This is a genomic window from Halorussus halobius, assembly GCF_004765805.1.
GTDB classification, from domain to species: domain Archaea; phylum Halobacteriota; class Halobacteria; order Halobacteriales; family Haladaptataceae; genus Halorussus; species Halorussus halobius.
The window spans coordinates 1,100,825-1,213,574 of sequence record NZ_ML219773.1; the positions used below are offsets into that span (position 1 = coordinate 1,100,825).

Genomic DNA, 112,750 nt, shown 5'->3' on the forward strand with positions numbered 1-112,750 from the left:
ATAGTATGAACTCTCAAGATATCTCGGAAGACGATTTACTCTATGCTGCTTATCAAGTAAAAGAAGCATCAGACCGTCTCAAAAGAGCAAAAGATCGGGTCTTTTTAGCGGATGCGGATGTTGATCCAGAGAATATTTCTATTGAAGATTTGAATAAATTTGCAATGTAATCCGATGCAACAAATCTAATACTTGACTTGCAATTATGCATCGAACTTTCTGTAAAGTCGATGTTTCTAGCACTTGGCATCAAACATCCAGAGCGACATCATATTACTTTTGAGGATAAAACAACAAAGGGACTCTTGGAAAACGTACCGGATGGCTTCGAAAAAGGAGATGACTTCCCGAGAGCAATTTTCTTAACTCAATTTTGGCATCGATTTTATGAACTCACAAAATATGGAGTCCCAAAGCTAGGTATCAAGCCTATAGATATAATCGACAGATCTGACGCGGAGAAAGCAATTAATGACGCGGAATATTGTGTAAATCTGGCAAACGAACTAGTACAGCATCAAACCGAGGAACATGACGTTGAAATTCCCGCATTTCGGTTAGGATATTAAATTCGAAAGCTGGGATTCGGATCTTTCTTACTAGCCGACTCGTCATCACGGAGTGCCACAACAACCACTACTCTCCAACCCCAGCGTTTCAACGAGAATCGAATGACTCCACAATCGCTCGCTGCGTGGCTCGCCAAACACAGCAACGCGCCGAAGACAGCCCTCAAACCCATCGCCAGCAGACTCGGCGTCCCGACGAACTACCTCGGCGCGGCGCTGTTCGCGGGCCAACTCGCCTACGAGAATCAGGACGCCATCGTCGAGTACGCCAGCAAGGGCGGCATCACGGTGGGCGAGTTCCTCCACGCACAGGCCCGCGAGCGCTACGGCGCGAACCACCCGCTCACCCAGCATCTCGGCGAGAACGTCGACGCTGTCTCGGAGGCGTTCGAGGGCACCGAGGCGGAAGCGCGCACCTTCGCCGAGTTCTACCGCCGGTACAGCACTGTCGAGCGCGAGCATCGTCTGCGCGACGAATTCGACCGGGACGTTCTCGATTCCAGCGTCGGAACTGTCGCGGACCGACTGCCGGGCCGGGATTCGCTCCCCGGACGCGACTCGGTTCCGGACCTCCCTGATATCCTCGGGTCCGACGCCGACGCGGACGAGGCCGTCGACATTCCGGTCGTCGACTCGTCGTAACCGTTTGGAGACGGTTCTCGGGGGTTTTCGGGACACGCTTCGGTGACGCTGTCGAAACAACGTCCTCGAAAGCCCTCGGCGCGCTCGCCCGTTCAGCCCGCCAGGACGGTGATTGATTCACCGAGCGAAACCAGCGGTTGGTCGTGCTTGTCTCGATACGACGGCTATTCCAGTCGCTCGGACGCCAGCGCCGCACCTTCCGAGAGCGCTTCCAGCTTCTTCCACGCGATGGCCGGGTGGACGAAGTCCGCGCCCAGTACCGTCTCGAACCCGCAGTCCGCGCCCGCGACGACGCTCGAGGGGTCGCCAACGACGTCCGCGAACCGCTCTATCTGGTTCGCTATCACGTCGGGGTTCTCGACGATGTTGGTCTTGACGTCCACGACGCCCGGCACGAGCGACCAGCCGTCGGGCAGCGGGTGCTCCTCGAAGGTTTCGTACTCGTGGCGGTGCCGGGGGTTGGCGGCCTCGACGATGAGCCCGCTCACGTCGGCCTCGTAGAACAGGTCGATTACCTCGTCCAGCGCCACGTCGTGGTGGTGCGGACCCGGATAGTTGCCCCAGCAGGCGTGCATTCGGACCTGCTCGCTCGGCACGCCGTCGAGCGCGCGATTGATGGCCTCGACGTAGGTCCGGACGTGGTCGCGGAACTCGTCTACGTCGGCGTCCGCGAACGTGATGGTGAACGCCGCGAGCAGTTCGGGCGCGTCGATCTGGAGCCGGAACCCGTTGTCGGCGATGATGCGGTACTCGGTGTTGAGCGCCTCGGCGAGGTCGAACAGGTACTCCTCGGTCGAGTCGTGGTACGCCGATTCGGTGAACCGGAGGACCGCGCCGGGCGACGGCGCGGTGTGGAACCGGTCGGCGAACGAGACGCCCTCGGCCTCGATGGCGTCGTCGAGGCGGTCCAGTTCGGCCCGAAGCTGGTCCTCGCCGACGTACTCGATGGGGTCGGTCAGAATCGGCCCGCCGATGTTGTCCTTGTCGCCGAACAGCTCCTCGGCGAACTCGGGGAAGTCCGCGAGGTCGGCCGGGAGGTCGCGCTCGGCGAACTCGTCGCTGTAGCCCGAGAGGCGATTCGTCACGCCCACGGAGTAGGCGAGTCGCGCCTGTTCGCCGTTGTTCGCAACGTCGATGCCCGCCTCGGACTGCTTGCGCACGACTTCGCGTACGGCATCGGTGACCGCGTCGTCGAACGTCTCGTCGTCGACCGACTCGGCGTCGGCCAGCAGTTCCTGAAGCGACGCCGGTCGCGGCAGGCTCCCGACGTGCGTGGTCTGGATGTCGGTCATGTGCGGTCACGTTCGCACGACGACTGGGTAATACGTAGCGTAGTGGCAAAACTAACTCGTATCGGCGCGGAATCGCCGGCCCGAAACGACAGCGGTGCGGACGCTCCACGCCGACACCGTAACGTTCTCACGCCGGCGACCTGATACGTCGTGCATGAAGTCGCCCGAACACGCCGTCCTCGGGGCGCTCGCGTCGGGGCTGCTGGTGGTCGCGCTCCCCGCCTCGGTCCCGCTGGAGGCCGCCCTGCTGTTCGGGTACGGCCTCGCGCTCTCGGTGTTCGTCGACCTCGACCACTTCCTCGTCGCGCGCTACCACGCGGGCGACTGGACGCACCTCCGGCGGTGTCTCGCCGACCCGGTGTTCGCGTTCACCGACCAGGAACAGGTGTTCGAGGGCGTCGACACCCGGACGCTCGAAGTCCAGCGATTGCTGAGTCACCTGCTCGTGGGCGGTGGGCTGGTCTGTGGGCTGGCGCTGGTTCGGCCGGTGTACGCGGCGTTCACCGCGGGAGTGCTGTACGTTCACGTCGTCGCGGACGTGCTTCGGGACGGGGAGATCGTCTGAGGGTACAGTGCAGCAGTCGGGCCCGATGGAGTGTTCTCGCAGCGAAATATATTCACCAGTAGATAGTAGCACGGATGCATTATCTGACTGGAGGTATGAAATCCCCGATAAGTACAGAGAGTGTACCTCTCATATCACTCTGGAGTCACGGTTGCGTAAACCGAGATACAGGAGGAAGAACAGATACCCAACGATGTACACAGAGGAAGCGAGCGCCCAAACGAGGGCGTGTTTTGTTTCCCAATTCCGCCGTTTCGCATCCCGATATACGTAGATAGCGAGAAGCAGGGGAAAGAATGCAAACACGAAGTGTGCTAACTCGACTTCCCAACTGAGCATCAGGTGGCCGTACTGTTCGATTCCTAACCATATAAATATGCACTCCGTACGTACCGAACCCGCATTCTCGATTTCGGAGTTCCGGCTGATACAGAAACCATGCTATCGACTACTGTTACAACGAAGTAGAACGGTCGAGCGAAGCTAGCTTCTGCCGGGGCCGATGAGTAACCGCACAGCACCGCGACGGCGGACCTCACGCCGCCCAAGCCTCGGCGAGCGCCTGAACGCCGTCGGACAACCCGCGTCCGACGAGCAGTCGGTCGCTTCGCTCCCGACGACGCGCTCGCCTCCCTCGCGCGTTCTGACGCGGCCACTTGCGGGCCGCGTCAGCGCGCGCCGAGAGCAAGGTCGGGTCAGTCTGCGCAGGACGAAACATCGCCGGGCCGGCACGGTTCCGTCGGGGGGCCAGTACGCGCCACGAAGCGCGACCTCGAACGCGAATCGCGCCGTCGCGCGGTCCGGACGATTTATCCGGGCTCGGGCCACAGTCGGGCGTATGTCCGGTGGAGCCACGCTCCCGGGGACGCCCGACGACGAGGGCGAGGACCCCGTCGTGCTCCACGTCGACATGGACTGCTTCTACGCCGCGTGCGAGCGCAAGCGCGAGCCCGAGTTGCGGGGCGAGCCGGTCGTGGTCGGGATGGGCTACGAGGACGGCGAGAACCACGGCGCGGTCGCCACCGCGAGCTACGAGGCCCGCGAGTACGGCGTCGAGAGCGCGCAGGCCATCTCCACCGCGCTCGAACGGCTCCCCCGGAAGGCGGTCGCCGAGGAGCCCGACTCGGACGTCGACCCCGAGGAAGCGGGCCACTACCGGCCGGTCGACATGGACTATTACCAGTCGGTCGCCGAGGAAGTCAAGGCGATACTCCACGACTCGGCCGCCGTGGTTCGCGAGGTCAGCATCGACGAGGCGTACCTCGACGTGACCGACCGCACCTCGTGGGAAGTCGCGGCGGGGTTCGCCCGCCACGTCAAACACCGCATCGACCGCGAGGTGGGCGTGACCGCCAGCGTCGGCGTCGCGCCCAACATGTCGGCAGCTAAAATCGCCAGCGACCACGACAAGCCCGACGGACTCGTCGTGGTCGACCCCGGCGAGGTGGCGTCGTTCCTCGCGCCCCTCGACGTGGCCGAAATCCACGGCGTCGGTCCCGTCACGGCCCGCAAACTCCGGGAGATGGGCGTCGAGACCACGGGCGACCTCGCGGCCGCCGACCGGAGCGCCCTCGAAGCCGAGTTCGGCGAGCGCGGCGCGGAGATGCACCGCCGGGCGCGCGGCGAGGACGACCGCGCGGTCACGCCCACGGGCCGGCCCAAGAGCCTCTCGCGCGAGTCGGCGTTCACCGAGGCCACCGACGACGACGAGCGCAAGCGCGAGCAGGTCCGCGCGCTCGCGGCGGCGGTGGCCGACCGCGCGAGCCGGAAGGGTGTCATGTACCGCACTATCGGCGTCAAGGCCGTGACGCCGCCCTACGACGTGAACACCCGAGCGAGGTCGCTGCCCGGCCCCGTGGACGACCCGGACCTGGTCGAGGAGGTCGCGCTCGACCTCCTGACGGAGTTCGCCGGCGAGCCGGTCCGGAAGGTCGGCGTTCGGGTCTCGAACCTCTCCTTTGCCGACGCCGAACAGGCCAGCCTCGGCGACGGATGGGAGCCGGCCGCCGACGAATCGGCCGCCGACGAACCGGCCGACCGCGACTCGACCGGCGAGGGCCGAACGACGGGGACCGACCGGTCCCGGAAGTCCGACCCGGCCGACGCCGCCGGACCGCCCGACGACGCCGGCCCGACCGGACAGCTTTCGCTGGACGCCGCGTGGGAGCCGGCCGACACGGAGGGGAGTACAGACGGGCACGGGCCGGACTCGACTCCGGGCGCGGACGGGAACCCCGATTCGGACTCGGACCCGGAGGGCCAGTCGTCGCTCGCGGACTTCTGACGCGACGGGCCGCGCCGCGGAGTTCCGGCCCCGCTCTGCCTCAACAACCAGACTCAAGAGCGGCGGCGATAAGTTTCGGACGTGACCAACCGTGAACTGGACGAGTCGTAACGCGGGCGTCCGCCGGACGCCGGGCGCTCGCCGTCGCCCGGGCGCCCGCCCCGGTTCTGGCGACGGGAAACGCAGGGACCGCGACAGCCACACCGAGCCCAGCCCGAGCGGAGGCCGCCGATGAACCGGAACGACCGCGCCATCGTGGGGCTGGTGATGGTCGCCCACGCGATGGTCCACACCTACGAGCTCTCGGTTCCCATCCTCGTGACCGTCTGGGTCGACCAGTTCGACGTGACGCGGGCCACGCTCGGCGTCGTCTTCTCGGTGGCCTACGGCATGTTCGGCGTCGGCGCGCTCCCCGCGGGCGTGCTGTCGGACGCGTACGGCTCCCGCAAACTCATCGTGGCGTGTCTGGCCGGGATGGGCGGGTCGTTCGCCCTGCTGAGCGCCGCGCCGAACGTACTGACCGTCGGAGTGGCGCTCGTGCTGTGGGGCGTCGCCGCGAGCGTCTACCACCCCTCGGGGCTCTCGCTCATCAGCAAGGGCGTCTCACAGCGGGGGAGCGCGTTCGCCTACCACGGGATGGCGGGCAACCTCGGCATCGCGCTCGGCCCGCTCTCGACCGCGGTCCTCTTGCTGTTTTTCGACTGGCGGACGGCCACGCTGTTGCTCGCGGCACCGGCGGCGCTCGGGGTCGTCTTCGCGCTGACCGTGGAGTTCGACGAGACGGCGGGCGTCGAGGCGTCGGCCGACGGCGGCGAACCCGGCGGCGCGGACGCCGAGTCCGGCGGCGACGCGCGGGCCAACGCCAGCGTCTCGTCGCTGTCGGAGTTTCTCGCCGACTCGAAGACGCTGTTCGCGGGCGCGTTCGTCCTCGTGTTCGGCGTCGTCGTCTTCTCCGGGCTCTACTACCGGGGCGTGCTGACGTTCCTGCCCGACATGCTGTCGAACCAGTCGGTGTTCGACCCCGTCGAGGTCGGGGCCCGCGAGATTCAGCCCTCGCGGTACATCTACTCCGGGCTGTTGATGATCGGTATCGCCGGCCAGTACGCCGGCGGGAAGCTCACCGACCGCATCCGGGTCGAGCGCGGCATCACGGGCGCGTTCGCGTTGCTGGCGGTCGTCGCTCTCCTGTACGTGCCCGCGCTCAACGCCGGCGTCACCACCCTGCTGGCCGCCAGCGCGGTGCTTGGCTTCGCGCTGTTCGTCGTCCAACCGCTCTACCAGGCGGCGGTCGCCGAGTACACGCCGGCTGGGACGCGCGGGCTCTCGTACGGCTACACCTACCTCGGCGTGTTCGGGGTCGGCTCGCTGGGTGCGGGCGTCGCCGGGGCCGTCCTCGACCTCTTCGACCCGACCGCGCTGTTCGTCGTGCTGGCGGCGTTCGCGCTCGTCGCGACCGGGTTCGGAGCCGTCCTCTCGACGCGACAGAAATAGTCGAGTGCGGTTGCGGGTGCGGTGGCGGTGGTTGCGGATGTGGTGGTTGCGGGTGCGGTCGCGGATGCGGATGCGGTTGCGGTTCTCATTGGCTCAACGATAGTTGCGGTCGTCGCGGTCGCGGTGGCTGATGCGGTTGCGGATGCTGTTGCAGAGGCAGTCGCGGATGCGGCTCTCATCGGCTCAACGATAGCAGTGGCGCTCATCGACTCGACGATAGTCCCGGACGCTGCTGCGGCCGGTGGCAGAAGCGGTTGCGGTCGTGGGCGCGGTCGCAGGTGATAGGTACTCTACGGAACCGGACGCCGCAACTACCACGGCAACCGCAGCCGCGACCGCCGCTACTCTTGAGCCAGTGAGGACCGCAACCGCAACAGCACCCGCGACTGTTACCACGGCCGCAACCGTCTCTATTCTTGAGCCACTGAAGACCGCAACCGCGACCGCCACCGCAACGGCACCCAAAACTGCCACCGCACCCGCGACAGCGACCGCTACTCTGCTTGAGCCAGTGAGAACCGCAACAGCATCCGCGACGGCGGCGTCGCCGGAAACGCTCGACTCGGCCCCGGAATCCCGTCAGCGTCGAAGGCCCGACAGTTTATGAGGTGTGCGCGAGAGGTACCCCGCAACGAACGCATGTCGCAGGAGACCATCGACGTGGCCGAGGTGAGTGAGGGGGTTGGCGGGACCGCCGGCGACCCCGGCGACCCCGTGAAACTACCCGTCGTGGAGGTGCTGACCGGCCGCGCGTTCATCACCGGCAAGTCCGGGTCGGGGAAGTCGAACACCATGAGCGTCGTCGCGGAGAAGCTCTTGGACGGCGGATACCCGGTAATGATCGTGGACACGGACGGGGAATATTACGGTCTCAAAGAAGAGTACGAACTTCTACACGCCGGGGCCGACGACGAGTGCGACATCCAGGTCGAACCCCAGCACGCCGAGAAGCTGGCGTCGCTGGCGCTGGAGGACAACGTCCCCATCATCCTCGACGTGTCGGGGTATCTGGACGAGGACGACGGCAAGGAACTCCTGAAGGCGGTGGCCCAGCAGCTGTTCGCGAAGGAGAAGAAGCTCAAGAAGCCGTTCCTGATGGTGGTCGAGGAGGTCCACGAGTACATCCCCGAGGGCGGCGGGATGGACGAGTGCGGCCGGATGCTCATCAAGATCGGCAAGCGCGGGCGCAAGCACGGGCTGGGCATCGCAGGCATCAGCCAGCGCCCCGCCGACGTGAAGAAAGACTTCATCACGCAGTGTGACTGGCTCGTGTGGCACCGACTCACGTGGAACAACGACACCAACGTCGTCGGGCGGATTCTGGGCAACGACTACGCCGACGCCATCGAGGACATGGGCGACGGCGAGGCGTTCCTCACGACCGACTGGTCCGAACAGACCCGCCGGGTGCAGTTCCACCGCAAGCAGACGTTCGACGCCGGGGCCACGCCCGGCCTCGACGACTTCGAGCGCCCGGACCTCAAGTCGGTCAGCGACGACCTCGTGAGCGACCTCCGGGAGATAACCGAGGCCGAACAGCGCCAGGAGGACCGCATCGAGGAGCTCGAAACGGAGCTCCAGCAGCGCGAGGAGCGCATCACCGACCTCGAACGCCAGCTGGAGGAGGCCCGCGAGATGGAGGAGGTCGCCGACAAGTTCGCCAAGGCGATGCTCGACACCTCGCGCAACCGGCGCGCGAACCCGTACGTCGACACCGGGGGCGGGCGAGTGGTCGGGCACGACGGGCGCGCCGGCCAGCCCCGGCAGGCCGACCTCGGCGGGTTCGACCGGAGCGACGCGACGGAAGCCGAGACGGACGACGACGCCACCGACGGCTCGGGCGAGCGCGACCCGCTCGACGCCGTCCGCGAGGAACTCGACGCGCTCGACCCGGTCGAGCGCGCCATGTTGGCCCACTACCTCCGGGAGGGGCCGGCGACTCCGGTCGAGGCCCACGCCGTCGCGGGCGGCTCCGACGACCGCGAACTCGCGTACAATCACAACCGGACGCTCCGCCGGCGCGGGTTCGTCCAGCACGCGGGCGGCGGCGAGTACGTCGCCGCGCTCCCGAGCCTGCTCGCGGCGCTGACCGACGGCGAGATGGACGACGACCGCCGGACCGAGGCGCTGGCCGAGGTGGCAGAGGAGCTCCCGGACGTGGAGTCGGCGTAGCCTTACTCGCCGTCGATTCCGGTTATCTCGAAGCGCGTGCCGCCCTCGCGGCTCTCTGCGACCGATATCGACCACCCGTGGGCGTCGACGATCTCCGCGACGATGTTCAGCCCCAGCCCGGTCCCGTCGTCGCTCGTCGTGTAGCCGTACTCGAACACCGCCTCGCGCTCGGTCGGGGGGATGCCCGGGCCGTCGTCGGCGACGAAGAAGCCGTCCTCCAGCGCCCCGACCCGGACCGTCGCGTCGGTTCCGGCGTGCTCGACGGCGTTGCTGAACAGGTTCTCGAACACGTGGTCGACCCGGCGCGGGTCGGCCTCGACGACGCGACTCGACTCGACGTGCAGCGTCGCCGTCGGCGTCTCGACGTACCGCCAACACTCAGCGGCGACCGACTCCAGTTCGACCGGTTCGAGGGACTCGGCCCCGTACCCCTTTCGGATTATCGCCAGCGTGTCTTCGAGGATGTCGGCCATCCGGGTGTGGGCGTCCTCGACGTGTTCGAGACACGAGACGTCGCCGCGCTCGCGCGCGACCTCGACGTATCCCTCGGCCACGTTCAGGGGATTTCGGAGGTCGTGGGACAGGACGTGCGAGAGCTCCTTGAACCGGTCGAGCTGTCGCTTCAGGTCGCGCTCGTACGCCCGGCGCTCGGAGATGTCCCGGACCAGCGCGATCACGACCCGACGGTCGTTGAGGTCGGTGTCCTGAAGACTCATCTCGACGGGCAGGTACTCGCCGTCGGTCGTCTCGATGCGGAGGTCCGAGCCGTCGGGGAGGCGGCCGAACACCGAGCCCTCCGGGTCGAACTCCCGGCCGAACAGGTCGCGGTAGCGCTCGCACTGCCCGGACGGGTGGAGGTCGGTGTGGGTCCGCCCGACGAGGTCGTCCTCGGGAGCGCCGATCAGCTCGGTCGCACGCTCGTTCACTTCGAGCACCTCGCCCGTTTCGGCGCTCACGACGAACGCCGCGTCCGGTGCGGTTTCGAGGAGCGTCCGGTACTTGCGTTGGAGCCTCTCTCGCTCGGAGATGTCGCGGACGACCGCCATCACCTCCGTCGACCCGTCGTCGGCGTCCAGCGGGCTGAGGCTGATGTCGACCGGAAACGTCGACCCGTCCTTCCGCCGCGCGCGCAGGGACAGCCCCGCACCCATCGGTCGGGACCGGGGGTCGTCGACGTACGAGTCGACCTTCTCGGCGTGTCCGTCGCGGTTGCACTCGGGGACGAGTCGCTCTACCGGCTCGCCCTGGAGTTCGGACGGTTCGTAGCCGAACAGGTCTGTCACGCGGTCGTTGGCTCGAACGACGTTCCCGCCGTCGTCGACGACGACGATCGCGTCCGGGGCGGCGTGGAAGTAGGCTGCGAACCGTTCGTCATCGGCGGAGCGTGCTGAAGTCACTGTTGGCTCGTCGTGCCTAGTTGGAACGACCACGGTGGTTTAATTGTTACCAAAGTGTCGTCGTCCCGGCGCTCCCGGCGGTCGGGCCGCCACGCGTCCGGGCCTGTCGATTCTCAGTCCGCGGGATTTCAGACGTACGTTTTTAGGTCCCCCGTACGGATGCTCACACATGCTAGTTCGAGAGCTGATGACCGAGTCGGTCGTGACCATCGAGAGCGGTGGCACCGTGCAGGAGGCGGCGGCCCAGATGCTCCGTCACGGCGTCGGGAGCGTCATCGTGACCCGCGAGGGAACGCCGGCGGGAATCGTCACGAAGTCGGACCTCCTGTACGCGGGCGTGGCCTCCGAAAAGCGGTTCGAACGGATTCCGCTGGAGACGGTCGTGAGCCATCCGGTGGTGACCGTCGACCCCGACGACAGCGTCGAACGGGCCATGTCGCTGATGAAGGAGAACTCGACCAGACACCTCCCGGTGACCGCCGACGGCGAACTTCTGGGCATCGTCACGACGACCGACGTCGCGATCCACCACCGGAATCGCTCGGACGAGGTGGCGGCGATTCGACGCGAGCAACACGGCGTGAGCGACGGCAAAGACGAGTCGACCGGCATCGAACGCAGCAATCGCATCCCCCAGTGAGCGGCGTTCGGCGACCGCGCGACGGGACGCTTTTAGGCCGCCCCCGAGTACTGGAGCCCGTGAACACGCTGGCTCCGGCGGGCGAGGACAGGTGGCGACTGCCCCAGCACGCCCACGTCGTCGTCTACGACGAGCGCGAGCGGGAGCTGTTGACCGTCTACGACTGCGGGGCGGCCCAGAAACCGCCGTCGGCTCAGGTGCTCGGGAACCTGGTCCGGGTGAGGGCCGACCACGAACTGGACCGCACCGTCACGGGCTACGTGGTCCGGATGCGCGAAGCCGCGGTGCTGGAACGGCAGGGCGACGACCACTGGCTCATCGCGAGCGAGTAGCCGGCCCGAACTACCAGTTCGCCCGAGCAAAAGCCCTATTCGCCTCCTTCTCGTACCGGAATCATGGATTCGAGGCCGACGGAGGTCGTCGAGACGCTCGCCACGCTCGACCGACTCTGTGCGGAGTGCGAGCCGATAACGGCCAGCGACCTCGCCGACGAGTTCGGCTGCTCGCGGGGGGTCGCCGCCGAACGGCTCGACCGACTGGCCGACCGGGGCGAGCTGAAGTGCAAGCGGGTCGACTCGGCGTCGGGTCGCACCGACGAGGGGGCGCGCGTGTGGTGGCGGCCCCCGGACGCGGGCGACCTCGACCGCGCGCGGTTCCGGTCGCTGGTCGAGGCGGTCGACGAGTACGCCATCTTCATGCTCGACCCCGAGGGCCGCGTCGTGACGTGGAACGAGGGAGCCAGCCGCATCAAGGGCTACGACGCCGAGGAGATAATCGGCCGGCACTTCTCGGCGTTCTACGCCGACGGGGACGTCGCCGACGGACGCCCCGAGCGCAACCTCGCGGCCGCCCGCGAGCAGGGCCACGTCGAGGACGAGGGCTGGCGCGTCCGCGCGGACGGCACGGAGTTCTGGGCGAACGTCCTCATCACCGCCATCCGGGACGACGACGGGGCACTCCAGGGGTTCGCGAAGGTTACCCGCGACATGACCGAGCGGCGCGAACACGAGCAACAGCTCCGCCGCGAGCGCGACCAGACCGCCCAGATTCTCGCGACCTCGCCGATTCCGATGTCGGTCCGGGACGCCGAGGGCGACGTGGTGATGGCCAACGAGCGGATGCAGGCGCTCCTCGAACTCTCCGAGGCGGAACTCCACGACGACGCGGAGGCCATCGCGGAGGTGGACGTCTTCGACCCGGACGGCGAGCCGGTCGGTCCCGACGAGCTACCCGCTCGGGAGGTCGCGGCGACCGGCGAACCCGTGTCCGACGTGAGCCTCGTCGTCGAGCAGTCGGACGGCGACCGGCGGTGGCTCTCGATGGACTCGACCCCGGTGTTCGGCCCCGACGGCGACCTCGAGCGAATCGTGACCGCCGCCGAGGACGTCACCGAACTCAAGCAGCGCGAGCGCGAACTGGAGACCGAACTCGGCGAGATTCTGGGTCGCATCTCCGACGCGTTCTACGCGCTCGACGAGGAGTACCGATTCACCCACGTCAACGGCCGGGCCGCCGAACTTCTCCAGCGCTCCGAAGCGGAACTGCTCGGCGAGAACCTCTGGGACGTGTTTCCGGAAGCGGCCGAGCTACAGCCGGTCCGGGACAGCTTCCGGACCGCGATGGAGACCCAGGAGCCGACCAGCTACGAGGTGTACTTCGACGTGCTCGACATCTGGGTGGAGGCAAACGTCTACCCGTCCGAGACCGGCGTGTCGGTCTACTTCCGGGACGTCTCAGAGCGCATCGAACGCGAGCGAGACCTCCGCGAGTCCGAGCGACGCCACCGGACGCTCGCCGAGAACTTCCCCGACGGCATCGTCACCCTGTTCGACGACGACCTGCGGTACACGCTCGCCGCCGGGGAGGCGTTCGACAGGGTCGACGTCGCTCCCGAGGACCTCGAAGGGCGAACGCCCCGGCAGGTCTGGAACGACGAGGAGACGGCCGAGGCGCTCGACGCCGCGTGTCGAGCGGCGATCGACGGCGAACACGAGTCGGTCGAAGTCGAGTACGCCGACCGCGAGTGGATAATCTACGCGGTCCCCATCGCGGACGAGTCGGGCGACGTGTTCGCCGGGATGACCATGGCGCTGGACATCACCGAGCGCAAGGAGCGCGAGCGTCGGCTGGAACGGTTCGCCAGCGTCATCTCCCACGGCCTCCGGAACCCGCTGGAGATAGCCCAGATATACCTGAACATGGCGCGGGACGACGGCGACGCCGACGACTTCGAACAGGTCGAGCAGGCGCTCGACAGGATGGAGACCATCATCCAGAACCTGCTGGCGACCACCGTCGAGGGGAAGACGGCGTCGCACTCGGAACCGGTCTCGCTGTCGTCGGTGAGCCGGGACGCGTGGCGGAACGTCGAGAGCCGGAACGCGACCCTCGACGTCGCCGAGGACGCCGGAGCGGTGGTCGCCGACGACGAGCAGCTACAGACCGCCCTGGAGAACCTGTTCCGGAACACCGTCGAACACGGGGGCGAGGACGTCACGGTCCGGGTCGGGCGGCTGGACGACGCCGAGAGCGACTCGCGCGCCGGCTTCTTCGTCGCCGACGACGGCCCGGGCATCCCCCCGGCCGACCGCGAGGCGGTGTTCGAGTACGGGTTCACCTCCCGGAGCGGCACGGGCATCGGGCTCGCGGTCGTCCGGGACGTCGTGGACGCTCACGACTGGCGCATCTCGGTCACCGACGGGCGCGAGGGCGGCGCGCGCTTCGAGGTTCGCGGCGTCGAGGACGGGCGCGAGGGCGGCCCCGGGGAGCAGTAACACCGCGCCGAATCGGGTCCGGGTATCGAGTCGCGGCCCCTACAGCGGCTCGACGAGGTCCGCCAGCGCGGCCTCGGGGTCGTCGGCCTTCGCCACGCCGCTGGCCAGCAGGACGCCCGCCGCACCCAGCTCGCGGGCCGCGGTCACGTCCTCGCCGGTCGAGATGCCCGCGCCGCAGTAGACCGCCACCGAGTCGTCGACCGCCTCGGCGGCCGCCACCGCGTCGGTCACGACGTCGGGGTCGGCCGTGCTGACCGGCGTCCCCGTGCCGATGAGTTCCGGCGGCTCGACCGCCACCGCGTCGGGGCCCAGCGTTGCGACCGCGCCGATCTGGTCGGGGTTGTTGGCGCAGACGCACGTCTCCAGTCCGGCGCGCTCGGCGGCGTCGAGCGCCGAATCGATGTCGGCGAGTTTCAGCCGGCGCTCGGAGTGGTTGAGCAGCGTGCCGGTCGCACCCGCCTCGGCGGCGGCCGCCGCGAGCGTCGACCCGGTGTGGCTCCCGTGGTCGACGGGGCTGACGTGCTGGGCCCACGTCTCGACGCCCGTCTCGGCCACGCGTTCGAGGTGGGCGGCCTGGGGCGCGACGCCGACGGGGACGCCCGAGGCCTCGCTCACGTCGCGGGCGGCCCGCGCTATCTCGACCGGGTCGCAGGGGTAGGCTTTCAGGTTGACGACGACTTTCATACCCGAATCGACCGCCGCGCGGGACAAATAGGTTGCGAGAGCGGATACGGGTCGCGTTCAGAGACGCAGCGACGACTGGAATCGAGTCCTCGAAAGCCCTCGCCCGTTCATCCGCCAGGGACGTGGACTGATTCACCGAGCGCACTCGGTCAGAGGTCGCGCTTATCTGAACACGACCCACCAACCGAAGCGTGAGCTACAGCGACCAGCCGATACGAACTAGCAGTTCCTCCGCGAGCGAACGGACGTGAGCGAGCGGCCCAAGGGAGGACCACCGGAGGACAAACCACGTCCTCCGAGCCTTCGGTCACTCCGTTCCCGAAGACGACGGGACGACCGCCGCGTCTGCGGGAGCGCAGCGACCGCAGGCTCGTCAGAGCGACGCTCTGACGGTGGTTTTGGTCGAGCTTTTGCCGGGGAGCCGGGCGCGCGTCTCGTCGCACGCCCCGCGAGCGCACCGGAAGACGAACCGCGTCTTCCGAGCCGTGGCTCACTTCGTTCGCCAAGACAGCAAAAGGTCGTTGTTAATCTTTCCGCTTGACCACGTCGCCGAGCGTGTACTCGCCGGTCGACCCGCCGCCGCTCCACTCCGCGTCGTCGTCGGCCGAGCCGCCGGCCGTCAGCGAGAAGTCGAACTTGCGCTCGAGCTTGCGCTGGACCTCGTCGCTCGGGAGCACGTCGCCCCGTTCGAGCTTGCGGATGAGGCTGGCCTTCTCGTTGAGGTCGTCGGCGAGGTCCTCCTGGCTCAGGCCGGCGTCCTCGCGGGCGCTCCGGATGCGCTCGTCGTAGTCCTGGGCGAGCTCGTCCATGTCGTCGAACATGTCCGAGCGCCGGGTCTGGGACGACCCCGACGACCCGCCGGTCGACGAGGACGACCCCGACGACGAGGAGGTCGAGTACTTCGTGGACGTGGTACTCGTCTCCTGGGTCTCGACCTCGGTCCCGAAGTCCGCGCAGTCGTCGCAGACCTCCAACTCGGCCCCCTCGACCTTGACGGTCTTCGGGGACCCCGTCTCGGCACCGCACATCTCACACTGAACCATACCCGTGGCTAGTTCTCGACCGCTCTTAAATTCCACGCCACGAGCGGAACCCGCGGAGGCCCGCGCGCCGCTGGGCGCTCGCGGAGAACGGGCGCTCGAAGCCGGGACTCCCCTTACCGCAGTCGGTCGTTCTGGTCCCGGAGGAAGCCAAAGCCCTGCTTGACCTCGTCGCTTCGTTCGAAGTACTTGAGGATTCGGCGACACTTCTCGCGCGAGAGCCGCGTCTCGCGCGTCAACTCGAACAGGGAGTCGACCTCCTCGGCGACCTCGAGGAACTCCTCCATCGTGATGTGTCTGTTCGCCGGGAGGATGTCGTCGAGGTCGACGTTGATGCCTGATTCGCCCGGTCGCTCGTTCGTCATGTGAGCGCTCCGTTTGTTTCCGAAGAGGGGAAGGTTGAAAAAGCTAACTGTTCGCGGAACTACGACAGCGCCCGCCACGCGTAGTAGAACCGCTGGAGCGCCGTGAGGTGTCCCACGACGGCGAACACCGCGAGCAGCCATCCGACCGGCGACAGACCGGCGGGCGTCGCCGACACGAACGCCGCGAGCACGCCCGTCGCGCCCATCAGCGCGAGCCGGTCGGCGCGCCCGAGCAGGCCGCCGTACACCCTGTCGAGGTCGACCGCCTGGGCCTGCGTCCCGAGGTAGGAGGTCATCAGCACGCCCGTTACCGCCGCCAAGCCGAGCGCGTAGCGGTCGATGCCCGCCGCCAGCCCGACGATGACGACGACGTCGGCGTACCGGTCGAGGACGTGGTCGAGCAGGTCGCCGGCCTTCGAGTCGGTGCCGAGTTCGCGGGCCAGCGCGCCGTCCAGCAGGTCGAGCCAGCCGTTCAGGAACACGAGCAGCGCCGCGACGAGGTACCAGGCGGGGTCGGTGCCCGCGAGGTAGAACGCCGCGCCCGCGCCGCCGGCCAGCGCGAACGCCACCACGCTGACCGCGTCCGGGGTGAGCCCGAGTCTGGTCGACAGCGAGACGAACGGGCCGAGCAGCCGGTCGGCGACCGGGCGGAGCTGGTCGAGCGTCATAGGTACTCGACGAAGTCCACCTCCCCGGCGCTGGGGTCGCGCTCGCCCGCGAGGACGGCCAGAATCTCGGCCGCGACCGCCTCGGGGTCGCACTCGGTCGCGTCTATCTCGTAGACGTTCTCGATGCCGTGTTCGCTCACGGCCGCCGAGAGGACGACGTCGAGGGCCTCGCTCTCCGCGTTTTCGGTGGCTTTCGCCTCGGACTCGCCGCGGTCGCGGAGGCGTCGCTCCAGTTCCTCGGGGTGACACCGCAGGACGACCACCCTGTCGACGTCGAGGTGGTGGGCGAGGTGCGACTCCACGAGCAGGTCGTCGCGGCCCGCGAGTCGCTCGCCGACCGCGTCGAGGTCGGCCACGAGGCTGTCGCGCTCGGCGTCGCGGTCGGTCCACAGCTCCTCGTCGCGTATCAGGTCGTTGAGGTGGACCACGTCGAGGTCGCGGTCCGCGAACGCCGGGTCGGCTTCGAGCGCCTCGACCGCCGTGGTCTTGCCCGTTCCGGGCGTCCCCGTGACCGCGACCCTCACGAGGCGAGCACCTCGTTGAGTGCCGCGACCGCGCGCTCGGTCTCGGCCTCGGTGCCGCAAGTGATGCGGACGCAGTCGGGCAGGCCGAAGCTCGTGCAGTCCCGCACGATGACGCCCCGGCGCTGGAGTTCGTCGGCGACCGCGCTGGCGTCGCCGACTTCCGCGAGGACGAAGTTACCGTGGCTCTCCCACGTCGGAGCGTCGAGGTTCTCGCGGACGTACTCGCGCGCCCACGCGGCGGTCTCGACCGTCTTCCGGGCGTGCTCGTCGTCGTCGAGCGCGGCGAGGCCGGCCCGGCAGGCGATTTCGCTCGCCGCGAACGGCGTGTTGACCCGCGCGTAGGCGTCGGCCCACGCCTCGGGGACGATTCCGTAACCCAGGCGGACGCCCGCCAGCCCGTACACCTTCGAGAACGTCCGGACGAGCGCGACGTCCTCGCGCTCGTCGACGAGTTCGACCGCGCTGGGCGCGTCGGCGAACTCGCCGTAGGCCTCGTCGACCACGACCAGCGTGTCGGGGTCGGTCTCGGCCGCAATCGACTCGATCGCGTCGAGGTCGAACCGCTTGCCGGTGGGGTTGTGCGGGCTGGTGAGGTAGACGACGCGCTCGCCGTCGTAGTCGTCGAGGACCGTCTCGGCGGTCAGTGCGAAGTCGTCGGCCTTCGAGACGCCGTACTCCCGGACCTCGCCGTGGTGGTACCGGGCGCTCATGCCGTAGTAGGCGAACCCGGGGTCGGGGACGAGGACCTGGTCGCCGGGCGCGAGCATCGCCCGCGAGAGGTAGTCGAGTACGCCGTCCCCGCCGTTGGCGAGCCACACCTGTTCGGGCGCGACGTCCCACCGGTCGGCCAACTTCTCGACGAGGTCGGCGTGGGAGGCCTTCGGGTACGAACTGGCCGACCCGGCGGCGTCCCGGATGGCCGCGACCGCGTCGGGACTCGGGCCGAACGGGTTCTCGTTCGACGCGAGCTTCACGAGGTCGTCGGGGTCGAGTCCGAGTTCCCGGGCGACCTCCTCGACGCCCCGTCCGGCCTGATACACGGTGTGTCCGGAGAGGTCCCGTGGTTCCATGTTCGGGAGGTGTGGGCGACCCACCTTAAGCGTGCTCACCTCCGGCAAGAGGGGCCTCGTCGCCCGCGTCCGTAAACTGTCCGACGGAACGGCGAATGGGGATACTGTCAGGCTCCGCCCAGTATACATAAGGAGAGTCCGGTGGTGAATTCTCTCGGGGAGATTGATTATGGCACGAGACAACCGGAGCCGGTGGGGCGGACGCCACGACCAGCAGCAACACGACGAGACGAGCGGCCGCGAGCAGGGCCGATACGCGTCGGGCGGCCGAGACCGACCCCGAGGGAGCGGTGGCGAGGGGACGTCCCAGCACCGAGGGTCCGGACGCGGAGGTCAGCGTGGACGCGGCCAGCGTGGCTCCCAGCAGTCCGGCAAGCGGGGCCAGCACGGCCAACACGGCCGGGGTCAGCAGGGTCAGCACCGCCAGACGGACCAGCAGTCCGGTCGGGGCCAGCAGGACCAGCACCGAACCGGCCGCGACCGGATAGGCCAGCGAGACGCCGGCGAACAGGGCCGGCACCTGACCTCGGGACAGCGGGGCGGTGACCAGCAGGGCCAGAGCCAGCACGGCCAGCATCACGGGGGCCAGCGAGGCGGGAACCGGGGTCGACAGGGCGGCCAGCGCCACGACGTCGGCCAGAACCAGGGTCGCGGCCAGCGGGACCACGACGAGAGCGCCGTCCACCAGCAGAGCCAGCAGGGCGGCCAGGGGACCGGCGGACACGAGGAGGGTCGTCGGAGCCAGCAAGGCCACCAGGGTCAGCAGGGCCGCCAAGGTCAGCAGGGCCAGAGCCAGCGCGGCCAGCGGACGGGCCAGCGAGGACGGTCTCAGCAGCGCCAGCGTCACGGAGGCCAGCAGAGCCACCAAGGCCAGCAGGGTCGGCAGACAGGACAGCACGGTCGCCAGCAGGGCGAGTCCGGCGGACGCGAGTCCGAGCAGACCCAGTACGGCGGGAGTGCCGAGAGCGCCTACAGCGCGACCGAGCAGACCGCCATGCGCGACGAGAGCCGTCGGACCCAGCGCCACTGACCGCGTCGGCCGACCCTCGTCACGGACCGCACCGTCCGGCGCTCGTACTTCTTTCGCCGACCCGACGACCGTCCTGGCCGCCCGGAGGCGTCTCGCGATAGTCCGTTGCCCTCCGAGCGCGCGTCGCGACCCGAGCCCCGCGGACCCGGGCCACAGCCCTCTTTGTCGCGTCCGGCGTGGTCGGTCCATGGTCGAACTCGGATACACGCTGTCCAGCGAGGAACACCCGCCGACCGACCTCGTCGACCACGCGGTCCGCGCCGAGGACGTGGGCTTCGACTTCGTGTCGATATCCGACCACTTCCACCCGTGGATTAGCGCGCAGGGCCACGCCCCGTTCGTGTGGTCCACGCTCGGGGGCGTCGCCCGCGCGACCGACGACGTGGACGTGGGCGTGGGCGTGACCTGTCCCATCGTGCGCGTCCACCCGGCCATCGTGGCGCAGGCGGTGGCGACGGTGACCGCGATGTTCGAGGACGCGGGCCAGCAGTTCTACGTCGGCGTGGGGACCGGCGAGAACCTCAACGAGCACGTGCTGGGCGACCACTGGCCGACCCACGCCGTCAGGCTCGACATGCTCGAGGAGGCGGTCGCGGTGATGCGGAAGCTGTGGACCGGCGAGATGGTGAGCCACCACGGCGACCACTACACCGTCGAGAACGCGAAGCTGTTCACCACGCCCGAGGCGGACCCGCCGGTCTGCGTGTCGGCCTACGGCGAGACGACCGCCGAGCGGGCCGCCGACTTCGGCGAGGGCTTCTGGTCGGTCGGCCCGCAGGACGTGGTCGAGACCTACGAGGCGGCGGGCGGCGAGGGGCCGAAATTCAGCCAGCTCACGGTGTGTTACGCCGACAGCGAGGACGAAGCGGTCGACGTCGCCCACGAGAACTGGCCCAACAGCCTCCTGCCGGGCCAGTTGGCGACCGAACTCGAAACTCATCGGCTGTTCGAGCAGGCGACCGAACTGGTGAGCAGGGACGACGTGCGCGAGGCCGACAGCATCGTGACCGACCCGGACCCCGAGACCCACGTCGAGACCCTCCGGGAGTTCGCCGACGCCGGCTACGACCACGTGTACGTCCACCAGATCGGTCCCGACCAGGAGTCGTTCTTCGAGTTCTACGAGGCCGAGGTGCTGCCCGCGTTCGACTGACCGGGGCCGGGCCAGCGCTCGCCCGCCCTCGAATCGGCCGCTCGCCGAATCGAAGCTAAAACCCGCGTTTCACTCATCCATAACTTTACGAGGTCGGAGCGTCGCAACGAGAACATGACACGCGACGCGCGACGCTGGCTCGTCCCGGTGGCGCTCGCGCTGCTGGTCGCCTTCGCCGGCTGTTCCGGCAGCGGCGGGGGCGACGCCGGCGGCGCTGCGACCATGAGCGGGGACGCGGCCGACATGGATGCACAGGCGACGGCGGCCGAAGGCGGCGACGACTCGGCGGTCAGGCAACAGGACTCCGCGACCGGCGAGCGAGCGCTGATACGGAACGGCACGGTCACGCTCGACGTCGACGACTACGAGTCGACCCGAAGCAACCTCACGCGGGAGGTTCGGGGGCTCGGCGGGTACGTCAGCGACACCGACGAGCGGGTCCACACCCGCGACAACGAGTCGTGGACCGACGGGGAACTGGTCGTCCGGGTGCCGAAGGAGAACTTCTCGACGCTGGTCAACCGGACCAAGCGGGCCGGCGAGGTCCGGCGGGCCACGACCAGCACGACGGACGTGACCGATCAACTGGTCGACCTCGACGCGCGACTGGAGAACCTCCAAAGCCAGCGCGCACAGCTCCGCGAGCTGTACGACGAGGCCAACGAGACCGAGACCGTCCTCCAGATACAGGAGCGCCTCTCGGAGGTCCAGACCGAGATCGAGCAGATCGAGGCCCAGCGCGAGGCCCTGCGGGACCGCGTCGCCTACTCGACGCTGACGGTCCGGCTGAACGAGAACCCGCCCGAGACCACCGACACCCGCGACGTCGACCGCTGGTACGACACCGGCCTGATTTCGGCGTTCGTCTCGTCGCTCCACGGCGTGGTCGTCGCGGCCCGGGCGCTCGCGGTCGGGGCCGCCTACGCCGCGCCGTACCTGCTCGCGTTCGGCGTCCCCGTGGTCGGCGCGGTGGCGTTCTGGCGGCGGCGGAGACGCTCGACCTCGGTTCCGGAGGTCAGCGAGCCCGCGCAGATGGACGCCGGAGACGACGGAGCGAGCGAGAGCGAGAGCGAGTAGGCGTCCGGGTCGACTTCGACACTCCGTCTTCTCGGACGATTCGGGACGGTCGGCCCGACGTGCGCTGGTTTTTCGCTCTCCCTCGGCGTGCGCTGATTGCGTCTTCAGGTCCGGCGCGTGCTGGCGCGCTCTCTCGTGAGCGCGCCATCTCGCGCGAGGGCTGAGGACCGCAGCGAAGCGAGGACCGCAAGCGGGGGGGAGGACGAGGTGCGTTGCTGTGCGATCGCGGTGCGAGAGTAGGCGGTGCAGTGCGGTGCGGTCTCTCAGAGGCCTCGGCAGAAGCTAGCTCGAATTCGGCGTTCGACAGGAGAGAATTGCAATCAAGAACCGAGCTACTGCTTGAGCCGATGAGTAACCGCACGGCACGACACCGCACAGCACCCGCACCGCAACCGTGACGGCGGTCCTCGTACCTCCCCAGCCGCTTGCGTCGTCTGCGAACCACGTTCGCAGATCAGCGAGACGAGTCGGTATACCGACGCGTCTCGCTAGCCTCCCTTCGGTGCGCTACTCAGCCACCGGAAGACAAACCGCGTCTTCCGAGCCGGCGGTCGCTTGCTCGCGGCTTCGCCGCTCGCTGTTCGCGGCGCGAAGCGCCGCCCATCGCTCCCGACGACCTCGCACGAGATGGCGCGACACGAGGTCGCGCCAGCGCGCGCCGGAGATGACCTCGAACGAGCGCGCAGAGGTAACGTCGAACAAGCCCGCCGAGTAGTGACGCCGAGTAGTTCCGACGCGACTCGACCCGGAATCGCTCACAGCCGTTCGTCGACGTGGTCTGCGGCCTTCAGCGCGAGCGCGGCGATGGTGAGCGTGGGGTTCATCGCGCCGCTGGTGACGAAGACGCTGCTCGACGCGACCGAGAGGTTCCGCAGGTCGTGGGTCCGGAGTCGGGGGTTCACCACGCTCTCGTCGGGGTCGGTCCCCATCCGGGTCGTGCCCATGTGGTGGTACGCCGGGCCGGTCTCCTCGGGGCCGACGGTCCACGCGACGTCGACGCCGAGTTCGTCGAGGACCGCGCGCTGGATTTCGTTCGCGCGCCGGAGGCCCGCCTCCGTCCGGGCGTCGACGCGCCAGTGGATTTCGGGCACCGGGTTGCCGTGGTCGTCGGTCGTCGAGGGGTCGAGTTCGATGCGGTTGTCCTTGCGGGGTCGCTGGCCGACCAGTCCGCCCATCGCGATGGCGTTGCCGTACCCCTCCCGGAGGGTTTCGAGCAGGTCGTCGCCCCACTCGTCGCCCGACAGCGCCGTCTCGACCGGCGAGGGACCGGCGTAGTTGAGAAACTCCAGCTTGATGCCGTCGGGCGTCGGCTCGTCGCGCGACCACGCGGGAATCCCGCCCGCCGTCCCCGCGGTCCCCTGCGTCGGGTCGTCGTAGAACTGGTGGCACTCGCTGGTCATGAACCCGACGTGGTTCTGGCGCGTCGCCCGGTCGAGCGTGCCGCCGGCACCTGCGAACAGGTGTTCCATGAAGTACCGGCCGACCGCGCCCGAGGAGTTGGCGAGGCCGTCGGGGTACTGGTCGGAGTTCGACAACAGGAGGAGCCGGGGAATCTCGACCCCGCCGGCCGCCAGTACGAACTCCCGAGCCTCCTGTCGGTAGGTCTCGCCGTCGGGCGTCGCATAGACGGCGGCGGTCACGCGCTCGCCGTCCTCGTGGTGGGCGAGGCGCTGGACCGGCGCGCGGTCGAGTACCCGCGCGCCCTCGGACTCGGCCTTCGCGACGTGGTGGTCGGCCGAGTACTTCGCGCCGGAGGGACAGACCGGCTGGCAGGTGCCGTAGCCGACGCAGGCGCTCCGGTCGTCGTACCCCTCGGAGTTGCGGGCGCTGGGCACCGAGTGCATCGTCACGCCGAGGCGCTCGCAGGCCTCTGCGAAGATGGAGTCGCTGTAGGAGGGCTCGAATCCGGGCATGGGAAACGGCTCCTCGCGGGGCGGCGCGTAGGGGTTGTCGGCCGCGCCGGCCACGCCCAGCGCCGACTCGGCCTCGGCGTAGTAGGGCCGGAGGTCGGCGTAGTCGATTGGCCACGGCTCGAAATCCGACTCGTGGAGCCGCATCACCATCCCCTGCCAGTGGAGCGTGGTGCCGCCGACGCCCTTGACCCGGGTGCGGTTGAGCGGGTAGAACCACTCGCCGGCGGAGGCGTACTCGTCGCGCGGCCCGCCCATCTCCCAGACCGAGAGCGGGTCGTGGCCCGGCCGGATGGCGCGCTCCATCCGGCGCTCGCGGTCCTCGTCGTCGAATCGCTCGCCGGCTTCCAGCACCACCACGTCGTACCCTTCGCCGGCGAGTCGGTGGGCCGCGAGCGCGCCGGCCGGGCCCGCCCCGACCACGCAGACGTCCGCGCGCGGCGACGGGGTCCGGTCGGCGGCCCGGCTCATTCGTCGCGCCCTCTCGCAGCCTCGGGGCCCCGGCGGTAGCTGTCGGTTCCGCCCGGGTGGCCCTGCGGGTTCTCGATGCCGACGAGTTCGCCGCCGGTCGGCGAACTGTACAGCGCGTACAGCAGGTCGTTGACCGCGTAGTAGCGGACGCGCTCGGGGTCGCTCCCCGCCGGGTCGGGGTCGGCCCCGTCGACGGTCATCTCCTCGAGGACCGACGCGCGCGTCTCGGCGTCGAGCGTCCGGAAGTCGGCGTCGTGCCACGTCCGGGCGTACTCGTCGAGGGTCGCGAGCGCGTCGGCCATCCCCTCGCGGTACTCCGGGCGGTCGGCGGTCCGGCCGACGGCGTAGGTCCGGACGAACTCCTCGACGCCGGACACCTCCGAGGGATAGACCACGTCGGCGACCGCGAGCAGCGTCGCCAGTCGCCCTTCGGTGAGCGAGTCGCTGTCGTCGACGTGGTCGCGAGCGCTCGGCGCTTCGACGAGGTCCGCGTCGGTGCCCAGAACCGCACCCGCCCCGACGGCCGCGCCGCTGGCGGCCAGCGCGGCCAGCGCGTCCCGGCGACTCAGTTCCATCGCGCCGAGTTAGGCAAGCCTAAAACTTATGGGTTGCCATGTAGATGCGCCCGACCGGAACGACGGGGACCGGGGACTCGACCGAACGTGGAGTCGTCGCTCCGGCGCGATTCGGTCGAGCGGCCCCTCTCGCTCGCGACGTGCTTCCGGCACACTTTAAGTGAAAACCGCCCGTAGATTCGCCTGTATCCATGAAACTCACGTACTACGGCCACTCGACCTACCACGTCGACGTCGACGGCACCGAACTCCTCGTCGACCCGTTCTTCGACAACCCGAAGACCGACGCCGACCCCGAGGAGCTCGACCCCGACTACGTCCTCCTGACCCACGGCCACGCCGACCACATCGGCGACGTGGACCGCTACAGGGGAGCCACGCTGGTCGCGACGCCGGAGGTCGTCTCGTACTGTCAGGACGAGTTCGGCGAGTTCGACGCGGTCGGCGGCATGGGGATGAACCTCGGGGGCACCGTCGAGTGTGGCGACGCGTACGTGACGATGGTCCGGGCCGACCACACCAACGGGATGGAGACCGACTACGGCGCGACCGGCGGGATGCCCGCCGGATTCGTCGTCAGCGACACCAAGCCCACGCAGGTCGCCGACGCGGAGAGCCGGACCTTCTACCACGCGGGCGACACCTCGCTGATGTCCGAGATGCGCGACGTCATCGGCACCTTCCTCGAACCGGACGTGGCCGCCGTCCCCATCGGCGACCACTTCACCATGGGGCCGGCCCAGGCCGCCGTCGCGGTCGACTGGGTCGACGCCGACTACGCGCTTCCCATCCACTACGACACCTTCCCGCCCATCGAGCAGGACCCCGACGACTTCCGGCGCGAGGTCGCGGCCACGGGCAGCGACGCGGAAGTCGAGGTGCTCGACGGCGGCGAGACGTTCGACCTCGCCGACGCGCTCGACTACTGAATCGAGTCCGCAATCGCCTCGGCCTCCGCTCGTTTTCCGGCCCGTCGTTCCGCCGGGAAAGCAATACTTAGGGGTCTGGCGGGCGACCGTTCGGACGCATGTCGAAGAACGTCACCACCGTCTCCGAGGAGGGGTACGCGTCCGACAACGAAATCCGCGACTTCGATCTCACCATCGACGCCACGGGCGAGGAGGGCCCCGACACGCTCGAAGCCCTGCTCGCGGCCTACGGCTCGTGTTACGTCCCCGCGCTCCGAGTCGCGGCCGAGCAGCGCGACGTCGGCGACCTCGGCCGAGTCGAGATCGACGTGAACGGCGACCTCAACGACGACGACAAGTTGGCGGCCGTCCAGTTCTCGGTCCGGACCGACGCCGACCTCGACGGCGAGCAGGCCGACGACGTGGTGGCGCGGGCCAACGAACTCTGCAAGGTCCACGACGCGCTCAAGGCCGACCTCGAAGCCGACATCACGGTCGAGAGCTGAGCGACGCCACCGCGCGACCGCTTGCGAACGCGATTTTTGGCTCGCCGAACCGGACGCCGTGTTCGGCGTGGCGCGGTTTCGCTGATGTCACGTCGTTGATTCGCGACGGTGTTTAATAGCCAGCCGCTCCTGTTCGAATACAGTATGGCCGACGATTCCGGACATCGCGAGGAATCCGACCTCCAGGACCTCCCGAGCGGGGAACCGACCCTCTCGGAAGCGATACTGGAGTTAGATCACGTCTACGAAGCACTGGGCCATCCACGGCGTCGATACCTCTGTTACACGCTCCTCGAAGACACGGCGTGGTCGATGACCGATTTGGCGACGAAAATCGCCGCATGGGAGAACGACGTTCCCGAACAGGAGGTCACGGCGTCCCAGCGAGAACAGGTGTACGTCTCGCTCTATCACGCCCACGTTCCCAAGTTGGTCGACGAGAGGGTCGTCTCCTTCGACGACGCGACCGAGACGATCACGCCCGCCGAGAACGCCGACCAAGTCCTGACCGTGCTCGAAGGCATGGGTTCGAGCCTCAACGGCGGTCAAGAAACGCACGCACGTCGTGGGATGGACGAGCATGAGAAATAACGGCAGAACAGGAAACGACGACGACCCAACTCTCAACGAGGAAACCCATTGGCGGCAAGCCGCACAACGGCTGTACGAACCCGAACAGGACGACGAGTTGACGAACGCCGTCGTGTTCACCATCGCGGAGGCCGAGAGCGTCGAGCCGAGCGAGGTGGGCGCACCGCCACTGTACGAGGTCGTCGACGTAACCGGTATCGAAGCGGCGTTCTTCGGGTCGGGGAACGGGAAAGCGTTCCGACAGGGAACGGGAAGCGTCGAATTTCGCTACACCGAGTATCTCGTCAAAGTGAGAAGCGACGGCTGGGTGCAGGTGTACGAACCGGCCGAAACCGAATCGTCGTGATCGGCCACCGGGCATTCGTCGTGCCAGCCGACAACCCTCGCCAAGGCGTAACGCGGGTACCTCGTTTGGGACTCGATTCGTGAGCGGCGACGCCACCGCGACTCAAGCGGACTTGTCGGACCCGGCGCGTCGCTGACGGGCGGCCGAGCGAACGAACGCGTACGCCAGCCCGACCAGTCCGGCGACTAGCAGTCCGGCCGGCCCGGTCCCGAACGATATCTCTGTCGGGGTGTTGGTGAACGAGAACAGGTAGGTGACGGTCCCCGGCCGGCCGACCGTCACCGACTCGACGCCGAGCGCCAGCAGGACGTTCGGGACCACGAAGCCGAGCACGAACAGGGCGACCACGACAGCGACGGCTGCACCCACGACCGCGTCCCACACCAGCGCCGTCGCCGAGTGGGGCCGCCGCCGGTCGTCGGGCCGACCCAGAATCCGCACGCCGGTCGTGCCGTCCTCGACCCGGACGTGCGGTGGATAGCCCAGCACCGTCAGCACCATCCAGAGGTCGCCCACCGCGCCGCCGGCGTTGGCCGCGAGCGGGACGACCAGCCACCCCCATCCGAACGCGACCAGCAGCGCGACCCCAACCAGCGTGAGTACCACCAGAGGTGCGAGCGCCACGACGACGAACTGGTTCCGGGCGAATCGATGGTCGGTCGTGGCGTAGGCGTACGGCAACACGAAGTGCGCGAGACCGATGCCGTATCGCGGTCGGCCGCCGTAGTACCGGATGGCGAGGCCGTGGACCCACTCGTGGGGGACGATTATCGCGGTCACGAGCACCGCGAACGCCAGCAGTTCGAGCGCGAGGTTCCACCAGCCGACGTCCGAGACCCGGAACGCGAACGTCCCTTCGGTCCCCGAGAGGACGCCGTACAGTCCGCCGAACAGGCCCAGCGCGACGAGGAAGCCGAGCGTGCTGACGACCGTCCACTGGAGGGTCAACTCCCGCGAGAGGTCGAACTCGGCAAGCAACGTCTCGGCCCCGTCGTCGCCCTCGGTATCGGTCTGCGCGGTCATCCCCACGGGGTACGACCGACCGGCCCTTCAGGTTTCACCCGTGCGAGCAGTAGCCCGTCGCCTCGGTCCGCAGGAAAACCCTCATACCCTCCCCGGTCGAACACCCGACCATGACCGAACGCGGCTGGCAGGACCTGATAGTCGGCGACCGGATGGCGGTCGACCAGGAGTTCGCACAGCGGGTCACCGATTCGGAGTTCTCCCGGCAGGAGTGGGGGCTCGTCATGACCGCCGTCGAGTTCGACATCGAGGACCCCGGCGACGCCGACGACGCCCGCATCGTCGCCGACACCTCGAAGGTCGAGCAGGTGATGCCCGAGATGGAGAACATCCAGTCCCAGATGGGCGCGATGGGCGGTGCCGGCGGCGGCCAGCAGTCCGGCGGCGGCGGCCTCTTCGGCTCCGTGAAGGACGCGCTCGGGCTGGGCGGGGGCGGTGGCGGCGATGGCGTCGACCAGGACCGCGTGGAAGCGGCCGACCGACTCGCTCAGGAGTACGCCGACGAACTCCAGCAGCGGCTCGAATCCCAGGGCAAGTGGGCGCAGGTCCGCGAGGCCGCCAGCGAATGACCGGCTCGCGACGACGATGAGCCGAGACGGCGAGTCCGACCCGGACGCGCCGGACGACCGCGACCTGCGGTCGGGTCGGGCGGTCTCCGAGCGGGGCGGTTCGGGGCGGTTCGCGCCGGGCGCGTGGCGGTACGCGCTCGCGGCGTTCGGGCTCGCGATTCCGGCCGCGGTGCGTTCGCGGCGCTGGAGCCTCGGAGCCGTCCTGCTGGGCGTGGCGGCGCTGGTCTTCCACCGCGACCCCGACCGGACGCCGCCCGAGTCGGGCGTCCTCGCGCCCGCCGACGGCCGGGTGTCGGTCGTGCGCGAGGAGGGCGACCGCGTCCGGGTCGGCGTGTTCATGAACGTGACCGACGTCCACGTCAACCGCGCGCCGCTGGGCGGTCGGGTCGAGGCGGTCGACCACGAACCCGGCAAACACCGACCGGCGTTCTCGAAGGAGTCGGACAGAAACGAGAAGGTCCACGTCCGGTTCGTGGACCACGAGGTGACGCTGATCGCCGGCGCGTTCGCTCGCCGCATCCACCCCTACGTCGAACCGGGCGACGAACTCGCTCGCGGCCAGCGACTCGGTCACGTCTCGTTCGGCAGTCGCGCCGACGTCCTGCTTCCCCCGTCGGTCGACCCCGCGGACGTGACCGTCGAGCCCGGTCAGGCGGTCCGGGCGGGCGAGACGGTCGTGGCCCGCTCGTCGGACTGACGACCCTTCCCGCGTCGCGGTCGGTGGCCTAGTCGCTGCTGTAGTCGCCGCCGTGGAACAGCGTGAGCTCCTCGGCCTCGTAGATGTTGATGAGCTCGTTGACGATCTCGTCGTAGGACTCGTCCTCTATCCGGAGGTCCTCGAGGCGCTCGATGGTCTCCTCGTCGAGTCGTATCTCGGGCATCACCCGCGAGTAGGCCCCGAATCGCCTTAAGCCACGGGGCGCGGCCCACGGCGAGCCGCGTTTGGACCGGAGCCGTCGGCGCGCGGTTGCGCCCGGTGACGTGACTGCTCCCCGGGGACTGACGGCGCGAGGCGGTCACGCCGACCTGCCGCACCTCCGAACGTCGTCGAGCGACTACAGTGACGCGAGGTAGTTCACCCACAGCAGAACAGCCACGCCGCCGAATCCCGCCAGAACCGCCGGGATAGCGACCTTGCTGTGGTCGTCGTACAGTCTGTACCCGGAGTACATCGCGAACACGCCGAACAGCGGTATCACCACCCACGACACGACGGCCGAGGCGGCACCGCCCCACAGGTACAGTCGGCCGTCCTCGCGCCACTCCCGAATCGCGTCGCCGAACGAGGCCCTCGAGTTGCTCATATTTTCCACCGTGCTTACTGACTAGTTAGTCAGTGGTAAAAAGCTGGCCATTCGCTCGGCCGACTGACTCTCACGTCGCAGAACGTCGGTGAAAACCTCGGCGATACTTCGGCGACGTCGAATGTGTGGCCCGCCTCAGCTCCGGCGGGTGACCAGCAGCGCGCCGGCCCACGCACCCACCAGTCCGACTCGCGCGGGGGTCGCCGCGTCGCTGTCGGGCAGTTGGTCGGCGGTGTCGTTACCCGAGGTCGTCGTTTCGTTCCCGGAGGTAGCGGTCTCGTTCTCCGACGTGGCGGTCTCGTTGCCCTCGGAAGTCGTCGTCTCGTTACCGGAAGCAGCCGTCTCGTTGCCAGCCGCGGTGTCGTTCCCCTGCTGTATCTGAATCGACTCCTCGGTGAGTTCGACGGTCGCGGCCTCGTCGCTCTCGCCGATGACCTGTGCCTCGGTCACGTCCGCCGTACCGTTGTGGAAGGTCACCGAGCCGTTCTCGAACTGCTGGGGCGTGGTGAACTGGTACGCACCGTCAGCGCGGACGCTGACGTTGGTGTAACCCTGTTCGGGGCCCCACTCCTCGTACCCCGTCGAGGAGTACGGCAGGGTCATGGTGAACTCGCCGTCCGAGCCGGTCTCGGCCTGCTGGCTGTAGGTGAACCCGCTCTCTTGCCCGGGCGCGGACAACTGGACCCGCGCAGTGACCGTGGTGTTGGCCGGGCCGGTGCCCTCCACGGTCGCGCCGGGCACGCGCTCGAACGTCTTCACCCACGAGGGCGAGGTCCGGAACATGGCGTTGGGGTTCTGGACGCCCGCCTGCTGGAGCAGTTGTAGCTCGGTCTGGAGGACCTGGGCGTAACTGGACGAGTTCGCGCCCGAGGCCTCGCTCTGCTTGACGACCCGGTAGTGCTCCATCGCGGGAATCGTCTCGCTGGGGAGCGCCCCGATGCCGCCGATCTGGGCGCTGGTGTCGTTCCTGACGTACTGGCGCGCCTGCTCCATCGTCTGGAACTGCTTGACGAGGGTCTCGTTCTGGCCGGTGGGCGTCCTGAGGAACACGTCCGGGTTCGCGCCCTGCAAGCGGTCGGTGTCGACGACGACGGGGCTGGGCTCGACCCGGCTCCCGTGATAGAGGTAGAGCCGTGCCATCTGGCTCTCGTAGTAACGTTGCTCCTTCAGTTGTAACAGCTCCTGGGAGCCGCCGTTCTGGGCCTGCTGGAGGACTCGCGTGTAGTAGTCGTACCGCGAGGAGTTGTCGTCGAACACCGTCGGGGCACCGAACTTGTCGGTCGGATTGACCATCCGGTGGTCCACCATCACGTACCGGGTGTCCTCGCCCTCGTCGCCGAGCGAGTCGACGATTTGGTTGGCCCGCTGCTCGCTGGGCGCGAGCAGGTACTGGGCGGCGGTGGTCGCGCCCTCCTGGAACGGGTTGGCGTTCGGGATGCGCTCGCCCTCGACGGTGATCCAGTGGCCGTAGTCCCACCACGACATCACGCCGTACGTGCCCTCGGGGTAGTCGTAATCGCCGTCGTTCGCGCCGTAGGTGCCGTAGTAGTCGAGTTGGTCGGCGTTGCCGGCTCCGCCGTAATCGCCTTCCTCGGGCGTCTGGTTGGCCATCCAGTCGAGCGAGCCGTCCCACTGGGTGATTCCGGTCGGACTGCGCTGCCCGGCCTCGATTGCGGTGTCGGTCCTGTCGAACGAGGCGACGCCCGTGGAGCCGACGCTCGCGGGCGCGACGAGGACGGGCGTCACCAGCAGGACGACGAAGACTATCGTGAGAACCTGATACCCCTCGACGTCGGCCAACCCGTCGCGGACCGAGAAGTCGGTGAGGTTCGCCACCGAGAGGATGCGCCGGACGAGGTAGGCGTTCAGCACCGCGACCGGGACGACGAGGTAGTAGTTGAACCGGTTCTGTGTGAACGCCGCCGCGGTGATGAACGCGGCCCACACCAGCACGAGCAGGTACTCCGCGCGGTGGTCGTCGGTGCGGTAGGTCCGCCAGACCAGCCACGCGGCCGCGAGGACGGCCGTGAACAGCATCAGCCCGTACTCCCGGAGTATCACGTCGTACCACTCGATGCCGTACTGGGGCTGGACGCCCCCGGGGCGGTTCGCGAGCAGCGGCTGAGCCTCGCCGATGGTCCGGGTCTGGGCGTTCGCGCCGAACCCGACGACGCGGAGGACGTTGTTCTGGATGGTGCCGAACAGGCCGGGGAGCGCGACGTAGATGACCCCGACGATGGCGACCAGGATGCCGCCGACCGCCGCGGGGTACAGCGGCGTCGAGAGGTCGCGCTCGTCCCACGCGCGAGCGAGCCACGCCATGAAGACGCAGCCCGCCGCCACCGCGAACGCCAGCAGCGGCTGGAGCAGCGAGAACTGGGTCGGGCTGAACGCCAGCGACCCGAGCGGGACCAGCAGCAACAGCCCCGCCACGGTCATGCTGACCGCGCCCACGAGCGCGAGGTGGTCGGGGCTGACGCCCCGGACGTAGTCGGCGGTCAGCTTCAGCGCGAAGAACACGCCGAAGATGCCCACTATCAGGACGCCCGGCGGCCACGTCCAGAGGTAGAACGCGGTCGCGATGCCCGCGAGCGCGCTGTACGCGACCGGCCGCCGGAGGGCGGCGACGTCCCGGTCGGCCAACAGCTCGTAGACGGGTTTCTCGCGCTCGGCGACGGTCAGCGCGACCATCATCGCCAGCACCGCCAGCGACTGGAACAGCGGCTCGGCGACGTTGTGGTCGGCCGCCCCGACGAGGCTCCGGCCGAGGAAGGTGCCGGGGAACAGCGCGAGCACGACGGCCGCGAACACCCCGCCGATTCGGCCGCCGAGGCGCTTGCCGATCAGGTAGGTCGGGACGACCAGCAGCGCGCCGAACACCGGCGGCGCGACCAGCAGGGTCTTGGCGACCAGTTGGCTGGAGGGGTCACCGAGACCCACGACGAGGGCCGCGGTGGCGACCAACTGGTCGAACAGCGTGCCGAACTGCCCCACGCTCGTCCCGAACGGGAAGTAGGTCCACGGGTCGAACGGCATCGTGGCCGGCCAGTTCTGCACGGTGTACTCCACCTGTCGGAAGTGATACCAGGGGTCGTTGCCGGAGAAGAACACTTCGCCGTCCCTGACGAAGTTCCCGTACGACTGGAGTCGAACCCACAGCATGAACGCCATAGCGGCGGCGAGGGCGGGGACGTGATACCAGTCCTCCAGGGCGTCGAGGACCGACTCGGAGGTGTCGGTCGAGTCCTCGACCTGCTCGGTCTGCTGACTCATTAGCTTGAGGGAGTGGGAAAACGCGCATAAGCCTTGTGCATTCGCTCGTCGGCACCGGAATCCGGCCTCCGTCCGGCGGTCCGGTTAACTCTCGGAGCGGTCGCTCTCGGCCGTCGAGGTCCGGGAAAACACTCGCCGGTAGACCGGTCCCAGCACGTTCCCGGCGGTCAGCCGGAAGTGTGCGCTCGTGACCGCGAGGGCCGCGAAGTAGACCGCGGCCCCGAACCCGATGACGGCGACGACCGGAATCCAGTGGTCGAGCGCCACGGCGTCTCTGGCCCGCGAGACGACGAGGAACATCGCGAGACCGCTCGCGGCCTGTGCCGCTATCGGCTTCGGGAAGACGACGCCGTCGAACACCTCCAGACAGAGGTACTGGTAGCCGAAGAACATCACGACCTCCGCGAGCAGGGTCGCACCGATGACGCCGAGCAGTCCGTACTGGTAGCCCAGCGCGACCGCCAGCGGGACGTGGAGCGCCAGCCCGAGGACGCTTATCCGGAACGTGAGTTCGGGGCGGTCGGTCCCGTTGATTGCGGATTCGAGCGGAATCTCGTAGACGTAGACCACGTGGAACAGCGCGATGCCGACCAGCGCCGGCCCGCCAGCGCCGAACTCCGAGCCGAAGAAGGTCCGCATCAGCACGTCCGGGAGCGCGAGCGCGCCGAAGAACATCGGGATGGCCAGCAGTCCGGCGTACGACATGGCGTTGGCCACGTCGTCGCGGACGTCCTCGCCCAGCGACGACCGGCCGCTGACCTTGACCTGCAACGGGTTGCTGATGCTGGCGGTCAACTGCTGGGCGGGCGTGACCAGTCGGAGCGCGGTCTCGTAGAACCCGACGGCGGAACTCCCGGCGAACAGCGAGATGAGGATGGGGTCCATCCGCTTGTAGAGGTCGTTGACCACCGACATGGGGACGCTCCACCGGGCGAACTTCCCGGTGTAGTCGAACGTCTCCCGGGACGGAATCGCGGGCTTGACCCCGGTGACGACGAGGGCCACGGCGGCCGAGACGAAGCTCGCCAGCGCCAGGCCGAGCAGGACGCCGAACTCCTCCATCCCGACCATCAGCAGCGCGACCTGGAAGAGGAGGGTGACGACGCTCCGCCCGGTGTCGAGCCAGAACGACCGGCCGGGGAAGCCGATGCCCGCGTAGAAGCGGTTGAGTATCTGGAACGAGCCGACCGTGCTGAACACGAGCACGATGCCCAGCACGTCGTCGGCCGAGATGTCCCGAATCGGGAGCATGGGCGACGCGACCACGAAGATCGCGGCGACCACGCCCACGTAGAGGGCGTGGGCCGCGAGCCCGAGCCCGAGGTACTCGGCCGGGTCGACGTCGACCTCGCTGACCCGCTTTTTGATGGCCTTGCCGAGTCCGGCCGAGACCCGGACCAGTACCATCGCTATCGCCAGCGCGGTGTAGTAGCGCCCGACGCCGGCGGTCCCGAGCACGCGCGCGAAAATCATCACGCCGACGAAACCGAACGCCGACATGGTGAACTTCGCGGCGGCCGAAATCAGCGCCTCCCTGCCGATGTCGAGGTCGGCCGTGCTCATCGCTCAGAGGTATCCCAGCGCTTCGAGGTCGTCGTGGGGGAGTTCCTCTTTGGTCACGGGGCGGGCGGCCCCCTCCTCGAACTCGGCTTTGGCCGCCACCAGTTCGTCGTCCTCGGCGGGGTCGCCGTCGAGGGTCACCACGCCGTCGTCGGTCGCGACGTGGTCGCGGTTCATCGCGGCGTGGTTGCCGTTCGAGGCCGCGAACGCCGTCTCCCGGTCGAACGAGCCGTGGTTGTACTCCCGGCCGAGCAACAGCGTCGGCACGTCGACGAGGCTGAGGACCTCGCTGTCGGTCGGCACGTTCCGGGTCGCCAGCGGCAGGCGGAGCAGTTCGGGACACATCGTGGCGTGGTGGCCCCACTCGCCGTACTCGCCGAGGAGTTCGCCGTGGTCCGCGACGAACAGCACGCGCGTCTCGTCGGGAATCTCGTCCCAGAGCCGCCCGAGCCGGTCGTCGAGTTCCGCGACCTCGCCCCGGTAGAGTTCGCGGGCGAGTTCGGCGTCGCGCTCGCTCGCCCGACCGTTCAGCACCCGGCGAGTTATCTGCTGGGCCTCGCCCCGCGAGACCGGGCCGTCCTCGGGGTTGTACGGGTGGTGTGGCTCCATGAAGTGGAGCCAGCCGAACCACTCCTCGCGGTCGTCGGTCGCGTCGAGGAACTCCGCGACCACGTCGGCGGCGGGCCGGTACTCCCGGTCGACCGACGAGACCCGGCGCTGGACGCCCTGTACCACGTTCCACGCGCGGGAGGCGATGCCGAACAGCGTACTCTGTGGGGTCATGCGCTCGGCGACCTTGTCCTTCAGCCCCTTGCTCTCCCGACCGGGTTCCGTGAACCGGTCGAACCCGAGGTCGTAGCCGTACCGCTCCGAGAGGAATCGGTTGGTGGAGATGCCGTGCTTGTACGGCGAGTCGAGTTCGACCGCGAGGTTCGAGTCGGCGTCGACGCCCACGTCGCCGGGGTAGATGCCGCCGATGATGGACTGGAAGCACGACGGCGTGGCGGTGTTGGTCGCGAACGCCGCCGGGTGGGAGTCCCCGAGGAACTCGCGGGTGGCGGGCATGTGCCGGTAGTGGTCGTATCGGAGCGAGTCGACCGTCACGAGGAGGGTGGTGTCAGTCATTGGAATCACTTGTACCCAAGCGCGCTTAAGCGCTGTTCGACGTCGTCGTCGCTCACCTCGACGCTCTCGGACTCGACGGAGGGCTCGTACTCGCCGGTGTCGGTCGCCGAGAGTTCGACCCACGGGACGGTTTTGAGGACCGGAATCGGAACGTGGCGATAGTGGCCGTACAGCCCCCACTCGCCGAACGCCTCGCCGTGGTCGCTGGAGACGACGAGCCGGTCGGCGTCGAGGTTGTCCAACAGCAGGTCGACCTCGCCCAGCACCCACCGCAGCGTCTCCAGATACGCGGCCCACGCGTCGGCCCGCGAGAGCTGTCCCGTCTGGAGCAGGTCCCAGACCGCCGCGTCCTCGTCGTCGTCGAGCAGTCGGGCCGCCTCGGGTGCGAACTCCGCCAGCGAGGGATAGGGCGCGTGAGGTTGCATGTAGTGGACGATGAGCCGGTCGAAGTCGCGTTCGCGCGCGACCGTGATGGCGCGGTCGGTCACGGGCCGAGGCGGGTTGTTCCGGACCTCCTCGTCCCACTCGTAGGTCCACACCTCGTCGAGCAGGCCGAAGGCTTCGGGCGGCGCGGGGAACTCGTCGCCGAACCGCCGGGTGTGGGGGTTGGCGGTCACGTACGCGGTCCGGGCCATCTCCTCGCGGTACTCGTCGGTGAAGTTGTCGTGCATCCACTCCCACGAGGTCGACCCGAGCGAGGTGAACGACGGGACCGCCCCGGGCAGGAACTCGTACTCGTCGCCGACGGATTCGAGCGCGTCGACCCGACAGGTGTCCAGCAGGACGAGCACGTCCCAGTCGCGGTCGTAGATGGGCGTGCCCCCGTCGTCGAGTCCGAGCGTGTGACAGAACCGGCGTGCGGCCCCGCCCCAGAAGTCGAACGCGGCCGAGCGAGCGCCCTTTCGGAGGCCGTAAGTGTCTATCTTTCGCTTCGAATCCTGAACCCAGTCTTCGAACGTCATTTGTAGCCGAGAGCTTCGAGCCGGTCAGACACCTCGTCGTCCGCGAGCATGGTGTCGTCCGGTTCGAGTTGCGGTTCGTACGTGCCCGCATCTGTCGCCGACGTCGTTACCCATGGCACTCGTTTAAGAACGGGGGCAGGCGCGTGGTGGGGATGGGCGTACAGGCCCCACTCGCCGAACGCCTCGCCGTGATCAGCTGTGATGGCGACAGTGTCGGCGTCAACGTTCTCCAGTATGGGTTCTACTCCTTCGTCTAGGACCCACCGGAGGTTGTCCTTATACGCGTCCCATACTTCATCTCTGCTGATGACGTTGTGACGGAGTCGCTCCCAGAGTCGCCAGTCACGGTCTCGACGGTGAGGAGCGTCGTCTTCGTCGCCGGTATGAGTGGAATCGAACCACTCCGGGTACTTCTCGTAAAGCGTTCGATACGGCGTATGTGGTTGCATGAAGTGGACTATCAGCCTGTCGGGGTCGTGGTCTCGGTGAACGGCGATAGCTCGGTCCGCCATCGCATCTGGCGGTGTGGTGTCGTACTCATCGTCCCATCCGTACCGCCAGACCTCGTCACAGAGTGCGAACAGGTCGGGGTCGAACGTGGCGTCGGGGAACGCATCCTCCGGTTCGAGGCCGTCAGAGAACAGATTCGCGGTTACGTACGCCGTCTCGTTAATTTCCGAAAGGTGGTCCGAGGCGTACTCACGGGTGAAGTTCTTCGCTAACCACTCGGGGGACGCGGACCCGAGTGAGTTCATTGTGGGGACTGACGGAGGAAGAAATTCATAGTCGGCGGCAACCTCTTCGAGTACGTCGGGACGACAGGTGTCCAACACTAACAGAACCTTCCAGTCACGCTCCCAAATGGACGTCCCGTAGTTCCACTCACGTCCAATACGTGACAAAATTCCCGTCCAGAACGCCTTGGCTGCCTCGGCACCGCCGGTTCGGACCCCGTAGTCGTCGATTCGATCTTTCGATTCTGTGAGCCAATCTTGGAAAGTCATGCTTTACACGTATCCTAAGTTCCGAAGTTTATCTTCTACCTCGTCGTCATCAACTCGAACTGACGCCGCATCGAGTTCAGGTTCGTATTCGCCCGTATCCGTGGCTGTCGTTTCGGCCCACGGTACGCGTTTCAAGACGGGTATCGGTGCAGTGCTGGTGTGCCCGTAATACCACCATTCGCCAAATGCCTCACCGTGATCGCTCGTAATTACGACGTTGTCGGCGTCCATGTTCCGCAGCAGTTCCTCGACCGAATCGAGGACCCAACGAAGATTGTCGCGGTACGCCGCCCACAGTTCGGCCCTCGAGATGCGGTTCGTTCGTAGGCGCTCCCAGATAACCATCTCGGGACGCTGTTCCGGATTGTCGAGTCCAACATCGAGGCTAAACCAGTCCGGATGATCCTGGACGAGTGATCGATACGGGGAGTGAGGCTGCATGAAGTGGACGATAAGATGCTCGGGGTCGTGGGTTCGGTGAACGTCTATCGCACGGTCAGTGACGTTCTCGGGTGGAACCGTCCCGAAGTCCGGATTCCAGCCGTATTTCCAAACTTCGTCGAGCAGGTACAGTTCCTCGAATTCCGGCACGTCCCGGGTGTGCGGGTTCGCGCTGACGTACGCGGTGTCGGCGAGTTCCGGTCCGGCCGCCGACTCGGGGTCGAACGTCTTGTCTATCCACTCGGGCGAGCGCGACCCCACCGAGTTCAGCACGTCGGCCTCGGGGTCGTAGTCGGCCAGAAAGTCGTAGTCGTCGGCGACCTCCGCGAGCACGTCGGGCCGGCAGGTGTCCAACACGAGCAACACGTCCCAGTCGCGCTCGTAGACGTGGGTGCCGTAGTTGTAGACGTGCCGACCCAACACGCCGAGCCCGCCCTGCCAGAGCTCCTGTACCGCGCCGTAGACGCCCGTCGTTAGCCCGTCGCGCTCGAACCGGTCCCTGGCGTTCTCGGCCCAGTCTTCGAGGCTCATCGCTTCGTCACATCCCTATTCGACTCGGGGCGGGTCTTCTTCGTGTCGGTTCTGTTCTCCGTGTCGGTATCCCCGTGGGGTGCGATCTTCGCGTCGGCGACCGCCTCCTCGACGACCTCGCGCATCCCCTCGCGGAAGTTGGCCGCGTCGAACCGCTCGGCGAACGCCGCGATGTCGTCGGCCGACCACTCGACGCCCTCGCGCTCGAACCGTTCGACCGACTCGCGGATGCTGGCGGCGTCGGGGTCGTGGACCAGCCCGTTCTCGCCGTCGCGAATCTGGTACTTGGTGTACCCCTCGTTCACGCCGAGGACGGGCGTCCCGCTGGCGAACGCCTCGACCGGGATGATGCCGAAGTCCTCGTTCATCGCGTTGAACAGCACCGCCTTGGCCTCGCCGAGCCGCCGGACCTTCTCGTCCTCGGACATGTAGCCGACGAACTCCACGTTGTCCGGGGCCAGCGATTCGAGCGCTTCGCGCTCCTCGCCCGCGCCGCCCACGACCAGTTTGGCGTCGAGGCCGGCGAACGCCCGCACGATGGCGTCGATGCGCTTCTCGGGGATGAGCCGCGAGTAGGTCAGGTAGTAGTCGGCCGTCCCGCGCGGTTCGTACTGCTCGACGTCGACCGGGGGATAGACGACCGCTATCTTCTCCTCGGGGATGCCCCAGTAGCGCCGAAGCCGCCGGGCGACGAGTTCGCTGTTGGCGACGAACCGGTCGGGGAACTTGGTGTTGGGGAGAAACAGCGTCCGGGCGACGAACGAGTAGAGCCGGGAGGGCAGCGAGTCCGCCCGCTGCTGGAACAGGTCGTAGGGGACTCGCGGCGTGCTGTGGGTGTAGTGGACCACGACCTGCTCGTCTTCCGGGACGTACCAGCTCAGCTCGTTCTTCGAGAGGACCACCACGTCGTAGTCGGTGAGTTCGGGGATTCGCTGGGCGCTCCACGCGTAGTAGAGGTCCCGCAGGAATATCGACCGCTTCACGAACGAGAGCGGGGAGTCCTCGAACAGGCTCCGGGCCTCGACGTCGTCGGAGACGTGGTCGTCGTCGCCGAACCCGTAGTACAGCGGCGCGTCGAACGTCCGGGCGAGTTCGTCCGACAACGCCTCGGCACCGCCGCGTTCGAGGTAGTTCCCGTGCGCGATAGCGATAGATTCGTCTTCCATGCTGTTCGGTCGACTGATGGTTTTCCTGACGGCGGTTTAATCCTGTTCATTCGAAGGCTTCCGCTACCCGTGGCCGGTCGGTCGTCGACGCCCCACGCACTCGCTCAGTCGAACGCCTCGCGCAGTTCCTCGTCGACCTCCCACGTCCCGTCGCCCTCGCCGCGCAGGAGCGCGGCCGCACCCGAGAGGAGCGACACCTGCGAGTCGAAGACGGCGTAGAATGCCTGTAGCGGGCCGAGGAGGTCGCGCTGGCCCAGCCAAACGAACCCCGCCAGCGCGACCGGGACCGCGAGTCCGACCGGTCCGGCGACCGACACCGCCGCCGCCGTGACCGCAACCACGCCGAGCGCGACCAGCCACGGCGAGACCACCATGAACCACCAGTTGAACGGCAGGACGAGCCGACCGTAGTTGCCGTACTTGCCGAGCGCGTCCCGATGCTGGACGAGCAGCCGAATCAGCCCCATCCCACGGCGGTCCTTCTGGAGGCGGCGCTTGCCGAACTCGGAGTGGGAGGCCTCGCTGTACCGGATTTCGGGGTCGAAGACGACGCGGTCGCCGCCCCGGCGAATCTTGAGCGCGAGTTCGGTGTCGTCGGCCAGCGAGTTGGGGTCGACCGGCGCGGTCGGGTGGACGCCTTCGATGGCGTCGTTGTCGAACGCCGAGAACGGGCCGTGGAAGATGAGCGTCGAGTCGAGGTGGGATTCGAGCGTCTGGACGTGAGCCTGCACGCCCCGGTAGTTGGCCTCGACCTCGCTCCCGCCCAGCACGTCGGCGTTCTGGCCGGTGACGGCCGCCACGTCGGGGTCGGCGAGGTTGGCGGCCGCCTGCCGGAGCGCGTCGTCGGCGACGTACGAGTCGCAGTCGGTCTTGACGACCATCTCGTTTTCGGCGGCCGCGTAGGCGTCGTTGAGCGCGGGCGCGAGTCCCCGGCGTTCGGTCTCCCGAATCAGGTTCAGGGCGGGCGCTTCGCGGTCGGCGAAGTACTCCTCGATGAGTTCGGGCGTCTCGTCGTCGCTGGAGTCGACGACGACGAGTTCGACCTTCCCCATGGGGTAGTCGAGTTCGAGCAGGTCGTCGAGTTTCCCCTCGACGATGCCCGACTCGTTGTAGGTCGGGAGGACGATGCTGACCGTGGGCTCGGCCTCGCGCTTGTCGGCGGGCGACCCGTCCGGTCGAACCACCGCGTAGAGAGCGAGAAACGCGAGATAGGGCAGCGCCGTGAGCGCGACCAACGCCCCGGCAGCGACCACGAGAGCGTTCATACGTCGGGGTATGGAAGCGTGGTATAACACGCTGTTGGTCGTCGTTCGCCCGGTCGAACGCCGAGACCTGCCGTGAAACGTCGCTTGGAAAGCCTTTTGCGCTCGTGGTGACCACTCCCCTCCAATGGCCGACCGCGAGGACGTGTGCGTACTCATCCCCACGCTCGACGAGGCCGAGACCATCGGCGACGTGATAGACGGCTTCACGAGTCGCGGCTACGGGAACGTGCTGGTCGTGGACGGCGACTCCACCGATGGGACCCAAGAAATCGCCCGCGACCACGGCGCGCGCGTCCTCGAACAGTCCGGGTCGGGCAAGGGCCAAGCCGTCCGGGAAGCGCTCGACCACGTCGACAGCGAGTACGTCCTGATGCTCGACGGCGACGGCACCTACCGGCCCGAGGACGCCGACGCGATGCTCGAACCGCTGGTCGACGGCAGGTACGACCACGTCATCGGCGACCGCTTCGCCGACATGGAGGCGGGCGCGATGAGCCGGTTCAACAAGTTCGGCAACGCGATGTTCAACTGGGTGTTCCGCCACGTCCACGGCGAGAACTTCGAGGACATCCTGAGCGGCTACCGGGCGTTCACCCGCGAGTCCGTCGAGAAGTTCTATCTGGACGCCGACGGCTTCGGCGTCGAAACCGAACTGGCGGTCGAGTGCGCCAAGCACGGCGTCCCGACCACGGTGGTCCCCATCCGCTACGAGGCCCGGCCGAACGGCTCGGACACCAACCTGCATCCGATTCGGGACGGCGGCGTCATCCTCCTCACGCTGTATCAGTTGGCGAAGACGAGCAACCCCCTGTTCTACTTCGGGAGCGTGGGCGTCCTCAGCGGCGTGTTCGGCGTGGGCGTCGCGGCCTACGTCGCCTACGAGTGGTTCGTGAAAGTCCCCCGCGAGAGCCACGAGGTGCTTGCGGTGGTGGCGGCGTTCGCCATCCTGTTCGGCGTCCAACTCCTGATGTTCGGGGTGCTGTCGGACCTCATCGTGACCCTCCACCGCGAGCAGATGCGGCGGCTCGAGTGAGGGGTTTGGTTCCGTGTGGGATAGTTCGGTTTCACGACTGAGCGTGCGCTTTCGGTTCACGAGTCGGCGTACGCTTCCGGTTCACGAGTCGGCGTACGCCTTCGATTCACGGCTCGTCGCGCGTTTTCGGTTTTCACGACTCGGCGTGCGCTGGCGCGACCCGCAAGTGGTCGCGCCATCTCGCGCGAGGGAGGCGAGCGCGTTCAGGCGCTCGCCGAGGCTGGGGAGGGGTGAGGCCCGCCGTCGCGGTGCGGGGCGGTTCTCATCGGTCGAGGAAGTAGCTCGCTTCGCGCTACCGTTCACCGTCTTGCGTACCCGAATCCAATCGTCCGAACGTCGTCGTTTCGCGTACTCGAGTCCAGCCGCGTCGAGAACAGTCGCGTCCGAAACCCGATTCAGAGCGGCAACGCGGCCCGGACGCGCTCGATGACCCCCGGCGTCCGGGAGCGCCGGTACTGCTCGAAGACGGGGTGAAGCGCGTTCAGGAACTCCTGTTCGTCCTCGAAGCGGTCGCGGTCGGCGTCCGCGACCGCCTCCGAGAGCGCCACCGCGTGGCCCTTGGCGTCGTACTTGATGCGCGGGTCCGAGAGCCGGCGGGCGACCTCGTCGCCGGTCGCCGGAAACGAGAGGTCCGCGTCGTCGAGTTCGGCCGCCACCTCGGCGATTCCGAACTCGATGACCTCGGGTCCGTCGTCGTCGTTCGTCGGTGGTGGCCTCACGCCCATGGGAACCGATACTCACTCCCGGAATGAAAAACTCACTGCTCGGAAATCCAAGGCGAGACGGCTCCGACGTGAGATTTCGGTGAGGTTCTTCGGCGCACGCCGAAACGCGAGCGAACGCAGTCGAGAACCACGCCCGGAAAGCCCCCGCCCGCTCGCGGTCGCTCTGGCGGATATTCGGCGCTCTCCGCACAGCCCGCGCCGAATAGGGCCGCCAGAGGCGACTGAACTGCACGCGAGCGGGCGGCCCCTTTCAGTCCACCCGGACCGAGGCAGGGTCACCAAGCGCATCCCCGTGGTCGGTGTCACCGGGCGCGAGCATCACACCGCCCCAGCCTCCTCGCTCACTTCGTTCGCTCGTCCCTCGCGCGCTTGTGCGCGCTCACGAGGGAGCGCGCCGTGGGAGACAAGCTTCCACGAGCCTCGTCTCACTCCGTTCGACGAGACGCCAGCGCGCGCCGCCGACGAAAGTATCCCTGCGTCCGCTCGCCGGATTCCTCACGAGAGCGACAGCCGCGAACGAACCCAAGGAGCGTCGAATCCCGCGTGGTCGAACCCCCCGCCGGGCGGCGGAACGGTGGCTTTCTTAACTGTCCCGCACGTACGTTGCGGTATGACAGACGTACGCGTCGCTGGGGTCGGCCTCACGCACTTCGGCGAACACCCCGAGCGCACGGGCCGCGACCTCTTCGCGGCGGCGAGCCAGCGCGCGCTCGCCGACGCCGGCGTCCCCCGCGCCGACATCGAGCAGTTGAACTACGGCAACTTCATGGGCGCGCTGAGCGAGCATCAGGGCCACCAGGGCCCGCTGATGGCCGAGGCGGCGGGCGTCGACGCGCCCGCGACCCGCTACGAGAGCGCGTGCGCCTCCTCGGGCGTGGCGGTCCGCGAGGCCGTCAAGGACGTCCGGAACGGCGAACTCGACGTCGCGCTGGTCGGCGGGGCCGAGCGCATGAACAACCTCGGGACCGCCGGGTCGACCGAGGCGCTGGCCATCGCGGCCGACGACCTCTACGAGGTCCGGGCGGGCATGACGTTCCCGGCGGCCTACGCGCTGATGGCCCGGGCGTACTTCGAGCGCTACGGCGGGACGCGCGAGGAGTTGGCCGAAATCGCGGTCAAGAACCACGACAACGCCCTCGACAACGAACACGCCCAGTACCAGTCGGCCATCACCGTCGCGGACGCGCTCGACGCGCCGACCATCGCCGAACCGCTCGGCCTGTTCGACGCCTGCCCCATCACCGACGGCGCGAGCGCGGCGGTGCTGGTCAGCGACGAGTACGCCGAGGCAAACGACCTCGACGCCCCGGTCGCGGTGACCGGCACGGGACAGGGCGGCGACAGGATGGCGCTCCAGGACCGCGAATACCTCGCGCGCACCCCCGCCGCCGAGCGCGCCGCCGAGGAAGCCTACGCCGACGCGGGTATCGGCCCGCAGGACGTCGCGGTCGCGGAGGTCCACGACTGTTTCACCATCGCGGAGGTGCTGGCGCTCGAAGCGCTCGACTTCTACGCGCCCGGCGAGGCGGTCGGCGCGGCCGCGCGCGGCGAGACCACCCGCGGGGGCGACCGCCCGGTCAACCTCTCGGGCGGCCTGAAGGCCAAGGGCCACCCGGTCGGCGCGACCGGCGCGAGCCAGCTCGCCGAGTTGACCCGCCTGCTCCGGGGCGACCACCCCAACAGCGACGCGGTCGACGGCGAACTCGGGGTCGCCCACAACGCGGGCGGGACGGTCGCCAGCACCACGGTCCACGTGCTGGAGGTGGTCGCGTGAGCGAAACGGACGCCGCGCGGACCGACGACGGCCGCGTCCGCGACGAGGGGTACGACGACTTCCTCGACGCGCTCGACTCGGACGAGGGCTACTACCTCGAATGCCCGGCGGGCCACGGCTGGCTCCCGCCCCGGCGGGTCTGCCCGGAGTGTGGCGCGACCGACCTCGAAGAGACCGCCCTGCCCGAGTACGGCGAGGTCGAGACGTTCACCACGGTCCACGTCGCCGCGCCCTCGTTCGCCGACGACGCGCCGTACGTCACGGCGGTCGCCGACTTCGAGGGCGTGCGACTGACCGGCGTGGTCCGAGGGGTCGACCCCGAGGACGTCGCGGTGGGAACCGAGGTCTCGGCCGACGTGGGCGAGACCGAGACCGCTGGCGAGCGCGTGCTGGTCCTGCGGGCGGAATAATTCTGTCTCGGCTCGGACTCCATGTTCGTCGGCGTTCTGACTCCCGAATCCGACCGTTCCGGTCGATTCCTCGACGCTCTAACCTACCCCGTCTCGACCGTCGAAGATGCGGCGGTCGGCGCGCGAGTAACGCGCGCGCGACACAACCTGCGTGACCGAAGGGAACGAACGAGGAGGCCGGGGAGGACGAGGGTGCGGGTGCTCGTCGGTCGAGGGAGTCGCTAGGTTCACACCGCCCTCCTCGACGGTCTCAGCTAGCTCCCTCCGATATCGAGGAGCGACCGCACGCCACCGCCAGCGCCAGCGCGCGCCGCCCCGGAGAATCAAATCGGCGTACGTCCTGGCGGAAGGTCGGGTCCGCCCACGGTGCGGTAAAAACCGACGGACCCCAAGACTCGACCCTGATTTCCGACGTCACTCGGCCGGCGACGCGCTCGCGTCCATCTCCTCGTGGGCCTCGGCTTGCTCGTCCGCCGTGAGTTCGTCCAGCAGCACGTCGAGGAACGGGCCGGGATGCTCGGCGTGTGGCAGCAGTTTCGCGTCGTCGAACACCACCAGCTTGGTGTCGGCGCGCTCGGCGAGTTCCTCGCCGTCTTCGAGCGGCGAGACGGTCGCGTCGCGACCCCAGACGATGGTGACCGGGACGTCGATTCGGGACAGTTCCGCGCCGAGGTCCACGTCGGGGTCGAGATAGCCCGAGACGAACGACGCGGGCGCGAACCGCGCGCCGGGCTGGTGGGCGGTCTGCCACTGGTAGTCGACGTCGCGCTCGGTGTACGACGCCTCCGAGGCGTACCCCTCGCGGTCGTCGAAGAAGTGGAGCGAGGGCTTGCTGGTCAGCAGGTTGAACAGGGTCTGGCCCGCCAGCGGCGACCGGAACAGCGACCGGAGCCACGGCCGGTGCGGGCCGGTGTCTGCGGTGGGCGCGATCAGCACCAACCGCGAGAAGACGTGGGCCTGCTGTTGGGCCAGCGTGGCGTACGCGCCCGACAGCGAGGTGGCCACGCACGCCGCGTCGTCGGTCAGGTCCTCCGCGAAGTCCGCGACGAACGCGGTGTAGAGGGGTGCCGAGTAGGTCAGCGGCGGCCGGTCCGACCGACCGAACCCCGGCAGGTCCGGCGCGACGACGTGGTGGGTCTGGGCCAACTGGTCGAACATCTGGTCGAACTCCTTGTTCGACGCGGCGGCGTGCACGCCGTGGAGCAAGACGACGTCCGGGTCGTCGGGGTCGCCGGCCTCGGTGTAGGCCACGTCGAACCCCCGCCAGCGGTAGGTCTCCTGTCGGCCGTCGAGCGCGGGCGAGAGGTCGGTCGCCTTCCACGCGAGCAGCCGGTTGCCCAGCGCCGCGCTCCCGATACTGCCGACGATTCCAGTCAGAGCGTTCCGGAGCTTCATGTTCGGATATTCGACGGCTACGAAGTTAGCCGTTGTGCCATTGTGGTGGGTTGCGGCGAGGTGCGCCGTGACGGAAGCCGCCGCCGCGATTCCTGTACCCCACGCTTATGTATCAGCCCCAGAAAAGGTCGCACATGGCCGAAACCGTTCTCTGCCCGGACTGCGGATGGACCGGAACCAATTCGGAACTCGACGAGAACGACGGCGTCCACGCCTGCCCCATCTGTGACACCGACATCGAGTTCGTGGACTGAGCCGACGACCCGGCGACCGGGGGAGAATCGGAGCGCAGTCGGCGGAATCGAGATGGAAGAAATCACTGTTTGAACCGAGGCGAACCGACTCCACTGTGCCACTTCGGCGCGCGCTGGCGCGGCCTCCGTGCCGCGCCAAAGCGTGCGAGGGAGGGGCGCTCTCGTGCGCCCCGAGGCTGGGGAGGCGTGAGGCTCCCGCTGTGCGGTGCGGGGCTGTGCGGCTGTGGTGCTGTCCCCTTGGCGGACTGAAAGGGCGAGGTGCGCTCGCGTTCATCGTGGTCGTCTCAGCGACCCCTCTCCGTCGCAACTACGTCCGTCGGAGATGTCGCTGAGCGACCGCGAGCGCGCCGAGGGCTTTCGAGGCTGTCGTCGTTGTTCGAGCGACGTTGGAGAACGCGTTGAGGGCTTTCGAGGCTGTCGTCGTTGTTCGAGCGTCGTTGGAGAGCGCGTCGAGGGCTTTCGAGGCTGTAGTCACAGCTTTCGTGTCACAAAGCGGGCCGAGGGCGTTCGCAGAAACCGGAGCCCTCGAACCCACGTACTTGATGCCCCGCTTGTTCGAACAGTACGCCGTCCGCGAACCCCCATCACTAAGACCCCCGACGCCAATCCGACCCAGTGTGAAACTCCAGAACTCCTTCATCGCCGCGAGCGGGGTGGGCGAGAAGACCGAGCGCAAGCTCTGGCGACAGGGAGTCACCCACTGGGACGACTTCGAGGACGGCCTTCTGGGCCCCAAGACTACCGAGAACGTCCGGGCGTTCGTGACCGCCGCGCGCGAGCGCCTCGACGCCGGCGACGCCGCGTTCTTCGGCGACCGACTCCCGAGCGGGAGCCTCTGGCGGGCCTACGACAACTTCGCCGACGACGCCTGCTTTTTCGACATCGAGACCACCGGCCTCGACAGCGCGCGCCACGAGGTGACCACGGTCAGTCTCCATCGCGGCGGGGACACCCGGACGTACGTGCAGGGCGAGGACCTGACCTGCGAGGCGCTCCGCGAGGAATTCGCCGAGTCGAGCATGCTGGTGTCGTTCAACGGCAAGCGGTTCGACCAGCCGTTCCTGGAGGACTGTTTCGCGCTCGACGTGGAGACGCCCCATCTCGACCTGCTGTATCTCTGCAAGCAAGTCGGCCTCTCGGGCGGCCTGAAGGCGATCGAGGGCGAGGTGGGCATCGACCGCGACGACGAGGACGTGGACGGCCGCGAGGCGGTCCGGCTCTGGCACCGCTACGACCGCCGCGAGGACGACGCCGCGCTGGAGCGGCTGGTGCGGTACAACCGCGAGGACGCACGGAACCTCGAACGTCTGCTCGACCACGTCCACGAGAGACTGCACGCGGACGTGTTCGAGCCCCACGCCGCCGACGCCTGACAACTTCGCGCCACGCTCGACGTTCTCCTGCGACGCCTACGCGTACGCCCCTCGGAGGTAGCCGAGGACGTCGCCGACGATGTCCTCGTCGTACGTCCAGAACCCGCCGAACTCGTTCGGTTCACACTCCTCGGCGAGAAGCGCGCAGTCGCGGTCGTCGGGCGAGTCGAAGCCGACGAACCACGACCGACGTATCTCCTCGTCCTCGCTGGCGTGGACCGTCAGCCACGGCACGTCGGGCGGACTCCAGTCGGGGACGCCGTACGCGTGGACCGAGACGCCCCGGTCGGCGACCCGTCCGTAGAGGTCCCACTGGTCGCGGAACAGCGACAGCTTCTGGAACCCGGAGTGGAGTTCGCCGCCGCCGGCGCGCCACGCGCGTTCCTCTATCTCGCGGGAGGCCAGTATCATGCGTCGCTTGCCGTAGGACGTGAACGTCGTGTTACCGACGTGCTTGAGGACCTCGGGCGTGGGAACTTCCGCGAGGTCGGTCGCGTCGAGCAGCCCCGCTTCGAAGCTGACGGCCCGCCGGAGCGCCTCCAGGTCGGCGGCCGCGAGAAACTCCCCGTCGTCGTGGAGGACCGCGAAGTCGTCGGGACCGTCCGGGGCGTTACTCTCCTCGACGCTCACCCGCTGGACGATGAAGTGATTCTCGACCGCCCGGACCGCTTCCGGGTCGGACGCGTCGTATATCGTCAGCGTTCGCTCCTCCCCGGTTACGTCTTCGATGATGGACGAGAGCGTCATCTGTGCCTTCCGGGAGGCTAACGACCGAACCGTCTTAAAGGTGATACGCAGGGCCGGAATTTCCGGAATCGTGCGACGGCCGAAACGGCTTTCGTCCAGTCCATTTTTAGCGGTCGTACTGTGGGAGTAGAGCGTTCAGCGACCGACCGGGGAGCAGTCGACGTCCGCGTCCTCCTCCTGGTTGGCGGTCTGTGCATCGCGGGAGGGTTGAGCGCCGCCGGAATCGGACTTGCGAGCGTCGCCGCCGAACCGGGCGTCGCCGACGCGTCCGACGCTCCCGTCGCGGTGGCCCAGCAGGGCAACCAGACGGGCAACGTCACGGTTCCGGTGACCGAGGCGATGACCGCCGCACAGAACGCGACCAACGGGACCGCAATCGGGGCCGAACTCGCACGCGAGGGCGACGTCGCCGACCTCGAGCGACCGACGCGGGTGTACGAGGTCGACGTGCTGCTGTCGAACGGCACGCGGCGCGTGGCGCAGGTGAACGCGACCGACGGATCGGTCAGGGGAGTGACGACCCCGGACGACGGACTCCTCGACGACTTGTTCGGCGACGACGCGCCCGGCGAGCGCGCCGACCCGAGCGCGATTCGGTCGGCGGTCGAGGCGGTCGAACTCGTCCGGGCCGAGACCGGCGAGAACGGCACCGTCACCGCGGTCGAGTTGAGCGAGGCGGACGGCCGACTCCGGTACACGGTCGAGACGACGTCGACCGAGGGCGTCCGGTCGACCGCCGTGGTCGCGGCCGACCCGGACGCGGGCGGGATACTCACGACCGACGACGGCGACTGAAGGCGGGGGTGAGCGAGGACGACGTCGAATGGCGAAGTCGGCGAGAGCGACGGCGAGCGCAGACGACGGCGAGCCCCGGCCGACTCACGGGACAAGCGACAGGTATTACCGCGTACTTTCCTAACCCCCGCTTATGACGACGGGAATCGTTCTCCTGAACTTCGGCGAGCCGGCCGAACCCACCCGTGAGCAGGTCGTCCCGTATCTCGAACGCATCTTCCTGAACAACGCCTCGCTGGAGGACGCCGACACCGAGGCGGAGGCCCGCGAGCGCGCCAGCCAGTTGGCCCAGCGGCGCGCGCCCGGCCTCATCGAGGAGTACGAGGAGATCGGCGGGTCGCCGCTGAACCCGCAGGCCGAGGCCCAGGCCGAGGCGCTGGCCGACGAACTCGACGCCCGGGGCTACGACGTCGAGACCTACGTCGGGATGCAGTTCACCGAGCCGTTCGTCGACGACGCGGTCGGGGCCGCCCGCGAGGACGACGTCGACCAGGTGGTCGGCCTGCCGGTGTATCCCCTGTGTGGAGCCTCGACGACCGTGGCCGCGCTCGACGACCTGACCGACGCGGTCGCGGACCGCGAGTGGGACGTGCCGGTCGCCGAAATCACGGGCTGGCATCGTCACCCGACGTACAACGCGGTCCGGGCCGACAACGTCGGGGCGTTCGCCGCCGACCGCGACCTCGACCTGACCGACCCCGGGACGGAACTGGTGTACTCGGCCCACGGCACGCCCAGCCACTACCTCGACGAGGGGAGCCGGTACGACACCTACGTCGAGGAGTTCTGCGAGGTCGTCGCCCGGAAGCTCGGAATCGAGGGCTACTCGCTGGGCTACCAGAACCACGAGAACCGCGACATCCCGTGGACCGAACCCGACGTCGAGGACGTCGTCGAGGACCTCGGCGACGACGAGTCGGTCGAGCGAATCGTGGTCGAACCGGTCAGCTTCATGCACGAGCAGAGCGAGACGCTGTCGGAACTCGACGACGAACTCCGCGAGGAGGCCGAAGCGGTCGGGCTCGACTTCTACCGCGTACCCGTCCCCCACGACGACGACCGCTTCCCGTCGGTGCTGGCCGACCTGGCCGAGCCGTTCGTCGGCGAGTTCGACCCCGGGTACTACCAGTTCCGACAGTGCCAGTGCGCGAGCGACCGGGACGCGATGTGCCTGAACGCGCCGACCGTCCCACGATGACCGGGAAGACGGTCGGCATCGTCGGCGGCGGCATCACCGGATTGGCGCTGGCCCACTACCTCGACCGGCACGACGTCGACGTCGCCCTGTTCGAGGCAACGCCCGACCCCGGGGGCGTGATCCGAAGCGGGCGCGTCGACGGGAGCGTGGTCGAGTGGGGGCCCCAGCGCGTGCGGCGGACCGACCGCATCGACGGGCTGATAGGCGACCTCGACCTCGAGAGCGAGGTCCGCACGGCCGCCCCCGACTTGCCGGTCTGCGTCTACGCCGACGGCGACCTCCATCCCGCGCCGTTCTCGCCGTCGGCGTTCGCGTCGACCGACCTGCTGTCGGCCGAAGCCAAGCGCGAGGTACTGGCCGAACCGTTCACCGAGCCCGCGAGCCCCGACGAGACGGCGGCGGAGTTGTTCGCCCGGAAGTTCGGCGCGGAGACCTACCGGAAGCTGCTCGGCCCGCTGTTCGGGGGCATCTACGGTTCGGACCCCGCCGAGATGCCGGTCGGGCACGCGCTCTCGGGGCTGGTGGCACTCGAACGGCGCGACGGCAGCCTGCTGAAGACCGCCATCGGGCGGACGGCCGGGGGCCGCGACGCGCCGCCGGCCATCTCGTTCGACGACGGGCTCCAGCGACTCCCCGAGGCGCTCGCCGACGCCCACGCCGACGCGGTTCGGCTCGGGACGCCCGTCACGGCCGTCCGAGAGCGCGTCGGCGTCGACGAGCCCGGCGGGCCGACCTACGAACTGGAGACCGCCGAGGGTTCGACCGCCGTCGAGCAGGTCGTGTTGACCACGCGCGCCGACCTGACTGCCGACCTGCTGGCCGACCTCGCGTCCGCGTCGGTCGGGTCGCTCCGAGAACTCACCTACAACCCGTTCGCGACGGCGTACCTCCGCGCGGACCTCGAGGGCGAGGGCGAGGTCGACCCGGCCGCGCTGGGCTACCAGGTCGGGTTCGACGCGGACCTCCGGACGCTTGGCGCGTCGTGGAACGCGAGCATGTTCGACCGGGACGTCTACAGCGTCTTCCTCGGCGGCATGCACGACCCGGAAGTGCTCGACGAGAGCGACGACCGCATCGGCGAGATCGCGGCCGCGGAGTTCGAGACGGTGACGGGCGCGCCCGCGGAGGTCGTCGACGTCCACCGTCTCGAACGCGGGTTCCCGGCCTACGACGACTCGTGGGCGGCCCTCGACCGCGTGGACACCCCGACGGGCGTCCGGCTCGCGACCAACTACACCGCCCGGATGGGGGTGCCGAGCCGGATTCGAGAGGCCGCGTCGCTTGCCGAGGAACTGGCGGACTCGTAACAGCACGGGGTGCTCGCCCGCAGTCTTCGTGGACCTTTTTAAATTGTCTGTACGGCCCCGGTCCACGAATTCCGGCGTGGATTTGGGGCCGTGAGAAAGCTTTATTGGAGCGCTGGGCGAAATATCACCCCCTGTCGCAGAACCCAGAAAAGCCGCGAAGGCATTGAAACGCGGCGGCTTCGGTCTCGACCAACTCGGAACCGGGTCGCAGAACCCAGAAAAGCCGCGAAGGCATTGAAACTTGGCACCATCTATGGTGTCCCTGTCGCTGAAACGTCGCAGAACCCAGAAAAGCCGCGAAGGCATTGAAACATTGATTCTGGGCCGTTCCCGTTCACGTACCGGGCGGTCGCAGAACCCAGAAAAGCCGCGAAGGCATTGAAACTGCGTTGCGAGAGCGTTAACGTCACGGCGGACTGTCGCAGAACCCAGAAAAGCCGCGAAGGCATTGAAACCGCTCCTAAGATGCCCACCGAGACCTTCCAGTATACCGTCGCAGAACCCAGAAAAGCCGCGAAGGCATTGAAACTTCTCGTCGGCGTCCTCTTCGTCGAGGACGACCGAGAGTCGCAGAACCCAGAAAAGCCGCGAAGGCATTGAAACTTCACCGCTCCGGTCGCGTCCATCTCCGCCCGACTGTCGCAGAACCCAGAAAAGCCGCGAAGGCATTGAAACGCCGATGCTTAGCCGGCTCCGCGACCGCTACCGGCAGTGTCGCAGAACCCAGAAAAGCCGCGAAGGCATTGAAACCGCGAGGCGTGGATAGAGGCCGGCGGCTGGCAGGGGTCGCAGAACCCAGAAAAGCCGCGAAGGCATTGAAACGAGTAGCCGCTCCCGTGACTGCTGAACTCGTCCAAGACGTCGCAGAACCCAGAAAAGCCGCGAAGGCATTGAAACGTGACAGTCGCACCAAGGTTCTCGATCTCGTGAATGTCGCAGAACCCAGAAAAGCCGCGAAGGCATTGAAACGCGTTCGGGTCGACGTAATCACGCTCGACCCGCTCCAGTCGCAGAACCCAGAAAAGCCGCGAAGGCATTGAAACTGACTGACCGCCGCCACTGAACCGTATGGTAGGGGGTCGCAGAACCCAGAAAAGCCGCGAAGGCATTGAAACTAGGGAACGCTCTTGTGAATACCCCAAACTTCGGAGTGTCGCAGAACCCAGAAAAGCCGCGAAGGCATTGAAACCGACGGATGTTGCGGTCAGCTCGGAGTGGGTCGCGTCGCAGAACCCAGAAAAGCCGCGAAGGCATTGAAACTGGAGGTCACGCCCCGACACGTCGTTCATGTTCGTGAGTCGCAGAACCCAGAAAAGCCGCGAAGGCATTGAAACAGGCCTGGCCCGACCCCGGACCGGAGGCTTCAGCCGATGTCGCAGAACCCAGAAAAGCCGCGAAGGCATTGAAACTGGGCCAAGACGTACCACGAGCGTCGCGGCCAGCACGGTCGCAGAACCCAGAAAAGCCGCGAAGGCATTGAAACACAAGGACACCCTCGGCGGCCACGTCGACCGCTCGGTCGCAGAACCCAGAAAAGCCGCGAAGGCATTGAAACAACTATCTGTTGCCGAGCCACATCGGTCTGCATAAAGTCGCAGAACCCAGAAAAGCCGCGAAGGCATTGAAACACGAGGTCGACGTCGCGGTCGAGGTCCTCGCACGCGTCGCAGAACCCAGAAAAGCCGCGAAGGCATTGAAACTTTTCGACGAACGTTACTGACGCGTCGGGCGCGTGTCGCAGAACCCAGAAAAGCCGCGAAGGCATTGAAACCTTAGAAGCCGAGTTCGGCGGACTCACGGACACGTCGGTCGCAGAACCCAGAAAAGCCGCGAAGGCATTGAAACGTTGCGAGGAGGGTTCGTCGTTGCATGCCGGTATCTGTCGCAGAACCCAGAAAAGCCGCGAAGGCATTGAAACGTGTTGCTCGTGTCGATGAAGTTGTTCGCGAGACCGAGTCGCAGAACCCAGAAAAGCCGCGAAGGCATTGAAACAGGTCGCGGGCTACCTCTGTGGCGAGTGCCGGCAGTCGCAGAACCCAGAAAAGCCGCGAAGGCATTGAAACGACGCGACGGTCGAGAAGGTCGAGGTCCGCTTCTACTGTCGCAGAACCCTGGCGAAATACTCGAGAAGTAGCAAAATCAGACGCTCGGAGCCCTACCACTCCCACTGCTTGGCGGTCTCGACGAACGCCGCCGCGTTCTCGACCGGCGTCTCGCGGTCGATGCCGTGGCCGAGGTTCAGGATGTGACCTTTCGGGCCGGCCTTCTCGATGACTTCCGCGGTCTTTTCGCGCACGAACGCCTCGTCGCCCAGCAGGTACGAGGGGTCGAGGTTGCCCTGCACGGGCATCTCGCCCAGTTGCTCGCGGGCGTCGCGCAGGTCCACCGTCCAGTCGAGGCTGACCACGTCCGCGCCCGAGTCGGCCAGCAGGTCGAGTTTGCCGCCTGCGTTGCGCGCGAAGACGATGGTCGGCACGTCGCAGGCCGCGAAGATGCGGCGGTGGAGCGGCTGGAGGAACTCCCGGTAGTCGTCGGGCGTCAACAGGCCGGCGTAGGTGTCGAACAGCTGGACCACGTCCGCGCCCGCCTCGACCTGGAACTCTAGGTAGTCGACCACGACGTCGGCGAACCGCTCCAGTAGCGCGCGGAACGCGTCGGGGTGTTCGACCCGGAAGCGCCGGACCGGCGTCTGCTTGCGCCCGGCGGGTTCGCCCGCGACGGCGTAGCACGCCAGCGTGAACGGCCCGCCCGCGAAACCGACGATGCTGGTCCGGTCGCCGACGCTGTGCTGGAGGCGTTCGAGCAGCGCGCCCACGTAGTCGAGTTCCTCGCGCACGTCGGCGTGGTCGGCGGGAACGTCGTCCGGTCCGCTCACGGGGTTCTCGACCACGGGACCCACGCCGCTCTCGATGTGGTAGTCCAGCCCCAGCGGTTCCAGCACGGTGAGGATGTCCGAGAACATCACCAGTCCGTCGGGTTCGAACCGCTCCCACGGCAGGAGGGTGATGCGCTCGGCCACTTCGGGCGTCGAGATGGCCTCCCGGAAGGTGTAGTCCTCGCGAATCTCGCGGTACTCGGGGATGTACCGCCCGGCCTGGCGCATCAGCCAGACCGGCGGTCGCTCGGTTCGCTCGCCGCGCGCGGCCCGCACGAGAAGGTCGCTCATTGCCCGGGAGTTGGCGCGGCGAGGGCTAATGGTTTCGGAATCGGGGTCGCCCCGTCGGACGTATCAGTTGTGGAGAACAAGTATTTTTGATCCGGCGTCGTGAATCGGCGACGGTACTCTCAGAGGCCATACATGACGTGGAAAGACGACGTGTACGTCGAGTTGCTTCGGTACACCGAGGACAACGAGTCCGAGGAGTTCACGCTCGGGGAGTTCTACGAACACGCGGAGGACCGGCTGGCGGCCAAGCATCCCGACAACGACAACGTGCGGGCGAAGATTCGCCAACTCCTCCAGCGGCTACGGGACGACGGGCAACTGTCGTTCGTCGACGACGCCGGAACGTATCGGCTCGTCGGACTCGACGACGGGTTTACGAGCGAGTACGGAGTGACGGAGGACGGCGTGACCGAGCGGACGGTCCAGACGACGCGGTATCCGATGCCCCAGTCGGTCCGCGTCGAAGCCCTCAGGCGGTACGACAAGACCTGTCTGTTGACCGACGTCGATCTGCCGGCGTTGTTGGACGCCGCCCACGTCGTGCCGCGCTCGGAGTACCCCTCCGAGGTCCGAAATCCGGAGAACGTGATGGTGCTGAACAAGCTCCATCACGAGGCGTTCGACCGGGAGCTGTTCACCATCGACACCGACTACCGCGTGCGAGTCGACCCGTCGCTCTCGACCGACAGCGAACTCCTCGACGGCTCGCTGATGGCGACGGACGGTGAGCGGGTCAGTTTCCCGGCATCGGCGTCGCTCGACAGGGACCTCCTCGCGGAACGGAACGCCGGGCTGGCGTGGGTCTGAGTCGACTCGGAACGCTATCGTCCCGACGACCCGCCCGCGAGCCGTGCGCGGGCCGACGCCGGTCCGTCGACGCGACGGCCATCACAGGAACCGGCAGTTCGGGCCGCAACTGGTCGCGACGGTCGACGGCCCTGCGACGCGTCTCCGGCCGAGCGAACCCGCGAGCCGGTCGCGGGAGTCGCGGGCCGGCCCGGTTGCGGTCCCGAACCGGCAAAACCCGCCCGATTCGAGGTTTATTCCGCGAATTTGCGCGTTTAAGGATGCATAAATCGACGGGGGTGCTACGGGAGCCCACGAATGGAACGAACCTGTTCGCGCCGCGCCGCGCTGCGAGCCGCCGGAACCGGATCGGCCGTCGCGCTCGCCGGCTGTGCGTCGATGCTGGGCTCCGAGGACGGGTCGAGCATTCGCATCTCCGGCGGCGTCGGCCCGCTCCCCATGATGCAGGTGTGGGTCGACGAGTACGAGCAACGCAACGACGTGAGCATCGACGTGTCGGGCGGCGGGACCGGCGTCGGCGTCTCGGACGTGCTGAACGGTCAGGTCGACGTGGCGATGATGGGCCGCGAGCCCGAGCCCGCGGAGGTCGACCAAGGGCTGTTCGCGGTCGCGATGCTCCGTGACACCGTCGTCGGGACCGTCAATCCCGACAACCCCGTCGTCGACGAGTTGAACGAGCAGGGGCTCTCGCGGGCGGAACTGGAGGCCATCTTCACCGGCGAGGTGACCGACTGGGGCGAGGTGGTCGACGCCGACGTCGACGAGGACGTCGTCGTCTACGGACGCTCGGACGCCTCGGCCGCCTACAAGAAGTGGGGCTCGTTCCTCGGCGGCTACACCCAGAGCGAGCTCCAGGACCTCTCGGACGGGAACTTCGACGGCGACCAGCCGGTCGCGCAGGCGGTCGGCGACGAGCCAAACGCCATCGCGTTCAACAACGTCAACTACATCTGGGACTTCGAGACCGGCGAGTTGTCGGGCGACGTCCGGCCGATTCCGCTCGACCTCGACGACGACGGCGAACTCGGCGACGGCGAGGACTTCTACGGCTCGCGCGACGAGTTCCTCGCGGCCGTCGAGGACGGCACGTATCCCGCGCCGCCCGCCCGCGAGATGTTCCTCGCCTCCGACGGCGGCTTCGAGGGCGCGGCGGCGGCGTTCGTCGAGTGGGTGCTCACGGACGGACAGGACCTCGTCCGGGAGAACGGCTACGTTCCCCTCGACGACGACCGGCTCGCGGACCAACGGGACAAACTGGCCGAGGGGCCGTGAGGACCGGCATGGAAACGGAACCCGGACCGACCGACCCCGACCGTTCGGCCGGTCTCGACCGACCGGACGGCTCGTCCGGCCTCGGGCGACGACTCCTGGTAGAGCGGGCGACCAGCCGGTGGTTCCGAGCGTCGGGGGCGTTCGCGGTCGCGCTGTTCGGCGTGATCGTCCTGACGCTGGTGTGGAACGCGGCACCCATTCTGGCCGACCACTCGCCGCTCGAACTCCTGACCGCCTCGAACTGGGACCCGGCGCGGAACGCGTTCGGGTTCATGCCGGCCATCGTCGGCACGGTGTACGTCACCGGACTCTCGATGGCCATCGGGACCCCGATAGCGATTCTGACGGCCATCTACGTCGCTGAGTTCGCCGAGGGGCGGCGCAAGGCGGTCGTCTCGTCGTTCATCGACGTGCTCGCCGCGATTCCGGGCGTCGTGTTCGGCCTGGTGGGGCTCATCGTCGTCGTGCCGTTCGTCGGCGACTACCTCGCGCCAGCGTTCGGGGCCGACAGCGCGGGGCTCGGGGTTCTGACCGCGAGTCTGGTGATGGCCATCGTCGTCACGCCGTTCATGGTCTCGCTCGCCGTCGAGTCGCTCGAAGCGCTCCCCGTGGAACTTCGCGAATCGACGCTCGCGCTCGGAGCGACCCGGTGGGAGACCATCAAGCACGTCCTGCTCCGCGGGGCGGGCCCTGGCATCTTCTCGGCGATACTGCTCGGGTTCGGTCGCGTGTTCGGCGCGACCATCGTTCCGGCCATGCTCATCGGGAGCCAGACGCTGGTCCCCGACAGCCCGTTCGCCTCGGGCCAGACGCTGACGACGATCATCGTCAACGACTTCGGCGAACTCATGTCGCTGCCCCGGACCCAGTCGGCGCTCGTCTTCGTCGGCCTGTTCTTGCTCGTGGTCGTCTGGCTGTTCAACTTCGGCGCGATGCTGCTCCGGCGGCGGCTCCGGCGGAGGTGGCAGTACTGATGGACCGATACACCGAGCAGCGCGTCTTCGGCGTCCTCGCCCGCGCGAGCGCCGCGGTCGTCGTCGGCGTGCTGGCGCTCTTGGTCGGCGTCACGCTCGTTCGCGGGGGCGGTGCCCTCCTCTCGAATCCGAGCATCGTGGTCACGCCGCCCGGGTCGCGGTACATGCTCGACGGCTCCGGCGGCTTCCTGCACGCCGTCCTGGGGAGCGTGCTCGTCGTCGTTCCGGCGACCGCCGTCGCGACGGTCCTCGCGCTGTCGACGGCGGTGTTCCTCCAGCGCGACTACTCCAGCGAGCGGGTCGCCGAGTACGTCAACCTGTTCCTGGACGTGCTCTGGGGGACCCCGCCCATCGTCTACGGGGTGTTCGTCCTGACGGCGATGATCGCGGCCGGAGCGCGCGCGAGCCTGTTCGCGGGCGTCCTGTCGATAGCCATCTTCGAGTACCCCATCATCACGCGGTACGCCGACGAGGCGCTCCGGTCGGCCCCGGAGGCGGTCACGGAGGCGACCTACGGGCTGGGCGCGACGCGGTTCGAGACCGCCCGGATGACGGTCCGGGCCGCGCTCCCGGGCGTGGTCGCGGGCGTCATCATGGGGTTCGCTCGCGGCGTCGGCGACGCCGCGACGGTGCTGTTCACGGCGGGCGGCAACACCGAGATGCCCGGCGGGCTCTTCGAGCCGGCCACGACCCTGCCCATCCTCATCTTCCAGCAGGCGACGTCGTTCAACGCTGACGTCCGGTCGCACGCCTACGCGGCGTCGTTCGTCCTCATCGTCGCCGTGCTGGCCTCCATCCTCGCCTCGAAGTACCTCGCGGGCCGGTTCGCGCGGTACGCGCCGGGAGGGAACCAGCCGTGACGGGCGCGAGCCGGTCCCGGTCGGGCGCGACGTCGCCGATTACCACCACGGGAGACGACCCATGACCGAACACGACACCGCGATTCGCACGGAAGACCTCGAACTGACCTACGACGGAAATCGAACCGTTCGGGCGCTCAAAGGCGTGAGCGTGGCGTTCGCGACGAACCGAACCACCGCGATAATCGGCCCCTCGGGCTGCGGGAAGACGACGCTGCTGAAGTGCCTGAATCGACTCCACGAGAGACAGCCCGACGTCGACGTGTCCGGGGAGGTGTACCTGGGCGACCAGCCGCTGTACGACACCGACGAGCCGCTCCCGGCGGTTCGACGCCGCATCGGCTACGTTCCCCAGACGCCCACGCCGCTCCCGATGTCGATATACGACAACGTCGCGTACGGGCCGCGACTCCACGGGAGCTACGCGGACGCCGAACTCGACGAGCTCGTCGAGCGCTGTCTGCGGAAAGTCGACCTCTGGGACGAGGTGCGCGACCGGCTGGGCTCGCCCGGCGCGGAGCTGTCGACCGGTCAGATTCAGCGGCTGTGTCTCGCCCGGTCGCTCGCGGTCGACCCCGACGTGTTGCTGTGCGACGAGGTGACCTCGGCGCTCGACCCGGTCTCCGCGCGGAACGTCGAGGCGACCCTCGAGTCGCTCACCGACGAGTACACTATCGTCGCGGTCACCCACAGCATGGACCAGGCCCAGCGCATCGCCGACGACGTGGTGTTTCTCTACCTCGGCGAACTGGTCGAGGCCAACGACGCCCGGTCGTTCTTCGAGGACCCCGACAGCGAGCGCACGAGACGCTTCGTCGAGGGGCGGCCGGTGGTCGACGCCGACACCGACGAGGGGACCGAGAGCGGTCGAGCGTCGGGAGCGGCCGCCGGCGACGACGGGACGCCGAGCGTGGCCGACTCGCCCCCGGCCGGCCGGTAGCCCGGAATCCGGGGCCCGACGCCGCAGGAGCCGGACGGTTTCGGCTTCCGGCCCGGACGCCGCGCGACGACCGGGCTACTCGTCGCCGTCGGTCGCCCGGCTCGAATCGCCCGCCGGCCGGGGGTGGTCGCCGTCCGACCCGTCTCGGTCGCTCGGCTCGCCCCCGGCCTCGGGAGCGTCACCCTCGTCGGGCGTGTCGGCCTCGCTCGGCTCGCCGCCCATCGTCGGGGCCGCCTCGACCTCCGGGGTGAGCCGGTCGCCGTGGAGCAGGCTCGTGAGGACGATGCGGACCGCTTGTAGGACGAGGACGACGAATATCGGCAACAGGAAGAAGCCGTACCAGCCGAAGAGTAGCGGCCCGAGGATGTACGCGAACATCATCAGGCCGGTGTGAATCTGGCGACCCGAGATGTACGGTTGGAGGAACGTCTGGGGCAGGATGTCCAGCACCAGAAACGAGACCACGAGCAGGCCGAGCGGGTACACCAGCGCCACGCCGCCGGTCCCGAGCGCGACCGACGCGAGGTACGCCACCAGCGGGACGTACACCACCTTGCTGACGACCAGCGGGATGAGGCTCGCGACGCCGGTCAGCAGCGCCAGCAGGACCGCGAACGGGATCGACAGCGCCGGGGGCGCGAGCAGGTTGAACCCGTAGTAGACGACCGCCGCGAGCACGGCCATGACGAACACGAACAGCACGTTCCCGAAGAAGACGGATTCGAGGTCGTCGTCGACCGCCGTGGCGTACGCGTGGCCGGTCGTCCCCTCGCCGGCGACGTTGTTCCGGAACCACGCCGCGATGCGGTCGCCGTCCCGGAGCAGGAAGAACGCGAATCCGAACGTCAGCGAGACGTGGACGAACACGCCGAACACCGTGCCGACGACCGAGAGCCCGCCCGTCAGCAGGCTCCGGACGCGGTCGACCGGCACCGACTCGACCGCGCCGGGCCGGTTCAACAGCGACGTCAGCAGGTCCTGCTGGCCCTCGGTCAGCGCCGCCACGTCCACGAACGGCGCGAGCAACTGGGCGTACTGGTCGGGCGCGGTGCCCGCAAGCGACGCGACGTCCCGGAGCGACTGCGCGAGGACGTAGACGACGATGGCCAGCACCGGGACCACGAACCCGAGCAGGGTCGCGCCCGCCGCGAGGTCGTCCCGACCGAGCCGCGACCGGAGGCGGCGGAATATCGGCCGGGCCGCGTAGTAGACGAAGGTGCCCAGCGCGAAGGTGCCGACGAACGAGTAGCCCAGGAACGCCACGCCCGCGCCTAGTCCCGCGAGGTAGAGCCACCACGCGATTCGATTCCGCTCTCGGTCGACGAGGTTCGTCGGGTCCACGGATACGAGTCCTGTCGGTGCGGCGCTGCGGTGGGTTCGGATGGCGGTCGCGCCCGCCCGAGTCGTGCGCCGCCACGTTCGAAGCATCGACGGGAGCGAGCGGTAAAACGCTGTTCGCCGATTCGAGCGCCCGACCGCGAGCGGGGTCGACCTCGGCGCGCCGCCCGACGTCGGCGGGCGAGTCGACACCGGGGCCGCTATTGGTCGTCGGACGGGGGCGTGTACGCTCGAAACTCGCGTCCGATGGTCTCGTCCGGGCGCAGGCGGTAGTACGCGAGCGTGATGTCCTCCGAGTCCGCCCCCGGATAGACGTTGAGCGTCGGTATCGAGGCGTTTTCCGCGATAGCAGTCTCGGCGCGAGCCCGTTCGTCCTCGGCGATGGGCTCGACGGTGCCTTCGACGAGGACGCTCCGCGCCGGAACCTCCGAGTACACCGTGAACGTCGCCGTCTCCGTCGTTTCCAGAAACGCCATCTTCTTGCTGTCCGCCGTGTAGGCGAACTGAAAGTACAGGCGGTCGCGTTCGTCGTCGTACCCGAACGATTCCGGAATCGAGTAGGCCTCCGTCCCGTCGGTGAGCGCCAGGACGCCCACACCCTCCTCGCGCAGTAAGGTTTCACATTCGTCCTCAGTCAGACTCGAAGTCACATGCGGGGGTGGAACGGCGACCTCGAATATGTTGCGGTTGGGTCTCGACTTCGGTGCCCGCTTGTGTCACCAGTAGAGGGTCTCTCGCGACCGGGCGCGAACGTCCTGACGACGGCCGCGGCCCCCGACGGGGCCGTGAGGAGTGGCCCAGCGAAACCGTGTCCCCCGCTCGTCCCGACCCGCCTCCGACTCGTGAGCCACGACCGGCGCGGCGAGGGGTCGGTCACCGCCACGTCACGATACGCTCCGGAGCGGGCTCGTACGGCCGGCGCGAGTTCGGACGCGCCACGGCGCTGTTTCGCTCGCGGGACGTCCCGGTCGGGGCCGTCCGGCGAGCCGTCGGGTCGCGCCCGCGAGCGACGGTCCGGGCGATAGCTCACGGCGCGTAGTTCGCCACCCAGTAGCCCGCGTACAGCGCGAGCAAGAGTACCCCCTCGATTCGACCGACCGCGCCCCGCGAGAGGACGACCAGCACGGCCGCCAGCGAGACGAGGAAGAACGGCCAGTGGACCCCGAAGACGGGACTCGCGAGGTCCAGCGGGCGGAGTATCGCTATCACGCCCACGTTGGCGGTGACGAAGAAGAGTACGCTCCCGACGACGTTGCCGACGCCCACCTCCGGGCGGCCCTCCCGGACGGGTTCGACCGTGAGCAACAGCTCCTCGAGGCTGGCCACGAAGCTCATCACGGTCGCGCCGAACGCCAGCCCCGCGAGGCCGAACGCGTCGAGGACGGCGCGCGCGCCAGTCACCGCGAGCTCCGAGCCGACCGTCATCCCGACCACCGCGAGCGCGACGGCCGCGAGGTCCCGAGGGCTGCGGTCGGTCCCGTCGTCGGCCTCGCCCACCCCGTCTACCTCGGCGTCCTCGGCCTCCAGATACCGGGTCGTCCGCCGGGCCTCCCACCGGTAGACCGCCCAGACGAGCGGGACGAACGCGACCACGAGGACGAGGCCGTCGAACCGGGAGACGGTGCCGTCGGCGCTCGCCGCGAGGAACGGCGCGGGCGAGGCCGCCGTCAGCGCGAGGTACTCCCGGGGCGTCTCGGTCGCGAAGGGGTCGACCACGCCCGCGAGCCCGACCGCCGCGCCGAGGACGAACAGCGCCTCGCCGAACACGGTTCCGAGCGCCACGTCCGGCAGGTCGCCCGCCGCCGCCGCGACCCCCAGCACCGCGTTCTCGAGGTCGACTCCGGCGAGGACGACCGTGAGCAGGAACGTCGAGACGCCGATTCCCGCGGCGGCCTCCGCGACGTGTTCGACGAACGCCTCGACGCTCCAGACCACCAGCGCGAGGCCGGCCAGAAACAGCGCGACCGACACCGCCGGCGAAGCCACCATGCGCGTCCGGATTCGACGGTGAAGGGGAAAAGTCCGGGGGCGAGGCTCGGTGGCGTCGCGTTCCGGTTCGACGCCGAACGGTTCGATGCCGAACGGTTTAGGGCGTGCCCGACCGAACCCCGACCCATGACAGTTCGCCACGACGGTATCACTGCGGAGTGGCTCGGCTACGCCGGCCTGCGACTCGAAGCGGGCGACGGCACGGTCGTCTACCTCGACCCCGGCCGGTACGGCACCCTCACGGGCGAGTGGGAGCCGGACTCGCCGGACGCGGCCCATCCCGAGCCGCGCGACTACCGACCGGAGGACGGCGACCTCGTCCTCGTCACCCACGACCACCACTACGACTCCGACGCCATCCGGCGGGTGGCCGGCGAGGACGCCACCGCGGTCGTCTACGAGGCGGTGTACCCGCCCGAAATCGACCGCGAGGGCGGACGCGTCGACGACCTGCCCTGCGAGGTCGTCCGGGTCGGCGAGGCCGAGGACCGACTGTTCGGCGACGTGATAGTCCGGACCGTCCCCGCCTACAACGAGCCCGACGGCCCGCACACCGGGCCGGACGGCGAGCCGTTCCACCCCGAGGGGTTCGGCGTCGGCTACCACGTCACGCTCCCCGCCGGGGCGGGAAGCTCCGGCGAGGACGGCGGCGGAGACGACCGCGTGACCGCGTTCTGGCCGGGCGACACCGACGCCCTGCCGGGCCACGCCGAACTCGACGTCTCGTTGTTCTGCCCGCCCATCGGCGGGTCGTTCACGATGGACCGCCGCGAGGCGGCCGACCTCGCCGAGGCGATGGACCCCGACCTCGTGCTGCCGGTTCACTACGACACGTTCGGGGCGCTCGAAACCGACTCGGGCGCGTTCGCGGCCGACGTGGCGGGGCGGGGCGTTCCCGTGGTGCTGGACGAGGACTGAGCGCGCCGGCGGCCTCGCGGCCGCCGGCGCGCGGACGCCCCCGGACGTTTTATGTGTCAGGTCGTCGAATACTACGCATGGTCCGGACCGCCCTGATAGACCCGCTCGTCCGATACTCCCTCCTCGCGGCCATCGTCACCGTCACGGCGGCGTATCTGGTCGTCGGCACGGGACTCCCGCTGGTCGTCCTCGCGGTCGCCGGCAGCATCCTCGTGGTCCTCGGCGCGGGCGAAACCGACGAGGTGCCCGCGTCCGCGGTCGCGGGGGCCGAACGCGGCGGCGAGGTCGATACCGTCGAGTCCGGAGCCCTCGAAGGAATAGAACTGACGCCGAGGTCGAGTCCCGACCACTCGCTTCCGGCGAAGGTCCTGTTCTACGGCGTCGGCCTCGTGGTCTGGGACGTGGTCGGAATCGCGATGCTGATGGGGTGAGTTCAGGCGTCTCGCTCGGGCGCGCCCTCCCGCAAGAGTGCCGGGTACACCTCCGCCCGGAGCGTCTCCCGGACGCCGTCGGCGAGCCCGTCCATCCCCTCGGCGACCTCGCGCTCGCTGGCCCCGAGCACCGCCGAGAGCACCAGTCGGGCGAGCGCGTCCGGGTCGACGTCGGCCCGGAAGACGCCCCGCTCGACGCCGTCGGCCACGACGTCCGCGACGAGGCCGAAGTTGTCGCGGTCGTGGTCGGCCAGCGTCTCGCGGAACGCCTCGTCGCGGAGCGCGAGCAGTTGCAACTCCAGGAACGCGCGCTGGAGCTCGGCGGGGTACGCCTCGGTTCCGACCGTGAAGTAGTCGAGGAGGTCGTCGAGCCGGTCGAGCGGGTGGTCGGCGTCCGACTCCTCGACCGCGTCGTCGAGCAACCCGACGAGGAAGTCGAGGTAGGCCCCGACGAGGTTGCGCTTGGTGTCGTAGTGGTAGGTCAACAGCGAGTGGCTCTTGGTGGACTCGGCCGCGATGTCCCGCATCCCGAGGTCGGCGTATCCGTGCTCGACCAGCGCCTCGTGGGTCGCCCACATCAGTTCCTCGTGGCTCTCGGGTCGGTCGTCGGCGGGCACGGTCACGTCGGCGCGTCGGAGCCGTCGGTAGCTGGGGCGCGGTCCTCGCGACCGGCGTGGTCGGGGCGCTCGGGGTCCACGAGGTGGTAGAGCGGTTCCGCGTCGGCCAACTGCGGTTCGCCCGCGGTCACGGCGTCGAACGCGCGGACGAACTCGGCCAGCCCGTCGGTCTCGCCCTCGGGGTCGTCGACGAGGGCGTCGAACACGTCTTTCACCTGCTCGCCGTCCTCGGCTTCGATGTAGTACAGCACGTAGTCGCCGTCCTCGCGGTGCTGGAGGAACGCCGATTCGGTGTGGACGCCCTCCGACCGTAGCACGTCGACGACGGCCTGGTCGTCGGCCATTCGGTCGATTTCCGCGAACAGCTCGCGGGCACGGTCGACTCGCCCGGGTTCGAGCGCCTGCTCGACGAGTATCGCGTCGGTCATGTGACTGTACAGTCGTACAGTAGCAGCCTAAAGGTTACGATTCCTCCCGGTCCCGCGCCGAACAGGGCCGAACGCGTCGGTTCGGTCGACGACGACGCGCGACCGACGCTCCCGACGACCGGCCCGAGACCGAACGCGCCGGCGTCGGAGCGCGTCGAGGAGCGGTCCGGCGTCGCCCGACTCGGGGCGGGACAGCACAACCTACTTGGTCGGCGCGACAAATTGCTGAAGTATGGGTTCCCGTTCCGTTCCGAACTTCTGTTCGCACTGCGGCGCGTCGCTGTCGCCCGGCGACGCGTTCTGCTCGCAGTGCGGGACTAGCGTCGGTCGCGGCGGTGACGGTCGCGACGGCGGCGGTGGCGGTCGCGGCGGTGGCGGCCGCAGTGGCGGTCGCGGCGGTGGCGGTTTCGGGGGCACGAGCGGCGGCGCTGGCGTCGACGCTCCCGGCGGCGTCGGCACCTCGGACCCGACGCGGAGCACCGACTTTCGCCGCCGAATCGAGGACCTCACCGCCGAAGGGTGGGAGGTAGAACACGACTACGGCGACCGCGTCGTCATGGTCGACCGGGGATTCGGCTCGTGGGGCGTCCACCTCCTCCTGCTGGTGTTCACGGGCGGACTCGGCAACATCCCCTACGCGTGGTACTACTACTCGACGCGAAGCGACCGCATCGAACTCTACGCCGACGGGACCGACCGATACGTCGCGGGCGGCGACGCGGAGCGCGACGACGCCGACGAGTCCGAGACGACGGCGGGCAGCGTCGTACTCAGCTTCTTCGCCGCGCTGATCGGGTTCGGCATCCTCAGCGGCGGCGTGTCGAGTCTCGTGGGGTTCTTCGTTGGCGTGAGTAGCCTCCTGCTCGCGCTGTACGCGCTCCCGCCGGTCCGCGAGCGCCTCCACGACCGCGAGTCGGTCGACACGTTCGGCCCGATTCGCTCGACCGACGAGGAAGTCGTCGACGCGCCGGAGACGCCGTGCACCGCCTGCTCTCGCCCGGTCGACACCGGCGTCAAGCGGACGTTCCACGAGACGTTCTACCTCGCGGGCGTCCCGATCTCGCGCGAGGAGAAGGGCCAGAACCACTACTGTCGGTCGTGCGCGCAGGGCGACCCGTTCACCGAGAACGACGTCGAGGACGACGAGGCCGAGACCGCGTTCGAGTTTTAACCGTTCGGTCTACACGACGCCCATCTCGTCGAGCCGCTCGGGCAGGTAGGTCTCGGTCACGAAGTCGAGCCCGTGGGAGGCCAGCGACTGCTGTTCGGACTTCTTGTCGATGTCGAGCTGGAGCTCTATCTGCTCCTCCCAGTAGTCGGTCTGGAACCGCGGGTCCTCCAGTTCGGATTCGAGGGCGTTGACGTCCGAGTCGCTGAGCGGGTCGGTCGGCAGGTCGTACTCCACGATGTCCTCGGGCTGGATGCCGATGAACGTCGCCTCGGGCGTGGCCAGATACTCGCTGAGGTGGGCGGACTTGATGGAGCCGTAGGCCACCGAGCCGTAGATGCGGTACGACCACGGGTCGCCGTCCGTGAACACCGTCACCGGCAGACCGAGTTCGTCGTGGAGGCGCTTGGTGAGCCGGCGGGTCGCCCGCGCGGGCTGGCCGCCGAGGTGGACCACGATGGCGTCGTACTCGTCGTCGAAGCCGTTCTCGACCAGCCGGTCGCGCATGCCGCCGGTCTCGACGCACAGCACGAAGTCGGCGTCGTTGTCGAGGAACTCGATGGTGTCGGGGTTGTTCGGAATCTGGTAGCCGCCCTGTCCGACGTCGTCCTGACAGTGAATCTCGCGGTCGCCCCGGTTGGTCTGCTCGCGGAGGAGCAGCGGCCCCATCACCTTCGCGCCCGACTCCTCCGGGCGCATGTGGAAGTCCTCGCGGGTGACCTCCGAGACGATTTCGAGGTCCTCGATGAGCTGGTTCGACTCGTCCTGGGAGTTGAACTGGGCCTCCTCGACGTCCCAGCTCTCGGAGAGGTAGTACAGCTCCCGCAGGGTCGACGACCGGTCCTGGTCGAGTTGCTCGGCCAGGAAGTCGATGGTGTACACCGCCTTCAGCAGCTTGCGCGCGCCCCGGACGCTGTTGGCGCTCCGGGTCGACTCGCGCTCGCCGTACACCCACACGTCCTCCTCTTCGTCGAAGACGATGTTGCTCTTGGTCCGCGTGGGGACCGACATCTCGGGTATCTCGCCGCGCTGGAACTGGTCGTAGAACTCCGCCGCGAGGTCGACCAGCTTCTCCTGGGCCTCCGCTTCGTTGTCTGCGCTCATGTGTTGTTAGTGAGTTTGGGGGCTTCGATTCCGTCCACGTTCGCTTCGGCGAATTCGGCGTCCGGTTCCACCCGGTACGTCAGGGTTTCCGTCTCACCGCTTCCGACGGTCGGTTCCCACTTGACGAACCACTCGTCGTCCATGGGGACCGCCTGTGCGCCGTCCGAGAGGTCCGACGGCTCGGCGAAGACGATTTCCGTGACCTCCAGGTCGGCGTTGGAGCCGGAGTTGTTCTCGACCACGAGCTCCACCTCGCCGTCCTCGACCTCTCGCTCGACGAGGACGTTGTTCATGATGCGGGCCATCGCGTCCTCGTACTCGGGTTCGCCCTCGTCGGTCACGTCGGCCAGCTTCTCTGCCATCTTCGGCAGGATGGAGGCGATGACGCTCTGTTTTTTCTTGCGCTTCTGGAGGGACTTGCGCTTGTTGAGATACGACTTGAGCTCCCTCGCCGCCTCGCGAATCGCCAGCTCTATCTCGTCCTCGATTTCGGGCACGTTGGCCACCGCGTCCTTGCTCTCGCTGGTGAACGGCACGTTGGTCGAGGCCACGTGGACCATGATGACCGCCGGACCGTTCGGGATGCCCGAACCGCCGGGCTGGTCGAGGTTGTAGTTGCGCCAGCCGATGGACTTGACGACGTCCGTGGTGGCGCAGGCCCCGCGCTGGTAGACCAGCGGGACCCGGTTCGCAAAGCGGAGCACCTCGGCCTGTCCCTCGGCTTCGAGGTCGCCGCCGTAGGCGATGCCCGCCTCCACGATGAACGGGTCGCCGCCGTGGACCTCGGCGTCGCGGGTCGACGCCGCGTAGAAGTCGGCGTCGTACTCCTTCCGGAGGCCGGCCTCCACGAGGTCGTCGGTGATGGGCGACAGGCAGTTGGTCGGCGGCGCGATGATGTCGGTCGCCTTCATCGCGTCGAGCAGGTCGCTGGCGGCGTCGCGGTCGTCCACGAACTCGCGGACCTTCGGCACGTCGTCGGGCACCGTGACCATCGTGTTCCAGACCTCCATCACGACGTTCTCGCGGGCGGTGTCGCCGACGGTGGCGTCGTCGTACTCCTCGGTCTGGTCGGCGGCGCGGTCGACGTACTCGACGAGGGTCGCGTGGGTCGCGCGGTCGCGCTCGCGCCCCTTCTCGAACCGCTTGGCGAGTCGCTCGGCCAGCCCGTGGACCGTCTCGTCGTCCTTCCGGGTGCTGGTGGCCGCGTCGACCAGCGCGTAGAGGTCGCTCGTCCGGTCGTCGGTGAGTCGCTCCCACGCGGCCTCGACCGCGTTCTCTTGGACCGTGTCGCCGAACGTCGCGTCGTGGTCGTCGCCCACCTCCTCGGCGACCTCGGAGACGATTCCGACCAGTTCGTGGTGGGCCAGGCGGTCGCGGGCGCAGACGGCGTCGGCGACCGCGTCGCCGAACGCGGCGGTGGCGTCCTTGCCCTTGTTGGCGACCGCGTCGGCGACGGCGCGCGCGAGGTCGGACTGCTCGTGGCTTTGGGGCGGCGTCCACGCGGCCTCCCGGCCGACGTGGCGGTCCCGGAACTCGTCGAGGATGGAGTCGGCGGTCTTGCGACCGACCCGGGTGAACTCCTCCTGGACGAACCCCGAGACGCTGTGGGAGTCGGTCGCCGCCAGCATCTTGAGGACGGTGCCGAGTTCCACGCCGTGGGGGTGTGGCCGTATCTCCTCGGTCTCGGCGGGGAGTTCGGCCCCGTCGGCCCGCTCGAACTGCCGGGGCTCGTCCATGCTGGGCTCCTGAAACGTGATGCGGGCGTGGGGGTTGACGACGGCCGTGTGCTTGACGTACTGGAGGAGCTGTGACCGGGCGCGCATGTTGGCCTCCATCTCCAGTTCGATGCGGGTGCCGTGCGTGTGGTTGACGTGTTTTCCGGGCGGCGGCGAGTCCGATTCGTCTTTGATCTCGGGCTCGTTCTCGTCGGTGTCGATGACGAGTTCGAGGTAGCGTTCGCTCCCGGACTCGGTCTTGCTGGTCACCTTCGCCGGCTTGCCGGAGGTCAACTGCGAGTACAGCACAGCCGCCGAGATACCGATGCCCTGCTGGCCGCGACTGTTCTTGACGCTGAGCGCACCGTCGTTTGCGACGACGAAGTTTTCGTCTGCTCCCGTCGCACCCGGAACCGAGATGTCGTAGACGTACTCCGGTGGGTCGGTCGCCTCGACGTTCTCCACTCGTAGTAGACACATATCGGAGTCGGTGAGACCGTGAAGGTTCTGCACCGTTTCCCAGAGTGCTGTCAACTCCTCCGTTGGCCGGTGGTCGTCGTCGAGAAGCCCCATCTCCCTGAGGTTGTGGACGTACCGTGGCTTCTCGACGTACTCGCCCGCTATCGCATCTTCGATAAGTGACCGATACACCTCCGCGTGGTCGATATCCGACCCGACGCCAGCTCCCAGTAACAGACCGGGAACGGTATCCGGGACGGTTTCTCGTGACGTGTCTTCGACCCGAACGTCGTCGAGAAGGGAGACTGGAATGCGTTTGTACTGCTGCTCGCCCGGCCGAGTCTGCGTCTCGAACACGTCTCCCAGGGTCACGTCCTCGCCGTACACTTTCGTTCGATACGTCGTCGCCGAGTCGTCGGCGTACCCGCTGGCGTTTTCGACGACCTCCGTACTCGCCAGTACCCCCTGCATATTCCAGAGGACCGAAAGCTGTCGAGCCAACGTCTCGCTCGTCGTGGTGTGTGAGAGTTCGTTGCCCGGATACGAGTCCGACCCGTCTCCTTGGTAGAGCGCGGCGATGAACTGGCGCTGGCGTTCGGGGTCGGCCTCGAAGACGAACTCCGGGACACGTTTGTTACTGGCAGCGTCGCCACAGCGGTTTTTGAGGAACATCGCCAACGGTGACCCGAACGCTTTCACGCGGGTCGAGTTGCGTTCCCGCTCGACCGTCGTTGTCGAACCGCCGACGCCCGCGACCGCCCGTTCAGTCGCCTCGACCAACGTCGACTCGTGAGAGCCGAACGTGAGGCCGATTTGTCGGTCGTCGGCGTGCCCCTCCGAAATGTAGTAGGCGACAAGCTCCATGAAGGACTCCGAGAGTTCGACGGTGACCGGTATCGTGGTCGTCTCACCACCGACTTGATACGTTTTGAACTCGCAGTCGGCGGCCCTGTCTTCCCAGCCGAGTTCCAGCACTTTCTCCGCGGGGAGATACCCCTTCTCGATGTAGTTTTGCTCCAAACTGTCACGAAGTATTTCGACGCCGTCGTACCGGTAGTAGTACCGCTTTCGGCCGCTGTCCTCGGACGGTTTCCGACGCACCGTCTCGCCCGACCGAATGTCGGCCAACGTCTCCTCGTCGAACCCGTAGACGTACACTCGTCTGTCTTCGAGTTGGTCGGCCGTGAGATGGTTCAGCAGGTTCACCTCCGACGTCGTCTCGTCGAAACCGGGGAGCCTTCGCGGAGCGAGAATCGTCTCTCCCGCCGCGAGTTCTCCGGCGTTGACCTCCCTCGTATCGCCGTCCTTCGTGACGCTGAACAGGCTGTGGTTCCCCGTGACCTCGACGGTGCGTCCCTTCTCGGTCGTGATCTCGTAGGTCCGCTCGTCCGTCTCGTGACGGATAGCGTGCGTGACCGACTCCCACGACATCTCGTGACTGTCTCGGGTGAACGACGGGACCTCTATCTCGTCCGGAATCGGAGCCGTTCCCGCCCCGTCTTGGGGCAGATAGGCGTCACACAGCATCCCGATAGGGACGAAATCGACCTCGCCGTTTCGTCGTACCAACAGTCGCTGGTCGGGCGTCAACGACTGCTCTCGGCTGTGAAATCGCGAGCCGTACAGCAGCTTCCCGAACACCTTGGGTACCTCCTCTTTTGTGATGCCCGGGCCGTTGTCCTCGATTACGAGCGTGTAGTAGTCGCCCGCGTCGTCTATCCTCACGGAGATGTCGGGCTTCTCGCCGGCCTCCTCGGTCGCGTCGAGGGCGTTGTCGACCGCCTCCTTGACTGCCGTCACCAGCGCTCGGGCCCCGCTGTCGAACCCGAGCATGTGCTTGTTCTTCTCGAAGAACTCGGCGATAGATATCTGGCGCTGGCTCTCGGCCAGCTCCTCGGCGACCCCCTCCTCGTCGCCGAGCGTCGACTGGATGGATGGCATTCGTGCGTAGTCCGTAGCCGCGTGGACGTTAAAGGTGTCTCGGTGGCGCGAAGTGAAAGTGAAAGTGTCGACGGACCCCGCTCCCGTAGGCCGATTCCGGCCGGTCGACGTCGCTGACCAGCGAGACGCTAGCTTCCGCCGATGCCCAGCGGACGACCTCACCGCCCCGCACTACACCGCCCGCCCCGACGCCGCACCGCGCGCTCCCGCCACGGGCGAAAATCACCTATGGCTGCCCGCCGTAGACCGACGAACGCGATGGTGGGGGACGAGACGAGTCTGCGAGCGGCCGACGAGTCGAACCGCGAGCCCCGCGGCGGGCGCGAGCCCGCGATAGCTCTCGACGACGTGACCGTCGACTTCGGGGCGGTCCGGGCGCTCGCGGACGTGAGCCTCCGGGTCGAGGACGGCGAGTTCGTCACGGTCATCGGCCCCTCGGGCTGTGGCAAGACCACGCTGCTCCGGACGGTCGGCGGCTTGCAAGAGCCGACCGCCGGGACGGTGCGGGTGGCCGGCGAGACGCCCGAGCGCGCTCGCCGGGCGGGCGCGTTCGGCTTCGTGTTCCAGCACCACGCCCTGCTGCCGTGGAAGTCGGCGCTGGACAACGTCGTCTTCCTCCGGCGGCTGGCCGGGAAACCCCCCGACCGGGAGCGGGCGCGGGACCTGCTGGGGACGCTCGGCCTCGCGGGATTCGAGGACGCCCGGCCGGCCGAGCTCTCGGGCGGGATGGCCCAGCGGGTCGCCATCGCCCGCGCGCTCCACCTCGGCGCGGACGTGCTGTTGATGGACGAGCCGTTCGGCGAACTCGACGAACTCACCCGCGAGGAGATGGGCGTCGAGGTCCGGCGGGTGTGGCGCGACCGCCGGAAGACCGTGGTGTTCGTGACCCACAGCGTCCCCGAGGCGGTCTTTCTCGCCGACAGGTGCGTCGTGATGAGCGACGCGCCGGGCGAGGTCGCGGGCGCGTTCGACGTCGACCTGCCCCGGCCCCGCGACGAGTCGGTGTACGGCACCGAACCGTTCCAGCGACAGGTCGCGGCGGTCCGGACCGCGCTCCACGACGGGGACGGCGGGCGATGAGCTACGCCGACCGGGTCCCGGCCGCCCGCGTCTCGCTGCCGGTCGCGGCGCTCGCGGCGGGCGTGGCGGCGTGGTGGGCGCTGGTCGCCGTCTTCGAGGTGCCACCGTACCTGCTGCCCGCGCCTGGTGCGGTCGCTGCGCGACTCGTCGGCCAGCCGGACCTCTACGTCCGGAGCGCGCGGGCCACGCTCCGGACCGTCCTCGCCGGGGGCGCTGTCGGCGTCTGCGCCGGGTTCGGCGCGGCCGCCGTGGTGGCCACCTCGTCGGTCCTCCGGCGCGCGCTCTACCCGTATCTCGTCACCGCGCGCGTGTTGCCGAAGGTCGCCGTCGCGCCCCTCCTGCTGGTGTATCTGGGCACCGGGACGGGGACGGCGCTGGCGTTCGTCGCGCTGGTCTCGTTTTTCCCGACGTTCGTGAGTTCGGCCGCGGGCCTCCGGGGGACGCCCGAGGCGTACCTCGACCTGCTCCGCTCGGTGGACGCGGGTCGAGTCGAGACCCTCGCCTTCGTCCGGATTCCGGCGGCCCTGCCCGCCATCTTCGCCGGCCTCAAGCAGTCGGCGGCGCTCGCGGTCGTCGGTGCCGTGGTCGCCGAGTGGATAGTGACCGACGAGGGCCTGGGGTACCTCGTCCTCGTGGGCGCGGAGAACGTCCAGACCGACCTCGTGATGGCGGCGGTCGTCGTCCTCTTCGTCGAGGGAATGGCGGTGTACGGACTGGTCGCGGCGGTCGAGAACCGGGTGTCGTGGCAGTAACACCCCCCAGTCGTCCGCTCCCTACCCCCTGTCGAATCGGCGCTCGACCAGCGCGGGAATCAGATAGAACCCCACGCCCAGCGCCGCCAGCACGCCGAGCGCGGCCACCATCCGGGCGGTCCGGAGGTACGTCGAGGCCCGGAACACCTCGTAGCCGATGCCGGCGTCGAGCGCGAGGAACTCCGCGACCACCGCGCCGACGACCGCCGCCACGGTGGCTATCTTCAGCCCGGCGAACGCGTGGGGTGCGGCGGCCGGGAGCCGGACGCGGAGGAACTGCTGGATTCGCGACGCGCCGACCGAGCGCGCGAGCGCCACGTACTCCTCGGGCGTGGCGCACAACCCCTGATAGGTCGCTATCGTCACGGGGAACACCGCGAGCGTGGCCGCCAGCAGCGCGCGCGCCGGCACGCCGTCGCCGGCCCACCGGAACAGCAGCGGCGCGACCGCGACGGCGGGGACGATGCGGAGCGCGACCACGTACGGCCGGACGACCGTCGCGGCGGTCTCGGAGGCGGCCATCGCCACCGCGAGCGCCCCACCGACGCTCGCGCCCCCGAGGACCCCCAGTCCGACCGTCACCGCCGTCACGCCGGCGGCGTCGAGCAGGGTCGGCCAGTGGGTCGCGAGCGCGCCCGCGACGTCGCCGGGGCTCGGGAACACGACGGTCGGGAGCGCGGTGAATCGCGCGGTCGCCCACCACGCCGCGAGGACGAGTCCGGCCACCAGCAGGGGCGGCGTCGCCCGCTGCGCGACCGCGCCGGTGCGACTCGCGAGCGAGCGCGTGGCCACCGCTCCGGCCGAGCGCGCGCGCCCGGCGTCCTCGGGCGGGGCCCGGGACGAGTGGGACGGCGGCCCTGACGCCATCAGTTACCGCCCGTCGTGGTCGGGTCGGTCCCGTCCGACGTGGTCGTCCGGTCGCCGTCCGTCGCGGTGGTGTCGGTTCCGGTCGCGGTCCCCTCGCCGACCGAGACGCGCGAGGCGTAGTCGCCCACGTACGCGCTCTCGGCGTCGAGGTACTCGTTGGTCCACGTCGATTCGGGGTCGACTTCGCCGCCGAGCAGGTCGGCGTCGGCCAGCGCCTCGTAGGTCCTCGCCCACGGGTCGGGCTCGCTCCATCCCCAGCCGTTCTCGCGGACGGCCGGCGAGACGAGGTAGCCCCGGGCCATCTCGACCCACTTCTCGCGCTCGACCGCCCGGGACTCCGCCAGCGAGGGATTCGCCGCTATCAGGAGGTCGACCGCCTCGTCGGGGTTCTCGGTCGCCCACGCCGCGCCCCGGGCGGTCCCGGTCAGGAAGGCTCGCACCGCGTCGGGGTTCTCGTCGACGAAGTCGGGATCGGCGGCGACGACGTGGCCGTACGAGGGGATGGCGTCCGCGACCGAAATCGAGGACACCTCGGTCCCGTCCTGGCGCGCGGTCACGGCGTCGCCGAACACGCCGCCCGCCGCGTCGACGTCGCCAGCGAGCAACTGCTGGACCGTGTCGAACCCGGAGTCGACCATCTCAACCTCCGAGAGCACGCCTCCCCGCTCGAGCATGAGCCGCGTGAGAACCCGGACCATCCCGGGGCCGGTGCCGACCGTCCGGCCCGCGAGCTGGTCGACACTCGTCAACTCCTCGCCGAAGGTCTCGCGCGTGGTGAACACCACGACCGGACTGCGCTGCATCACGACGCCGACCGCCACCGGCGAGAGGTCGCGCGTGTTGATATTGAGTAGCTGGTCGGCGCTCGTGATCGCCAGCGGCGCGTTGCCCAGCCCGGCTTGCCGCGCCGAGAAGTCCGACCCCTGCCCGCTCTCGATGCCGGCGAGTTCGAGGCCGGCCTCCTCGTAGAAGCCGCGCTCGGACGCGACGTAGTAGGGGACGTGCAGGCCGTTGGGTCGCCAGTTGAGCAGCAGCGACGCGCTCGTCGCGTTCTGACCCGCCGGCGGCCCGACCGCCCCCGTCGTCCCGACCCCGCCCGTCAGTCCGACCGCGCTCGCACCCACTGCACGAAGAATCCGTCGTCGTGTCTCCCCCATGTTTCCACAGGAGGCACGGCTGTCGGGCGTAAAATAGTTCGGGCAGAGTGGGGCCGTCGTCAGGACTCGGTCGTGGTTTCCTCGCCCGTGGCGGTTCCCTCGTCGGTCGCACCGCTCCGCGCCTCGGCCTTCGTCGTCTCGGTCGCCGTCTCGTCGCCGTCGGCGGTCGCCGCGTCGTCCGTCGCCGTCTCCTCCGCACTCCCGTCGGTCGCAGTCGTCTCCTCTGTCGCAGTCGCGTCGTCGGTCGCGTTGCTCTCGTCGTCGACTTCGGTCGCTGTATCCTCAGCGTCGGTCTCGGCCGCAGCCGTCTCCGTCTCGGCCTCTGCGTCGGTCGCCGACTCGCCGACCGGCGCGCCGGCCACGGAGAGGTCGGCGAGGTCGACGCTCTCGATTTCGGCTGTCTCGGCGCTCAGCGCGGGCTGGTCGCTCTCGTCGGCGTCACCGTCGGACTGGTCGTCCTCGGCCGACTGGTCGCTCGCGCTCGCCGCCGTGGAGACGTTCTCGGCCGCGTCGCTACGCACGGTCGCCCGCTCGACCGCGAGGCCCTCGACCGTCTGGTTCTGGAGGACCGCGCGGTCGATAACGAGCCGGGTCCGTATCTCCAGCGGTCCGGTCTCGTTCAGCAGTGCGTCGGCCAGCGACTCGTCGCGGACCGTGACGTTCGTCAGCGCGAGGTCGGTGGTCTCGCCGGTCAGCTCGGCGCGGTCGAGCGCGACGTCGGCGTAGGTCTCGTTGCTCGCGTTCCCCTCGTCGGTCGCGTTCAGCACCGTGAGCTCGCCGAACTCGGCGTCGAGGACGGTGACGTTGCGGACGACCAGCCGCTCGAACGTGACGTTGCTGGCGGTCAGGTTCGTGGCGTCGCTCGCGGCCGTCTGGTCGGCCTGCTCGGTCTGGTCGGCCTGTTCGGTCTGGTCGGCTTCGGTGGTTTCGCCCTCGGTGGTCTGGCCGTCAGCCTCGGCCGCCGTTTCCTCGCCCGCGGTGGTTCCCTCGTCGGTGGCACCGCTGCGCGCCTCGGCTTTGGTCGTCTCTGTCGTCGTCTCGTTCGCCTGGCTCGTCTCCTGCTCTGCGGTCGTGTCTTGGGCGGCGACCGCCGACGCGTCGGTCGCCGAACCGGTCGCGCCGACGCCGACGACGGCACCGGCCGCGACCAGTAGCACTGTGGCGACCAGCACGGTCGCTGTGGTTCTGTCTGTCATTCCGCGACCGGCTACGCCGAGGCGCGGGATAAACGACCGACTCCGTTTTCCCCGGCCGGAACGACCGTCCGAACCGTTTCGCGGTCTGGCTCGGGTTTCCTCGCGAGCGAGCCCGGTAACGCGGACGTAACGACTGCTTCGATGCCTGCGCCGCGCGCTGGCTCGTCCGCTGGGGGTGAGGTGCGATTGCTCCCTGAGATGCTGTGCGGTTGTTCACTGGGATACTGTGCGGTTGCTGTTTCCCCGAGGCTCAAGCAGTAGCTAGGTCGTTATCGTTCGGAAGACGGGACGGAGCTAACCGGAAGCGGACTACTGCTTGAGCCGACGAGTAACCGTGACCGAACCGCGACCGCACCGCAACCGCGACAGCACTGCAACCGCGACCGCACCGCAACCGCACGGACGCGACCGAACTACTCCTCGAAGCCGCCCGACGACCACACCGTAATCTCGTCGTCGGCCGCGACCGCGACGTACTGGGTGCCCTCGCTGGGGTCGTCCCAGACGACCGGCGCGGGCGTGATGCGGTCGGCGTCGGTGTCGGCGCTCCAGATGCGCTCGCCCGTCCCGGCGTCGAGGGCGTAGACGTGCCCGCCCGAGGAGGGGACGAACACCACGCCCCCGCCGGTCGCGGTCGTTCCGCCGGGCCAGATGCGCCAGTGGGACCACGACGGGTCGACGTCGGGGAGTTCGGTGCGCCACGCGAGGTCGCCGGTCGCGGGGTCGACCGCCTGCACGAACGCGGTGTGGGACGTGTCCTCGGAGGCGAGCCGGGAGCCGCCCTCCGCCAGCGAGATGTCGCCCTCGGTGTCGTACTCCCAGTCGGGGTCGTAGGACACCCGCTGGGCCGCGTCGACCGCCGCGACGTACCGCAGCCCGGTGTCGGGGTCGTAGGCGCACGGCGGCCACTCGGTCGCGCCGATGGTGCCCGGCCAGCACGTCCCGGCGTTCTCCTCGCCCCGCGGCGGGAGCGCGAGGAAGTCGTCGGCCCACTCGTGGTCCTGCCTGGACCACGCCGCCGTGCGTTCGAGCAGTCGCCCGGTCTCGGCGTCGTACACGTAGGTCCAGCCCGCCTTCTGGTCGGTCGAGACCGCCCGCCGCGTCTCGCCGTCGACCTCCAGGTCGAAGACGGTCGGCGTGTCGTGGCTGTCGTAGTCCCACAGCTCGTGGGGGAGCTGCTGGCTCGCCCACTCTAGCTCGCCCGAGTCGAGGTCGATGGCGACGATGGAGTTCGAGTGCTTGTTCGGCCCCGGTCGGACGATGCCGTTCATCATCGGACAGGGGTTGCCCACCGCGTAGAAGACGTTGCTCGTCTCGGGGTCGATAGCCGGACTCATCCACGGCGCGTTGCTGGCGAACCGCCAGCTGTCGCCGACCCACTCGTCTTTCGGTGCCAGGTTGACCCGCCAGTCGACCGCACCGGACTCGGCGTCGACCGCCGAGGCCACGCACCAGCCGCCGAAGTCGCCGCTCATGCCGACGTGGACCTGCCCGTCGTAGGCGACCGGAGCCTGCGAGATGGACATCCGCCTGGGCTGGTCCATCTCCTCGAGCTGTTCGTCGGTGAGCATCAGCGTCTCCCACTCCTTCTCGCCGGTGTAGCGGTTCAGCGCGACGAGGTACGTGTCGGTCGTGGCGAAAAACACCTTGTCCTGCCACACCGCCACGCCCCGGTTGCGGCCGGTCTGGCCCGCGTTGTCGCCCGGCAGCGCGTACTTGAACTGCCAGTACTTCTCGCCGGTCCGGGCGTCGGCCGCGACCACGGCGAGGTTGCTCGTGGTGTAGTACATCACCGGCGGGTCCGACGGGACGATTACCGGGTTCGTCTCGATGCCCGCGCTGTCGGTCGGAATCGTGTACTGCCGTTCGAGCGACGAGACGGTGTCGGCGTCGAGCTGGTCGGCCGGCGTGTAGCCGCGCTGGCCCAGCCCCTTGTCGTACACCAGCCACGAGTCGCGCCGGTCGGCGTCGTCGCGGAGCAGTTCGGTCGTCACCGCCATCCGGGGCATGGGCTCGTCGGCCGCGCCCGGCCCCTCGGGTTGCCGTCGCTCGGTCGACTGCGTGCCGCCACCGCCGCCGCTCCCGCCGGACACCGCCACGTCGCCGACCATCGAGTTGGGGTGGACGGTGCAGATGTACTGGGCCATCTCCTCGGTGGCCTCGAACGTCAGGGTGTAGGTCTCGCCCTGCTGGGCGAACACCTCCGTCCCGACGATGCGGTCGCCGTCCCCGTTCTGAATCACGAAGTCGTGGGGCGCGCCGTCGACGTTCTCCCAGACCACCCGATACCGATTGCCGGCTTCGAGTTCCATCGTCGGGTTGGTCTCGCCCTCGATGCTCGACGGTGCCCGTCCCGTCCACCCGGCTATCGCGCCGCCGAACGAGAACTCGGCGTCGACGTCCTGGACGTCGAATCGGACGTGCTCGTCCTCGCCGCGAGCCTCCGGGCCGGTGTCGATGTAGTGGGGTCGCTCCTCCGGTTCTATCTCCTCGGTCTCGGGGTCGATGTCTGCGGTCATGTCAGGCTCGCACCTCCTCGGTTATCCAGTAGGCGTCCGGCAGCAGGCGGTTCTGTGCGACGGCCTGAAGCGCGAAGCCGCTCGACAGCAGGCCGGCGAGTTCGTCGTCGGCGGTGGCCTCGCCCGCCGCGATTCGGCGCGCCCCGTCGAGCATCAGGTCGAAGCCGGCGGCCATCGCGCGGGCGTCCCACGTCGCGTCGGCCACGACGTCGTCGGTCAGCAGGACGGCGTTGGTCCAGAGGTGCTGGTCCAGGTCTTCTAACCACAGCAGGACGCCGCCGGCCGCCGCCTCCGTCATCGGCGGGACGTACTCGGCGAACTCCATCCGCTCGCGGGGGAGGTCGTCGGTGGCGACCCAGTGGCGGTCCCCGAGCCGCTCGCGGTGGCTCACCACGGTCGCCAGCAGGTCGACCAGTTCCTCCTGTGCGAACTCGAGGTCCGCCAGCGGCCCGGCGAGTTCCTCGGAGACCACGAACCGGCGGACGCTGTCCTCGACGTAGCCGGGCGTGAACTCGGGGAGTCGCTCGGTCGTGCTCTCGAAGAACCCCACCTCGGCGAGGTGGTCGTAGGCGGGTCGGGCGGCCGCCGCGACCGCCCCGAACTCGTCGCGTGGCCCCGACTCCTCGGCCGGGAGGCCGCGCTCGGGGACCGCCGTCAGTCCGGCTGTCGCCCCTGCGAGCCCGACGTGGGCGTCCGCGAGCGTGCCCGCGTCGAGGCTCCCCGCGAGGTCGCTTCGAATCCCCTCGCCCACGGACGCGAGTTCGTCGGTCGTCGCGGTGCCGACGGCCTCGCGCACGTCGTCCAACGTCGCTCCCCCGGCCGCGACCGCGCTTCCGACGCCCAGCGCCGCCAGGAACTCCCGACGCTGGTCGTCCGAGACTGTTCGCTCTCTCTGAGCGTGTACCATGCACCTACACACCGGGCCGGGCGGTGATAAGCGGCCGAGACCGTTCTCTCGGTTCCGCAGTTCAAGCCGAGGTTCGCGCGAATCGAACGGTCACGGCCACGCGAGTTGGTCGACGGGCCACAGCTCCCGGACGCCGTCCGGCGGCGCTCCCGACGTAACCGGTCGTTTCTTCGCGGTATCGCGGCCGTCTCTCGGGACCGGGGTCGGACCGAGCCGGGACCGGCACCGCCGGTCCCGCGCTCGTGTCGACACACCCGTCGAGCGGCCGGGGCGTAATCGACGCGTACCCCGTTGGCGAGCGCGACCATCGCGGATTTACGTCCGGTATTCGAGGTGTCTCCCGCCGGGCCGCCGCCGCTGTCGACTCCCGGACTACGCCGCCGAGGCCGAGCGCGGTGGGCTGGGTTGTGCTGTCGGCTCTGCTCGCGTAATTCCGGCGTTCCGCGCGCGCGTGCGAGGGATTTATTAGAGTGGAACGGCTACCCCGAATCAGGTTTTATGAGTCAGGAAAGCGAATACGGGGCCGGGCAGATTCAAGTTCTCGAAGGCCTACAGGCCGTGCGGAAGCGCCCGGCGATGTATATCGGCTCTACCGACGCGAGAGGCCTCCATCACCTCGTGTTCGAGGTGGTCGACAACTCCATCGACGAGGCGCTCGCGGGCTACTGCGACGCCATCGAGGTGACCGTCCACGACGACGGGACGGTGAGCGTCGCCGACGACGGCCGGGGCATCCCCGTCGACACCCACGACGAGTACGACAAGCCCGCCGTCGAGGTCATCCTCACGGTCCTCCACGCCGGCGGGAAGTTCGACAACAAGTCCTATCAGGTCTCGGGCGGCCTCCACGGCGTCGGCGTCTCGGTGGTCAACGCCCTCTCCGAACACCTCGAAGTCGAGGTCAGACGCGACGGCGCGGTCTGGCACCAGGAGTTCGCGCAGGGCGAACCCGCCGGCCCGCTTGAACGCGTCCGGGACCTCGAAGACGACGAGTCGACCGGGACCGCCATCCGGTTCCGGCCGGACACCGACATCTTCGAGACCGACGAGTTCAGCTACTCGACGCTGGAGAGCCGACTGCGCGAACTCGCCTTTCTCAACTCGGGCGTCTGCATCGAACTGACCGACGAGCGCGAGGGCGGCGACGCCGACACCTTCGAGTACGAGGGCGGCATCCGGGAGTTCGTCGAGTACCTCAACGAGACCAAGACGCCCCTCCACGAGGAGGTCATCTACTTCGAGGACGAGGACCAGAACATACAGGTGGAGGTGGCGATGCAGGCCACCGACGAGCTACAGGGCTCCATCCACGCGTTCGCAAACAACATCAACACCCGCGAGGGCGGCACCCACCTCACCGGGTTCAAGACCGCGCTCACCCGCTACGTCAACGACTACGCCGACGACAACGACCTGCTGGGCGACCTCGACGAGAACCTCACGGGCGAGGACGTCCGCGAGGGGCTGACCGCCGTCGTCTCGGTCAAGCATCCCGACCCGCAGTTCGAGGGCCAGACCAAGACCAAACTCGGCAACAGCGAGGTCCGGGGCATCGTCGAGTCGGCCATCCACGACGGGCTGGCGACCTACTTCGAGGAGAACCCCCGGACCGCAGAGGCCATCGTCTCGAAGGCCGTCGAGGCCGCGAAGGCCCGGAAGGCCGCCAAGAAGGCCGAGGAGCTGACCCGGCGGAAGAACGCGCTCGAATCGACCGCCCTGCCCGGCAAGCTCGCGGACTGCCAGACCCGCGACCCCACCGAAGCCGAACTGTTCGTCGTGGAGGGCGACAGCGCCGGGGGAAGCGCCAAGCAGGCCCGCGACCGGGAGTTCCAGGCCATCCTCCCGCTCTTTGGCAAGGTGCTCAACGTCGAGAAGCACCGGCTCGACAAGGTGCTCGAAAACGACAAGATACGCCACTTCATCACGGCTCTCGGCACGGGCATCGGCGAGGAGTTCGACATCGAGGACGCGCGCTATCACAAGATAATCATCATGTCCGACGCCGACGTGGACGGCGCGCACATCCGGACGCTGTATCTGACGCTCCTCTATCGATACATGAAGCCGCTGCTCGAAGCGGGGTACGTCTACGCGGCCCAGCCGCCGCTGTACCGCATCCGCCACCGCGGCGAGACCTACGACGTAATGACCGAGGCCGAGCGCGAGCGCGTCGTCGCCGAGGAGTGCGACGGCGAGCCCGACCAGATACAGCGGTTCAAGGGGCTCGGGGAGATGAACCCCGAACAGCTGTGGGACACCACGATGAACCCCGAGAACCGCATCCTGAAACAGGTCACCATCGAGGACGCGGCGGCCGCCGACAAGATGTTCTCGGTGCTGATGGGCGACGCGGTCGAGCCGCGAAAGCAGTTCATCAAAGAGCACGCCAGCGAGGCCGACTGGGTCGACATCTGAGAGAGTCACTTCGACACACACCATGAGCACGGATTCATCCGACCTCCCAGAGGAGGTCGCAGAGCGGGTACAGAACGTCCGCGTCGAGGACGAGATGGAGCAGAGCTACATCGACTACGCGATGAGCGTCATCGCGGGGCGGGCGCTGCCTGACGTGCGCGACGGGCTGAAGCCGGTCCACCGGCGCATCCTCTACGCGATGCATCGGTCGGGCATCACCAGCGGCGCGAGCCACCGCAAGTCCTCGAACATCGTGGGCGACACGATGGGCGACTTCCACCCCCACGGCGACCAGTCCATCTACGACGCGCTGGCCCGGATGGCACAGGACTTCTCGATGCGGTATCCGCTGGTCGACGGGCAGGGCAACTTCGGGAGCGTGGACGGCGACCCGCCGGCCGCCATGCGGTACACCGAGGCCCGGATGGCCCCCATCGCCGAGGAACTGCTGGCCGACATCGACATGGACACCGTCGACTGGCAGCCCAACTACGACGACCGGCTCCAGGAGCCGGAGGTGCTGCCCTCGGCGTTCCCGAACCTCCTCGTGAACGGCTCGTCGGGCATCGCGGTCGGCATGTCGACCAACATCCCGCCGCACAACCTCGGCGAGGTAATCGACGCGACGGTCGAACTTATCGAGAACCCCGACGCCACCGTCGAGGACCTGATGGACCACGTCAAGGGACCGGACTTCCCGACCGGCGCGAACATCGTGGGCCGGAACGCGGTCCACGCCGCGTACAAGACCGGTCGAGGCCGCGTCCGGGTGCGAGCGGAGTACGAGGTCGAGTCCCGCGAGAACGGGAGCGACCGCATCGTCATCACCGAGCTCCCTTACCAGACCAACAAGGCCCGACTGGTCGAGAAGATCGCCGACGCGGTCAACGAGGGGTCCATCGAGGGCATCCGGGACCTGCGCGACGAGTCCGACCGCGACGGCATCCGCATCGTGGTCGAGCTGAAGTCCAACGCGATAACCGAGGTCGTCGAGAACAAGCTGCTGGAGAGTTACCTCGAAAAGACCTTCGGCGTCATCAACCTCGCGCTGGTCGACGGCGAACCCAAGGTGCTGTCGCTCAAGGAGACGCTGCGACACTACCTCGACCACCGCAAGGAGGTCGTGCGCCGCCGGAGCCAGTACGAACTCGACGAGGCCGAGGACCGCGCCCACATCCTCGAAGGGCGACTGACGGCGCTCGAAAACGCCGACGACGTCGTCGACATCATCCAGGACGCCGAGGACCGCGACGAGGCCAAGGCCGACCTGCAGGCGGCCTACGACTTCTCGGGCGAGCAGGTCGACCACATCGTCCGGATGCAACTCGGCAGCCTCACGTCGATGGAGGCGGCCGAAATCGAGGGCGAGTACGAGGAGGTCCAGGCCCGCATCGAGCGGCTTCGGACCATCCTCGACGACGAGTCGGAACTCCTCTCGGTGGTCAAGGAGGAACTGCTCGAAGTCAAAGACGAGTACGACGACGAGCGCCGGACCTCGTTCATCGAGAACACCGACGAGGTGACCCGCGAGGACCTCATCGCCGAGGAGGACGTGGTCGTGGTCGTGACCGAGCAGGACTACGTCAAGCGGATGCCCGCAGCCCAGTTCGACGCCCAGAACCGCGGCGGCAAGGGCATCATCGGCGGCGACCTCAAGGAGGGCGACCGGGTGTCGAAGGTGTTCCGCGCCAACACCCACGACTACCTGCTCTGTTTCACGAATCAGGGGCAGGTCTACCGGCTCAAGACCTACGAGATTCCCGAACGCTCCCGGACCGCCCGGGGCAAGTCGGCGGTCAACCTGCTCGACCTGGACGACGGCGAGGAGATAACCGCCGTGGTCGACACCGACGAGTTCGGCGACGAGGAGTGTCTGAGCATGGTGACCCGGGACGGTTACGTCAAGCGGACCGCCGCCTCGGAGTTCGAGAACATCCTCTCGACCGGCATCATCGCCGCGAAACTGGAGGACGGCGACGAACTCGTGGACGTGAAGGTGACCGACGGGTCGACCGACCTGCTCGTCGCCACGCGCGGCGGGCGAGCCATCCGGTTCGACGAGAGCGAGGCCCGCGAGATGGGCCGAAACGCCCGCGGCGTCCGGGGGGTCGAACTCCGCGGCGACGAGGTGGCCGGGCTGGTCGCGGTCGGCGAGGCCGAGGACCGCGACCTGCTGACCGTGACCGAGAACGGGTACGGCAAGCGGACGCCCCTCTCGGAGTACCGCAAGCAGTCGCGCAACGGCTACGGCCTCGCGGACATCGACACCGGCGACCGCAACGGCGACGTGACGGCGGTCGAGGCGGTCGCGCCCGACGACCACCTCGTCATCATGAGCGACGACGGCCAGATCATGCGCATCCGCGCGGCCGACATCTCGGCGGTCGGTCGGAACACGATGGGCGTGACGGTGATGGACCTCGAAGGCGACGACCGCGTGGCCAGCGTGGACGTGATTCCGAGCGCGGGCGGCGAGCAGTAAGACTCGTCAACGACTGCGGTCAACTATTTCTGCGACCTCCCACAGGTCGGCGACCTCGTAGGTCGGGTCGACAGATAGCTCGACGCCCTCGCAGTGGTCGCGTCGGACGAACGCCGAGTCGAGTCCCGCCCGTCGCGCGGCCTCCACGTCGCTCTCGCTGTCGCCGACGAACAGCGCGGCGTCGGCCCCGAGATCGGCCAGCGCGCGGTCGAGATAGTGGGTGTTCGGCTTCTTCCGGCGGACGCTCTCGACCGACCGTTCCCGGCCGTAGTACGTGTCGAACCGGTCCGCGAACGCGAAGGACTCCACGACGAACTCGATGGTCTCGTGCTGGTTGGAACTCACGACGCCGAGGTCGCGGTCGAGGTCGGCCAGCGCCGCCACGTCGTCGTAGCGGTCCCGGTCGCCGTCCCGGAACTCCTCGCGCTGGGCGCGCGAGGCGTGGCGGTCGCGGGCCGCCCAGAACGCCGATTGGTCGACGCCGTAGGCACCGCAGACGTCGGCCAGCAGGTCTGGCGTCACGCCGTACGCGACCGCCTCGACGTGGTCGGGGTCGGGGTCGTCGACGCCCACGGCCCGGAACGCCGACTCGGCGGCCGACTCCAGCGTCGCCCTGGCCGGCGGTTCCACCAGTACGCCGTCGTTGTCGAACAGGACCGCGTCGTACTCGGTCATCTTCGGTTCCCGCTCGTCGCGGGAACTTGGTCGTGTCGGTTCCGGAGAACACCACGCACGACGAATCCCATCGCCCGTCGACCGCTAGTATACGGCGCGAAGCGCCGTTTCACCGCGACGAGGGGGCGCGCGACGAGTCGTCGCGCGCCCCCTCGTCGCGGCCCTTTTTTGGTCCGGATTTTCGAGGCGGATGCGCGCAGGGCCGCCGCAGCCGGCCCTGCGCGGCGCACCCGACCAGAAAAACGTGGTCTTCAGAGAATGCGCTTCCCGAGCGCGCTCGCGGCCAGCCCGGTCGCGAGTTCCGCGGTCTCGTTCGACTCGTCCAGAATCGGATTGACCTCGACGACCTCCAGCGAGCGAACGACGTCCTCGCGCTCGTCGCGCTCGGCCACGGTTTCGAGCGCCGAGTGGGCCTCCCGATAGGTGACTCCACCCCGGACGGGCGTGCCGACGCCGGGCGCTTCGTGGGGATCGAGCCAGTCGACGTCGAGGCTGACGTGGATGCCGTCCGTCCCGTCGGTCGCCACGTCGAGGGCGTCCTCGACGACCTGGGTGACGCCGCGCTCGTCGATCTCCGACATGGTGAAGACCGTCACGTCGCTGTCCCGGACCGCCTCGCGCTCGGTCTCGTCGAGGCTCCGGAGGCCCACGATGGCGACGTTCGCCTCGCGGAGGTTCGTGGCGTTGGCCCACTCGGTGTCGGCGAAGTCGCCGATGCCCAGCACCGCCGCCAGGGGCATCCCGTGGACGTTGCCCGACGGCGAGGTCCTGGGCGTGTTGAAGTCGCCGTGGGCGTCGAACCAGAGCACGCCGAGGTCGGCGTCGCGGGCCGCGCCGCCGATGGTCCCGATGGCGATGGAGTGGTCGCCGCCCAGCACGAGCGGGAAGGTGTCGGCCGCGAGGGCGTCGGCCACCTCGTCGCCGAGTCGCGTGCAGAGGTCGGCGGTCTCGCGCAGGAACTTGGCCGAGCCCTCGGCGGGCTGTTCGGCGTCCGGGTCGCGCTCCTCCGCGCGCGGGACGGCGAGGTCGCCCGCGTCGCTCGTCGCGTCGACGTTCGCGTCGGCCAGTTCCTCGGCCAGGCCGGCGTACCGGATGGCCGACGGCCCCATGTCGACGCCGCGTCGGTTGGCTCCGAGGTCCATCGGCGCGCCGATGATCCGCACCTGTCTACTCATGTGCGGGCCATCGAGCCCCTCGAATAAAGAAGACCTGATTTCTGGTTGGCGCGATACTTGCGGGACGGGAGAGCGCGAGCCGCTCACTCGTACTGGGAACAGACCTCCGCGACGCCCTCCTCGAAGCTGATTTCGGGCTCCCAGCCGGTCGCCTCCCTCATCTTCGAGGGGTCGGCCATCGTGCCCTGGACGAACATGTCGTCGTCGATGGGGTTCTCGACGTGCTCGGGTTCGACGTCCGAGTCGAGTTCCGCCTTCAGCATCTCGACGACCTCGTTGGCGGTGTAGGCCTCGCCCGTACCGAGGTTGTAGATGCCCGTGAGTTCGTGGTCGGCCGCGAGTTCGAGTCCCCGGACGACGTCGTCGACGTGGGTGAAGTCCCGCGCGTGAGTGCCGTCGCCGTAGATGACCGGCGACTCGCCGCTGGCGACGTCGTCGGCGAACTGCGAGATGATGTTGGCGTACTCGCCCTTGTGGCCCTCCGAGCCGCCGTAGCCCTGATACACCGAGAAAAAGCGCATCCCGGCCACGTTCAGGTCGTGGGCGTTGGCGAAGTACTCGGCGTAGCGCTCGCGAGCGAGCTTCGAGGCCTCGTAGCCCGTGCGGGCCTCGACGTCCATGCTCTCGGGCGAGGGCTCGTATCGGTCGCCGTAGATGGAGGAGGTCGAGGCGTACACCACGGTCTCGCAGCCGTCCTGCCGTGCCTGCTCGACCGCGTTGGCGAAGCCCTCGACGTTGACGCGGGCACCGCGCCGGAGCCCGTCGATGCTCTCCTCGTGCATCGTGAGCGACGACAGCGCCGCGAGGTGGAAGAGGACGTCGACCCCCTCGGTCGGGAGGTCGTCGTCGAGGACGCTCGCGTCGTGGAACGTCACGTCGTCGTCCAGGTTCTCCGGCGTCCCGAGATAGCAGTCGTCGACGACGAGGACCTCGTTGTCCTCGGCGAGGGAGTTGGCCAGGTTCGATCCGATGAAGCCGGCACCGCCGGTCACGAGAACGCGCTGGTCCTGCATGGTCGTACCGACCGTCCCCACCGTGAAATCGGTGTCGCTCCGGCGCGCCAACGGGGCGGGAAACTGGCAAGATTCCCGACCTGTACCGGGATTTTCGGGGGTCCGCCGCATTTAAGGCGGTCGATTGCCAACCTCCCGTCAATGGCTTCCATCGAGTTGACTGCAAGTCAACAGACGATACTCACCGCCCTGGTGAACCTCCATCGGGAGACCGAGGACGCGGTCAAGGGCGAGGACATCGCCCAGCAGGTCGACCGCAACCCCGGCACCATCCGAAACCAGATGCAGAGCCTGAAGGCCCTCCAGCTCGTCGAGGGCGTCCCCGGGCCGAAAGGCGGGTACAAGCCCACCGCCGACGCGTTCGACGCGCTCGGCGTCCAGGACATGGACCGGGAGGCCGAGGTCGAACTGGTCCACGAGCGCGAGCCGGTGACGGACGCCAACGTCCAGGAGATAGACCTCACCAGCGTCCACCACCCGGAGCTGTGCCGGGCCGAGATACACCTCCAGGGGTCGGTCCGGGAGTTCCACGAGGGCGACGCGGTCCGCGTGGGTCCCACGCCGCTCTCGAAGCTGGTCGTCGAGGGGACCGTCGACGGCAAGGACGACACCAGCAACATCCTCATCCTGAAAATCGAGTCGATGGAAGCGCCCGCCGCCGACCCCGACCACTGAGGGCCGTCGGTCCGGGTCGGACCCGGTCCCGGCGATGGCCCGTCGCGAGTCGGCCCGCGGTCGCCTGGCGGGACCGCCAGCGTCCCACCGGCCAGGGCGTCCCCACCCGACACGAGCGCTCGCTCGCATTCTCCCGGTGCTGTCGCGGTCGTTTCGGCGATTCCGGACCGCGAACGGATATTGTGTTAGGTATTCTCACTCATATGATGCGGGTTCCAAAGCCTTTGTATCGGAGGGCTCCGGACGTTCCGGCATGACCGAGAAAGTCGTCGTGCTCGGCGCGGGCTACGCCGGCGCGCGCGCCATCCAGACGCTCGAATCGGAGCTCGACCGGGTCGACGCCGACCTGACGTGGGTCTCCGAGACCGATTATCACCTCGTCCTGCACGAGACCCACCGGGTCGTCCGCGACCCCGGCGTGCAGGACGACGTCACGATTCCGGTCGGCCAGATTGCCGCGCCGGACACCGAGTTCGTACAGGCCACGGTCGAGGGCGTCGACGTCGACGAGCAGGTGGTCGCCCTCGACGACGGGGAGGTCGAGTACGACTACCTGCTGGTCGCGCTCGGCAGTCAGACCGCCTACTACGGCATCCCCGGGATGGAAGAGCACGCGCTCACGCTCAAGAGCCTCGACGACGCGCTCGACATCCACGAGCGGGTCGCTCAGGCCGCCAGCGAGGCCTCGCGCAACGACCCCGCCCAGATCGTCATCGGTGGCGCGGGGCTGTCGGGCATCCAGACCGCCGGCGAGGTGGCTGAGTTCCGCGACGAGCGTCGCGCACCCGTCGACGTCTACCTCGTGGAGGCGCTCGACGAGATCATGCCCGGACAGGACTCGGAGCTCCAGGGCGCGGTCCGCAAGCGCCTCGAGGACGCGGACGTCGAGATCATGACCGACGACCCCATCACGGAAGCCGACGAGGACGCCATCCACTTCGACGAGGGCGACTCGCTGGCGTACGACGTGTTCGTCTGGACCGGCGGCATCACCGGGCAGGACGCGCTCGACGACGCCGGCCTCGACGACGAGCACAACCGTATCAACGCCGAGTCGGACTTCCGGACGAGCGACGACCGGGTGTTCGCCATCGGCGACTCGGCTATCGTCGACCAGGGCGACGACCCCGCACCGCCGACCGCGCAGGCCGCGTGGCAGGCCGCCGAAGTCGCCGGGAAGAACGTCGCTCGCACCATCGGCGGGCAACCGCTGGAGACGTGGAGTTACGACGACAAGGGCACGCTCGTCTCGGTCGGCGAGAAGGCCGTCGCTCACGACGTGCAGGCCGGCCCCGTCTCGGTCCCGGTCCGCACGTTCAACTCCTACCCCGCGAAGTTCCTCAAGAAGTTCGTCGCCGCGCGCTGGATTGCCGACGTCACCTCGTGGTCGCGCGCGCTGCGGGCGTGGGACTCGCTGTAGGGGATACCGCACGAGTAGTCGGTAACTCGCGTTCGTTCGGCTACGGTGACCGTGGCACGCCGGTCCCGGTAAGTCCGTGGTGCGAACTGACCGGCTGTTTCATACAGGATTCTGAATAGAGCCACGTATCGGCAATTACTGGTACTCACGCACTCCGTTATGCTGCTTCGTCCTCCTCACTATCATATATCTTCCAACTACCGTCGTCTATTCGCAGGGAGTAGATTCGCGCTCTCGTCGACTCCTTGTTGTTTTCCGGGTTTTCGATGTGGACCACTGAGCTTACCGTGGCGGTGTTCTCATTTTCTTCGGTTATCTCGATCGATTGAATCGTCGCGTTGAGGACCTCGTTTCGTTCGGCCTCCTCCTCGCTGTATTCGATAACGTTCCCGTCAGGGTGGAGGATGGCGTTTGCTTCCTGTGCTTCGCCGGCAAATACAGCGGTCAAATATGCCCGGACAGCTTCTTTGGGGGTTTCTGTCGGAGTCTGGACCGTCGTCGATTCTGCAGTAGTCTGGGCTGTCGTCGAGTCTCCTCGTGCCGTCGTGGACAGCGTCGCGTTCTCCGTCGTGTCTTGTCCATCATTATTGTCGGCGCTTTGCGAGCATCCTGCGATACTACTTATCGCCGCGGTCGCCCCGACGAGGTATCGTCTCCGATCCATAATCCCGGGCACTCATGGCACGGGTTAGTCGTTTCGATAGCCGCATCTATATTTTGAGGCGTCAGTCGGTGAATACGGATTATACGTACCGCTAGTTACGTGAGCAACGTCGTCTCGAGGGAATCGAACTCCCGCCACTACCCCCGTTCGTCGAGAATCCGGTCGATTATCCGACCGGTCGACAGCAACTCGTCGTCGTACTCGGGGTCGCGCGGACTCGCGCGCTCGACCTTACAGTCGATGCCGCGCCGCGCGAGTTCGTCTTCGATGGCGGCCTCGTCGTGGTGCTGGTCGAACCCGAGCGCGATGACGTCGGGGTCGAGTTCCTCGATGGGGGCGAAGATGTCCTCGGGGTGGCCCACGCGGGCGTCGTCGACCGCGTCGAGCGCGGCCACCACGTCCCGGCGCTGGCGGTTGGGCAGGACGGGCGGTTCCTTGTGGCTGACGTTCTCCCGGCGGGCGACGATGACGGTGAGTCGGTCGCCCATCCCGGCGGCGTCCCGGAGGTAGTGGACGTGGCCGGGGTGGAGCAGGTCGAAGGTCCCCTGTGCGACCACGTGGGTCATACCGGACGCCTCGCTGGCGGCTCGTCGCTCGTCGCCTCGCTTCGCGTCTCGTCGTGTTCCTCGTGTCTCATCGTGTGTCCTCGTCGAAGTCGTAGTCGAGTTCGGCGTCGATGTCTTCCTGCGTGAAGTCGAAGAACGATTCGCCTTCCGGGAGCGACACGTCAAGTACGTCGAGGTCCCGGGGCTCGCCTTTCCGGTCGAACGCCTTCCAGTCGCCCCGCTCGTAGGGGTAGCCGATGATGACGTGGACCTTCCCCCGGCCGAAGGTGGCCAGGTCCTCCTTGCTGGGCTTGAGCACGCCGTTGGGATGGGAGTGGACCGACCCGACCGAGTTGAAGTCGTTGGGGACCTGGCTGGTCTTAACCGTGGCGCTCACGGGGTTGGTGTCGGTGCCGGGGATGACCAGGACGTCGGTGATGACGGTGCCGTCGCGGTCGAGACCCAGGGCTCGGGCGTCCTCGCCCCGGAGGAAGCCCATGTACTCGTGGGGATGGGCGTCCGCCGAGGCTTCGAGCGCGAACTGCATGGCGTCCTCGGCGATGCCGAGAATCTCGCTCGACCGGAACAGCCGCATGCCCAACCCTCCGGTCGGCCGCGTTCTAAAGGTTGCGAACCGCCGGGCGAGTGGTGGGATGTGCGGTGAGGTCCGACGACGTGACCGCGAACGCTCTCGGCGCGCTTTCCGATGCTGGAACAGCAAACAGGTTCTCGAAGGCCCTCGGCGCGCTCTCAGACGCTGGAACCGTACCCAACTCCTCGAAAGCCCTCGGCGCGCTCGCCACCGGAAGACGTTCCTGCTCGCCTGCGGCTGCGCGGGCTGCGACTTCCGAGGTCTCGTTCGCTTTGCTCACGAGACGGTCGCTCCGCAGGATATTCGCGGCTCTCCGCACTGCCTGCCGCGAATAGTTGCCTGCGGAGACGACCACGCGGACGCGAGCGCACCTCGCCCTTTCAGTCCGCCAAGGATGCTGTTAGATTCACCGAGCGTACCGAATCGGTGGTCGCGCACTCTGAGTGACACCCCGGGCGCTCCCAAGCCCTTCGTCCGGCCCCGTCGAGTCGCGCCCTACGCCCCGAACTCCAGCAGCCACCACGCCGCGAACACGACGACGCCGCCCAGTCCCGTGCTGGCCACCGCCCGGACCCGGAGGCGGTCGAGCAGCGCGTGGGCGTCGTCGGTCACGCTCGCCACCTCGTACACCTCGCCGCCGAGTTCACACCGCGGCAGGAAGTCCATCGCGACGTGGAGGAAGACCCCGGCCGCGAACCCGAACACGACCGCGTTGAACGGCCCGCTGGAGGGGAGATTCAGGAGCGCGGCCGGAATCGCGGTGAGGCCGACCCCCGCCGCCGGGAGCAACAGGACCGACACCGACTTGTCCGCGCGTCGGAGTCGGTCGGCCGCCGCGTAGCCCGCCGGCCCCTTGTGGGAGACGATGGCCAGCCCGAGCAACAGTCCGAGGTCGGGCATGTTGCCGTAGACGATGCCGATGATGGCCCCGGCCGCCAGCGCGTGGGCGGTGAGTTCGGCCGCCGTGTGGTCGAACGGCAGGTCGACGTGGGTCGCCCGGTGGCCGAGCGTGTGGGCCGAGAAGCCGACGAGGATGCCCAGCGCGACGCCGAAGCCGCCGAACTTCGGGTGGTGACCGATCGCGTCCGGGACGATGAACGCGGCCGCGCTGGCGATCATCGCGCCGCTGGCGAGGCCGTAGCCCCAGACCAGTCGCGTCGCGTCGGTCGAGGCTCCCGTCCGACCGCCCAGCAGGGCCGCCCCCGCCATCGCGGCGAACGCCACCCACGAGATGCCGACGACTTTCCCGACCTCGGGCACCCCGGCCGAGAGCGCGAGTGGCGTCAGCACGACGAGCGCGAGCAGTCCGAGGAGTCCGAAGCGGGAGAGACGCATGTTATTAAACTTAATATTCGAATTAATAAGCTCGTCGGTTCCAGGCGACTCGCCCGCGAGTCGTGAACCGTCCGGGGCCGCGTCGACTCCGCGACGCGAGAACCGGAGATACAAATCCCCGCCGCCCGCAGATTCGAGCATGGAACTGGCCGAACTCGTCTCCCGGTACGACGACCGCCTGCGAACCGACGCCTTCGCCGACGTGGACGCCAGCGCCAACGGCCTCCAGGTCGGTCCCGACCGACGCGAGGTCGAGACGGTCGCGTTCGCGGTCGACGCCGCCGCCCAGACCGCTCAGGTCGCGGCCGAGCGCGGCGCGGACCTGTTGGTAACCCACCACGGCGTCTCGTGGGGCGGCATCGAGCGCGTGACCGGCCGCCAGTACGGCCGCATCGCGCCGCTCGTGAACGAGGACGTTGCGCTGTACGTCTCCCACCTCCCGCTCGACGCCCACCCGGAACTGGGCAACGCCGCCGGCGTGGCCGACCTGCTCGACCTCGACGACCGCGAGCCCTTCGGCGAGCTGGGCCCTGAACACCTCGGCCAGCGCGGACGCGCGCCGGAGCCGATTCCGACCGACCGGGTGCGCGAGACCCTCGAATCGGAACTCGACCACTTCGGGCAGGGCGTGCGCGTCCTCGACTTCGGGCCGGAGGAACTGGAGGACGTGGCGGTCCTGACCGGGAGCGGCACCGACTGGCTCGACGAGGCCGCCGCGAAGGGCGTCGACGCCCTCGTAACCGGCGAGGGGAAGGGGAAGGTGTACCACGAGGCCCGCGAGGCCGGCCTGACGGTGTTTCTCGCGGGCCACTACGCCACCGAGACGTTCGGCGTGCGGTCGCTCCAGTCGCTGGCCGACGACTGGGGCCTCGAGACGACGTTCGTCGACGCGCCGACCGGCCTGTGAGCGCGAGGTGACGACCGTGCCCCAACTCCGCGACACCTACCACGCCGCGCTCCAGCACGGCCACGTCGACCCGGACGACTCGGCGCTCGTGGTCGGCGTCGTCCGCCGACCCAGCTACGGCATCGGCACCTACCTCGACCGGAACGTCCCCGAACTCGCGACGCCCGACGACCTGCTGGACGAGTTCAAGAGCCGCCTCGACGAGGTCGGCGGGGACGACGACGGCCCGACCCACGACGAGGTCTGGAACGAGGTCGACTTCGGCGAGCGCTACCGCGACCACCTCCGGAACCCGGAGCCCCGGCGCGCGATGGACGACCTGCTCGGCGAACTCGAATCGCGGGACGTCTGGCTGGTCTGCTACGAGAACACCGACGACAAGCGATGCCACCGGACGATTCTGAAGGCTGTACTGCGAGAACGTGCGGCGTCCAAGCGCGAGTGACCGAAGCTACTCGAATCGCTCGATTCCGAATTCGGAGACGTCGGTTTCTGGCTCCCGGCCCCGGACCATCTCGGCGACCAGCTTGCCGCTGTACGGACCCAGTTGCAGGCCGGTCGCGCCGTGGCCCGTGGCGACGAACGCGCCGTCGACGCCCGGGACGCCGCCCAGAATCGGGAGCCGGTCGGCCGAGACCGGCCGCAGGCCGACTCGGACCTCGTCGAGTGCGGCGTCGGCCAATCCGGGCGCGACCCGCAGGGCCTCGTCGAGGACCTCGCGGACCCCGTCGGCCGTGGTGCGTGGCGCGAACCCCGACCCGGTCTCGCGAGTCGCGCCGGCGGCCACCCGCCCGCCGGGCCAGGGAACGAGGTAGTGACCCCGGAACGGCGAGACGATGGGCCAGTCGCCCGTGTCGCTCCCCGAACCGTCGGCACCGGTCCGATTCGCACCGCCGCCCGCGAGGTCGAGGTGGGCTATCTGGCCGCGCTGTGGCTCGACGGGCACCTCGACCCCGAGCTGGTCGCCGAACGCTGGCGACCACGCGCCGCCTGCGACCACGGCGGACGCGGCCTCGACGGTGCCGGCGTCGGTCCGCACGCCCGCGATTGCGCCGTCCTTCACCAGCAGTTCCTCGGCGTCGGCGGTCCGGATTTCGAGGCCGTGGTGGTTCCCGGCCCGCCGGAGCGCGGCGGTCAGGAGCTTGCCGTCGACGCGCGCGGCGTCGTCGTAGTAGGCCGCGCGCTCGACGTCGGCCAGCGCGGGGAAGCGCTCGCGGGCCTGCGCCGCGGTGACCTCGGCGTACGAGTCGGGGTCGGGTTCGCCGAGCGTCCGCTGGCGCTGTTCGATGCGGTCGGCCGCGCGGTCGAACGCCTCGACCTCCTCGTCGCCGAGCGCGACGCTGAGCAGTCCGGACCGGTCGTAGCCGACCTCGCCGTCCTGCTCGTCGCGCAGGGCGGTCACGAGGTCGGGGTAGTAGCCGACCGCCTCGACCGCGAACTCGAACCACGGGTCCGAGCCGGTCCGGCTGCTGGTCGCGGGCGAGAGGATGCCCGCGCCCGCGTCGGTCGCCCGGCCCTCGTCCTCGCGGTCCACGAGGACGGCGTCGACCCCGGCGCGCGCGAGGTGGTAGGCGACCGACGACCCGACGATGCCACCGCCGACGACCACGGCGTCGTACATGTCCGGCGGTGGGGGCCGGGGCGACAAAGCTCTGGGGGTCGGCGAACCGGCCGGCACCTGCTCGCCGGCGCAATGGCAAATATTAAAAAGTCCCCTGTCCATCTTGAATCACGTGTCCGTCGGGTTTCAACGGCCCTACGGTCGCCCGAGCAACGGTCACGCGACGGTTCTCGACGGACACGGGCCGCCGCCAACCGGCCCCGACAGCCGACCTTCGGGTGCGGCTAATTGAACCGCCGCTGGCGCTCGACCGGCGTCACGCGGGCCCCTGCGGTAGTTGGCGACACCGTTTTCAGCGCCTCAGTCCGCAAATAAATCCGGTCTCGATTATCAGCACTGATACTAGCACGTAGGCTTATCTTGTCGTGCTGTCTACGCCACGACAACTACGACAACATGGGACAAGAGTGGCCGCTTCTGGGTCGAGTCAGAGGGAGCTACGCGCTGAAGCTCGCGTTCGCGCTGGTGGCGGTGATCGCGCTGACCGTCGCCGTCGGCGCGCTGGTGCAGGCCCAGACCGACGAGCAACTCCGGCAGGACGTCGAGGCCGAGCTGACGACGGTCTCCGAGTCCCAGTCCGGGACGCTCGACACGTGGCTGTCGAACGTGAAGCGCCAGAGCCGGCTGACGTCCGAGCATCCCGCCGTGACCGCGGGCGAGACGAACCGGACGCGAGAGCTGATGCGGGGGCTGATCGACCGCGACGGCGTCCCCGAGGGAGTGGTGGCGGTCCACTACTACGACGCCGACGAGCGAACCATCGTGACCAGCTCCAGCGACGAGTTCGTCGGCGTGAACCCGGCCCGCCAGAACATGCCGTTCGCGACTCAACCGCCGTCGTTCGACGGGCCGGACGAGGTGTACGTCTCCGAGCCGTTCCGGACGTCCACCACGGACTTCCCGGTCGTGGCGGTCATCTCGCCGGTGCCCGACGACCCCGACAGGCGCGTCGTCTACATGGTCAACATCGAGGAGCGCACCCAGTCGCTGACCGGGACGGTCGAGGGCGGGTCGACGCTGGTCCTCGACTCGGCCGGGCGCTACCTCGTCCACTCGGACACCGACCAGTTGCTGACGACCCACGGAGAGGGCGCGGACGACCCCGTCGTCGAGCGGGGGCTCGCGGGCGAGTCCGGATTCCGGCAGGGCAGCGACGGGATGTTGCTGGCGTACGCGCCCGTCGAGGCCGCCGACTGGGTGGTCGTCGTCCGCGTGCCCGAGAGCCAGGCGTTCGCGCTCGGGGCGACCGTCACCTCGAACATCGTCGGGCTCATCCTGATATCGGTCGTCAGCCTCGCGCTCATCGGCGTCACGGTCGGAAGCAACACCGTGGTCGCGCTGCGCCAGCTCTCCAGACGCGCCGACAACATGGCGGGCGGCGACCTCGGCGTGAGGCTGGAGACCGACCGCACGGACGAGTTCGGGTCGCTGTACGACTCCTTCGCCCGGATGCGGGACTCGCTCCGCGACCAGATACGCGAGGCCGAGCAGGCCCACGAGGAGTCCGAGCAGGCCCGCGAGGAAGCCGAGCGCGCCCGCGAGGAGGCCGAACGTCGCAGCGAGGAGGCCCGCCAGCTCTCCGAGCACCTCGAGGCCAAGGCCAGCCACTACGAGCAGGCGATGGACGCGGTCGCCGACGGCGACCTCACCGTCCGGGTCGACCCCGAGAGCCGGAGCGACGCGATGGTGGCCATCGGCGAGTCGCTCAACGACACGCTGGCGGAGATAGAGCGGACCGTCGCCAGCGTCAAGCGGTTCGCCGCGCACGTCTCGAACGCGGTCGCGGAGGTCGAGACCGCCGCCGAGGGCGCGATGGCGACCGGCGAGGAGGTCGACGGCTCGATGACCGAGATATCCGAGGGCGCGGCCCGCCAGACCGAGCGCCTCGGCGAGGTGCTCGACGAGATGAACACCCTCTCGGCGACCGCCGAGGAGATCGCCGCGACCGTCGACGACGTCGCGACCACCTCCGAGCAGGCGGCCCGCGAGGGCGAACTGGGCCGGGAGGCCGCCGAGGACGCGGTCGCCGAGCTCGACGCCATCGAGGCGGTGACCACGGAGACGGCGACCCAAATCGAGGAGCTCGAGGAGGAGGTCGCCGCCATCGGCGAGGTGGTCGAGGTCATCTCGGACATCGCCGAGCAGACCAACATGCTCGCGCTCAACGCCTCCATCGAGGCCGCGCGCGCCGACGTCGACGGCGACGGGTTCGCGGTCGTCGCGGCCGAGGTCAAGGAGCTCGCCGAGGAGACCAAGGAGTCGGCGACCGAGATCGAGGACCGCATCGAGCGCGTCCAGTCGAAGACCGCCGAGTCGGTCGAGGGCGTGGCCGAGACGAGCGAGCGCGTCGACGCCGGCGTCGAGACGGTCGAGGGGGCCATCGAGTCGCTCGAAGACATCGCCGAGTACGTCGAGGAGACCGACGCGAGCATCGCGGAGATAAGCGACGCGACCGACGAGCAGGCGACCTCTGCGACGGCCGTGGTCGACACGGTCGAGGACGTGGCCAACATCAGCGAGGAGACCACCAGCCGGGCCGGGACCGCCTCCGAGGCCACCGCGACCCAGACCGAGCAGTTGGCCTCGGTGCAAGACGACGCCGGCGACCTCGCCGACCGCGCGGCCGAACTCGGCCGCCTGCTCGACGACTTCCGGGTCGCGCAGGGGGCCGGGCCGACCGACGAGCCCGACCCTGATTCCGATTCCGACCCCGACCCGGAATCCGATTCCGACGCCGGCCCTGACGCCGACTCCGACTTCGACTTCGGCTCTGGCTCCGACGCCGACTCTCGGGAGGTGAGCGACTCGTGATGGACCTCACTGCGGCGTGGTTCTGGGTCGGTACCGTCGGGATGGCCGCGGGCACGCTGCTCCCGCTCGCTCGACTGGTCGTCCGGGACCGCCACCGACGCTACTACGCGGTGCTGGCGGCCGTGACCGGCGTGGCCACGCTGGCGTACCTCGCGATGGCGCTCGGCCTCGGCGAGGTCACGAGCGCGAACGGCTCGCTGTTCGTCCCGCGGTACCTCGACTGGCTCGTGACGACGCCCCTGCTGGTGCTGTACCTCGGCCTGCTGTGTGAACCGAGCAAGCGGGTGTACGTCGCGCTCGTCGTCGTCGACGTGGCGGTCATCGGCTCGGGCGTCGTCGCGGGCCTGATTGCGCCGCCCGCGTCGTACGTCGCGTACCTGTTCGGCTGCGTCGCCTACCTCGGGCTGTTGTACCTGCTGTTGGTCGTGTTGCCCCGCCAGTCGAGCCTCGACGACGACCGGGTCGCCGCCACGTTCACCAAGCTCCGGAACCTGACCGTAGTGCTGTGGACTCTCTACCCTGTCGTGTGGATTCTGGGCCCGCTGGGGGTCGGCCTGCTCCAGACCCAGACCGACGCCATGGTCGTCGCCTACCTCGACCTCATCAGCAAGGTCGGGTTCGTGGTGATGGCGGTCAACGGCACCGACGCGCTCGACGCGCTCGACGCCCAATCGGCGTCGGCCGGGCCGAGCCGGGCCGACTGAGCCACCGACTCCTCGGTGGAACTGCCCGCATCGGAAACGCTCTTGTGGACCGCGTTCGACCGACCGCCAACGGAGTCGACTGTAACCGTGACCCGCCAGCTCTCGCCAGACGACGACCCGGCCGACTCGCCGACCGTCCGGGCGCTGGCTCACGCCGGCACGCACGAGGAGCTGATTCTGGGTTCGCGAGCCTACTGCCGCGAGGCCGTCCGCGAGTACGACATCGACGTCGCGTTCTCGTCGGTCGAGTGGGAGGTCTCGACCCGCGCGAAGCGTCGGGCGGCCGCCGTCAAGCGCCCGAAGCTCCCCGACGCAGAGGTGGGCGAGCCGGTCGACTGGAACGGGGCGGCCGACCGACTCGGCCGGTCGGTCCCGGAGCTCCGGACCTGCACGCTGTCGCTGACGTGGGCGGCCTACGAGTCGTTCGACGTGGGCGAGTGGACCGCGACGCTCCGCCACGAACTCGTCCACGTCGAGCAGTTCCAGCGCTACGGCACGACCGACCACGGACCCGAATTTCGGGAGCGCGCGGCGGCGGTCGACGCCACGGTGAAGTGTCCGCCGTTCGCCGACCCGAAGTACGTGCTGACCTGCGCGGCGTGTGGGCGCGTCGTCGGACGGCGCTACCGGGACTGCAAGCTGGTGCGCGAACACGACCAGTACCGGTCGTCGTGTTGTGACGCGGGCGTGAAGTGTTCGCGGGAGTGAGGTTCGCGATTGCGGCGCTGTGCGGTCTCTCATCGGTCGAGACAGTAGCTTCGTGTCCGGTTCATTCTACGTCGAGAACGGGTCGAACTAGCTACTTCCGAGGCCTATGAGTGACCGCAACCGCGACCGCACCTCGTCCTCCCCAACCGCTTGCGCTTCTCGCTCCCTGCGGTCGCTGTGATGCTCAGCCCTCGCGCGCGTTGCTCGCGCGCGCCGACCGCCACGCGAGAATCGAATACACGAATACGAGAATCAATACTCACGCCCGTCGGTCGTCATCCGGACCTCCCGTCAGTAGTCCGCGCGAAGCCGGTGGTAGTCCAGTCGCAGATAGTGAACCAGCGTCCCGGTCAGCCCCGACGCGGCGATGCGCCGGGCCGAGGTCTCGACCAGCGCGTCCGGATGGTAGCCCGTCGCGTACTCGCGCCCCAGCTTCCGGCTGAACGCGGTGTCCTCGTTGGGCACGTCCGGGAACCCGCCGACCGCGTGGTAGGCCTCGCGGTGGACGAACAGGTTGAACCCCGGCAGAATCGGGCGGCGAAGTCGCGGGAAGACGCGGTTGATGGTCGCCTCCATCACCGTCGCGCGGGCCGGGCCGACCAGCCGGCACCGCGAGGACGCCGCCGCGAGGCCTTCCGCGCGGGCGAACCCCAACATCGCGTCGAGGTAGTCGGCACGAACCGTGGTGTCGGCGTCCACGAACGCCAGCCAGTCGCCGCTCGCGCGCGCCGCGCCGCGATGGCGCGCGTCGGCGATGGCCGAGTGCCTGCGCCCGCCGTCCGCGAGGCCGGCGTCGGCGAAATCGGGATCGGGCTGGTCGACCAGCGTCGCGCCGTACTCGCGGGCGATCTCGGGCGTGGCGTCGTCGCTGTCGCCGTCGACGACCAGCACCTCGAACGCACGGTCGGTGCGCTGGCGGCGGAGGCTGTCGAGCGCGTCGGGGAGGTAGTCGGCCTCGTCTTTCGCCGGTACGACGAAGCTCACTGCTGGGTCGGCCATGGCTGGGCCCTCGGGGGTAGCCGGGGCGTCGCCCGCGAGGGGTAAGGGTCTTTTCGCCGGAGCGAGTAGGTCGGCGTGGCCGATGACGAGGCGGACGCTCCGAACTGGTCTCGGCAACCAGTGACGACGAGCCCTATGAGTGCCGAGGCCGACCATTATAGGACCGGCATTTGTCCTATAACTTCCAGAAATTCTTTTAGAGAGGTTCTAATCACTAAATATTGAACGGATATTCAATCTAACACGGGAAATAGAGAGCGTTTATTCAGTACAAAAATTTCACTACCAAGCTATCTGCATAAGTATTCGGTGTGGATCCGCACTTACCGTACTGGAGGTTTGTCATCTGTTAACTCGATATCAATAACGACCGTTCCCTCCACGCCAGCTTCCAATTCGTCGAGAGTCGGCTCTCTGTCACCACGAATCCGGATCCCTAAGCGGCGAGTAGCATCCGTTCCATGGCGGTCGATGAACTCCTTGATGTACTGGGTAGCGTCTTCGGGGTCAGGGTGCGGTGTGGCGATACCTTCTCTGTGCTGGCCCTGAACCTGCATCGACACCGGTTGACCACCCTTTAGATTCCGCCACCACGGACTCTGGGTGGTCACGATGAGGTGGCCGTTCTTCACCCAGTATCCGACGGGGGTGGTGTATTCCCTGCCAGTTTTCGATCCGGTGAACGTCAACAACATTATCGAGTCACTCACGAGTGGATGCAGGGGCGACCGCAACAGACGCGACATCACCGGGTTGATAATCTTGTAGGCGATGTCGGGAACCGGCGGTCCGCGAGTTTCGACGTACCCACTCTCAACATCGTTCCCCGTCAGCGACTCATTCGGCTGGGAGTCGCCGCGAAAGTCATCTGCGTGGTCTTCAACGAACGCTCGCATCCCCCGAGGGCGTCGGCCAAGGAGTTTCCGGCTGTCGTCGGTCACACGGGCAGCTAATCCGAGCCGTGCAGTGGTGTAGATGCCACACATGAGTGCGATGAATCCGAATGGCTTCCCTCGACGGCGCATCCGTCGTCCGAACGCCAGCAGGGACGGATTTGGATATCTGATAGACCGATTTAGAACGTCGCTGAAGATGGTAGCGACCTCCTCATAGTCCAGTGCTTCGGGTCCCGTGAGGTCGTAGGCTCGATTCGCGTGGCCGGACTCGGTCAATACGATTGCTGCTGCTTCGCCGATGTCCCGCGCGTCCACGAAACTGGTCTTCCCATCCCCGGCTGGCACGAAAATTTCGCCGTGTTCGACGATATCCGCGCGATGGACTTCGAGGAGGTTCTGCATGAAAAACGACGCTCGCAGCAACGTGTACTCCATATCTGTCGCCGTGATTCGGTTCTCGATCCAGTGGTGAGGGACGAGGACGTTCTTCTCTGCACCGAGCGTCGAAAGGTAGGCGATACGGGCGACACCCACACGGTCCGCAGCCTCGACAAACGATCCAATATCCGATTTATCCACGACCGGCGGTCGAACGAGGAAAATCCCATCGACATCTGTCAGCGCACGGCCCCAGGTTTCAGGCCTCGTGAAGTCGAACTCAATCACTTCTCCTGTATCCGCAATTTCGTTCGAGACAGTTTCGGGGTCACGAACCCCAATCCTGACGGCGACATCGCGGTCCGAAAGGGCGGAAACCACGTGCTGACCAATGGTTCCAGTTGCTCCGGTGACGAGTATCGACTCCGTCACTGTTCGGCCCTCCAGGAGACGAGCACCCAGACCGATACCGCTGCGACGACTACGTGCATGACCATGAGGACGACGACGGCAAGCGGGGTCGCAGCTGGATCGATTGCGAGCAACGCAACGTCTGGGACGAACGAGAGGAGCAACACGCCAGCGGCCACCCGCACGAATATCCGATCAGCATCAGTCATGTACCGGCTGAGAAGCCAGTAGACGACTGTTGCCCCACCTGCACCGAGTGCCGACAGAAACGCAACGGGCGGGATAGTCAACGCGCGGAACGCTGGGGCGATACCGAGAGCGTCCACTCCAAGTACGAGTACCACGTTAGTGAGTACGGCGACCACGACAGCGAGCCCGCCCCGCACCGGGACGGACGGTGACCGGGTCGTATTGTGTTCGGCGCTCGTCATGCGTCTGCCACCTTCGGCATCTCGCGGACGTAGAGGTCGTTTTCGAGACAGTCGAGGATGAACTCAGCCACGTTCGCTCGTGCAGCGGTGTCACGCATACCTAGCGAGAGATCCGTCCCGTGCCGGAACTCGCCCGTATGGGCATCTTCGGTGAGACGTGGCCCCCGTACAACAGTCCATCGAGTGTTACTGTCTTTGACGAGTTCGACCTGATCACGGGCGTCTTCGAGGACTGACCGTGCGAGCAGTTTCAACAGTGTACCCATCAGCTGTCCGCCGAGACTCACCGATTCGCCTTCCTCGCGGACGCCCGCACCGACCAGCGTTACGAACCGCTCAACGCCGTGTTGGTTCATCGCCGCGAGCATGTGTCGGCCGGCCTCTGTCAGCAGGTCGTCTGGTCCTTCTGAACTCTGTGCGAGGACGCTGACGACGGCATCGACGGGGTCGCCGTCACCAGCGATAGCGCGCTCGACACCCTCTCCAGTGTATGCGTCACCTTCGACGGTACTAACCCGGTCGTCATTCCGGACCGTAGACGGCAGCTTTGTGGCGTCCCGAACGAAGGCGATCACTTCGTGTCCGTGTTCGACCGCCTGTTCGACGAGTGGTTGGCCGGTTCGCCCAGTCGCACCGAATACGGCAATTTGCATAGGCAGAATAGCACCTCGGAGAGTATATACTTGCAACTTCGAAATTTCGAAGTATTGGGTTTTGAGGTGCGTACAACCAAAGATACAAATTAGCAAGTGGCGATATTCAAACACCCATGAACGGACCGAGCGATCAGCCGGACGTTCCTGATTTGAGCGCGGGGTTGTCCCGTGAGGAAGCGATTGCGCTTCGTGAATCGTTCGACCCCGAGGAACAGGAACGCATCAGCCACACGGTCGCAGAACTGCTCGACCTCCTCGGGAAGACTCACACGATGGCGGTTCTGAGTGCGTTCGCGTTCGCCGAGGGACCACTCCGGTTCAGCGACCTCGAAACCGAACTCGATGTCGCGCCGAACACGCTCTCGACGCGATTACAAGACTTGACAGACGCCGGGCTGCTCAACCGGGAGGCCTACGACGAAGTCCCGCCTCGAGTCGAATACACACCGACTGAGAAGGCCGAATCGCTGTTTCCCGTATTCGCCCACCTTCATCACTGGGCGATTGAGTACGATCTCTAACTTCAACTTCTGTAGCAACACCTAGACTTCGAAGTTGAACGTACATTACTTCATATCCAATAGTAAGGGTATGTCATCACCGGAATCAGAGGGAGCCGACCTATTTCAAGACGACAGGTCCAGCGGCGAGGAGAGGCCCGCCGACGCTGGACCGCCGACCGCAATCGGTGTCGATGGGCTCGAACTTGTCTACTCTGACGGGACTGCCGCCGTCCGAGGAATAGACATGGCCGTCCCGGAAGGAGAGTTCTTCGGGTTTCTCGGACCAAACGGGGCAGGGAAAACGACGACAATCAAGGTGTTCGCGACGCTGTTGTCCCCGACCAGCGGGGAGGTTCGGGTCAACGGTTTCGACGTGCGCTCGGAAGCCCGCAAGGTCAGAGAGTCGATCGGGTACATGGCTCAGGAAACGAGCATCGATCCGGAACTCACAGCCGAGGAGAACATCCGGTTCGCCTGTGAGGCCTACGGAGTGCCGCGGGGAGAACGATCCGAGCGGGTCACCGAATTACTCGATCTAGTTGACCTTGCCGACGTCGCAGACAAGCGGGCCGAGGAGTTCTCGGGTGGCATGAAGAAGCGACTGGACGCTGCGACTGCGCTGGTCCACCGCCCGCCACTGGTCTTTCTTGACGAACCGACGACGGGACTAGACCCGAAGGCCCGCAACCGCCTGTGGGACTACTTCCGGCGTATCAACGACCTCGGAACCACTATCTTCCTGACCACACAGTATCTCGAAGAGGCTGACCAACTCTGTGACCGCCTCGCCGTCATCCTCGGCGGAGAAATAGTAGCAGAGGGGAGTCCCGGGGACCTGAAACGCGAAGTCGGCGGCGAGGTCCTCGACGTGGAACTGGAGGGCGGTCGAGCAGCCCGGGAACGGGCCGCGGCGATTGCACGAGAGTTCGATGCGTTTGCCGACGCGTCTGTCACCGAAACGGGCGAGGGCATCAGCGTCACCGCGGAGACAGCTCGGCAGCATGGGACCGACCTACTCGTTGCCCTCCGGGACGCAGAGTTGACGGTAACCGGGTTCAACATCCGTGCACCGACCCTCGACGACGTGTTCCTGGCCATTACTGGTGAGGAACTCGACACCAACGACACGGAGGCCGAAAAATGAGTGCGCCAGGAGCCGACGAGGAAACGCCAGTATCTTCGGTACGCCCGGACGCACGTTCCGGGAATACGTTCGCTGGAGACGTGTGGGTGAACTTCAAGCGGTGGAACCTCAAGGCCGTCCGGAACCCGTTCGTCTTGGTCGTCTCACTCGTCCAGCCGATTATCTTCCTGGTGTTGTTCACCGAGGTGTTCGGAAACGTGGCTGGTGGCGCTGTCAACCAGGGACTCCCGGGAATCAGTTACGAAACGTATCTGGTGCCCGCGATTGCGATTCAGGTCGCCCTCGCAGCGGCTATTACCTCGGGCGTGGGTCTGGTCAATGACATTGAGAACGGAATGTTCGAAAAGGTGCTCGTCACGCCGATGAATCGTACGGCTGTCTTCCTCGGCAAGACCGCTGCGGAGGTGTTCCGGATCGCCGTTCAGATAGCGATCATTCTCGGACTCGGGGTCCTCCTCGGTGCGGAGATTGTCACCGGTATCGTCGGCGCAGGTGGAATCGTCGTGGTCGGTATTTTGTTTTCGCTCTGGTTCGTCGCGTTCTCGAACGCATTAGCAATCCTCACCAGGGATCAAGAATCGACGATCATCGGTGCAAACCTGTTGCAATTCCCGCTATTGTTCCTGTCGAGCGCATTCCTCCCACTTGAAGCACTCCCCGGCTGGATTCAGACGTTCGCTCGTTTCAATCCCGTCACGTATGGCGTTGATGCTGCACGCTCGCTTATGATTGACCAGGACGTGATGACAGTCATCGATGTTTCGTGGTTTGATGGTGTACTCAACGGAGTCGCACCCGGTGTAGCCGTCCTGATCGGACTTGATATCGTGTTGGGCGGACTCGCAGTGTACCTGCTGTCCCGCGCCTCAAGTTCAGATGTAAAATGACCGCTGCATACACGCCGTTCTTAGTCGACAAACAGTGGTGATGACATACTGACGAGTTTGTGAAGAGGGGGCTCCGCAGAATTATCACCGGGCCTCGACAAAGACCGGATTATGGACGTACGAAAGCTGTTCACGGCGGTTGGTGCGGGAATTACATCCTTTCTTCTTGTCGCTGTCTTGGTCATCGAACTCCTAAATATGGAGTTTTCCGCGATTATCGGTCTCCCTGTCGGGTTGCTCGCTGGCGTTGTCGTGTTTGTCGGACTGTGGATCGGTGGAGACGAGTTGAGTCTCGGTATGCGTCGAGCCGCAACTGCGTACGCAGTATTCGGGTTAGCGTTACTCGTGCTCTTCGCACTCAGATACGTGAATATTGGACGAGGTGTGCTCACATCCGAAGTCATCGTTGGTGGAAGCATTGCTGCTGTCGTAGTAGTGTATATCACACTCTCGTTATACGACCGCAATTAATCGTAACCAGTTCAGAAGCAGATCAGCCTCGGTATCAAACGCTGCAATGTGTGTGAAACCGTATTGATGACATGATTGCTCGTCCACCGCGTACTAAGAGAGATACCAGCCGAAAAGAAGTGGACTCACGAAGAGCGTAAGTGGAACGGCAATCCAGACTTGTCCTGCCAGCACGTTGTACTGACCAAGTGTAACCGAGATCGGAGTTCCTTCAACGTAGCCGACGAGAAACTCGAATCCGACGGTGAGGATAGTCCAGAGGAGTCCGATCAGCACTAATTCAACGAACGAATACTCGATGGATGTCCGCTGGAAATAGACGAAGGAGATTACCAGTATCCCGGCAACAAGAAGTCCCGTACTTATAATATGTCCAATATATTTGCCTACACGAGGGATCAGGATCACCTCTCTAAAGCCGCCGTTCACTACGGCGACAATCGCCATCGCTACCCAGATCCCGAGTGGGTACAGGAAGGCATCTATCCGGATTGATTGTGTGCCTCCGCCGAGGAGTGAACTCATACCTAGCGACAGTTCAGACCGGGAAAAGAAAATGCTATCGTGAGCATATCTCGTCGGGACAAAAACGATACAATAACTTCCGAATTTAAGACATCAGGCGTCTATCGTCTGGATGCTACAACTCTCAGCCGAGGAAGTTTCATTGCTATTCTGTCCTAATGGCTTCCTCGGTTCTATGCTATAGGCCAATCGGCTTGATGCAGTCCAGATACTCTTCTCGGGCTTCGTCTCTATCGACCCGTGTGTAGATGTCCATCGTCTCACTCTCCGCATCACCACGAATGTACCGAAGAACGTGCTGCTTCATCCCCTGATTCCGCATCAACGTCGTGAACACCGTCCGAAAGGTATGCGGCGTGAACTTCTTGTGAAACCTGTCCTCGCCATCCCCCATAACTCCCTCCCGGATTGCTGCCTCACGCACAGCCCGCTGGATCACGGTCTTCGTCAACCGGTCGTCACGGATACTCACGAACAGGTAATCCAGATCGGTGTCCCGGCGGATCAGTCTGAACCGCTTGATCGTCCGAATCGTCTCCCGGTCAATCGGCACAACCGTCTGCTTCCCACCCTTCCGTTCCCGCAAGCGGATGAACCCATCGTCAAGCATCAGGTCATCCAATTTGATTTCCAACGCCTCCTGTAACCGGCACCCAGTCTTCGCTAACAGGACTGCAACGGCCTTGTTTCGTGGGTTCGGAATCGCCTTCACGATCTTCTTCGCGTTCTCCCACGTCGCACAGTCCGGTCGCTGCCGGATTTGCTTCGGGATCTCTTCCAGTACGACACCAGCTGGATTCCCCGTAATCTCCTCGAATCGGGGGCGTTTCATCGCGTAGCTGAAGAATGCCGATAGTGATTCGAGGTAGCGTCGTTTTGTGTTTTGACTCACGTCACGGTCGTCCAAGATACGCAGATACTCCTCGATGTGCCGCACCTCTGTCTCTGCCGGCGTCAAGTCAGGGAAATGCTCGTGGTAGTACCGCTTCAACACCCTACTGTAGGAGTTCAAGGTTCGTGGACTACGGCCGGTCGTCTGCTTTTGCTTGAGGAAGTCGTTGATCGCGTCGTGTTTGTTCTCGTAGACCGTCTCGTACCAGTCGTCGGCCATTACCGCTCACCCCCATTGGCGAGCCTCCAACCGTGGCCGTGCTCGAACTCGACTTCCTCACGAGCGGCCAGGAAGTACAGTTCGTCTTCGATAGGGTTCCGCAACAGTTCATCTATCGTCTCACTCTCGACGACCTTCTGTAGGATTTCGTCGAAGGTCTGGTACTCCTCGGTAAGGAACTGCTTCAGGAACGCCGCGTCGTCAATCGTCACTGAATCGCGGCTCTGCTGTTTCGCTTCCGCCAGTCGATTCTCCAACTCCTCAATTTTCTTCTTGAGCCGCTGGACTTCTTGATCGCTGCCCTGGGGCGCGAGGAATCCTTCCTCCCTGATCGCCCGAGCTTCTTGGACCAATTCGTGCAAGTACTTACTAGTACTCTTATAGTTTTTCTCGTCCGCTTCTTGCTGCCACGCTTCCTTGTGGCTCATCGGTACGTAGATTTTCACCAGTCCGGTGTCTTGCGACATACCCATATTCTCCTTCCAACCAGTCATCTAACAGCTCCTCCGTTCGTCTCCACATCAACAAGATAACCATCAATATTTTTATAGTTAGTACTAACCGGAGCCTCCGTGAGTGCCGAGGCCTTTCCGAATCCCTACGGTTGTCGTCTCTATCCGCCAGTCTCAGTTTGTCATAATCTTGGTTCTCATACTGGACGCTACCGTCCGCGATTATGAGAGGGGCAGAGTACCCGTGCGTTCTCAAGAACAGTTTGACCGCCCTGTGAATGTTCCTCGATATGGTCCGCGTCCCAGTTACTCCACGAGACTTTGGCCTCCTCTTCGGTCTTTCCATCATCTATACACATCTCGCAGACCCGGTCGCTCTCGATGAAGAGCTTAATTCGCTGACCTCTGTCGAATACCCGTTGACTGTCGGTTTCTTGAATATCCGGCCCCGTCTCCCAGAACGCATTTTCGAGGATGTAATGTCGCTTGTTGACTGCTCCTCGGTTCTGCTGGCGCGCCTCTTTGAATTGAAGCATTTCGCTGTCGTCTGTATCCTCAACTTCGAATCGCTTGAACCACTCCTCGGTAAACTCTCGCACCTCGTCGTAGTTGTCTCGCCCGAAGTTGTAGTCTCCAAACTCTAACTCGCGGATGAGAGAGTACAGGCTGAGGATGAAGTATTCCTTGTTTAGGAACTCTATCTCGCCGTTCGAGTTCTTGAGGTCGGTATCGCGGTAGAGTTCCGTGAGGAGGTCGAGCATCCGCTGAACGCGCTGAATCTCGTCGCGTTGTTTGAATTCTTCTAAGTCCTCGTGGACGGTGAATCCTTCGCGCTTGCAGTCGAATAGTTTGGTGACCTCTTTCCCGGTTACCTTCGTCGGGCCTTCATCAATCTCGATCAGGATGAAGCGAGCGAGGAGCGAGAGTTGCTGAAGTCGGTCGTTGTTCCGAGCGAGAAGGGTGAAGAACTCGTGGCGATTCGGATTGTTATCCCGGCTCTCGTAGTTCTCTCGGTCGAAACTGATGTCGTCGGCTGTCTCGACGATGAAGTTCCGAACGGGACTGTAGGTCTTACTGTGGTTCTTCTCGATGTTGGTCAGGTGTTCGCCCTGCTGGAGTCGCCAGAAGACCTTGGTCGCTAGCTCCTGATGGCGTTTGTCGTCGGGGTCGTCGATGCCGCGCAGCTTGATGACTTTGAGCGAACACTGGGAGTCGATATACTCCTGGACGTCCGCGCTAAGTTCGGAGTATCGTTTCCCAGCAATCTCGTGCTCTGGGTTGAGTTCGCGGAGTTCGGGACTATCGGGGAGCGCGAATTCGTCCTCGAAGAATTCCTGAATCGCGGTGATTCGCTGTTGGCCGTCGACGACTTCGAGACGGAGGTCGTTACCGTCGAGGACGACTTGCCGGATTACAACAGGTGGAACGTAGAGTTGGCGAACGAAGCTATCGATTAGTTCCTTCTTCTTTCCGGTATCCCAGACGGTCTTTCGTTGGTAGGGTGGTCGCTTAACGAAGTATTCGCTATCGCTGTGGAACTTGCTGATGTCCCAGTCTTCGTCGTTCGAATTGAGAGGGTCATCGACGTAGATTGCCATACTATTGCTGTACAGACGTTACCATTATAATAGTGTCCTGTCGCTACGATGGCGGCCGATTCTTAGACTGGCGAAGTTTCCTCTATCCGGTCACGGAAGAGATTAAAAGGGCTACGACGTGGACTCGAACCGTCTCCCGCCGACGGCCGAGATGCGCACCGGCATCCTCCGGAGCGTCGGCGTGCTGGACGAGGACGACCCCGAAAGTGCGAACCACCAGTTTCGGAAGGCGGAACTGGAGGCCATCGAAGCGGCGCTGAGAAGCGAGTAGGGGACGCCGCTCAGAACCCGAACATCGGCACGAACCGGAAGGTGAGATACGCGCCCAGCGTCGCTATCGCGGGTACGACGTTCTGCATCAACACGACCCGCGCGGTCGTCGCCGGATTGAACAGGTCCGCGCCGCTGGGGACCTCCTCGGCGTCCTCTTCGCCGATGGGCGGCAGTCGCTCGCCCTCCTCGTCGGCCGCCAGCGCGTCGACCGTGACCCGTGGTGCCTCCTCGCCCGAGACGGCCTCGGGAACCGTCACGGGCCGGGTGGCGCGGCCCCAGCCGAGCCCGACGATGGACATCGTGGCGATGACGACGAAACTGGCGGGGATGCCAAGCGCCGAGAGGAAGACGACGAGCGTGGAGCTGACGGTGGCGACGACGATGGCGGCCGTCAGGGGGAGTTCGGTGATGTCGCTGCCCATCGTCTCCAGCGTCCGGCGAGCGATGGTGAACGCGCCGATTGCGACCGCGACCCCGCCGAGGAGGATGGCGGGGTCCATCGCGAGTTCGCCGCTGCCGACCAGCGGAGCGACCGCGTTGGCGATGTTCGAGGTGCCGGAGCTGAACGCCATCAGGCAACCGATGGCGACCACGGTGACGGTCCCGATTAGCTCGCGCCGGTTGGTCGTCCGATGGACGCGCGGAATCGGGAGGACGCCCGACCGGTCGACGTCGAGCAGCGGGCCGTCGCTGCGCTCCATCGCCACCATCCGGTTGAGCCGCGCGTAGAAGTACCGGCCGACTATCAGCGACACCCAGAACCCGATGATGGGCGAGACGACCCACCAGACGACGATTTCGCCCATGACCGCGAAGTCCAGCACGCCGCCCGCGAGGCCCAGCCCCGCGATGGCTCCGACGGCGGTCATCGACGTGGAAGCGGGCACCCCGAAGACGTTGCCCACGAGCAACGCGATGCCGATGAAAAACAGCACCGTGATGGACGCCTCGAGCGTGAACACGCCGGGGTCGACGACCAGTTCCGACCCGAGCTTCGTCACGACGTTCCGGCCGATGGTCCACGCGCCGAGGAAGAAGAACACGCCCATCAGCGCCGCCGCGCCCGTCTTCGAGATGGCGTCCGCACCGACCGCCGGCCCGAACGCCGGCCCCGTGGTCGAGCCGCCGATGTTGTACGCGACGAACATCGCGACGAGGACGCCGACGACGAGCAGTACCTCGACCATCAGTCGCTCCCGACCGCGGTGGCGGGGTCGTCTTCGCCGTCGTCCTCCTCGTCACTCTCCCCGTCGGTGCTGGCGTCGTCGCTTTCGCCCGCGGGGTCGTCGCCGGTGCCCGCGGCCCCTTCGTCGTCCCAGACGTCCGCCTCGTCCTCGTCTTCCCAATCGTCGTCCGCCTCGGCGTCGCCAGTTCGGTCGTCGTCCGGTCCGACGTCGCCGGCTCGCTCGTCGTCCGGTCCGACCTCGCCCGCCCGGTCGTCGTCCCACACGTCGCTCTCCTGTGCGTCCTCCCACTCGTCGCCGGCTTTCGACTCCAGTTGCTCCTCCAGGGTCTCCTCGACCGTGTCGCTCACTGTCTCCTCGACGGTTTCCTCCACCGTTTCCTCGACCGTCTCGCCGACCTTCTCCTCGACGGTTTCGCCGACGGTTTTCTCGACTGTCTCGCCCACTTTCTCCTCGACTGTCTCGCCCACTTTCTCCTCGACTGTCTCGTCCACCGTCTTCTCCAC

106 protein-coding genes, 1 pseudogene and 1 CRISPR repeat array (1 of these 108 only partly in view) are annotated in these 112,750 nt (G+C 67.4%); of the genes and pseudogenes, 51 read left to right on the forward strand and 56 right to left on the reverse strand.

The features are described 5' to 3' along the window. Positions 1-5 precede the first annotated feature (5 nt). From EPL03_RS19805 to EPL03_RS05660, 3 genes are all read left to right on the forward strand, one after another. Positions 6-170 (forward strand): hypothetical protein, encoded by a 165-nt coding sequence (locus EPL03_RS19805; protein ID WP_168216186.1) that lies wholly within the window; start codon positions 6-8, stop codon positions 168-170. Between the two features lie 27 nt (positions 171-197). Further along, positions 198-569 (forward strand): HEPN domain-containing protein, encoded by a 372-nt coding sequence (locus tag EPL03_RS20715; RefSeq protein ID WP_368277059.1) that lies wholly within the window; start codon positions 198-200, stop codon positions 567-569. 102 nt (positions 570-671) lie between these two features. Then, positions 672-1,211 (forward strand): hypothetical protein, encoded by a 540-nt coding sequence (locus EPL03_RS05660; RefSeq protein WP_135828341.1) that lies wholly within the window; start codon positions 672-674, stop codon positions 1,209-1,211. Between the two features lie 164 nt (positions 1,212-1,375). On the opposite strand, the gene EPL03_RS05665 is transcribed toward EPL03_RS05660, so the two are convergent. Beyond that, complete coding sequence (locus tag EPL03_RS05665) at positions 1,376-2,503, reverse strand: methionine synthase (protein WP_135828342.1); 1,128 nt, start codon at positions 2,501-2,503, stop codon at positions 1,376-1,378. A gap of 154 nt (positions 2,504-2,657) precedes the next feature. Between EPL03_RS05665 and EPL03_RS05670 the strand changes: the two genes are divergently transcribed. The 5 genes from EPL03_RS05670 (at position 2,658) to EPL03_RS05690 (ending at position 9,015) form a co-directional block, all read left to right on the forward strand. Then, positions 2,658-3,068, forward strand: coding sequence for a hypothetical protein (locus tag EPL03_RS05670; RefSeq protein WP_135828343.1), 411 nt, complete (start codon positions 2,658-2,660; stop codon positions 3,066-3,068). An 838-nt stretch (positions 3,069-3,906) separates the two neighbouring features. Continuing rightward, entirely contained in the window at positions 3,907-5,352 is a 1,446-nt protein-coding gene (gene dinB, locus EPL03_RS05675) for a DNA polymerase IV (protein WP_135828344.1), read from the forward strand. A gap of 231 nt (positions 5,353-5,583) precedes the next feature. Beyond that, the gene (locus EPL03_RS05680) at positions 5,584-6,843 is read left to right on the forward strand and encodes an MFS transporter (protein ID WP_135828345.1); all 1,260 of its coding nucleotides are present in this window, start codon (positions 5,584-5,586) and stop codon (positions 6,841-6,843) included. Between the two features lie 21 nt (positions 6,844-6,864). Continuing rightward, positions 6,865-7,125 carry a hypothetical protein gene (locus tag EPL03_RS05685; protein ID WP_135828346.1) on the forward strand — a complete coding sequence of 87 codons (261 nt, stop codon included), beginning with the start codon at positions 6,865-6,867 and terminating at the stop codon, positions 7,123-7,125. Positions 7,126-7,482: 357 nt separating this feature from the next. Further along, positions 7,483-9,015: a helicase HerA domain-containing protein gene (locus EPL03_RS05690; RefSeq protein WP_135828347.1), complete on the forward strand. Its 1,533-nt coding sequence runs from the start codon at positions 7,483-7,485 to the stop codon at positions 9,013-9,015. A gap of 2 nt (positions 9,016-9,017) precedes the next feature. Here the strand turns inward: EPL03_RS05690 and EPL03_RS05695 are convergent, their stop codons facing one another. Then, on the reverse strand, positions 9,018-10,412 hold the full coding sequence (locus tag EPL03_RS05695) for a PAS domain-containing sensor histidine kinase (RefSeq protein ID WP_135828348.1): 1,395 nt from the start codon (positions 10,410-10,412) through the stop codon (positions 9,018-9,020). A gap of 169 nt (positions 10,413-10,581) precedes the next feature. On the opposite strand from EPL03_RS05695, the gene EPL03_RS05700 reads away from it, so the two are divergent. The 3 genes from EPL03_RS05700 to EPL03_RS05710 all read left to right on the forward strand — a co-directional run bounded on the left by EPL03_RS05700 (position 10,582) and on the right by EPL03_RS05710 (position 13,826). After that, positions 10,582-11,052 (forward strand): CBS domain-containing protein, encoded by a 471-nt coding sequence (locus EPL03_RS05700; RefSeq protein WP_135828349.1) that lies wholly within the window; start codon positions 10,582-10,584, stop codon positions 11,050-11,052. Positions 11,053-11,111: 59 nt separating this feature from the next. Then, entirely contained in the window at positions 11,112-11,384 is a 273-nt protein-coding gene (locus EPL03_RS05705; RefSeq protein ID WP_135828350.1) for a hypothetical protein, read from the forward strand. Positions 11,385-11,447: 63 nt separating this feature from the next. Next, positions 11,448-13,826, forward strand: a complete 2,379-nt coding sequence (locus tag EPL03_RS05710) for a PAS domain-containing sensor histidine kinase (RefSeq protein WP_135828351.1) — start codon at positions 11,448-11,450, stop codon at positions 13,824-13,826. A 39-nt stretch (positions 13,827-13,865) separates the two neighbouring features. Here EPL03_RS05710 and tpiA read toward each other — a convergent pair whose 3' ends face one another. From tpiA to hisC, 6 genes are all read right to left on the reverse strand, one after another. Then, complete coding sequence (gene tpiA / locus EPL03_RS05715; RefSeq protein WP_135828352.1) at positions 13,866-14,510, reverse strand: triose-phosphate isomerase; 645 nt, start codon at positions 14,508-14,510, stop codon at positions 13,866-13,868. A gap of 524 nt (positions 14,511-15,034) precedes the next feature. Beyond that, positions 15,035-15,553, reverse strand: coding sequence for a multiprotein bridging factor aMBF1 (locus EPL03_RS05720; RefSeq protein WP_135828353.1), 519 nt, complete (start codon positions 15,551-15,553; stop codon positions 15,035-15,037). A gap of 113 nt (positions 15,554-15,666) precedes the next feature. Continuing rightward, a complete protein-coding gene (locus EPL03_RS05725; protein ID WP_135828354.1) occupies positions 15,667-15,915 on the reverse strand; it encodes a hypothetical protein in 249 nt (82 codons plus the stop codon). A 59-nt stretch (positions 15,916-15,974) separates the two neighbouring features. Beyond that, positions 15,975-16,583 carry a CDP-alcohol phosphatidyltransferase family protein gene (locus EPL03_RS05730; protein ID WP_135828355.1) on the reverse strand — a complete coding sequence of 203 codons (609 nt, stop codon included), beginning with the start codon at positions 16,581-16,583 and terminating at the stop codon, positions 15,975-15,977. Further along, positions 16,580-17,107, reverse strand: coding sequence for an adenylate kinase family protein (locus EPL03_RS05735; protein WP_135828356.1), 528 nt, complete (start codon positions 17,105-17,107; stop codon positions 16,580-16,582). The genes EPL03_RS05730 and EPL03_RS05735 overlap by 4 nt, the downstream gene beginning before the upstream one ends. Next, positions 17,104-18,177, reverse strand: coding sequence for a histidinol-phosphate transaminase (hisC, locus tag EPL03_RS05740; RefSeq protein ID WP_135828357.1), 1,074 nt, complete (start codon positions 18,175-18,177; stop codon positions 17,104-17,106). Before hisC ends, EPL03_RS05735 begins: the two co-directional genes overlap by 4 nt. Before the next feature lie 169 nt (positions 18,178-18,346). Here hisC and EPL03_RS05745 point away from each other — a divergent pair, with 169 nt between their 5' ends. The 3 genes from EPL03_RS05745 (at position 18,347) to EPL03_RS05755 (ending at position 21,437) form a co-directional block, all read left to right on the forward strand. Next, complete coding sequence (locus EPL03_RS05745) at positions 18,347-19,207, forward strand: hypothetical protein (RefSeq protein ID WP_135828358.1); 861 nt, start codon at positions 18,347-18,349, stop codon at positions 19,205-19,207. 187 nt (positions 19,208-19,394) lie between these two features. Then, on the forward strand, positions 19,395-20,360 hold the full coding sequence (locus EPL03_RS05750; protein WP_135828359.1) for a TIGR03557 family F420-dependent LLM class oxidoreductase: 966 nt from the start codon (positions 19,395-19,397) through the stop codon (positions 20,358-20,360). Between the two features lie 114 nt (positions 20,361-20,474). Further along, positions 20,475-21,437, forward strand: a complete 963-nt coding sequence (locus EPL03_RS05755) for a DUF4349 domain-containing protein (RefSeq protein WP_135828360.1) — start codon at positions 20,475-20,477, stop codon at positions 21,435-21,437. Positions 21,438-22,192: 755 nt separating this feature from the next. Here the strand turns inward: EPL03_RS05755 and EPL03_RS05760 are convergent. Further along, entirely contained in the window at positions 22,193-23,818 is a 1,626-nt protein-coding gene (locus tag EPL03_RS05760) for a GMC family oxidoreductase (protein WP_135828361.1), read from the reverse strand. Beyond that, positions 23,815-24,393, reverse strand: coding sequence for a gluconate 2-dehydrogenase subunit 3 family protein (locus tag EPL03_RS05765; RefSeq protein WP_135828362.1), 579 nt, complete (start codon positions 24,391-24,393; stop codon positions 23,815-23,817). Before EPL03_RS05765 ends, EPL03_RS05760 begins: the two co-directional genes overlap by 4 nt. Positions 24,394-24,584: 191 nt before the next feature. On the opposite strand from EPL03_RS05765, the gene EPL03_RS05770 reads away from it, so the two are divergent. The 4 genes from EPL03_RS05770 to EPL03_RS05785 all read left to right on the forward strand — a co-directional run bounded on the left by EPL03_RS05770 (position 24,585) and on the right by EPL03_RS05785 (position 26,744). Continuing rightward, the gene (locus tag EPL03_RS05770) at positions 24,585-25,322 is read left to right on the forward strand and encodes a metal-dependent hydrolase (protein WP_135828363.1); all 738 of its coding nucleotides are present in this window, start codon (positions 24,585-24,587) and stop codon (positions 25,320-25,322) included. A 98-nt stretch (positions 25,323-25,420) separates the two neighbouring features. Continuing rightward, on the forward strand, positions 25,421-25,807 hold the full coding sequence (locus tag EPL03_RS05775; RefSeq protein WP_135828364.1) for an OsmC family protein: 387 nt from the start codon (positions 25,421-25,423) through the stop codon (positions 25,805-25,807). 144 nt (positions 25,808-25,951) lie between these two features. Beyond that, a complete protein-coding gene (locus EPL03_RS05780) occupies positions 25,952-26,398 on the forward strand; it encodes a DUF7344 domain-containing protein (protein ID WP_135828365.1) in 447 nt (148 codons plus the stop codon). After that, complete coding sequence (locus EPL03_RS05785; protein ID WP_135828366.1) at positions 26,388-26,744, forward strand: HalOD1 output domain-containing protein; 357 nt, start codon at positions 26,388-26,390, stop codon at positions 26,742-26,744. Before EPL03_RS05780 ends, EPL03_RS05785 begins: the two co-directional genes overlap by 11 nt. 102 nt (positions 26,745-26,846) lie before the next feature. Here EPL03_RS05785 and EPL03_RS05790 read toward each other — a convergent pair whose 3' ends face one another. Then, positions 26,847-27,767 (reverse strand): DUF3267 domain-containing protein, encoded by a 921-nt coding sequence (locus tag EPL03_RS05790; RefSeq protein WP_135828367.1) that lies wholly within the window; start codon positions 27,765-27,767, stop codon positions 26,847-26,849. A gap of 110 nt (positions 27,768-27,877) precedes the next feature. On the opposite strand from EPL03_RS05790, the gene EPL03_RS05795 reads away from it, so the two are divergent. Further along, positions 27,878-28,336 (forward strand): DUF5799 family protein, encoded by a 459-nt coding sequence (locus EPL03_RS05795; protein ID WP_135828368.1) that lies wholly within the window; start codon positions 27,878-27,880, stop codon positions 28,334-28,336. A 16-nt stretch (positions 28,337-28,352) separates the two neighbouring features. Continuing rightward, on the forward strand, positions 28,353-29,033 hold the full coding sequence (locus tag EPL03_RS05800) for a protein sorting system archaetidylserine decarboxylase (RefSeq protein ID WP_135828369.1): 681 nt from the start codon (positions 28,353-28,355) through the stop codon (positions 29,031-29,033). Between the two features lie 28 nt (positions 29,034-29,061). Here the strand turns inward: EPL03_RS05800 and EPL03_RS19810 are convergent, their stop codons facing one another. The 10 genes from EPL03_RS19810 to EPL03_RS05845 all read right to left on the reverse strand — a co-directional run bounded on the left by EPL03_RS19810 (position 29,062) and on the right by EPL03_RS05845 (position 40,967). After that, on the reverse strand, positions 29,062-29,217 hold the full coding sequence (locus EPL03_RS19810) for a DUF7557 family protein (protein WP_168216187.1): 156 nt from the start codon (positions 29,215-29,217) through the stop codon (positions 29,062-29,064). 174 nt (positions 29,218-29,391) lie between these two features. Beyond that, positions 29,392-29,640 (reverse strand): hypothetical protein, encoded by a 249-nt coding sequence (locus EPL03_RS05805; protein ID WP_135828370.1) that lies wholly within the window; start codon positions 29,638-29,640, stop codon positions 29,392-29,394. Between the two features lie 135 nt (positions 29,641-29,775). After that, positions 29,776-32,913, reverse strand: coding sequence for an oligosaccharyl transferase, archaeosortase A system-associated (locus EPL03_RS05810; protein WP_135828371.1), 3,138 nt, complete (start codon positions 32,911-32,913; stop codon positions 29,776-29,778). A gap of 84 nt (positions 32,914-32,997) precedes the next feature. Beyond that, the gene (locus tag EPL03_RS05815; protein ID WP_135828372.1) at positions 32,998-34,476 is read right to left on the reverse strand and encodes a lipopolysaccharide biosynthesis protein; all 1,479 of its coding nucleotides are present in this window, start codon (positions 34,474-34,476) and stop codon (positions 32,998-33,000) included. A gap of 3 nt (positions 34,477-34,479) precedes the next feature. Further along, a complete protein-coding gene (locus EPL03_RS05820; protein ID WP_135828373.1) occupies positions 34,480-35,598 on the reverse strand; it encodes a sulfatase-like hydrolase/transferase in 1,119 nt (372 codons plus the stop codon). Between the two features lie 5 nt (positions 35,599-35,603). After that, positions 35,604-36,560: an alkaline phosphatase family protein gene (locus EPL03_RS05825; protein ID WP_135828374.1), complete on the reverse strand. Its 957-nt coding sequence runs from the start codon at positions 36,558-36,560 to the stop codon at positions 35,604-35,606. Then, positions 36,557-37,564 (reverse strand): sulfatase-like hydrolase/transferase, encoded by a 1,008-nt coding sequence (locus tag EPL03_RS05830; RefSeq protein ID WP_135828375.1) that lies wholly within the window; start codon positions 37,562-37,564, stop codon positions 36,557-36,559. The genes EPL03_RS05825 and EPL03_RS05830 overlap by 4 nt, the downstream gene beginning before the upstream one ends. Before the next feature lie 3 nt (positions 37,565-37,567). Continuing rightward, on the reverse strand, positions 37,568-38,536 hold the full coding sequence (locus EPL03_RS05835) for a sulfatase-like hydrolase/transferase (protein WP_135828376.1): 969 nt from the start codon (positions 38,534-38,536) through the stop codon (positions 37,568-37,570). After that, on the reverse strand, positions 38,533-39,702 hold the full coding sequence (locus tag EPL03_RS05840; RefSeq protein WP_135828377.1) for a glycosyltransferase: 1,170 nt from the start codon (positions 39,700-39,702) through the stop codon (positions 38,533-38,535). Before EPL03_RS05840 ends, EPL03_RS05835 begins: the two co-directional genes overlap by 4 nt. 104 nt (positions 39,703-39,806) lie before the next feature. Beyond that, a complete protein-coding gene (locus tag EPL03_RS05845; protein WP_135828378.1) occupies positions 39,807-40,967 on the reverse strand; it encodes a glycosyltransferase in 1,161 nt (386 codons plus the stop codon). Between the two features lie 124 nt (positions 40,968-41,091). Here EPL03_RS05845 and aglJ point away from each other — a divergent pair, with 124 nt between their 5' ends. Next, positions 41,092-42,000, forward strand: a complete 909-nt coding sequence (aglJ, locus tag EPL03_RS05850) for an S-layer glycoprotein N-glycosyltransferase AglJ (protein ID WP_135828379.1) — start codon at positions 41,092-41,094, stop codon at positions 41,998-42,000. A 395-nt stretch (positions 42,001-42,395) separates the two neighbouring features. On the opposite strand, the gene EPL03_RS05855 is transcribed toward aglJ, so the two are convergent. Continuing rightward, entirely contained in the window at positions 42,396-42,725 is a 330-nt protein-coding gene (locus EPL03_RS05855) for a DUF5789 family protein (protein WP_135828380.1), read from the reverse strand. A 610-nt stretch (positions 42,726-43,335) separates the two neighbouring features. Between EPL03_RS05855 and EPL03_RS05860 the strand changes: the two genes are divergently transcribed. Both EPL03_RS05860 and EPL03_RS05865 read left to right on the forward strand, forming a co-directional pair. Continuing rightward, complete coding sequence (locus EPL03_RS05860; protein WP_135828381.1) at positions 43,336-44,499, forward strand: thiolase C-terminal domain-containing protein; 1,164 nt, start codon at positions 43,336-43,338, stop codon at positions 44,497-44,499. Continuing rightward, positions 44,496-44,909, forward strand: coding sequence for a Zn-ribbon domain-containing OB-fold protein (locus tag EPL03_RS05865; protein ID WP_135828382.1), 414 nt, complete (start codon positions 44,496-44,498; stop codon positions 44,907-44,909). Before EPL03_RS05860 ends, EPL03_RS05865 begins: the two co-directional genes overlap by 4 nt. Before the next feature lie 414 nt (positions 44,910-45,323). Here EPL03_RS05865 and EPL03_RS05870 read toward each other — a convergent pair whose 3' ends face one another. Beyond that, positions 45,324-46,304, reverse strand: a complete 981-nt coding sequence (locus EPL03_RS05870) for an alpha/beta fold hydrolase (protein ID WP_135828383.1) — start codon at positions 46,302-46,304, stop codon at positions 45,324-45,326. Between the two features lie 871 nt (positions 46,305-47,175). On the opposite strand from EPL03_RS05870, the gene EPL03_RS05875 reads away from it, so the two are divergent. Beyond that, positions 47,176-47,931, forward strand: coding sequence for a ribonuclease H-like domain-containing protein (locus tag EPL03_RS05875; RefSeq protein WP_135828384.1), 756 nt, complete (start codon positions 47,176-47,178; stop codon positions 47,929-47,931). A gap of 36 nt (positions 47,932-47,967) precedes the next feature. Here the strand turns inward: EPL03_RS05875 and EPL03_RS05880 are convergent, their stop codons facing one another. Continuing rightward, complete coding sequence (locus EPL03_RS05880; RefSeq protein WP_135828385.1) at positions 47,968-48,678, reverse strand: DICT sensory domain-containing protein; 711 nt, start codon at positions 48,676-48,678, stop codon at positions 47,968-47,970. Positions 48,679-48,885: 207 nt separating this feature from the next. Between EPL03_RS05880 and EPL03_RS05885 the strand changes: the two genes are divergently transcribed. From EPL03_RS05885 to hemG, 3 genes are all read left to right on the forward strand, one after another. Then, complete coding sequence (locus EPL03_RS05885) at positions 48,886-49,473, forward strand: PepSY domain-containing protein (RefSeq protein ID WP_135828386.1); 588 nt, start codon at positions 48,886-48,888, stop codon at positions 49,471-49,473. Positions 49,474-49,606: 133 nt separating this feature from the next. Beyond that, on the forward strand, positions 49,607-50,671 hold the full coding sequence (gene hemH, locus EPL03_RS05890; protein WP_135828387.1) for a ferrochelatase: 1,065 nt from the start codon (positions 49,607-49,609) through the stop codon (positions 50,669-50,671). Next, on the forward strand, positions 50,668-51,978 hold the full coding sequence (gene hemG, locus EPL03_RS05895; RefSeq protein ID WP_135828388.1) for a protoporphyrinogen oxidase: 1,311 nt from the start codon (positions 50,668-50,670) through the stop codon (positions 51,976-51,978). Before hemH ends, hemG begins: the two co-directional genes overlap by 4 nt. A gap of 133 nt (positions 51,979-52,111) precedes the next feature. Beyond that, positions 52,112-54,041: a CRISPR direct-repeat array (repeat unit 37 nt; unit sequence GTCGCAGAACCCAGAAAAGCCGCGAAGGCATTGAAAC). A 92-nt stretch (positions 54,042-54,133) separates the two neighbouring features. Here hemG and hemE read toward each other — a convergent pair. Further along, the gene (gene hemE / locus EPL03_RS05900) at positions 54,134-55,144 is read right to left on the reverse strand and encodes a uroporphyrinogen decarboxylase (protein ID WP_135828389.1); all 1,011 of its coding nucleotides are present in this window, start codon (positions 55,142-55,144) and stop codon (positions 54,134-54,136) included. A gap of 132 nt (positions 55,145-55,276) precedes the next feature. On the opposite strand from hemE, the gene EPL03_RS05905 reads away from it, so the two are divergent. The 5 genes from EPL03_RS05905 to EPL03_RS05925 all read left to right on the forward strand — a co-directional run bounded on the left by EPL03_RS05905 (position 55,277) and on the right by EPL03_RS05925 (position 59,997). After that, positions 55,277-55,951: an HNH endonuclease gene (locus EPL03_RS05905; protein ID WP_135828390.1), complete on the forward strand. Its 675-nt coding sequence runs from the start codon at positions 55,277-55,279 to the stop codon at positions 55,949-55,951. A gap of 297 nt (positions 55,952-56,248) precedes the next feature. Continuing rightward, on the forward strand, positions 56,249-57,223 hold the full coding sequence (locus EPL03_RS05910; protein ID WP_135828391.1) for a PstS family phosphate ABC transporter substrate-binding protein: 975 nt from the start codon (positions 56,249-56,251) through the stop codon (positions 57,221-57,223). 8 nt (positions 57,224-57,231) lie between these two features. Then, positions 57,232-58,197 carry a phosphate ABC transporter permease subunit PstC gene (gene pstC / locus EPL03_RS05915; protein ID WP_135828392.1) on the forward strand — a complete coding sequence of 322 codons (966 nt, stop codon included), beginning with the start codon at positions 57,232-57,234 and terminating at the stop codon, positions 58,195-58,197. Beyond that, positions 58,197-59,057: a PstA family ABC transporter permease gene (locus EPL03_RS05920; protein ID WP_135828393.1), complete on the forward strand. Its 861-nt coding sequence runs from the start codon at positions 58,197-58,199 to the stop codon at positions 59,055-59,057. The genes pstC and EPL03_RS05920 overlap by 1 nt, the downstream gene beginning before the upstream one ends. Before the next feature lie 61 nt (positions 59,058-59,118). Continuing rightward, on the forward strand, positions 59,119-59,997 hold the full coding sequence (locus EPL03_RS05925; RefSeq protein WP_135828394.1) for a phosphate ABC transporter ATP-binding protein: 879 nt from the start codon (positions 59,119-59,121) through the stop codon (positions 59,995-59,997). A 75-nt stretch (positions 59,998-60,072) separates the two neighbouring features. On the opposite strand, the gene EPL03_RS05930 is transcribed toward EPL03_RS05925, so the two are convergent. The 3 genes from EPL03_RS05930 to EPL03_RS05940 all read right to left on the reverse strand — a co-directional run bounded on the left by EPL03_RS05930 (position 60,073) and on the right by EPL03_RS05940 (position 63,324). Next, positions 60,073-61,338 carry an AI-2E family transporter gene (locus EPL03_RS05930; RefSeq protein WP_168216189.1) on the reverse strand — a complete coding sequence of 422 codons (1,266 nt, stop codon included), beginning with the start codon at positions 61,336-61,338 and terminating at the stop codon, positions 60,073-60,075. 197 nt (positions 61,339-61,535) lie between these two features. Further along, complete coding sequence (locus tag EPL03_RS05935) at positions 61,536-61,985, reverse strand: pyridoxamine 5'-phosphate oxidase family protein (protein WP_135828396.1); 450 nt, start codon at positions 61,983-61,985, stop codon at positions 61,536-61,538. Positions 61,986-62,361: 376 nt separating this feature from the next. Further along, on the reverse strand, positions 62,362-63,324 hold the full coding sequence (locus tag EPL03_RS05940) for a sodium:calcium antiporter (RefSeq protein WP_135828397.1): 963 nt from the start codon (positions 63,322-63,324) through the stop codon (positions 62,362-62,364). A 126-nt stretch (positions 63,325-63,450) separates the two neighbouring features. On the opposite strand from EPL03_RS05940, the gene EPL03_RS05945 reads away from it, so the two are divergent. Next, positions 63,451-64,242: an MBL fold metallo-hydrolase gene (locus tag EPL03_RS05945; protein ID WP_135828398.1), complete on the forward strand. Its 792-nt coding sequence runs from the start codon at positions 63,451-63,453 to the stop codon at positions 64,240-64,242. 77 nt (positions 64,243-64,319) lie between these two features. Continuing rightward, complete coding sequence (locus EPL03_RS05950) at positions 64,320-64,673, forward strand: hypothetical protein (RefSeq protein WP_135828399.1); 354 nt, start codon at positions 64,320-64,322, stop codon at positions 64,671-64,673. Positions 64,674-64,675: 2 nt separating this feature from the next. On the opposite strand, the gene EPL03_RS05955 is transcribed toward EPL03_RS05950, so the two are convergent. Together EPL03_RS05955 and EPL03_RS05960 are read right to left on the reverse strand one after the other, a co-directional pair. Continuing rightward, the gene (locus EPL03_RS05955; RefSeq protein ID WP_135828400.1) at positions 64,676-65,296 is read right to left on the reverse strand and encodes a TetR/AcrR family transcriptional regulator; all 621 of its coding nucleotides are present in this window, start codon (positions 65,294-65,296) and stop codon (positions 64,676-64,678) included. Then, entirely contained in the window at positions 65,293-65,718 is a 426-nt protein-coding gene (locus tag EPL03_RS05960) for a DUF6176 family protein (protein ID WP_135828401.1), read from the reverse strand. The genes EPL03_RS05955 and EPL03_RS05960 overlap by 4 nt, the downstream gene beginning before the upstream one ends. Before the next feature lie 232 nt (positions 65,719-65,950). On the opposite strand from EPL03_RS05960, the gene EPL03_RS05965 reads away from it, so the two are divergent. Then, complete coding sequence (locus EPL03_RS05965; RefSeq protein ID WP_135828402.1) at positions 65,951-66,889, forward strand: zinc ribbon domain-containing protein; 939 nt, start codon at positions 65,951-65,953, stop codon at positions 66,887-66,889. A 9-nt stretch (positions 66,890-66,898) separates the two neighbouring features. Here EPL03_RS05965 and EPL03_RS05970 read toward each other — a convergent pair whose 3' ends face one another. After that, the gene (locus EPL03_RS05970; protein WP_135828403.1) at positions 66,899-67,990 is read right to left on the reverse strand and encodes a DNA topoisomerase IV subunit A; all 1,092 of its coding nucleotides are present in this window, start codon (positions 67,988-67,990) and stop codon (positions 66,899-66,901) included. Beyond that, positions 67,987-72,105: a DNA topoisomerase VI subunit B gene (locus tag EPL03_RS05975; RefSeq protein WP_135828404.1), complete on the reverse strand. Its 4,119-nt coding sequence runs from the start codon at positions 72,103-72,105 to the stop codon at positions 67,987-67,989. Before EPL03_RS05975 ends, EPL03_RS05970 begins: the two co-directional genes overlap by 4 nt. 258 nt (positions 72,106-72,363) lie before the next feature. On the opposite strand from EPL03_RS05975, the gene EPL03_RS05980 reads away from it, so the two are divergent. Both EPL03_RS05980 and EPL03_RS05985 read left to right on the forward strand, forming a co-directional pair. Then, positions 72,364-73,185 carry an ABC transporter ATP-binding protein gene (locus EPL03_RS05980; protein ID WP_135828405.1) on the forward strand — a complete coding sequence of 274 codons (822 nt, stop codon included), beginning with the start codon at positions 72,364-72,366 and terminating at the stop codon, positions 73,183-73,185. Then, the gene (locus EPL03_RS05985) at positions 73,182-73,937 is read left to right on the forward strand and encodes an ABC transporter permease (protein ID WP_135828406.1); all 756 of its coding nucleotides are present in this window, start codon (positions 73,182-73,184) and stop codon (positions 73,935-73,937) included. Before EPL03_RS05980 ends, EPL03_RS05985 begins: the two co-directional genes overlap by 4 nt. Before the next feature lie 21 nt (positions 73,938-73,958). Here the strand turns inward: EPL03_RS05985 and EPL03_RS05990 are convergent, their stop codons facing one another. The 5 genes from EPL03_RS05990 to EPL03_RS06010 form a co-directional block, all read right to left on the reverse strand. Then, positions 73,959-74,804: an ABC transporter permease gene (locus EPL03_RS05990; protein ID WP_135828407.1), complete on the reverse strand. Its 846-nt coding sequence runs from the start codon at positions 74,802-74,804 to the stop codon at positions 73,959-73,961. Continuing rightward, entirely contained in the window at positions 74,804-75,961 is a 1,158-nt protein-coding gene (locus tag EPL03_RS05995) for an ABC transporter substrate-binding protein (RefSeq protein ID WP_135828408.1), read from the reverse strand. Before EPL03_RS05995 ends, EPL03_RS05990 begins: the two co-directional genes overlap by 1 nt. A gap of 59 nt (positions 75,962-76,020) precedes the next feature. After that, entirely contained in the window at positions 76,021-77,157 is a 1,137-nt protein-coding gene (locus EPL03_RS06000; RefSeq protein WP_135828409.1) for a hypothetical protein, read from the reverse strand. A 413-nt stretch (positions 77,158-77,570) separates the two neighbouring features. Next, positions 77,571-79,676: an outer membrane protein assembly factor BamB family protein gene (locus EPL03_RS06005; protein ID WP_135828410.1), complete on the reverse strand. Its 2,106-nt coding sequence runs from the start codon at positions 79,674-79,676 to the stop codon at positions 77,571-77,573. Between the two features lies 1 nt (position 79,677). After that, the gene (locus tag EPL03_RS06010; RefSeq protein WP_135828411.1) at positions 79,678-80,583 is read right to left on the reverse strand and encodes a hypothetical protein; all 906 of its coding nucleotides are present in this window, start codon (positions 80,581-80,583) and stop codon (positions 79,678-79,680) included. Between the two features lie 498 nt (positions 80,584-81,081). Between EPL03_RS06010 and gyrB the strand changes: the two genes are divergently transcribed. Both gyrB and gyrA read left to right on the forward strand, forming a co-directional pair. Next, complete coding sequence (gyrB, locus tag EPL03_RS06015; protein ID WP_135828412.1) at positions 81,082-82,998, forward strand: DNA topoisomerase (ATP-hydrolyzing) subunit B; 1,917 nt, start codon at positions 81,082-81,084, stop codon at positions 82,996-82,998. 22 nt (positions 82,999-83,020) lie between these two features. Then, complete coding sequence (gene gyrA / locus EPL03_RS06020; RefSeq protein ID WP_135828413.1) at positions 83,021-85,480, forward strand: DNA gyrase subunit A; 2,460 nt, start codon at positions 83,021-83,023, stop codon at positions 85,478-85,480. A 6-nt stretch (positions 85,481-85,486) separates the two neighbouring features. Here gyrA and EPL03_RS06025 read toward each other — a convergent pair whose 3' ends face one another. From EPL03_RS06025 to EPL03_RS06035, 3 genes are all read right to left on the reverse strand, one after another. Then, a complete protein-coding gene (locus EPL03_RS06025) occupies positions 85,487-86,155 on the reverse strand; it encodes an HAD family hydrolase (protein ID WP_135828414.1) in 669 nt (222 codons plus the stop codon). 251 nt (positions 86,156-86,406) lie between these two features. Further along, positions 86,407-87,330, reverse strand: coding sequence for an arginase (rocF, locus tag EPL03_RS06030; protein WP_135828415.1), 924 nt, complete (start codon positions 87,328-87,330; stop codon positions 86,407-86,409). An 83-nt stretch (positions 87,331-87,413) separates the two neighbouring features. Further along, positions 87,414-88,343: an NAD-dependent epimerase/dehydratase family protein gene (locus EPL03_RS06035; protein WP_135828416.1), complete on the reverse strand. Its 930-nt coding sequence runs from the start codon at positions 88,341-88,343 to the stop codon at positions 87,414-87,416. Between the two features lie 141 nt (positions 88,344-88,484). Between EPL03_RS06035 and EPL03_RS06040 the strand changes: the two genes are divergently transcribed. Together EPL03_RS06040 and EPL03_RS06045 are read left to right on the forward strand one after the other, a co-directional pair. Next, positions 88,485-89,018, forward strand: a complete 534-nt coding sequence (locus tag EPL03_RS06040; protein WP_135828417.1) for an Rrf2 family transcriptional regulator — start codon at positions 88,485-88,487, stop codon at positions 89,016-89,018. 253 nt (positions 89,019-89,271) lie between these two features. After that, positions 89,272-90,438, forward strand: a complete 1,167-nt coding sequence (locus EPL03_RS06045; RefSeq protein WP_135828418.1) for an NAD(P)/FAD-dependent oxidoreductase — start codon at positions 89,272-89,274, stop codon at positions 90,436-90,438. 157 nt (positions 90,439-90,595) lie between these two features. Here the strand turns inward: EPL03_RS06045 and EPL03_RS06050 are convergent, their stop codons facing one another. The 4 genes from EPL03_RS06050 to EPL03_RS06065 all read right to left on the reverse strand — a co-directional run bounded on the left by EPL03_RS06050 (position 90,596) and on the right by EPL03_RS06065 (position 93,574). Continuing rightward, positions 90,596-91,102, reverse strand: a complete 507-nt coding sequence (locus EPL03_RS06050; RefSeq protein ID WP_135828419.1) for a nuclear transport factor 2 family protein — start codon at positions 91,100-91,102, stop codon at positions 90,596-90,598. 137 nt (positions 91,103-91,239) lie between these two features. After that, positions 91,240-91,668, reverse strand: coding sequence for an adenylyltransferase/cytidyltransferase family protein (locus EPL03_RS06055; protein ID WP_135828420.1), 429 nt, complete (start codon positions 91,666-91,668; stop codon positions 91,240-91,242). A 67-nt stretch (positions 91,669-91,735) separates the two neighbouring features. After that, complete coding sequence (locus EPL03_RS06060) at positions 91,736-92,242, reverse strand: Mov34/MPN/PAD-1 family protein (RefSeq protein ID WP_135828421.1); 507 nt, start codon at positions 92,240-92,242, stop codon at positions 91,736-91,738. A gap of 492 nt (positions 92,243-92,734) precedes the next feature. Next, on the reverse strand, positions 92,735-93,574 hold the full coding sequence (locus EPL03_RS06065; protein ID WP_135828422.1) for a ZIP family metal transporter: 840 nt from the start codon (positions 93,572-93,574) through the stop codon (positions 92,735-92,737). A 139-nt stretch (positions 93,575-93,713) separates the two neighbouring features. Here EPL03_RS06065 and EPL03_RS06070 point away from each other — a divergent pair, with 139 nt between their 5' ends. Together EPL03_RS06070 and EPL03_RS06075 are read left to right on the forward strand one after the other, a co-directional pair. Continuing rightward, positions 93,714-94,481, forward strand: a complete 768-nt coding sequence (locus tag EPL03_RS06070; protein ID WP_135828423.1) for a Nif3-like dinuclear metal center hexameric protein — start codon at positions 93,714-93,716, stop codon at positions 94,479-94,481. Between the two features lie 16 nt (positions 94,482-94,497). Next, complete coding sequence (locus EPL03_RS06075) at positions 94,498-94,926, forward strand: DUF488 domain-containing protein (protein ID WP_168216190.1); 429 nt, start codon at positions 94,498-94,500, stop codon at positions 94,924-94,926. Between the two features lie 6 nt (positions 94,927-94,932). On the opposite strand, the gene EPL03_RS06080 is transcribed toward EPL03_RS06075, so the two are convergent. Beyond that, positions 94,933-96,102, reverse strand: a complete 1,170-nt coding sequence (locus tag EPL03_RS06080) for an NAD(P)/FAD-dependent oxidoreductase (RefSeq protein WP_135828425.1) — start codon at positions 96,100-96,102, stop codon at positions 94,933-94,935. Between the two features lie 396 nt (positions 96,103-96,498). On the opposite strand from EPL03_RS06080, the gene EPL03_RS06085 reads away from it, so the two are divergent. The 3 genes from EPL03_RS06085 to EPL03_RS06095 all read left to right on the forward strand — a co-directional run bounded on the left by EPL03_RS06085 (position 96,499) and on the right by EPL03_RS06095 (position 100,325). Continuing rightward, positions 96,499-98,913: a methyl-accepting chemotaxis protein gene (locus tag EPL03_RS06085; protein WP_135828426.1), complete on the forward strand. Its 2,415-nt coding sequence runs from the start codon at positions 96,499-96,501 to the stop codon at positions 98,911-98,913. After that, the gene (locus tag EPL03_RS06090; protein WP_135828427.1) at positions 98,913-99,617 is read left to right on the forward strand and encodes a bacteriorhodopsin; all 705 of its coding nucleotides are present in this window, start codon (positions 98,913-98,915) and stop codon (positions 99,615-99,617) included. The genes EPL03_RS06085 and EPL03_RS06090 overlap by 1 nt, the downstream gene beginning before the upstream one ends. 144 nt (positions 99,618-99,761) lie before the next feature. Beyond that, complete coding sequence (locus EPL03_RS06095; protein WP_210424923.1) at positions 99,762-100,325, forward strand: SprT-like domain-containing protein; 564 nt, start codon at positions 99,762-99,764, stop codon at positions 100,323-100,325. Positions 100,326-100,616: 291 nt separating this feature from the next. Here EPL03_RS06095 and EPL03_RS06100 read toward each other — a convergent pair whose 3' ends face one another. The 5 genes and pseudogenes from EPL03_RS06100 to EPL03_RS06115 all read right to left on the reverse strand — a co-directional run bounded on the left by EPL03_RS06100 (position 100,617) and on the right by EPL03_RS06115 (position 104,093). Then, the gene (locus tag EPL03_RS06100; RefSeq protein ID WP_135828429.1) at positions 100,617-101,324 is read right to left on the reverse strand and encodes a glycosyltransferase; all 708 of its coding nucleotides are present in this window, start codon (positions 101,322-101,324) and stop codon (positions 100,617-100,619) included. 323 nt (positions 101,325-101,647) lie between these two features. After that, positions 101,648-102,070 (reverse strand): nitroreductase/quinone reductase family protein, encoded by a 423-nt coding sequence (locus EPL03_RS20720; RefSeq protein WP_368277068.1) that lies wholly within the window; start codon positions 102,068-102,070, stop codon positions 101,648-101,650. Between the two features lie 96 nt (positions 102,071-102,166). Beyond that, positions 102,167-103,030: pseudogene (locus EPL03_RS20725) on the reverse strand (SDR family oxidoreductase); the annotation flags it as partial. Continuing rightward, positions 103,027-103,440 (reverse strand): DUF6069 family protein, encoded by a 414-nt coding sequence (locus tag EPL03_RS06110; RefSeq protein ID WP_244605200.1) that lies wholly within the window; start codon positions 103,438-103,440, stop codon positions 103,027-103,029. The gene EPL03_RS06110 and the pseudogene EPL03_RS20725, both read right to left, overlap by 4 nt. Further along, positions 103,437-104,093 (reverse strand): NAD(P)-dependent oxidoreductase, encoded by a 657-nt coding sequence (locus EPL03_RS06115; RefSeq protein WP_135828431.1) that lies wholly within the window; start codon positions 104,091-104,093, stop codon positions 103,437-103,439. The genes EPL03_RS06110 and EPL03_RS06115 overlap by 4 nt, the downstream gene beginning before the upstream one ends. A 116-nt stretch (positions 104,094-104,209) precedes the next feature. On the opposite strand from EPL03_RS06115, the gene EPL03_RS06120 reads away from it, so the two are divergent. The 4 genes from EPL03_RS06120 to EPL03_RS06135 all read left to right on the forward strand — a co-directional run bounded on the left by EPL03_RS06120 (position 104,210) and on the right by EPL03_RS06135 (position 107,101). Further along, positions 104,210-104,617: a winged helix-turn-helix transcriptional regulator gene (locus EPL03_RS06120; protein WP_135828432.1), complete on the forward strand. Its 408-nt coding sequence runs from the start codon at positions 104,210-104,212 to the stop codon at positions 104,615-104,617. A 70-nt stretch (positions 104,618-104,687) separates the two neighbouring features. Continuing rightward, on the forward strand, positions 104,688-105,743 hold the full coding sequence (locus tag EPL03_RS06125; RefSeq protein ID WP_135828433.1) for an ATP-binding cassette domain-containing protein: 1,056 nt from the start codon (positions 104,688-104,690) through the stop codon (positions 105,741-105,743). Continuing rightward, positions 105,740-106,630 carry an ABC transporter permease gene (locus EPL03_RS06130; protein WP_135828434.1) on the forward strand — a complete coding sequence of 297 codons (891 nt, stop codon included), beginning with the start codon at positions 105,740-105,742 and terminating at the stop codon, positions 106,628-106,630. The genes EPL03_RS06125 and EPL03_RS06130 overlap by 4 nt, the downstream gene beginning before the upstream one ends. Before the next feature lie 111 nt (positions 106,631-106,741). After that, entirely contained in the window at positions 106,742-107,101 is a 360-nt protein-coding gene (locus EPL03_RS06135) for a hypothetical protein (protein WP_135828435.1), read from the forward strand. 93 nt (positions 107,102-107,194) lie between these two features. Here EPL03_RS06135 and EPL03_RS06140 read toward each other — a convergent pair whose 3' ends face one another. The 4 genes from EPL03_RS06140 to EPL03_RS06155 form a co-directional block, all read right to left on the reverse strand. Beyond that, a complete protein-coding gene (locus EPL03_RS06140) occupies positions 107,195-107,626 on the reverse strand; it encodes a hypothetical protein (RefSeq protein WP_135828436.1) in 432 nt (143 codons plus the stop codon). A gap of 178 nt (positions 107,627-107,804) precedes the next feature. After that, positions 107,805-108,737, reverse strand: coding sequence for a tyrosine-type recombinase/integrase (locus EPL03_RS06145; protein ID WP_135828437.1), 933 nt, complete (start codon positions 108,735-108,737; stop codon positions 107,805-107,807). Continuing rightward, on the reverse strand, positions 108,737-109,231 hold the full coding sequence (locus EPL03_RS20295; protein WP_210424905.1) for a hypothetical protein: 495 nt from the start codon (positions 109,229-109,231) through the stop codon (positions 108,737-108,739). The genes EPL03_RS06145 and EPL03_RS20295 overlap by 1 nt, the downstream gene beginning before the upstream one ends. Positions 109,232-109,398: 167 nt before the next feature. Then, positions 109,399-110,787 (reverse strand): GmrSD restriction endonuclease domain-containing protein, encoded by a 1,389-nt coding sequence (locus tag EPL03_RS06155; RefSeq protein ID WP_135828438.1) that lies wholly within the window; start codon positions 110,785-110,787, stop codon positions 109,399-109,401. A 118-nt stretch (positions 110,788-110,905) separates the two neighbouring features. On the opposite strand from EPL03_RS06155, the gene EPL03_RS19825 reads away from it, so the two are divergent. Beyond that, positions 110,906-111,058, forward strand: a complete 153-nt coding sequence (locus tag EPL03_RS19825) for a hypothetical protein (RefSeq protein ID WP_168216191.1) — start codon at positions 110,906-110,908, stop codon at positions 111,056-111,058. A gap of 10 nt (positions 111,059-111,068) precedes the next feature. Here EPL03_RS19825 and EPL03_RS06160 read toward each other — a convergent pair whose 3' ends face one another. Together EPL03_RS06160 and EPL03_RS06165 are read right to left on the reverse strand one after the other, a co-directional pair. Continuing rightward, positions 111,069-112,247, reverse strand: coding sequence for an inorganic phosphate transporter (locus EPL03_RS06160; RefSeq protein WP_135828439.1), 1,179 nt, complete (start codon positions 112,245-112,247; stop codon positions 111,069-111,071). Beyond that, on the reverse strand, positions 112,247-112,750 hold the 3' portion of the coding sequence (locus EPL03_RS06165) for a hypothetical protein (protein WP_244605201.1). Its footprint extends 429 nt past the window's final position; the window shows 504 of its 933 coding nt (coding positions 430-933); the start codon falls outside the window, past its right edge — the gene reads right to left on this strand; its stop codon occupies positions 112,247-112,249. The genes EPL03_RS06160 and EPL03_RS06165 overlap by 1 nt, the downstream gene beginning before the upstream one ends.

Coding starts and splice junctions, on each gene's coding strand:
- EPL03_RS19805 (WP_168216186.1), top strand. CDS start 6: ATGAACTCTCAAGATATCTCGGAAGACGATTTACTCTATGCTGCTTAT.
- EPL03_RS05660 (WP_135828341.1), top strand. CDS start 672: ATGACTCCACAATCGCTCGCTGCGTGGCTCGCCAAACACAGCAACGCG.
- EPL03_RS05665 (WP_135828342.1), bottom strand. CDS start 2,503: ATGACCGACATCCAGACCACGCACGTCGGGAGCCTGCCGCGACCGGCG.
- EPL03_RS05670 (WP_135828343.1), top strand. CDS start 2,658: ATGAAGTCGCCCGAACACGCCGTCCTCGGGGCGCTCGCGTCGGGGCTG.
- dinB (WP_135828344.1), top strand. CDS start 3,907: ATGTCCGGTGGAGCCACGCTCCCGGGGACGCCCGACGACGAGGGCGAG.
- EPL03_RS05680 (WP_135828345.1), top strand. CDS start 5,584: ATGAACCGGAACGACCGCGCCATCGTGGGGCTGGTGATGGTCGCCCAC.
- EPL03_RS05690 (WP_135828347.1), top strand. CDS start 7,483: ATGTCGCAGGAGACCATCGACGTGGCCGAGGTGAGTGAGGGGGTTGGC.
- EPL03_RS05700 (WP_135828349.1), top strand. CDS start 10,582: ATGCTAGTTCGAGAGCTGATGACCGAGTCGGTCGTGACCATCGAGAGC.
- EPL03_RS05710 (WP_135828351.1), top strand. CDS start 11,448: ATGGATTCGAGGCCGACGGAGGTCGTCGAGACGCTCGCCACGCTCGAC.
- tpiA (WP_135828352.1), bottom strand. CDS start 14,510: ATGAAAGTCGTCGTCAACCTGAAAGCCTACCCCTGCGACCCGGTCGAG.
- EPL03_RS05720 (WP_135828353.1), bottom strand. CDS start 15,553: ATGGTTCAGTGTGAGATGTGCGGTGCCGAGACGGGGTCCCCGAAGACC.
- EPL03_RS05725 (WP_135828354.1), bottom strand. CDS start 15,915: ATGACGAACGAGCGACCGGGCGAATCAGGCATCAACGTCGACCTCGAC.
- EPL03_RS05730 (WP_135828355.1), bottom strand. CDS start 16,583: ATGACGCTCGACCAGCTCCGCCCGGTCGCCGACCGGCTGCTCGGCCCG.
- hisC (WP_135828357.1), bottom strand. CDS start 18,177: ATGGAACCACGGGACCTCTCCGGACACACCGTGTATCAGGCCGGACGG.
- EPL03_RS05745 (WP_135828358.1), top strand. CDS start 18,347: ATGGCACGAGACAACCGGAGCCGGTGGGGCGGACGCCACGACCAGCAG.
- EPL03_RS05750 (WP_135828359.1), top strand. CDS start 19,395: ATGGTCGAACTCGGATACACGCTGTCCAGCGAGGAACACCCGCCGACC.
- EPL03_RS05755 (WP_135828360.1), top strand. CDS start 20,475: ATGACACGCGACGCGCGACGCTGGCTCGTCCCGGTGGCGCTCGCGCTG.
- EPL03_RS05760 (WP_135828361.1), bottom strand. CDS start 23,818: ATGAGCCGGGCCGCCGACCGGACCCCGTCGCCGCGCGCGGACGTCTGC.
- EPL03_RS05765 (WP_135828362.1), bottom strand. CDS start 24,393: ATGGAACTGAGTCGCCGGGACGCGCTGGCCGCGCTGGCCGCCAGCGGC.
- EPL03_RS05770 (WP_135828363.1), top strand. CDS start 24,585: ATGAAACTCACGTACTACGGCCACTCGACCTACCACGTCGACGTCGAC.
- EPL03_RS05775 (WP_135828364.1), top strand. CDS start 25,421: ATGTCGAAGAACGTCACCACCGTCTCCGAGGAGGGGTACGCGTCCGAC.
- EPL03_RS05780 (WP_135828365.1), top strand. CDS start 25,952: ATGGCCGACGATTCCGGACATCGCGAGGAATCCGACCTCCAGGACCTC.
- EPL03_RS05785 (WP_135828366.1), top strand. CDS start 26,388: ATGAGAAATAACGGCAGAACAGGAAACGACGACGACCCAACTCTCAAC.
- EPL03_RS05790 (WP_135828367.1), bottom strand. CDS start 27,767: ATGACCGCGCAGACCGATACCGAGGGCGACGACGGGGCCGAGACGTTG.
- EPL03_RS05795 (WP_135828368.1), top strand. CDS start 27,878: ATGACCGAACGCGGCTGGCAGGACCTGATAGTCGGCGACCGGATGGCG.
- EPL03_RS05800 (WP_135828369.1), top strand. CDS start 28,353: ATGAGCCGAGACGGCGAGTCCGACCCGGACGCGCCGGACGACCGCGAC.
- EPL03_RS19810 (WP_168216187.1), bottom strand. CDS start 29,217: ATGCCCGAGATACGACTCGACGAGGAGACCATCGAGCGCCTCGAGGAC.
- EPL03_RS05805 (WP_135828370.1), bottom strand. CDS start 29,640: ATGAGCAACTCGAGGGCCTCGTTCGGCGACGCGATTCGGGAGTGGCGC.
- EPL03_RS05810 (WP_135828371.1), bottom strand. CDS start 32,913: ATGAGTCAGCAGACCGAGCAGGTCGAGGACTCGACCGACACCTCCGAG.
- EPL03_RS05815 (WP_135828372.1), bottom strand. CDS start 34,476: ATGAGCACGGCCGACCTCGACATCGGCAGGGAGGCGCTGATTTCGGCC.
- EPL03_RS05820 (WP_135828373.1), bottom strand. CDS start 35,598: ATGACTGACACCACCCTCCTCGTGACGGTCGACTCGCTCCGATACGAC.
- EPL03_RS05825 (WP_135828374.1), bottom strand. CDS start 36,560: ATGACGTTCGAAGACTGGGTTCAGGATTCGAAGCGAAAGATAGACACT.
- EPL03_RS05830 (WP_135828375.1), bottom strand. CDS start 37,564: ATGACTTTCCAAGATTGGCTCACAGAATCGAAAGATCGAATCGACGAC.
- EPL03_RS05835 (WP_135828376.1), bottom strand. CDS start 38,536: ATGAGCCTCGAAGACTGGGCCGAGAACGCCAGGGACCGGTTCGAGCGC.
- EPL03_RS05840 (WP_135828377.1), bottom strand. CDS start 39,702: ATGGAAGACGAATCTATCGCTATCGCGCACGGGAACTACCTCGAACGC.
- EPL03_RS05845 (WP_135828378.1), bottom strand. CDS start 40,967: ATGAACGCTCTCGTGGTCGCTGCCGGGGCGTTGGTCGCGCTCACGGCG.
- aglJ (WP_135828379.1), top strand. CDS start 41,092: ATGGCCGACCGCGAGGACGTGTGCGTACTCATCCCCACGCTCGACGAG.
- EPL03_RS05855 (WP_135828380.1), bottom strand. CDS start 42,725: ATGGGCGTGAGGCCACCACCGACGAACGACGACGACGGACCCGAGGTC.
- EPL03_RS05860 (WP_135828381.1), top strand. CDS start 43,336: ATGACAGACGTACGCGTCGCTGGGGTCGGCCTCACGCACTTCGGCGAA.
- EPL03_RS05870 (WP_135828383.1), bottom strand. CDS start 46,304: ATGAAGCTCCGGAACGCTCTGACTGGAATCGTCGGCAGTATCGGGAGC.
- EPL03_RS05880 (WP_135828385.1), bottom strand. CDS start 48,678: ATGACGCTCTCGTCCATCATCGAAGACGTAACCGGGGAGGAGCGAACG.
- hemH (WP_135828387.1), top strand. CDS start 49,607: ATGACGACGGGAATCGTTCTCCTGAACTTCGGCGAGCCGGCCGAACCC.
- hemG (WP_135828388.1), top strand. CDS start 50,668: ATGACCGGGAAGACGGTCGGCATCGTCGGCGGCGGCATCACCGGATTG.
- hemE (WP_135828389.1), bottom strand. CDS start 55,144: ATGAGCGACCTTCTCGTGCGGGCCGCGCGCGGCGAGCGAACCGAGCGA.
- EPL03_RS05905 (WP_135828390.1), top strand. CDS start 55,277: ATGACGTGGAAAGACGACGTGTACGTCGAGTTGCTTCGGTACACCGAG.
- EPL03_RS05910 (WP_135828391.1), top strand. CDS start 56,249: ATGGAACGAACCTGTTCGCGCCGCGCCGCGCTGCGAGCCGCCGGAACC.
- pstC (WP_135828392.1), top strand. CDS start 57,232: ATGGAAACGGAACCCGGACCGACCGACCCCGACCGTTCGGCCGGTCTC.
- EPL03_RS05920 (WP_135828393.1), top strand. CDS start 58,197: ATGGACCGATACACCGAGCAGCGCGTCTTCGGCGTCCTCGCCCGCGCG.
- EPL03_RS05925 (WP_135828394.1), top strand. CDS start 59,119: ATGACCGAACACGACACCGCGATTCGCACGGAAGACCTCGAACTGACC.
- EPL03_RS05940 (WP_135828397.1), bottom strand. CDS start 63,324: ATGGTGGCTTCGCCGGCGGTGTCGGTCGCGCTGTTTCTGGCCGGCCTC.
- EPL03_RS05945 (WP_135828398.1), top strand. CDS start 63,451: ATGACAGTTCGCCACGACGGTATCACTGCGGAGTGGCTCGGCTACGCC.
- EPL03_RS05950 (WP_135828399.1), top strand. CDS start 64,320: ATGGTCCGGACCGCCCTGATAGACCCGCTCGTCCGATACTCCCTCCTC.
- EPL03_RS05960 (WP_135828401.1), bottom strand. CDS start 65,718: ATGACCGACGCGATACTCGTCGAGCAGGCGCTCGAACCCGGGCGAGTC.
- EPL03_RS05965 (WP_135828402.1), top strand. CDS start 65,951: ATGGGTTCCCGTTCCGTTCCGAACTTCTGTTCGCACTGCGGCGCGTCG.
- EPL03_RS05970 (WP_135828403.1), bottom strand. CDS start 67,990: ATGAGCGCAGACAACGAAGCGGAGGCCCAGGAGAAGCTGGTCGACCTC.
- EPL03_RS05975 (WP_135828404.1), bottom strand. CDS start 72,105: ATGCCATCCATCCAGTCGACGCTCGGCGACGAGGAGGGGGTCGCCGAG.
- EPL03_RS05980 (WP_135828405.1), top strand. CDS start 72,364: ATGGTGGGGGACGAGACGAGTCTGCGAGCGGCCGACGAGTCGAACCGC.
- EPL03_RS05985 (WP_135828406.1), top strand. CDS start 73,182: ATGAGCTACGCCGACCGGGTCCCGGCCGCCCGCGTCTCGCTGCCGGTC.
- EPL03_RS05990 (WP_135828407.1), bottom strand. CDS start 74,804: ATGGCGTCAGGGCCGCCGTCCCACTCGTCCCGGGCCCCGCCCGAGGAC.
- EPL03_RS05995 (WP_135828408.1), bottom strand. CDS start 75,961: ATGGGGGAGACACGACGACGGATTCTTCGTGCAGTGGGTGCGAGCGCG.
- EPL03_RS06000 (WP_135828409.1), bottom strand. CDS start 77,157: ATGACAGACAGAACCACAGCGACCGTGCTGGTCGCCACAGTGCTACTG.
- EPL03_RS06005 (WP_135828410.1), bottom strand. CDS start 79,676: ATGACCGCAGACATCGACCCCGAGACCGAGGAGATAGAACCGGAGGAG.
- EPL03_RS06010 (WP_135828411.1), bottom strand. CDS start 80,583: ATGGTACACGCTCAGAGAGAGCGAACAGTCTCGGACGACCAGCGTCGG.
- gyrB (WP_135828412.1), top strand. CDS start 81,082: ATGAGTCAGGAAAGCGAATACGGGGCCGGGCAGATTCAAGTTCTCGAA.
- gyrA (WP_135828413.1), top strand. CDS start 83,021: ATGAGCACGGATTCATCCGACCTCCCAGAGGAGGTCGCAGAGCGGGTA.
- EPL03_RS06025 (WP_135828414.1), bottom strand. CDS start 86,155: ATGACCGAGTACGACGCGGTCCTGTTCGACAACGACGGCGTACTGGTG.
- rocF (WP_135828415.1), bottom strand. CDS start 87,330: ATGAGTAGACAGGTGCGGATCATCGGCGCGCCGATGGACCTCGGAGCC.
- EPL03_RS06035 (WP_135828416.1), bottom strand. CDS start 88,343: ATGCAGGACCAGCGCGTTCTCGTGACCGGCGGTGCCGGCTTCATCGGA.
- EPL03_RS06040 (WP_135828417.1), top strand. CDS start 88,485: ATGGCTTCCATCGAGTTGACTGCAAGTCAACAGACGATACTCACCGCC.
- EPL03_RS06045 (WP_135828418.1), top strand. CDS start 89,272: ATGACCGAGAAAGTCGTCGTGCTCGGCGCGGGCTACGCCGGCGCGCGC.
- EPL03_RS06050 (WP_135828419.1), bottom strand. CDS start 91,102: ATGGATCGGAGACGATACCTCGTCGGGGCGACCGCGGCGATAAGTAGT.
- EPL03_RS06055 (WP_135828420.1), bottom strand. CDS start 91,668: ATGACCCACGTGGTCGCACAGGGGACCTTCGACCTGCTCCACCCCGGC.
- EPL03_RS06060 (WP_135828421.1), bottom strand. CDS start 92,242: ATGCGGCTGTTCCGGTCGAGCGAGATTCTCGGCATCGCCGAGGACGCC.
- EPL03_RS06065 (WP_135828422.1), bottom strand. CDS start 93,574: ATGCGTCTCTCCCGCTTCGGACTCCTCGGACTGCTCGCGCTCGTCGTG.
- EPL03_RS06070 (WP_135828423.1), top strand. CDS start 93,714: ATGGAACTGGCCGAACTCGTCTCCCGGTACGACGACCGCCTGCGAACC.
- EPL03_RS06080 (WP_135828425.1), bottom strand. CDS start 96,102: ATGTACGACGCCGTGGTCGTCGGCGGTGGCATCGTCGGGTCGTCGGTC.
- EPL03_RS06085 (WP_135828426.1), top strand. CDS start 96,499: ATGGGACAAGAGTGGCCGCTTCTGGGTCGAGTCAGAGGGAGCTACGCG.
- EPL03_RS06090 (WP_135828427.1), top strand. CDS start 98,913: ATGGACCTCACTGCGGCGTGGTTCTGGGTCGGTACCGTCGGGATGGCC.
- EPL03_RS06100 (WP_135828429.1), bottom strand. CDS start 101,324: ATGGCCGACCCAGCAGTGAGCTTCGTCGTACCGGCGAAAGACGAGGCC.
- EPL03_RS20720 (WP_368277068.1), bottom strand. CDS start 102,070: ATGTCGCGTCTGTTGCGGTCGCCCCTGCATCCACTCGTGAGTGACTCG.
- EPL03_RS06110 (WP_244605200.1), bottom strand. CDS start 103,440: ATGACGAGCGCCGAACACAATACGACCCGGTCACCGTCCGTCCCGGTG.
- EPL03_RS06115 (WP_135828431.1), bottom strand. CDS start 104,093: ATGCAAATTGCCGTATTCGGTGCGACTGGGCGAACCGGCCAACCACTC.
- EPL03_RS06120 (WP_135828432.1), top strand. CDS start 104,210: ATGAACGGACCGAGCGATCAGCCGGACGTTCCTGATTTGAGCGCGGGG.
- EPL03_RS06125 (WP_135828433.1), top strand. CDS start 104,688: ATGTCATCACCGGAATCAGAGGGAGCCGACCTATTTCAAGACGACAGG.
- EPL03_RS06130 (WP_135828434.1), top strand. CDS start 105,740: ATGAGTGCGCCAGGAGCCGACGAGGAAACGCCAGTATCTTCGGTACGC.
- EPL03_RS06135 (WP_135828435.1), top strand. CDS start 106,742: ATGGACGTACGAAAGCTGTTCACGGCGGTTGGTGCGGGAATTACATCC.
- EPL03_RS06140 (WP_135828436.1), bottom strand. CDS start 107,626: ATGAGTTCACTCCTCGGCGGAGGCACACAATCAATCCGGATAGATGCC.
- EPL03_RS06145 (WP_135828437.1), bottom strand. CDS start 108,737: ATGGCCGACGACTGGTACGAGACGGTCTACGAGAACAAACACGACGCG.
- EPL03_RS20295 (WP_210424905.1), bottom strand. CDS start 109,231: ATGACTGGTTGGAAGGAGAATATGGGTATGTCGCAAGACACCGGACTG.
- EPL03_RS06155 (WP_135828438.1), bottom strand. CDS start 110,787: ATGGCAATCTACGTCGATGACCCTCTCAATTCGAACGACGAAGACTGG.
- EPL03_RS06160 (WP_135828439.1), bottom strand. CDS start 112,247: ATGGTCGAGGTACTGCTCGTCGTCGGCGTCCTCGTCGCGATGTTCGTC.